General features: G+C 72.6%; 68 protein-coding genes and 1 pseudogene (1 of these 69 only partly in view). 45 read left to right on the top strand and 24 right to left on the bottom strand.

Translation table 11 applies throughout. The annotated features are described in order from the left end of the window. Positions 1-100 precede the first annotated feature (100 nt). The 7 genes and pseudogenes from pgeF to DEU31_RS13755 all read left to right on the top strand — a co-directional run. Positions 101-802: pseudogene (gene pgeF / locus DEU31_RS13785) on the top strand (peptidoglycan editing factor PgeF); the annotation flags it as partial. Positions 803-1,024: 222 nt separating this feature from the next. After that, on the top strand, positions 1,025-1,510 hold the full coding sequence (gene sepF, locus DEU31_RS13780; RefSeq protein ID WP_010551432.1) for a cell division protein SepF: 486 nt from the start codon (positions 1,025-1,027) through the stop codon (positions 1,508-1,510). Between the two features lie 7 nt (positions 1,511-1,517). Further along, positions 1,518-1,808 (top strand): YggT family protein, encoded by a 291-nt coding sequence (locus tag DEU31_RS13775; protein WP_053916211.1) that lies wholly within the window; start codon positions 1,518-1,520, stop codon positions 1,806-1,808. A 128-nt stretch (positions 1,809-1,936) separates the two neighbouring features. Next, complete coding sequence (locus tag DEU31_RS13770) at positions 1,937-2,626, top strand: DivIVA domain-containing protein (protein ID WP_133677550.1); 690 nt, start codon at positions 1,937-1,939, stop codon at positions 2,624-2,626. Between the two features lie 14 nt (positions 2,627-2,640). Beyond that, positions 2,641-3,309: a signal peptidase II gene (gene lspA / locus DEU31_RS13765; protein WP_133677549.1), complete on the top strand. Its 669-nt coding sequence runs from the start codon at positions 2,641-2,643 to the stop codon at positions 3,307-3,309. Continuing rightward, positions 3,306-4,232 carry an RluA family pseudouridine synthase gene (locus DEU31_RS13760; protein ID WP_133677548.1) on the top strand — a complete coding sequence of 309 codons (927 nt, stop codon included), beginning with the start codon at positions 3,306-3,308 and terminating at the stop codon, positions 4,230-4,232. Before lspA ends, DEU31_RS13760 begins: the two co-directional genes overlap by 4 nt. 97 nt (positions 4,233-4,329) lie before the next feature. Then, entirely contained in the window at positions 4,330-5,061 is a 732-nt protein-coding gene (locus DEU31_RS13755) for a hypothetical protein (protein WP_133677547.1), read from the top strand. Positions 5,062-5,201: 140 nt separating this feature from the next. Here the strand turns inward: DEU31_RS13755 and DEU31_RS13750 are convergent, their stop codons facing one another. Next, the gene (locus tag DEU31_RS13750) at positions 5,202-5,582 is read right to left on the bottom strand and encodes a hypothetical protein (protein ID WP_133677546.1); all 381 of its coding nucleotides are present in this window, start codon (positions 5,580-5,582) and stop codon (positions 5,202-5,204) included. A gap of 60 nt (positions 5,583-5,642) precedes the next feature. Here DEU31_RS13750 and DEU31_RS13745 point away from each other — a divergent pair, with 60 nt between their 5' ends. The 5 genes from DEU31_RS13745 (at position 5,643) to DEU31_RS13725 (ending at position 18,752) form a co-directional block, all read left to right on the top strand. Further along, positions 5,643-6,692 (top strand): hypothetical protein, encoded by a 1,050-nt coding sequence (locus tag DEU31_RS13745; protein WP_133677545.1) that lies wholly within the window; start codon positions 5,643-5,645, stop codon positions 6,690-6,692. A 133-nt stretch (positions 6,693-6,825) separates the two neighbouring features. Beyond that, the gene (gene dnaE, locus DEU31_RS13740; protein WP_133677544.1) at positions 6,826-10,404 is read left to right on the top strand and encodes a DNA polymerase III subunit alpha; all 3,579 of its coding nucleotides are present in this window, start codon (positions 6,826-6,828) and stop codon (positions 10,402-10,404) included. A gap of 24 nt (positions 10,405-10,428) precedes the next feature. Then, positions 10,429-11,331, top strand: coding sequence for an endonuclease/exonuclease/phosphatase family protein (locus tag DEU31_RS13735; RefSeq protein ID WP_133677543.1), 903 nt, complete (start codon positions 10,429-10,431; stop codon positions 11,329-11,331). Between the two features lie 9 nt (positions 11,332-11,340). Then, positions 11,341-12,531 (top strand): acyl-CoA dehydrogenase family protein, encoded by a 1,191-nt coding sequence (locus DEU31_RS13730; protein ID WP_133677542.1) that lies wholly within the window; start codon positions 11,341-11,343, stop codon positions 12,529-12,531. Positions 12,532-12,617: 86 nt separating this feature from the next. Then, a complete protein-coding gene (locus DEU31_RS13725; protein WP_133677541.1) occupies positions 12,618-18,752 on the top strand; it encodes an Ig-like domain-containing protein in 6,135 nt (2,044 codons plus the stop codon). Between the two features lie 93 nt (positions 18,753-18,845). Here DEU31_RS13725 and DEU31_RS13720 read toward each other — a convergent pair whose 3' ends face one another. Both DEU31_RS13720 and DEU31_RS13715 read right to left on the bottom strand, forming a co-directional pair. After that, positions 18,846-19,874 (bottom strand): ATP-dependent 6-phosphofructokinase, encoded by a 1,029-nt coding sequence (locus DEU31_RS13720; protein WP_010551442.1) that lies wholly within the window; start codon positions 19,872-19,874, stop codon positions 18,846-18,848. A 217-nt stretch (positions 19,875-20,091) separates the two neighbouring features. Further along, positions 20,092-21,651 (bottom strand): SPFH domain-containing protein, encoded by a 1,560-nt coding sequence (locus DEU31_RS13715; RefSeq protein ID WP_010551443.1) that lies wholly within the window; start codon positions 21,649-21,651, stop codon positions 20,092-20,094. Positions 21,652-21,959: 308 nt separating this feature from the next. Here DEU31_RS13715 and DEU31_RS13710 point away from each other — a divergent pair, with 308 nt between their 5' ends. Then, positions 21,960-23,360 carry an MFS transporter gene (locus DEU31_RS13710; protein WP_133677540.1) on the top strand — a complete coding sequence of 467 codons (1,401 nt, stop codon included), beginning with the start codon at positions 21,960-21,962 and terminating at the stop codon, positions 23,358-23,360. A 379-nt stretch (positions 23,361-23,739) separates the two neighbouring features. Here DEU31_RS13710 and pgi read toward each other — a convergent pair whose 3' ends face one another. Then, positions 23,740-25,434 carry a glucose-6-phosphate isomerase gene (gene pgi / locus DEU31_RS13705; protein WP_133677539.1) on the bottom strand — a complete coding sequence of 565 codons (1,695 nt, stop codon included), beginning with the start codon at positions 25,432-25,434 and terminating at the stop codon, positions 23,740-23,742. 210 nt (positions 25,435-25,644) lie between these two features. Between pgi and DEU31_RS13700 the strand changes: the two genes are divergently transcribed. From DEU31_RS13700 to DEU31_RS13670, 7 genes are all read left to right on the top strand, one after another. Further along, a complete protein-coding gene (locus DEU31_RS13700; protein ID WP_010551446.1) occupies positions 25,645-27,300 on the top strand; it encodes an ABC transporter substrate-binding protein in 1,656 nt (551 codons plus the stop codon). Between the two features lie 122 nt (positions 27,301-27,422). Continuing rightward, positions 27,423-28,352 (top strand): ABC transporter permease, encoded by a 930-nt coding sequence (locus DEU31_RS13695; protein ID WP_010551447.1) that lies wholly within the window; start codon positions 27,423-27,425, stop codon positions 28,350-28,352. Continuing rightward, positions 28,342-29,298 carry an ABC transporter permease gene (locus DEU31_RS13690; protein WP_010551448.1) on the top strand — a complete coding sequence of 319 codons (957 nt, stop codon included), beginning with the start codon at positions 28,342-28,344 and terminating at the stop codon, positions 29,296-29,298. Before DEU31_RS13695 ends, DEU31_RS13690 begins: the two co-directional genes overlap by 11 nt. Continuing rightward, positions 29,295-31,190 carry an ABC transporter ATP-binding protein gene (locus tag DEU31_RS13685; RefSeq protein WP_133677538.1) on the top strand — a complete coding sequence of 632 codons (1,896 nt, stop codon included), beginning with the start codon at positions 29,295-29,297 and terminating at the stop codon, positions 31,188-31,190. Before DEU31_RS13690 ends, DEU31_RS13685 begins: the two co-directional genes overlap by 4 nt. A gap of 289 nt (positions 31,191-31,479) precedes the next feature. Then, the gene (gene typA, locus DEU31_RS13680) at positions 31,480-33,402 is read left to right on the top strand and encodes a translational GTPase TypA (protein WP_010551450.1); all 1,923 of its coding nucleotides are present in this window, start codon (positions 31,480-31,482) and stop codon (positions 33,400-33,402) included. Positions 33,403-33,406: 4 nt separating this feature from the next. After that, positions 33,407-33,847 (top strand): hypothetical protein, encoded by a 441-nt coding sequence (locus DEU31_RS13675; protein ID WP_010551451.1) that lies wholly within the window; start codon positions 33,407-33,409, stop codon positions 33,845-33,847. Positions 33,848-33,851: 4 nt separating this feature from the next. Further along, complete coding sequence (locus DEU31_RS13670) at positions 33,852-34,433, top strand: CDP-alcohol phosphatidyltransferase family protein (protein WP_010551452.1); 582 nt, start codon at positions 33,852-33,854, stop codon at positions 34,431-34,433. On the opposite strand, the gene DEU31_RS13665 is transcribed toward DEU31_RS13670, so the two are convergent. Further along, the gene (locus DEU31_RS13665) at positions 34,372-34,644 is read right to left on the bottom strand and encodes a hypothetical protein (protein WP_010551453.1); all 273 of its coding nucleotides are present in this window, start codon (positions 34,642-34,644) and stop codon (positions 34,372-34,374) included. The two genes, DEU31_RS13670 and DEU31_RS13665, sit on opposite strands and share 62 nt — an antisense overlap. A gap of 157 nt (positions 34,645-34,801) precedes the next feature. Here DEU31_RS13665 and fdxA point away from each other — a divergent pair, with 157 nt between their 5' ends. From fdxA to pflA, 6 genes are all read left to right on the top strand, one after another. Next, on the top strand, positions 34,802-35,131 hold the full coding sequence (fdxA, locus tag DEU31_RS13660; RefSeq protein ID WP_010551454.1) for a ferredoxin: 330 nt from the start codon (positions 34,802-34,804) through the stop codon (positions 35,129-35,131). 3 nt (positions 35,132-35,134) lie between these two features. Further along, a complete protein-coding gene (dapC, locus tag DEU31_RS13655) occupies positions 35,135-36,310 on the top strand; it encodes a succinyldiaminopimelate transaminase (RefSeq protein WP_133677537.1) in 1,176 nt (391 codons plus the stop codon). Between the two features lie 51 nt (positions 36,311-36,361). Beyond that, a complete protein-coding gene (locus DEU31_RS13650) occupies positions 36,362-37,717 on the top strand; it encodes a citrate synthase (protein ID WP_010551456.1) in 1,356 nt (451 codons plus the stop codon). A gap of 332 nt (positions 37,718-38,049) precedes the next feature. Next, positions 38,050-40,164, top strand: coding sequence for a pyruvate formate lyase family protein (locus DEU31_RS13645; protein ID WP_010551457.1), 2,115 nt, complete (start codon positions 38,050-38,052; stop codon positions 40,162-40,164). A 110-nt stretch (positions 40,165-40,274) separates the two neighbouring features. Next, entirely contained in the window at positions 40,275-40,526 is a 252-nt protein-coding gene (gene grcA2 / locus DEU31_RS13640) for an autonomous glycyl radical cofactor GrcA2 (protein WP_010551458.1), read from the top strand. 76 nt (positions 40,527-40,602) lie between these two features. Then, positions 40,603-41,454, top strand: coding sequence for a pyruvate formate-lyase-activating protein (gene pflA, locus DEU31_RS13635; RefSeq protein WP_010551459.1), 852 nt, complete (start codon positions 40,603-40,605; stop codon positions 41,452-41,454). Positions 41,455-41,514: 60 nt separating this feature from the next. Here the strand turns inward: pflA and DEU31_RS13630 are convergent, their stop codons facing one another. Both DEU31_RS13630 and dapD read right to left on the bottom strand, forming a co-directional pair. After that, the gene (locus DEU31_RS13630; RefSeq protein ID WP_133677536.1) at positions 41,515-42,462 is read right to left on the bottom strand and encodes a hypothetical protein; all 948 of its coding nucleotides are present in this window, start codon (positions 42,460-42,462) and stop codon (positions 41,515-41,517) included. 33 nt (positions 42,463-42,495) lie between these two features. Further along, positions 42,496-43,479 carry a 2,3,4,5-tetrahydropyridine-2,6-dicarboxylate N-succinyltransferase gene (gene dapD / locus DEU31_RS13625; RefSeq protein ID WP_133677535.1) on the bottom strand — a complete coding sequence of 328 codons (984 nt, stop codon included), beginning with the start codon at positions 43,477-43,479 and terminating at the stop codon, positions 42,496-42,498. A gap of 127 nt (positions 43,480-43,606) precedes the next feature. Here dapD and DEU31_RS13620 point away from each other — a divergent pair, with 127 nt between their 5' ends. Beyond that, positions 43,607-44,890, top strand: coding sequence for an MFS transporter (locus DEU31_RS13620; RefSeq protein ID WP_133677534.1), 1,284 nt, complete (start codon positions 43,607-43,609; stop codon positions 44,888-44,890). Here the strand turns inward: DEU31_RS13620 and DEU31_RS13615 are convergent. Continuing rightward, positions 44,872-45,603: a helix-turn-helix domain-containing protein gene (locus DEU31_RS13615; protein WP_133677533.1), complete on the bottom strand. Its 732-nt coding sequence runs from the start codon at positions 45,601-45,603 to the stop codon at positions 44,872-44,874. The two genes, DEU31_RS13620 and DEU31_RS13615, sit on opposite strands and share 19 nt — an antisense overlap. A 247-nt stretch (positions 45,604-45,850) precedes the next feature. Next, positions 45,851-46,330, bottom strand: coding sequence for a hypothetical protein (locus DEU31_RS17215; protein ID WP_243733844.1), 480 nt, complete (start codon positions 46,328-46,330; stop codon positions 45,851-45,853). A 4-nt stretch (positions 46,331-46,334) separates the two neighbouring features. Between DEU31_RS17215 and DEU31_RS13605 the strand changes: the two genes are divergently transcribed. After that, positions 46,335-46,982: an MFS transporter gene (locus tag DEU31_RS13605; protein ID WP_133677532.1), complete on the top strand. Its 648-nt coding sequence runs from the start codon at positions 46,335-46,337 to the stop codon at positions 46,980-46,982. A 16-nt stretch (positions 46,983-46,998) separates the two neighbouring features. Here DEU31_RS13605 and DEU31_RS13600 read toward each other — a convergent pair whose 3' ends face one another. Beyond that, entirely contained in the window at positions 46,999-47,895 is an 897-nt protein-coding gene (locus DEU31_RS13600; RefSeq protein ID WP_243733843.1) for a hypothetical protein, read from the bottom strand. A gap of 64 nt (positions 47,896-47,959) precedes the next feature. Here DEU31_RS13600 and DEU31_RS13595 point away from each other — a divergent pair, with 64 nt between their 5' ends. The 4 genes from DEU31_RS13595 to DEU31_RS13575 all read left to right on the top strand — a co-directional run bounded on the left by DEU31_RS13595 (position 47,960) and on the right by DEU31_RS13575 (position 52,148). Beyond that, a complete protein-coding gene (locus tag DEU31_RS13595; protein WP_133677530.1) occupies positions 47,960-49,720 on the top strand; it encodes an FAD/NAD(P)-binding protein in 1,761 nt (586 codons plus the stop codon). Between the two features lie 54 nt (positions 49,721-49,774). Continuing rightward, on the top strand, positions 49,775-50,881 hold the full coding sequence (gene dapE / locus DEU31_RS13590; protein WP_053916181.1) for a succinyl-diaminopimelate desuccinylase: 1,107 nt from the start codon (positions 49,775-49,777) through the stop codon (positions 50,879-50,881). A 47-nt stretch (positions 50,882-50,928) separates the two neighbouring features. After that, entirely contained in the window at positions 50,929-51,732 is an 804-nt protein-coding gene (locus DEU31_RS13585; RefSeq protein ID WP_133677528.1) for a TIGR00730 family Rossman fold protein, read from the top strand. A gap of 248 nt (positions 51,733-51,980) precedes the next feature. Beyond that, entirely contained in the window at positions 51,981-52,148 is a 168-nt protein-coding gene (locus tag DEU31_RS13575; RefSeq protein WP_010551467.1) for a DUF3117 domain-containing protein, read from the top strand. Positions 52,149-52,220: 72 nt separating this feature from the next. Here DEU31_RS13575 and DEU31_RS13570 read toward each other — a convergent pair whose 3' ends face one another. Continuing rightward, positions 52,221-52,883: a class I SAM-dependent methyltransferase gene (locus tag DEU31_RS13570; protein ID WP_070499577.1), complete on the bottom strand. Its 663-nt coding sequence runs from the start codon at positions 52,881-52,883 to the stop codon at positions 52,221-52,223. A gap of 143 nt (positions 52,884-53,026) precedes the next feature. Here DEU31_RS13570 and DEU31_RS13565 point away from each other — a divergent pair, with 143 nt between their 5' ends. Beyond that, positions 53,027-53,440, top strand: coding sequence for a twin-arginine translocase TatA/TatE family subunit (locus DEU31_RS13565; RefSeq protein ID WP_010551469.1), 414 nt, complete (start codon positions 53,027-53,029; stop codon positions 53,438-53,440). A 100-nt stretch (positions 53,441-53,540) separates the two neighbouring features. On the opposite strand, the gene DEU31_RS13560 is transcribed toward DEU31_RS13565, so the two are convergent. The 4 genes from DEU31_RS13560 to DEU31_RS13545 are packed head-to-tail and all read right to left on the bottom strand — an operon-like array spanning position 53,541 to position 58,130. Beyond that, complete coding sequence (locus DEU31_RS13560) at positions 53,541-54,710, bottom strand: P-loop NTPase (RefSeq protein WP_133677526.1); 1,170 nt, start codon at positions 54,708-54,710, stop codon at positions 53,541-53,543. Next, the gene (locus tag DEU31_RS13555) at positions 54,707-55,309 is read right to left on the bottom strand and encodes a DUF1003 domain-containing protein (RefSeq protein ID WP_062949354.1); all 603 of its coding nucleotides are present in this window, start codon (positions 55,307-55,309) and stop codon (positions 54,707-54,709) included. The genes DEU31_RS13560 and DEU31_RS13555 overlap by 4 nt, the downstream gene beginning before the upstream one ends. A gap of 2 nt (positions 55,310-55,311) precedes the next feature. Then, the gene (locus DEU31_RS13550) at positions 55,312-56,643 is read right to left on the bottom strand and encodes a CBS domain-containing protein (protein ID WP_010551472.1); all 1,332 of its coding nucleotides are present in this window, start codon (positions 56,641-56,643) and stop codon (positions 55,312-55,314) included. After that, a complete protein-coding gene (locus DEU31_RS13545; protein ID WP_243733847.1) occupies positions 56,640-58,130 on the bottom strand; it encodes an aminopeptidase P family protein in 1,491 nt (496 codons plus the stop codon). Before DEU31_RS13545 ends, DEU31_RS13550 begins: the two co-directional genes overlap by 4 nt. Positions 58,131-58,221: 91 nt before the next feature. Between DEU31_RS13545 and DEU31_RS13540 the strand changes: the two genes are divergently transcribed. After that, the gene (locus DEU31_RS13540; protein ID WP_133677524.1) at positions 58,222-59,106 is read left to right on the top strand and encodes a PHP domain-containing protein; all 885 of its coding nucleotides are present in this window, start codon (positions 58,222-58,224) and stop codon (positions 59,104-59,106) included. A 144-nt stretch (positions 59,107-59,250) separates the two neighbouring features. Here DEU31_RS13540 and DEU31_RS13535 read toward each other — a convergent pair whose 3' ends face one another. The 4 genes from DEU31_RS13535 to DEU31_RS13520 form a co-directional block, all read right to left on the bottom strand. Beyond that, the gene (locus DEU31_RS13535) at positions 59,251-61,020 is read right to left on the bottom strand and encodes a DEAD/DEAH box helicase (RefSeq protein ID WP_243733846.1); all 1,770 of its coding nucleotides are present in this window, start codon (positions 61,018-61,020) and stop codon (positions 59,251-59,253) included. Between the two features lie 107 nt (positions 61,021-61,127). Further along, a complete protein-coding gene (locus DEU31_RS13530) occupies positions 61,128-62,906 on the bottom strand; it encodes a metallophosphoesterase (RefSeq protein WP_166649517.1) in 1,779 nt (592 codons plus the stop codon). 4 nt (positions 62,907-62,910) lie between these two features. Continuing rightward, entirely contained in the window at positions 62,911-63,132 is a 222-nt protein-coding gene (locus tag DEU31_RS13525) for a DUF3107 domain-containing protein (protein WP_133677522.1), read from the bottom strand. A 134-nt stretch (positions 63,133-63,266) separates the two neighbouring features. Continuing rightward, on the bottom strand, positions 63,267-63,929 hold the full coding sequence (locus DEU31_RS13520) for a TetR/AcrR family transcriptional regulator (protein WP_133677521.1): 663 nt from the start codon (positions 63,927-63,929) through the stop codon (positions 63,267-63,269). Between the two features lie 116 nt (positions 63,930-64,045). Here DEU31_RS13520 and DEU31_RS13515 point away from each other — a divergent pair, with 116 nt between their 5' ends. Both DEU31_RS13515 and DEU31_RS13510 read left to right on the top strand, forming a co-directional pair. Then, positions 64,046-67,303: a UrvD/REP family ATP-dependent DNA helicase gene (locus DEU31_RS13515; RefSeq protein WP_133677520.1), complete on the top strand. Its 3,258-nt coding sequence runs from the start codon at positions 64,046-64,048 to the stop codon at positions 67,301-67,303. Further along, complete coding sequence (locus tag DEU31_RS13510; RefSeq protein WP_133677519.1) at positions 67,300-70,710, top strand: ATP-dependent DNA helicase; 3,411 nt, start codon at positions 67,300-67,302, stop codon at positions 70,708-70,710. Before DEU31_RS13515 ends, DEU31_RS13510 begins: the two co-directional genes overlap by 4 nt. Positions 70,711-70,797: 87 nt before the next feature. Here the strand turns inward: DEU31_RS13510 and DEU31_RS13505 are convergent, their stop codons facing one another. Beyond that, complete coding sequence (locus DEU31_RS13505) at positions 70,798-71,790, bottom strand: phosphotransferase (RefSeq protein WP_133677518.1); 993 nt, start codon at positions 71,788-71,790, stop codon at positions 70,798-70,800. A gap of 49 nt (positions 71,791-71,839) precedes the next feature. On the opposite strand from DEU31_RS13505, the gene nudC reads away from it, so the two are divergent. The 3 genes from nudC (at position 71,840) to DEU31_RS13490 (ending at position 75,777) form a co-directional block, all read left to right on the top strand. Further along, positions 71,840-72,757, top strand: a complete 918-nt coding sequence (gene nudC, locus DEU31_RS13500; RefSeq protein WP_133677517.1) for an NAD(+) diphosphatase — start codon at positions 71,840-71,842, stop codon at positions 72,755-72,757. Positions 72,758-73,026: 269 nt separating this feature from the next. Beyond that, positions 73,027-75,156: an ATP-dependent DNA helicase UvrD2 gene (locus tag DEU31_RS13495; protein ID WP_133677516.1), complete on the top strand. Its 2,130-nt coding sequence runs from the start codon at positions 73,027-73,029 to the stop codon at positions 75,154-75,156. 321 nt (positions 75,157-75,477) lie between these two features. Further along, complete coding sequence (locus DEU31_RS13490; protein ID WP_050815754.1) at positions 75,478-75,777, top strand: WhiB family transcriptional regulator; 300 nt, start codon at positions 75,478-75,480, stop codon at positions 75,775-75,777. 202 nt (positions 75,778-75,979) lie between these two features. Here DEU31_RS13490 and DEU31_RS13485 read toward each other — a convergent pair whose 3' ends face one another. Beyond that, a complete protein-coding gene (locus tag DEU31_RS13485) occupies positions 75,980-76,138 on the bottom strand; it encodes a DUF5679 domain-containing protein (protein ID WP_010551122.1) in 159 nt (52 codons plus the stop codon). Between the two features lie 552 nt (positions 76,139-76,690). Between DEU31_RS13485 and DEU31_RS13480 the strand changes: the two genes are divergently transcribed. Further along, positions 76,691-77,281: a M48 family metallopeptidase gene (locus tag DEU31_RS13480; protein WP_133677515.1), complete on the top strand. Its 591-nt coding sequence runs from the start codon at positions 76,691-76,693 to the stop codon at positions 77,279-77,281. A gap of 91 nt (positions 77,282-77,372) precedes the next feature. Here the strand turns inward: DEU31_RS13480 and DEU31_RS13475 are convergent, their stop codons facing one another. Further along, entirely contained in the window at positions 77,373-77,990 is a 618-nt protein-coding gene (locus tag DEU31_RS13475) for an NUDIX domain-containing protein (protein ID WP_239639362.1), read from the bottom strand. 64 nt (positions 77,991-78,054) lie between these two features. Beyond that, the gene (locus DEU31_RS13470; protein ID WP_126984485.1) at positions 78,055-79,668 is read right to left on the bottom strand and encodes a zinc-dependent metalloprotease; all 1,614 of its coding nucleotides are present in this window, start codon (positions 79,666-79,668) and stop codon (positions 78,055-78,057) included. 83 nt (positions 79,669-79,751) lie between these two features. Between DEU31_RS13470 and DEU31_RS13465 the strand changes: the two genes are divergently transcribed. From DEU31_RS13465 to ettA, 3 genes are all read left to right on the top strand, one after another. Further along, positions 79,752-80,891, top strand: a complete 1,140-nt coding sequence (locus DEU31_RS13465; RefSeq protein WP_010551118.1) for a PDZ domain-containing protein — start codon at positions 79,752-79,754, stop codon at positions 80,889-80,891. Then, positions 80,888-81,580: an HAD family phosphatase gene (locus tag DEU31_RS13460; protein ID WP_010551117.1), complete on the top strand. Its 693-nt coding sequence runs from the start codon at positions 80,888-80,890 to the stop codon at positions 81,578-81,580. The genes DEU31_RS13465 and DEU31_RS13460 overlap by 4 nt, the downstream gene beginning before the upstream one ends. A gap of 163 nt (positions 81,581-81,743) precedes the next feature. Then, entirely contained in the window at positions 81,744-83,426 is a 1,683-nt protein-coding gene (gene ettA, locus DEU31_RS13455; protein WP_010551116.1) for an energy-dependent translational throttle protein EttA, read from the top strand. Positions 83,427-83,575: 149 nt separating this feature from the next. Here the strand turns inward: ettA and DEU31_RS13450 are convergent, their stop codons facing one another. After that, complete coding sequence (locus DEU31_RS13450) at positions 83,576-85,108, bottom strand: hypothetical protein (protein WP_133677514.1); 1,533 nt, start codon at positions 85,106-85,108, stop codon at positions 83,576-83,578. Positions 85,109-85,418: 310 nt separating this feature from the next. On the opposite strand from DEU31_RS13450, the gene glgP reads away from it, so the two are divergent. Next, positions 85,419-87,983 (top strand): alpha-glucan family phosphorylase, encoded by a 2,565-nt coding sequence (gene glgP, locus DEU31_RS13445; protein ID WP_133677513.1) that lies wholly within the window; start codon positions 85,419-85,421, stop codon positions 87,981-87,983. Between the two features lie 41 nt (positions 87,984-88,024). Beyond that, positions 88,025-88,963: the 5' portion of an extracellular solute-binding protein gene (locus DEU31_RS13440; RefSeq protein WP_133677512.1), read on the top strand. 381 nt of this gene lie beyond the right edge of the window; the window shows 939 of its 1,320 coding nt (coding positions 1-939); its start codon is at positions 88,025-88,027; its stop codon lies off the right edge, out of view.

Below are 88,963 nucleotides of genomic sequence, written 5' to 3'. Positions count from 1 at the left end.
ACCCGCCCGCCGCACATCGAGGAGCCCCCGGCGGACGACGACGACCTCGACCTGCCGTCCTTCCTGAAGTGACGAGCCCCCTCAGGGCACGGGCCGTGCCGGAGGGGTCAGCAAGGGCGAGCACGCCGCCCTCAACCTCGCCCGCCACGTCGGCGACGACGCACAGGCTGTCGAGGAGAACCGGTCGCGGGTGGCCGCGGAGATCGGCGCACCGCTGGTCTTCGTCGAGCAGGTCCACTCCGCCGATGTGCTCGTGCTGCCCGCACTGGACGCCGGGCCCGGGCACGGACCGGGGCCCGCGGGGGAGCCGGGACCCGTCGTGCGCGCCGACGCGATCGTCACCGACCGCACCGACGTGGCGCTCGCGATCATGGTCGCCGACTGCCTGCCCGTGCTGCTCTCCGACCCGGTCGCCGGGGTCGTCGCCGTCGCCCACGCAGGCCGCCGCGGCCTGCTGGACGGCGTGCTCGAGGCGACCCTCTCAGAGATGGCCGCCCTCGGCGCCCGCCCCGCGGACGTGACCGCGAGCATCGGCCCGTCGATCTGCGGCGCCTGCTACGAGGTGCCGGAGCAGATGCGAGAGGACGCCGCGGCCCTTCTGCCCGCGACCGCCTCGAGCACGAGCTGGGGGACCCCGGCGCTGGACCTGCGGGCGGGAGCGGTCTCCGTGCTGCAGGACGCCGGCGTCCCTGCCGAGGCGATCGACGCCGAGCATCCCTGCACCCTCGAGGACGAGCGCTTCTTCTCCTACCGCCGCAGCGCCGTCACGGGTCGCTTCGCCGGGGTGCTGCGCAGGGACTGAGCCGGCCCCGGGCGATCCCGGCCGGGCTCCGCCGCCCCGCTCGGGACCCGAACGGCGCGCACGACACGACGTGCACGTCACGCCGCGACACGCGCACGACACGCCGACGACGTCCCTGTCGTGTCGAATCGCCTGCTGTACTTTCGAGTCAACGGGCTCCCGCGCACTCCCCGTGCTTCCCTGGGGCCCAGGTCAGCGCGAACAACGACTGGGAGATCTGCGATGGGAACCTGGCGCAACGCCATGGTCGCACTCGGCCTCGCCAACGAGGTCGACGACGAGTACTACGAGGACGAGCGGTACCGCGAGGAGCAGCCTGCTCCGTCCCGCCGCACCGAGCGGGCGCCCGAGCCCACCATCGAACGGGAGGCCCAGGTGACCCCGATCCGTCAGCACTCGAACGTGGTCGCGATGGCCCCGGCAGTGGAGGAGTCGATGCAGCGCATCACCACGATCCATCCGCGGTCGTACAACGACGCCAAGGCGATCGGCGAGTCCTTCCGTGACGGCGTGCCGGTGATCATGAACCTCTCGGACATGCAGGACGGCGACGCCAAGCGCATGGTCGACTTCTCCGCCGGCCTCGTCTTCGGCCTGCGCGGCACGATCGAGCGCGTCACCTCCAAGGTGTTCCTGCTGTCGCCGGAGTTCGTCCAGGTCGACGGGGACTCCTCGGCCGACGAGGGCAGCTTCTACAACCAGAGCTGAGCATCCCGTGCAGCTCGTCGCCGGGATCCTCTATCTCGCAGTCCTGCTCTATCTGCTCCTGCTCCTGGCGCGCCTGGTGCTCGAGTGGATCCAGGGCTATGCCCGCGAGTTCCGCCCCTCGGGACTGGTGCTGGTGCTCTTCGAGGTGGTCTTCACGCTGACGGACCCCCCGGTCAAGCTCTTGCGCCGTCTGATCCCCCCGGTGCGGCTCGGTGCGGTGAGCCTGGACCTGTCCCTGATGATCCTCCTGATCGTGGGCTGGATCGTGCTGCGCGTCCTCGCAGGCCTCGCGGCCTGATCACGACCCGGCGATGTGAGGTGCGCGATTCTCCCGGCCCCGATGCAGGGGTCAGCCGCCGATCCGCTAGGCTGTCCGCACCGCGCCTCACCGCGCAAACCGACTCACGAATGACGAAAAGGTGACCCATGGCTCTGATGCCCGAAGACCTGATGAATCAGCGGTTCACCCCGGTCCGGTTCTCCGAGGGTTACGACATGGACGAGGTCGACAACTTCCTCGACAACGAGGTCGAACCCCGCCTGAAGGAACTGATCTCCGAGAACGAGCGCCTGAAGAAGGAGCTCGAGGAGGCGCACAACCGCATCGCTGAGCTCGAGTCCGGTGCTCCTGCCGCGGCCGCCGGCCCGGCCGTCGAGGCCGAGGACCAGGACGAGGAGACCCTCGTCTCCGAGGTGCCCGACTCCGCCGCCGACGAGACCGCCCCGCAGGCCGTCGTCGCCGACGAGGAGCCCTCGGCCGCGGCCGAGGAGCCCGTCCCCGCCTCTGTGCAGACCCCGGACCAGTCCGCTGCCGGCATCATCGCCCTGGCCAACCGCCTGCACGACGAGCACGTCAAGAACGGCGAGGACGAGCGCGACCGGCTCATCACCGAGGCGAACGAGGAGCACAAGCGCATCGTCGGCGAGGCCGAGGAGAAGTCCCGCACCACGCTGGCCGAGCTCGAGACGAAGAAGGCCGAGCTCGACAAGACCATCGAGGGCCTGCGCAACTTCGAGCGCGACTACCGCAACCGTCTGCGCAACTACCTGGAGAACCAGCTGCGCGAGCTCGACACGAGCGAGACGCAGGACAAGCAGGCGAACTTCGGTCTGTGAGCACGTCTGACCCCATGTCGACGAGCGCTGGCCCGCAGGGGGCCGGCGCTCGTCGCCGTCTGAGCCGCCCCGCCGTCCTCGCGCTCGTCGGCGTCCTCGCGGCCGTGCTCCTGGTCGCGGACCAGGTGACGAAGAACTGGGCGGTGGCGACCCTCCCCGAGCTCGACCCCCAGCCCTTCCTCGGCGAGGTGCTGCAGCTGACCCTGCTGTACAACACCGGCGCGGCCTGGGGGATGGGCGCGGAGATCACCCCGGTGGTCACCTGCCTGCAGATCGCGATCGTGATCGGCGTGATCGTCTTCGCGGTCCGCTCGGTCCGCTCGCCCTGGTACGCACTCGCCCTCGGTCTGATCATGGGCGGCGCGCTCGGCAACATCCACGACCGCCTGCTGCGGGCCCCCGGCCCCTTCCACGGCGCGGTCGTCGACTTCCTCGAGCTGCCGAACTGGCCCGTCTTCAACGTCGCCGACATGGCCGTGGTGGGCGGGGCGATCCTGGTGATCGCGCTCGGGCTGTTCGGCCTCGACGCCGATCCCGCCCGCGCCGCGCAGGAGCAGGCCGAGGCCGAGCAGGCGCAGACCCGCGCCGAGCAGAAGCAGGCCGGCGCCGAGCAGGAGCAGGCCCGTTCCGCCGAGCCGTCGACGGGAGACCCGGCGGAGGAATCCCCGGAGGCGGAGAAGTGAGCGCCTCCCGCACCCTGATGGTCCCCGACGGCCTCGCCGGGGAGCGCGTGGACGTGGGCATCTCCCGCATGCTGGGCCTGTCCCGCACCCGCGCCGCCGACCTCGTCATGGCCGGGCACGTCCTGGTCGACGGCCAGGTCCCCGCCCGCTCCACCCGTCTCGAGCCCGGGGCGATGGTGGATGTCGAGCTGCCGGACGAGAAGCCGGCCGTCGAGGTCCGGCCCCAGATCGCCGAGGGCATGAGCCTGATCCATCAGGACGACGACATCGTCGTGATCGACAAGCCCGTGGGCGTCGCGGCGCATCCGAGCGCCGGCTGGTCCGGGCCGACGGTGCTGGGCCATCTCGCCGCCGCCGGCGTCTCGATCCGCACCAGCGGCGACCCCGAGCGGCAGGGGATCGTCTCCCGTCTGGACGTCGGGACCAGCGGGCTCATGGTCGTCGCCCGCACCGAGCGCGCCTACACCACGCTGAAGGACGCCTTCCGCGCCCGCGAGGTGGGGAAGGTGTACCACGCGGTGTGCCAGGGGGCGCCCGATCAGCCCTCCGGCACGATCGACGCGCCCATCGGCCGCTCGCCGAGCCACGACTACAAGTTCGCGGTGCGCGAGGACGGCAAGCACTCGGTCACCCACTACGAGACCCTCGAGGAGCTGCGCGGCGCGACCCTGCTGCGTGTGGGCCTGGAGACCGGCCGCACCCACCAGATCCGCGTGCACATGGCCGCGCTGCGACATCCCCTGGTCGGCGACCCGCTCTACGGCGCGGACCCGACCCTGGCGACGAAGGTGGGCCTGGTGCGGCAGTGGCTGCACGCGATGGAGCTCACCTTCACCCATCCGGTGAGCGGACGCGAGGTCACCTACGCCTCCACCTACCCGGCCGACCTCCAGCAGGCGCTCGAGAGGCTCAGGGAGCGCTGAGCAGGGCGGGACGTGGCGCACAGCTCTGGTGTCGCCCCGCGCGCTGCCCGGGTGTCGGCGTCACCGGCATCGGCCATGCAGGGGTTACCGTCGAGCCATGACCGACGAGCAGACCTCCGGAGCGCTGACCCCCACCCGGGATGCCGCCCTGTCCCGCCCCGACTTCCCCGTCGCCCGCGTCGCGCGCCGCCTGGGCCTCGACCCCGAGGGTGCCGAGCTCGCGCTGCGCGACGACGAGCGGGTGCGTGCCGCGCTCGCACGCTCCGTCGAGGAGTTCCTCGCCGCCGACGACGACCGCCGCGCCGGACGGCCCCCGAGCTCCGAGCTCGCCCTGGACCCCGACTTCCCGACCGGCGTGGGCATGGCGCTCGTCGGCGCCGCGGTGCTGTGGGAGGCGCGGGAGCTGGTGCCGAAGGTCGCGCTGCGCGTGGCGAAGGACCACTACGAGGACGGGGCCGACGAGCTCGCCGCGAGCTACGTCGCCCTCGTCCAGGAGTCCGTCGAGCCGGGGGAGCGCAGCGACGACGACGCCCTCGCCTGGGCGGCGCAGTCCCTGCTCGTCTCGGTGCTGCAGCGCGGCGGGGGCCCGGCCCGCGCCGACGAGATCGCCCGCGACCTCGCCGCCCATGCGATCCCGATCGACCTGTGGCGCGACGACGACCCGACCCTGCCGGACGACTCCCTGGCCTGGCACGGCGGCGCCTTCGTGGGCGGGATCCCGCCGCGCCGCGACGAGCGCCGCCTCAGCTTCGAGGACGTCCACGACTACATGAACACGCTCATGGCCGACATGCAGCGTGAGCAGGCGGCGGAGGAGGACGGGATCTGAAGCGACAGCGGGAGGCGCACCAGACCGCCAGAGCTGGCAGTCCGCACTCCAGGCCGCCCCGTAGGGCTGCACCTGGGCATGGGTGCTCACTGGCCCGTCGGCCCTCCGTGCCGTGATCGCGAGGGTTCGACCGTGATGAGCTATCTGAAGTCGCTGGGATGCGGTCTGATCCAGTGCTCGGCCATGAGCCCGGCCGGGAACTGGAGTACGGCGAGGATGACGGCGAGCAGTCCCAGTCCGATCCCGACGGCACCCCACACACGCGCTCCACGGAGCTTGGCGCATGCGACCGTCCCGAGACAGAGGGCGACAACGGCCAGGAGGATGCTCGGCGCGACTGCGAGGAGGTAGATCAGGTGAGTATCTGCCTTGGGGTGCCCCGAGTTCACAGCGGCAGCATGATCCGTCGCGGCATAGAACTGTCCGGCCATGGACACGGCGATGGCTGCGCCGCCCGAGAACGACGCGACAAGCCCGAAGGACAAGCGGTTCCGTTCTTGTCGGCGCACTGATCTGGTCATCGGGCCACGCTAGCCGAGCCGACGATGGAGACGGATGAACGACGCCCGTACCCTGGCCCCATGACGACTCCACGGGGCGCCCTCCTCACGGGCAGCGTGAATTACGACGACGCAGAGAAGACCATGCGCACGGTCGCCGAGATCCTCGGCGCGCACGTCGGACGGATCCCCGACGGCGAGGTCGGGAAGCGATTCCACTGGATCATGTTCCAGCCCGACGTGCTCGGAGAGGCCGACGGCATCGAGCGCGTGGGCGCGGAGCCGATCCCCTTCGGCGCCGGGCTCGACGCCCGCCCGCTGCGGATCGTCGACGGGGTCGAGGCGGCCGAGATCGCGCTGCCGCCGCTCGGCTACGCGGACGCCGCCCGCGAGTCCTACGCCCTGTTCACCCGCCTTCGGGCCGAGGGCGCGATCCCGACCGGGATGCGCTTCCAGGTCTCCTTGCCCACCCCCGTCGCGGTGATCTCCTCCTTCTTCTCCGGTGACGACCGGATCGCGATCGAGCCCGTCTACGCGGACGCGCTGTTGGGAGAGCTCGAGCGAATCCTCGAGGAGATCCCGCACGAGGACCTCGCGATCCAGTGGGACGTCGCCAGTGAGATGGGGATCCTCGAGGGGGCCTCCGGCTACGGCGCGGTCATGCAGGGCTGGTGGACCGGGGGAGTGCTCGAGGGCATCGTCGCCCGGCTCGCCGCGCTCGTGGACGCGGTGCCGGAGGATGTCGAGGTCGGCATGCACCTCTGCTACGGCGACGCGGGGGAGAAGCACTTCGTCGAGCCCGCCGACACCGAGAACCTCATCCGGGTCGCGAACGCCGTCCTCGGCGCCGTCGGCCGCCCGCTGTCCTGGCTGCACCTGCCCGTGCCGATCAGCAGGAACGACGAGGCGTACTTCGCCCCGCTCGCCGAGCTCGCCGATGTCCCCGAGCTGTACCTCGGGCTCGTCCACCGCGAGGACGGCGCCGACGGGGCCCGCGCCCGCATCGCCGCTGCGCAGAAGGTCCTGGACCGTGACTTCGGCGTCGCCACCGAGTGCGGCATCGGCCGCGCCCCCGAGGGCACCACCGAGTCGATCCTGCGCACCCACGCCGAGGTCGCGGCGCCTCGCTGAGGACCCTACTGAGCAGCGCCCGTCAACGCCCCGGTGCGCCGGCGGATTCACGACACGCCGGACGCGCCGGGGTGACCTCTCCGACCCCCGCCTGAGCGCTCGCCCGTCGGCCCTCGCGGCTACGCTGGTGGGCATGGCTTCTGCGGGTTCCGATGACTTCGTCCATCTCCACGTCCACACCGACTACTCGCTGCTGGACGGCGCCGCGAAGATCGACAAGCTGGTCGCCGAGACGGTGAACCAGGGCCAGCAGGCGGTGGCGATCACCGACCACGGCTATCTCTTCGGCGCCTACGAGTTCTACAAGGCCGCGACCGACGCCGGGGTCAAGCCCATCGTCGGCATCGAGGCCTATGTGACTCCCGGGACGAGTCGTCATGACCGCACCCGCGTGCAGTGGGGCACCAAGGAGCAGCAGGCGGCGGGCGACGACGTCTCCGCCCGCGGCGCCTACACCCACATGACCCTGCTGTCCAAGTCGACCGAGGGCATGCACAACCTCTTCCGCCTCGGCTCGGCCGCGTCCCTCGACGGGCAGATGGGCAAGTGGCCGCGGATGGACCGAGAGATCCTCTCGAAGTACGCGCCGGGCCTGATCGCCACCTCCGGCTGCCCCTCCGGCGAGGTGCAGACCCGGCTGCGGCTGGGACAGTTCGACGAGGCCGTGAAGGCCGCCGGCGAGTTCCAGGACATGTTCGGACGCGACAGCTACTTCATCGAGCTGATGGACCACGGCCTCGACATCGAGAAGCGCGTGACCAAGGACCTGCTCGAGGTCGCCAAGGCGGTGAACGCCCCGCTGGTGGCGACCAACGACCTCCACTACGTCACCGAGCAGGACGCCACCATCCAGGACGTGCTGCTGTGCATCAACTCCGGCTCGCGCCTGAACGACCCCGACCGCTTCAAGTTCGGCGGCTCCGGCTACTTCCTGAAGTCCGCCCAGCAGATGCGGGAGCTGTTCCGTGAGTTCCCCGAGGCCTGCGACAACACCCTGCGCATCGCCGAGATGTGCGACGTCTCCTTCACCACCACGAACGAGGGCGCGAACTACATGCCCCACTTCCCCACCCCGGGCGGGGAGGACGAGGAGTCGTGGTTCGTCAAGCAGGTCCAGGACGGGCTCGAGTACCGCTACCCCGCTGGCATCCCCGACGAGGTCCAGAAGCGCGCCGACTACGAGGTCGGGATCATCCTCCAGATGGGCTTCCCCGGCTACTTCCTGGTCGTCTCCGACTACATCAAGTGGGCCAAGGAGCAGGGGATCCGCGTCGGCCCCGGCCGTGGCTCCGGCGCAGGCTCGATGGTCGCCTACGCCATGCGCATCACCGACCTCGACCCGATCGAGCACGGCCTGCTCTTCGAGCGGTTCCTGAACCCGGACCGCGTCTCCATGCCCGACTTCGACGTCGACTTCGATGATCGCCGCCGCGGCGAGGTCATCGAGTACGTCGAGCAGAAGTACGGCGACGACAAGGTCTCCCAGGTCGTCACCTACGGCGTCATGAAGACGAAGAACTCCATCAAGGACGCCGCCCGCGTCCTGGACTACCCCTTCGCGATGGGGGACAAGATCACCAAGGCGCTGCCGCCGGCGGTGATGGGCAAGGACATCCCGATCAACGGGATCTTCGACCCCGAGAACAAGCGCTACGCGGAGGCGACCGAGTTCCGCCGCATGCACGACGAGGACCCCGACGTCCAGAAGGTCGTCGAGATCGCCAAGGGCGTGGAGGGCCTGACCCGCGGCTGGGGCGTGCACGCCTGCGCGGTCATCATGTCCAGCCACACCCTCACCGACATCATCCCGATGATGCGCCGCCCCTCCGACGGTCAGATCATCACCCAGTTCGAGTACCCGACCTGCGAGACGCTCGGCCTGCTGAAGATGGACTTCCTGGGGCTGCGGAACCTCACCGTCCTCTCCGACGCGGTGGAGAACATGTCCCGCAACGGGAAGACCCCGCCGGACCTGGAGACCCTGCCCTTCGACGACCCGGCGACCTACGACCTGCTCCAGCGCGGCGACACCCTCGGGGTGTTCCAGCTCGATGGCTCCGGCATGCGCACCCTGCTGCGGCAGATGAAGCCCGACCAGTTCGGGGACATCACCGCCGTCTCGGCGCTGTACCGACCGGGCCCGATGGGCATGGGCTCGCACACCAACTACGCGCTGCGCAAGAACGGCCTGCAGGAGATCACGCCGATCCACCCCGAGCTCGAGGAGCCGCTCTCGGAGATCCTCGACGAGACCTACGGCGTGCTCGTCTACCAGGAGCAGGTCATGCAGACGGCGCAGAAGGTCGCCGGCTACTCGCTCGGCGAGGCGGACATCCTCCGCCGCGCCATGGGCAAGAAGAAGAAGGCGGAGCTGGACAAGCAGTACGTCTCCTTCGAGGCGGGCATGAAGGACAACGGCTACTCCGACGCCGCCGTGCAGGCGCTGTGGGAGACGCTGCTGCCCTTCGCAGACTACGCCTTCAACAAGTCCCACTCCGCCGCCTACGGCGTGGTCTCCTACTGGACCGCCTATCTCAAGGCGAACCACCCCACCGAGTACATGGCCGCGCTGCTGACCTCCACCCAGGAGAACCGCGACCGGCTCGGCCTCTACCTCGGCGACTGCCGCCACCGCGGCATCACCGTGCTGCCCCCGGACGTCAACGAGTCCGACCTGTACTTCTCCGCCGTCGGCGACGACATCCGCTTCGGCCTCTCCGCGATCCGCAACGTCGGCGCGAACGTGGTCGAGGAGATCATCCGCACGCGCGAGGAGAAGGGCGCCTTCACCTCCTTCACCGACTTCCTGGACAAGGTCCCGCTGTCGGTGTGCAACAAGCGCACCATCGAGTCGCTGATCAAGGGCGGGGCCTTCGACTCCCTCGGCCACAACCGCCGCTCCCTCGTGCTGATCCACGAGGACGCCGTCGACTCCGTCGTCGACGTCAAGCGCAAGGAGGCCCAGGGCCAGTACGACCTCTTCGCCGACGTCTTCGGCGGCGCGGGCGGCGGCGAGGGCGAGGACGCGATGGCCTCCGGCTCCGCGGCGACGCTGACCATCCCCGACCTGCCCGAGTGGGACCGCAAGGAGCTGCTCGCCTTCGAGCGGAACATGCTGGGCCTGTACGTCTCGGACCACCCCCTGTACGGGCTCGAGCACGTCATCGCCCAGAACTCCTCCACCTCCATCAGCTCGCTGGCCGACGAGGGCGCGGTCAAGGACGGCGAGATGGTCACGATCGCCGGGCTGATCACCACCCTGCAGCGCAAGACCACCAAGAAGGGCGACATGTGGGCGATCGCCACGGTCGAGGACCTCGAGGGCTCGATCGACTGCCTCATGTTCCCCTCGACCTACATGACCGTCGCCTCCGAGCTCGCCGAGGACCTCGTCGTCTCGATGAAGGGCCGGGTCGACACCTCCAAGGGCATGCCCGAGCTGCGGGTCATGGAGATGACGATCCCGGAGACCGGGGGAGGGGTCGACGGGCCCGTCACCATCGCTCTGCCCGCCCTGCGCGCCACTGAGAAGGTGGTCGGCGACCTCCGCGGCGTGCTCGAGGACAACCCCGGCTCCTCCGAGGTGCGGGTCAAGCTCCAGGAGCCCGGCCGCACGACGCTGATGCAGCTGGACAAGCGCCTCGCGGTCACGCCGTCGGCCGCGCTGTACGCCTCGCTGAAGGCCCTGCTGGGCCCGGGCTGCCTCTCCTGAGCACGGCAGCGCGAGGGTGACGGCGTGAGCAGGTCGCCCGTGCGGCGCGGCGGCGGGGCGGGCCCGGGGCGGCCGGCGCCCTGGCGCATCGCGACCTTCAACATCCGTCACGGCCTGGGCCGCGACGGACGGGTGGACCTCGCCCGCACCGCCCGGGCGATCGCCGCGCTGCGGGCCGACGCTGTCGGCCTGCAGGAGGTGGACGTCGCCTACGGACCCCGCTCCGGGCACGAGGACCAGGCCTCCCGGCTCGCGGAGCTGCTGGGCTGGGAGGTCGCCTTCGGGGCCGCGCTCGACCTGCCGCCCCTCCAGCCCGACGGCCCGCGCCGCCGCTACGGGGTCGCGCTGCTCACCCCGCATGCGCTCACGGACCCCGAGATGCACGCCCTCTGCGGGCACCCGGGCGCCCCTGCGCGGCACGAGCCCCGCGGGGTGCTGCACGCGCAGGTGACCCGCGGCGGCGGCGACGCGCTCGACCTGCTGGTCACCCATCTGGACAACGACCGGCCCCAGCACCGCACCGCGGAGGTGCTCGGCATCCTCTGCCGCGCCGAGGGGATCACGGGCCCGGCCGTGCTGCTCGGCGACCTCAACGCCGCCCCGCACCGCCCCGAGCTCGCACCGCTCGCCGCCGCCGGCTGGCGGGAGGCGGCCGACGAGCTGCGCGGACCCGGGCGCGGCCTGGGGGAACTTCCCGTGCTCTCCGCGCTGACCGGCTCCCCGGCGCGCCCGACCCACCCGGCGCGCGTCCCCGTGCGCCGCATCGACTCGCTGTGGGTGCGCGGCGCGGTGGAGGTGCTGGACCTCGCCACCGGTGCGCTCACCGACTCCGACCACCGCCCCGTCGTCGCGACGCTGCGCACCCGGACCACCCTGCACGAGCACGGACCCGGCCCGGAGCCCCGCACCGTGTGCGACCTGGACTAGCGTGGACCCATGAGTGTCATCGCCGAGGAGCTGCTGCCCGACTCCCTGCTGGAGACCTTCCGCGAGCGCGCGGTGGTCCACGACCGGGAGAACACCTTCCCCGAGCAGGACCTCGCCGACCTGCGCGAGCGCGGATACCTGCGCCTGCTGGTCCCCCGCGAGCTCGGCGGACTCGGCGGGAGCCTGCTGGAGGCCGCGCGCGTCCAGCGCCGCCTGGCCGGCGCCGCCCCCGCCACGGCGCTGTCGATGAACATGCACCTCGTCGTCACCGGCGCCGCGCTGCACGCCCACCGCCTCGGCGCGGAGCCCGTGCGCACCATCCTCGAGGACGCCGCCGCGGAGAAGCTGTTCGCCTTCGGGATCTCCGAGGCGGGCAACGACGCGATGCTCTTCGACTCCGCCACCCGCGCCGTCCCCGACGGCGACGGCTTCCACCTCACCGGCACCAAGATCTTCACCTCCCTCGCCCCCGTCTGGGACCGCCTGGTCGTGCACGGCCGGGTCGCCGCCGCACGCGAGGGCGATCCCCGGCTCGTGTTCGGGGTGATCGAGCGCGACGAGCACGTCGAGACCCTCGACGACTGGGACACCCACGGCATGCGCCCCTCCCAGTCCCGCACGACGCGTCTGGACGGCGCGGCCGTCACGGCGGAGCGGGTGCTGACCACCACCCCCGTCGGCCCCAACACCGACCCCTTCGTGATGGGGATCTTCGGCGCCTTCGAGCTGCTGATCGCCTCGGTGTACACCGGGGTCGCGCAGCGCGCCGTGGAGGTGGGCGGCGCGATCGCGACCACCCGCCGCAACGCCACCAAGGGCATCGTCCACGCCGACGACCCCGACATCCGCTGGCGCCTCGCCGACGCCGCGATCCGCCTCGACGGCGCGGTGCTGCAGGCCGAGAAGGTCCTCGCCGACCTCGACGCGCTCGGCACCGGGGAGAGCGGCCCGGGCACGAGCGACCACGGGCCGCGCTGGTTCCTGCACTTCTCCGGGGTGAAGTCCCGCGCCACCGAGGCCGCGATCGCCGCGGTCGACCAGGTGCTGCGCGCCAGCGGCGGCGCCCAGTACTTCCGCCGCAGCGAGCTCGAGCGCCTCTCCCGCGACGTGCGCGCCGGGCTCTACCACCCCTCCGACGAGGAGTCCGTCCACGCCTCCTACGCCAAGGCGCTGCTGGGCGAGATCGGCTCCCCGCGCTGACCGTGCGACGGCTATGATCAGGCCGTCGCAGCCGATGCTCGGGGGAGAGCGGGGGAGACTGCGGCCAGGGGAAGGGGAGCACCGCAGTGAGCCGGTCGACGACGGCGCCCGCGCGCCGACGGGGCACCACGATCTCCACCGCCGTGATCGCGCTCCTCGCGCTCGTGCTCACCGCCTTCGCGCTGCGCCACCCCGGCCAGGAGTCCTCCCAGATCGAGGTGTCCGACGGCGGCGTGTGGGTCAGCCACCGCGGCGACGGGATGATCGGGAGGATGAACGTCGACGCGGGCGAGCTCGACGCGCGCCTGAGCATCGTCGGCGACGAGCTCGAGATCCTGCAGTCCGGGTACACCGTGATGACGGTCGGCGGACGCGGCTACACCATGATCAACACCGCCTCGATCGTCCGCGGCGGCACCATCGAGCTCCCGCCCGAGACCGAGGTCGCGCTCGGCGGGGACCGCATCGCGATCGCCGCGCCCGACGGACGGGTCTGGATCCTCACCCCCGAGCAGGCGGCGGCCTTCACCACCTCCGCGGTCGAGCCCGTCCACACCACCGACGGCGGGGCGCCGCAGATCGCGGTCACCGACGCCGGGACCGTGCTCGTCCTCGACGGCGACCAGCTGCTGCGCTTCCCCCGCACCCTCGACACCTCCTCCCCGCGCCAGGAGGACCCCCTCACCGTCGGCGGCCTGACCGGCGCCGGGGACGAGGTCGCCCTCAGCGCCGTCGGCGAGGAGCCGGTGGTGCTGGACCGCGAGAAGCGCCAGCTGCGCCTCGGCACCCGCCTGCGCGCCGTCGACCTCACCGAGGCCGGGGTCTCCGACGCCGCCGGGATCGAGCTCCAGGCCCCAGGCCCGGAGAGCGACCGACTCGCCGTCGCGACCGAGGACGCGCTGCTGGAGGTCCCGCTCGGCCGGGGCGAGATCGTGGAGCATCCCGCCGGCGGCACCGGCACCCCCGCCGTCCCGGTCCGGGCCGGCTCCTGCACCTACGGCGCCTGGAACGGCTCCCTGCGCTACGCCCGGATCTGCGACGGCGCGGAGCCCGTGCTCGAGGCGGTCCCCGAGGCGGACGCCGGCGCGGAGCTCGTGCTGCGCGAGAACCACGACCTGGTGGTCCTGGACGACGCGAGCGGCTCCTCCTCCTGGACGATCCAGAAGGACATGGCCCTGGTCGACGACTGGGTCATCACCCAGGACATCCAGCAGGACGAGAAGGAGGTCGAGGAGGAGACCGTCACCACCACGATCACCGACGTCGAGGAGGAGCGGGACCAGGAGAACCGCCCGCCCGTCGCCAACGACGACGAGCACGGGGTGCGCCCCGGCGCGAACGTCGTCCTGCCCGTGACCCGCAACGACACCGACCCCGACGGAGACGTGCTGCTCGCCGACGTCAAGGGCGCCCAGCCCGAGGCCGGGACCGTCACCCCGATCCGCGGCGGCACCCAGCTGCAGGTCGCCGTCGCCGAGGACGCGAGCGGCACCTCCACCTTCACCTACGAGGTCTCCGACGGACGCGGCGGCACCGACACCGGGACCGTGACTCTCACCGTGCACGCCCCCGGGGAGAACACCGCCCCCGAACCCGCCGACCAGGCCATCACCAGGGTCCAGGTGCTCTCGGGGGAGTCGGTGACGCTGAACGTGCTGCCCTACTGGGAGGACCCCGAGGGCGACGCCTTCTACCTCGCCGACGCCGCCATCGCCCCCGAGGACCTGGTCACCTTCCGCCCCGACGGCACCGTCACCGTCGACGACGCCGGGCTCGTCACCGGCCCCAAGCAGGTCGCGCTCACCTTCCGCGACGAGCACGGCGCCGCCTCCGAGCACGTGCTCGAGGTCGAGGCGGTCACCGACCCCGAGCTCGCCCCGATCACCACCACCGACCACCTCCGGGTCGTCACCGGCCGCACCGGCACCGTGAAGCCCCTGGTCAACGACATCAACCCTGCGGGCGGTCAGCTCGAGCTGACCCACGTCGAGGAGGTCGAAGGGCTCGAGATCGAGGCCGATCCGGTCACCGGCACCGTCCGCGCGAGCGGCGAGGTCGGCACCTACTACCTGCAGTACACCGCCTCCGCCACCTCGGCCAGCTCCACCGGGCTGCTGCGCATCGACGTGGTCGACCCGGCCGAGGAGTCGCTGCTCCCGGTGCCCGTCGACGACATGGCGCTGGCCACCACCGGCGGGGACGTGCTCGTGGACCCGCTGGAGAACGACGTGGACCCCACCGGGGGCGTGCTCGTGCTCGGCTCGGTGCAGGTCCCGGACGGCAGCGGGCTGAAGGCCACCGTCGTCGGCCACCACCTCCTGCGCGTCGAGGCGTCCCCGGATGCCGAGGTGGGGGAGGAGCCGATCCCGCTGAGCTACGAGGTCGCGAACTCCGCCGGCAGCACCACCGGCACGGTGCGCGTGATGCTCGCCCGCACCGACACCCAGTTCGCGAACCCCGTCGGCGCCCGCGACGACGGGATCGTGCGCGCCGGGGACATGGTCATGCTCGACGTGCTGGACAACGACCTCTCTCCCACCGGCTCCGATCTGTCGCTCGGCGAGATCACCGACACGGCCGGCCTCGAGGGGCTCGGACAGGTCGAGCGGCACGACCAGCAGATCCGCTTCACCGCCGACCCGTCGGCGCGCGGCGAGGCGACCTTCACCTACGAGGTGCTCGATGCGACCGGCCGCAGCGGCGCCGCCCGCGTCACCGTGCGGATCGTGCCCGCCGACGCCCCGAACACCGCGCCGCGCCCCGAGTCCCTCACCGCCCGCGCCGTCGCCGGCACCTCGGTGCGGATCCCCGTGCCCACCTCCGGGATCGACCCCGACGGCGACTCGGTGATGCTCATGGGCGCCTCCGAGCCCGCGCCCGAGCTGGGCAGGATCGTCAGCGCCCACGGCACCTGGATCGAGTACCTGCCCGACGAGGGCGCCGTGGGCACCGACCGCTTCCGCTACCAGGTGATGGACCCCTCCGGCGCCGTCGGCACCGCCGAGGTGCTCGTCGGCGTCGCCGCCCCCACCGACCGGAACCAGCCGCCCTACGCGGTCGACGACCAGGTCGACGTGCGTCCCGAGCGCGAGATCGAGGTGCCCGTCCTCGAGAACGACTCCGATCCGGAGAGCGACGAGCTCTCCCTCGTGCCGGACAGCATCGAGCCGACCACCGACATCGAGGTGCTGCCCCCGGACGAGCACCGCTCCGCGCAGCGGATCACCGCCGTCGCCCCCGCCGAGCCCGGCACCCACACGATCCTGCACCGGATCACCGACGGGCAGCTCGCCAGCGCCGCGACCCTCACCGTGCGCGTGGACCCGAACGCCCCGCTGCTCGAGCCGATCGCGACCGACGACCACGTCGACCCCGCGGACGTGCTGGACCCCGACCGCGGGCCGATCCGCGTGGACCTCCTGGCCAACGACCGCGATCCCGACGGCAGCGTCGCCGACCTCGAGGTCAGCCTCGACACCGCGGCCGAGGGCGCGAGCCTCGACGGCCGGATCCTCACCCTCACCCCCGGCGAGGAGCAGCAGCGCCTGCGCTACACGATCACCGACCTCGACGGCCAGACCTCGAGCGGCTACGTGTGGGTGCCCGGCACCTCCCGCATCGCGCCCGTCTGGGCGGGGGAGCCGCTCGAGGTCGTCGCCGGCGGCGAGAAGAGCATCGACCTCGCCGACCCGGCGAACGTGCGGGTGCGTCCCGGCGCGGACGGCGCCCGCATCGTGGACCCCTCGACAGTCACCGCCGGGCACACCGACGGCACCGATCTCGTGGTCGACGAGACCACGCTGCTGTACCGTCCTGCCGCCGACTTCGTCGGCCGGGACACGATCTCCCTCGAGGTCTCCGACGGCCCGGCCGGGGACGCCACCGCCGCGACCGGGACGATGTCGATCCCGGTGCAGGTGCTGCCCGGGGACACGAACCTCCCGCCCACCCTGCGCGGCTCGGTGCTCGAGGTCGAGGTGGGCGGCTCGGCGACCACGGTCGACCTGGCCACCGCCGCGGAGGACCCCGACGGCGACCCGCTCGACTTCGCGCTGGGCGAGGCGGAGCTGCCCGAGGGCGTCACCGCGGAGATCGTCGACGGCCGACTCGCCGTCACCGCGAGCGCGGACGCGACCCTCGGGGCGAGCGCCGAGCAGCCGATGACCGTCACCGACGGCGAGACGGAGCCGGTCGACGCGAGCTTCCAGGTGATCGTCGTCGGCAGCACCCGCCCCCTCGCCACGGCGGTGATGGACGTCGTCGAGATCGACGCGGGCCGCACCGAGGAGCTGCCCGTGCTCGAGAACGACTCCAACCCCTTCCCCGGCGAGCCGCTCGAGCTCGTCTCCGCGCAGCTCACGAACGGCAGCGGGAGCGTCGACGTGGCCGGCGACAGGGTGGTCCTCACCCCGGAGGCGGACTTCGCCGGCGTGCTCAGCGCCTCCTACACGGTCGAGGACCGCACCGGCGACCCGGCCCGTCGCGCCGTCGGGGAGATCCGCGCGACCGTGCGCGGGAAGCCCGAGGCCCCCTCCGCGCCGCGGATCGGTGAGGTCGGCGACGGGAGCGTGGAGCTGGTGTTCACCGCCGGGGACGACAACGGCGCCCCGATCACCGGGTACACCGTCACCTCCGCGAGCGGACCGGCCGTCAGCCAGGAATGCGCCTCGACCTCCTGCACCCTCACCGGGCTCGCCAACGGCACCGAGTACCGCTTCCAGGTCGTGGCGACCAACGACGTCGGCGACTCCCCGGCCTCGGCCCCCTCGGCCGTCGCCCGACCCGACGTGCGCCCCGAGGCGCCGGCCGCCCCCTCGGTCACCCGCGGCGACGGACAGCTGGGCGTCTCCTGGTCCGCGCCGGAGAACCGCGGCTCCGCCCTGCAGAGCTATGAGCTGGAGATGCAGGCCGGCGGGCAGACGCAGTCCCGCACCGTCGAGGCCGCCACCACCGAGCTGGTCTGGGAGGGGCTCGCCAACGGCACCGACCACCGCTTCCGGGTGCGGGCCTCGAACCTCGCGGAGGAGCCCTCGGAATGGTCGGGATGGTCCTCGCCCGAGCACCCGGCCGGGCCGCCGAAGGCCCTGGACGGCAAGGTCACCGCCGAGCGCACCAACGACCGCCTCGGCGGCGGCGTGCGCGTGAGCTGGCCCGCCGCGAGCGACGCCGTCGCCAACGGCGAGCCGATCACCTCCTACCTCATCACCGGCACCGGCGGGGTCAGCGCGAGCGTCGACGGCGGGACCACCTCCCACGTGCTGCGTGGACTGGACCCTGACACCAGCTACTCCTTCACGATCACGGCGGAGAACTCGGTGGGCCGCGGCCCGGCGTCGGCAGCCTCGAACACCGTCGTGCCCTGGGCCGTGCCCGAGGCGCCCACGGGCGTGAAGGCCTCCCTGCCCGACGCCGGCACGGGCACGGGCCCGAACGGCCGCGCGACGGTGAGCTGGTCGCCCGCGGCCGGCAATGGCACCGCGGTGAAGGACTACGTGGTCCGCTGGAGCGGCGGCTCGAGGACGGTGCCGGCCGGCACCACCTCGGTCACCGTCGACGGGCTCGCCAACGGCACCGCCTATCGCTTCACCGTCCAGGCGCGCAACCGCTTCGAGGGTGGGGAGAGCGCGCTGTCGACTGCCTCGAACTCGGTGACGCCGTACACCGTCCCGGACCCGCCGCGGCTCTCCGCGGACAACTCCGGCTTCATCTGCCACTCGCTGGACGACTGCCGGATCAAGCTCGACGCGATGGCGCCCGCCGACGCGGGTGGGACCGGCTTCAAGCAGCTCGTCCTCTCCCCGCAGGGCTTCACCTGCAACCGCCTCACCAAGACCGGCGACGGCAGCAGCACCTGCGACGTGGCCCCGGAGACGACGTACACCGTGACCGCCTACGCGGAGAACGACAAGGGGCTGCGCAGCGCCTCGACGACGTACCGCTTCACCACCCCGCCGATGTGGAACGACACCTCCCTCCCGCCGATCGAGCTCGACGTGGTGGCGACGAGCACCGGGACCGAGTCCTACCGGGTCACGCCGAAGGCCGGCGCGTTCAAGGCCGTGGACTACGAGTGGCGCACCTACGCCTCCTACGAGTGGCGCTCCGCCGGCGGCACCGGGCCCTTCGAGATCTCGACGGACCGTCCTGAGGGTGACAAGTTCTACGTCCGCGGCGTCGACGCCGACGGGAACTACAGCCAGTTCGTCACGATCGGCGGCTGAGCGCGCTCGCCGGCCGGCCCCGGCCTGCGGCCGCCTCCGACCGATGGTCGGCCGTCCCCGACCGGCGGTCGATGGGCTCCGACGCGCGGCGGCTCAGCCGAAGAGCACCTCGGCCTCGTGCCAGCGCGACTCCGGCACCGTCTTCAGGCTGTCGATCGCCTCGGTCAGCGGCACGTCCACGATGTCGGTGCCGCGCAGCGCGACCATCCGTCCGAAGCCGCCGCCGTGCACCAGGTCGACCGCCGCGGTGCCCAGACGGGTGGCGAGCACCCGGTCGTAGCCGGTCGGCTCGCCGCCGCGCTGGATGTGCCCCAGCACCGTCGCGCGCGACTCGATGCCCAGCCGCTCCTCGATCAGCGGCGCGAGCGCCGCGGCGACCCCGCCGAAGCGCGGCCGTCCGAACTCGTCGAGGTCGTAGTCCATGAAGCCCTCGGGCGCGTCGGAGGGCACGAACCCCTCGGCGACCACCACCAGCGGGGCGCGACCGCGATCGTGGGCCGCCTTCACGTAGCCGCAGATCTCCTCGATGCTCAGCGGGAACTCGGGCAGGCAGATCACGTGCGCGCCGGCGGCCATGCCCGAGTGCAGCGCGATCCACCCCACCGAGCGGCCCATCACCTCCGCCACCATGCAGCGGTGGTGGGAGTCGCCCGTCATCCGCAGCCGGTCCAGCGACTCGGTCGCGATCTCGACCGCCGTGTGGAAGCCGAAGGTGTAGTCGGTCGCGTCGAGGTCGTTGTCGACCGTCTTGGGCACGCCGACCACCGGGATCCCCGCCTCGGACAAACGGTTAGCGGTGAACAGCGTGCCGTCGCCGCCGATCGCGATGATCGCGTCGACCTCCTGCTCGTCCATGTGGCGCCGGACGATCTCGGCGCCGTCGGCCCCGTCGTGGAAGGGATTCGCGCGGGAGGTGCCCAGGATCGTGCCGCCGATCCGGCCGATGCCGCGCACGCGACGGCGCGGGAGGGTCATCCAGTCCCCCTCGATCACGCCGCGCCAGCCGTCCCGGTAGCCGATGAACTCGTCCTCGAAGAGGCGATCGCCCTTGATCACCGCTCCGCGGATCACGGCGTTCAGGCCGGGGCAGTCGCCGCCGGAGGTCAGGATTCCGATCTTCATGACGGGCTGGCTCTCTTCTCTCGGGCGTCCGGGCGGAGCCGCCCCTCGGCGTGCTCCGCCTCCACCCTAGACGGCCCGGGGGCTCCCGTCCGGGTCCTCGGTCCTCGGATCGTCGCACGTGAACGAGGGATGGACGGTGTCCTGACGGGGGATGACGCAGCGGCGCCCCGCCTCCTCCGCAGAGGGGACGGGGCGCCGCTGACGCGGGGGAGAGGCCTCAGGCCTCGCCCTCCTCGTCGTCGTCGGCCGTGGGGTCCGCGGTGGGGAAGATCCCCGCGCCACGGGTCTGCTCGGACTGCTCGCGCACCGCGCGACCGCCCTCGGCGGCCCGCTGGAGCGTGTCCTGGAAGTCCACGCCGGTGGTGGACTTGACCATGTCGAGCACCTGGGCGAGGCCAACGGAGATGTTCTGCCCGATCTTCGCCTCGCCGTCGGTGGAGAACACCGAGAGGTTGGAGATGTTCGAGTACGGGGAGGCGAGCTCGCCGGCGACCTCCGGCAGCACCTCGAGCACCTGGGCCAGGACCGCGGCGTCGTTGAACTGCTTGTACGCTTCGGCGCGGGCACGGGTGGTCTCCGCCTCGGCGTCGCCCCTGGCGCGGATCGCCGCGGCCTCGGCCTCGCCCTTGGCGCGCAGCGAGTCGGCCTCGGCCTGGCCCTCGAGCCGGACCGCCTCGGCGTCCTTCGAGCGGCGCTGCAGCTCGACCTCGGCCTCGGCCCGACCGCGGGCCTCGATCGCGTGCGCCTCGGCGTCCGCGGTGACCTTGCGGGACTCGGCGCGGTTGCGCTCGTCGGTCAGCTGCGCCTCGGAGTCCGCGACGCGGGCGTACTTCTTGGAGTCCGCGTCCTGCTGCTCGGCGTAGCGCTTTGCCTCGGCCGGCTTGTGGACCTCGGCGATGAGCTGCTTCTCGCGCAGGTCGTTGTTGCGGACCGCGATGAGCTCTTCCTGCTCGATGATCTTCTGCTGTTGCGCGGCGCGGGCGAGGGGACCGGCGGCGTCGGCGACGGCCTGACGCGCATCGGTCTCCTCCTTGATCTCCGCGTTGCGGATGTCGAAGGCCTGCTTCGACTCCGCCTCCTGCTGGAGGTTGAGGTTCTTCGCCTGGGTCGACTCGCGGTTCGCGTCCGACTCGGCGATCGCGGCGCGCTTGGCGACCAGCGCCGCCTCGGGACGGCCCCAGTCGCGCAGGTAGGAGCCGTCGTCCTCGATGGCCGAGATCTGGAAGGTGTCGATCACCAGGCCCTGGTTGTTCATCGAGTGCTCGGCTTCGGCCTGCACCTGCGAGGCGAAGGAGGCGCGGTCGCGGATGATCTGCTCCACCGTCAGCGTGCCGACGACGGCGCGCAGGGTGCCCGAGAGGATCTCCTGGGTGTAGTGGTCGATCTGCTGCTGCTGATCGAGGAAGCGCTGTGAGGCCTTGCGGACGTCCTCGACGTTGCCGCCCACCTTCACCTGCGCCACCCCGCGCAGACGGAGGAAGATGCCGTTCATCGAGTAGCCCTCGACCTCGACCGGGATCTGGCGCGAGGACAGGCTGAGCACGAAGGCGCGGTCCACGATCGGACGCACGATCGCGCGCCCGCCGATCACGACCCGGGCGCTGCCGGACTCCAGGTCGATGTCCCCGGTGGGGCTCGCCTTCGCGTTGCGGCCGGTGATGATCAGGGCCTCGTTCGGTGCGGCGATGCGGTAGCTGCGCAGCAGCACCAGCAGCAGGATGAGCAGGACGACCACCACGACGACGACGCCGCCGATGATCGGTATCAAGGCTTCCATGGGTTCCCCTCGGTCAGTTCAGGCATGCCTCCTCTGTCGGTGCAGGCATGCCGCGGTCGATTCTCCCATCGTGGACGCCCGGACGGGAGGTCGATCCGGAACCGGAGACCCGCCCGTGACCGGGCGTGAGGGCGCCCCGGCGCAGGGAGCGCCCGCCCGCCCGCGTCGGACGGGCGACCCCGCACCGCGGCCGCCTCACGTCATGTCGGTCACCGCGATGCCCTGGACGATCTGGCTCGCCTCACCGTCATCTCATCATCCGACCCGCAGGTCCGCATGGTGGACCAACGGGTCTAGGGTCGCCCGTCGTGAACACCCCGCACGCCCCCGCTCCCACCAGTCCGCCGCCGACCGCCCCGGCCAACACCCGCGGCCGGGTCATCACGGCCTCGATGGTGGGCACCACCATCGAGTTCTTCGACTTCTACGCCTACGCGACCGCCGCCTCGCTCGTGTTCCCGGCGCTGTTCTTCCCCACGCAGACCCCGGCGAACCAGCTGCTGAGCTCCTTCGCGGTGTTCGGCGTCGCCTTCGTCGCGAGGCCGCTGGGCTCGCTGATCTTCGGCCACTACGGCGACCGCGTGGGCCGCAAGGCCACGCTCGTGGCGAGCCTGCTGGTGATGGGCATCGCCACCTTCCTCATCGGCGTGCTGCCCACCGCCTCGACCCCGGGCTTCTCGTTCATCGCCCCCGCGATCCTGGTGCTGCTGCGCTTCTGCCAGGGCATCGGACTGGGCGGCGAGTGGTCCGGCGCCGCGCTGCTGGCGACCGAGAACGCCCCGCCCGGCAAGCGCGCCCTGTACGGCACCTTCCCGCAGCTCGGCGCGCCCGTCGGCTTCATCCTCTCGAACCTGCTGTTCGTGCTGCTGAGCGTGCAGCTCTCACCGGAGCAGTTCATGGCCTGGGGCTGGCGCGTGCCCTTCCTGCTCTCCTCGGTCCTGGTGGTCGTGGGGCTGTGGGTGCGGCTGAAGCTGATGGAGTCCCCGGCCTTCCAGAAGGTGCTGGACGAGCAGCGGGTCGCCTCCGTGCCGATCGCGCGCGTGTTCCGCACCGCGTGGAAGCCGCTCGTGCTCGCGACCCTCGCGATGGTCGCCACCTACGTGCTCTTCTACCTCATGACCGCCTTCCTCATGGTGGTCGGCACCACCGCGGCCGACGAGGCCTCCGCCCGCTCCGCCGCGGAGACGGCCGGCAAGGACTTCAACGCCGCGACCTTCGTGCCCGGCCTCGGCTACGAGCGCACCGACTTCCTCACCATGCTCATCATCGGCGTGGTCTTCTTCGGGATCTTCACCGTCGTCTCCGGTCCGCTCGCGGACCGGCTGGGGCGCAAGCGGCTCCTGCTCGCCGTGACCGCCGGGATCGGCGTGTTCGGGCTCGTCCTGGACCCGCTCATGCACGCCGGCACGGCCGGGGTGATGGCCGCGCTGATCCTCGGCTTCACCCTCATGGGCATGACGTTCGGGCCGATGGCCGCGTTCCTGCCGGAGATGTTCAAGGCCGACGTGCGCTACACCGGCAGCGCCGTCAGCTACAACATGGCCTCGGTGATCGGCGCGGCCCCGGCCCCCTACGCGATGATCGCGCTGTGGCAGCAGCAGGGCGGCTCCCTGCTGCTGGTCGGCTCCTATCTCGCGGTCGCCGCGGTGGTCACGCTCGGCGCGCTCGTCATCGGCGGCGAGACGAAGGACGTGGACTACCTGGCCTGATCGACGTGCTGCGAGGGACGAGCGGCAGGAGATCGGGCGGAGGGTGCTGCCTGATCGACGTGCTGCGAGGGACGAGCGGCAGGAGATCGGGCGGAGGGTGCTGCCTGATCGACGTGCTGCGAGGGACGAGCGGCAGGAGATCGGGCGGGAGGGCGCTGGCCTGATCGACGTGCTGCGAGGGACGAGCGGCAGGAGATCGGGCGGAGGGTGCTGCCTGATCGACGTGCTGCGAGGGACGAGCGGCAGGAGATCGGGCGGAGGGGGCTGTCCTGAGGGAGGGCCCCGCACGAAGGGGACGTGAGCGGCACGGCGGAGCGCTGAGCTCCGCGGCGTGCCGCTCACGTCCCCTTTCTGCAGGCGCAGGAGCGGAGGGCGCTGATCAGCCCTCGCGGTGCTCGCGGTAGTAGCGGATCAGACCCGAGGTCGAGGCGTCCTCCGCGGAGATCTTCTCCTCGTCGCCCGCGACGGCGCCGGCGAGGTCCTTCGCGAGCTGCTTGCCGAGCTCCACGCCCCACTGGTCGAAGGAGTTGATGCCCCACACGACGCCCTGCACGAAGGTGATGTGCTCGTACAGCGCGATCAGCTGGCCCAGCACCGACGGGGTCAGCTTCGGGGCCATGATCGAGGTGGTGGGCCGGTCCCCGGAGAACTCGCGGGCGGCGACGAGCGCGCCCTCGGTCCCCTCGGCGCGGACCTCCTCGGCGGTCTTGCCGAAGGCGAGCGCCTTGGTCTGGGCGAAGAAGTTCGCCAGGAACAGCTCGTGGACGTCCTGCTCCCCGTCGACCAGCGCGTGGTCCGGGGTGGCGAAGGCGATGAAGTCCGCCGGGATCACGCGGGTGCCCTGGTGGATCAGCTGGTAGAAGGCGTGCTGGCCGTTGGTGCCGGGCTCGCCCCAGAAGACCTCGCCGGTCTCGGTGGTCGCCAGCGAGCCGTCCCAGCGCACGCCCTTGCCGTTGGACTCCATGGTGAGCTGCTGGAGGTAGGCCGGGAAGCGGTGGAGGTACTGGGAGTAGGGGAGGACCGCATGGGTCTCCGCCTCCAGGAAGTTCACGTTCCAGATGTTCAGCAGGCCCATCAGCAGCGGCACGTTCTGCTCCGCGGGCGCGGTGGCGAAGTGCTCGTCCATCGCGTGGAAGCCGGCCAGGAACTCCTCGAACACGTCCGGGCCCAGCACGGTGGCGAGCACGGTGCCGATCGCGGAGTCGACGCTGTAGCGGCCGCCCACCCAGTTCCAGAAGCCGAAGGCGTTCCGGGGATCGATGCCGAACTCCTCGACCTTGTCCAGCGCGGTGGAGACGGCCACGAAGTGCTTCGCGACGGCCTCCTTCTCCTGCTCGGCGGTCAGGCCCGCGCTCTCGCGCAGCCCCTCCAGCAGCCAGCTGCGCACCAGGCGCGCGTTGGTGAGGGTCTCCAGGGTGGTGAAGGTCTTCGAGGCGACGATGACGAGCGTCGTCTCGGGGTCGAGGCCGCGCGTGGTCTCGTACGCGTCGGTGGGATCGATGTTGGACAGGAAGCGGGCCTCGAGGCCGTCCTGGGCGAGGGGCTTCAGCGCCTCGTACACCATGACGGGGCCGAGGTCGCTGCCGCCGATGCCGATGTTCACGACGGTCTCGATGCGCTTGCCGGTCACGCCGGTCCACTCGCCGGAGCGGACCTTCTCGGCGAACTCGTAGACGCGGTGGAGCGTGCCGCGCACGTCCTCGTCGATGTTCTGCCCGTCCACGGCCAGGGCGGGGGAGGAGCTGGCGGGGCGGCGCAGCGCGGTGTGCAGCACGGCGCGGTCCTCGGTGGTGTTGATGTGGGCGCCGGCGTACATCGCGTCGCGACGCTCCTCGACCCCGACCTCGCGGGCCAGCTTCAGCAGCAGTCGCATGGTCTCGGGGGTCAGGAGGTTCTTCGACAGGTCGACGTGGAGGTCGGCGGCGTCGTGCGTGAAGCGGGCGGCGCGCTCGGGATCCTCGGCGAACCATTCGCGCAAGGAGCCCTCGAGCGCGAGGTCGTGCGCCTCGAGCTCGGCCCAGGCCTCGGTCGTGGTGGGGTCGACAGGAGCAGTGGTGGGATCGGAAGAAGTCATACGGCCATTCAACACCCAGGCACGCTCGGAGGGGACTTCCTGCCACGGGTTCCGCCCCTGGTCCGTCCCGGTTCCACTCATGGTTGAAAAATCGCCGAGACCGAAGCGTTACCGACAGATGGAATGCAGTTGACATCGGAGGGTGCACACTAGGTGCCGTACCGCACAACGATGGTGCGGTGCACGACCACGAGCCATCCAGGAGAACCCATGGCCATCTCGCGCCGATCCATGATGCTGGGCACCGCCGCCGGAGGCGCGGCCGCCCTCACCCTCGCCGCCTGCGGCGGAGACGAAGGCGGCGCCGGAGCCGGCGGCAGCGATGCCGGCGGCGGCACCGGAGAGCCGATCTACGCGAACACCACCGAGCCCGAGAACCCCCTGCTGCCCGCCAACACCGGCGAGGTCGGCGGCGGCCGCATCATCACGATGATCTTCGCGGGCCTGGTCTACTACAAGGCCGACGGCAGCATCGAGAACGACATCGCCGAGTCGATCGAGTCCGAGGACAACCAGAACTGGACCATCAAGATCCGTTCGGGCCTCACCTACTCCGACGGCTCCACCCCGATCACCGCGCAGGACTTCGTCGACTCCTGGAACTACGGCGCGAACGCCGCCAACGCCCAGATCGGCCAGTACTTCTTCGAGCCCTTCGAGGGCTACGAGGAGCTCTCCGCCGAGGGCGTCGCCGCCGATGCGACCCTCTCCGGCCTCGAGGTCGTCGACGAGACCACCTTCACCGCGCGCCTGGTCACCCCGCAGTCGGACTTCCCGACCCGCCTGGGCTACTCGGCCTACATGCCGATGCCGCCCTCGGCCTTCGACGACATGGAGGCCTACGGCGAGGCGCCGCTGGCGAACGGCCCCTACAAGCTCGAGACCTGGACCCACGACCAGGAGCTGGTGCTGGTCCCCAACGAGTCCTACGACGGTCCCCGCACCCCGAAGAACTCCGGCATCAACTTCACGGTCTACCAGGACCCGGAGACGATGTACCTCGACCTGCAGTCGGACAACGTCGACGTCGTCGACCAGCTGCCCGGCTCGGCGCTCGCGACCTTCGAGAGCGACCTCGGCGAGCGGGCCGTCAACGCCCCCGGCGCCGTGTTCCAGTCGATCACCCTGCCCGGCTACGACCCGAACTTCGAGGGCGAGGCCGGAGCGATCCGTCGCAAGGCGCTCTCGCGCGCGATCGACCGCAAGTCGATCTGCGACAACCTCTTCTTCGGCACCCGCACCCCGGCCACGGACTTCGTCTCCCCGGTGATCCCCGGCGGCGGCGCGACCGACATCCCCGGCGCCGAGGTGCTCGAGTTCGACGAGGCCGAGGCGAAGAAGCTGTGGGAGGAGGCCGAGGCGATCACCCCGTTCAAGGGCCCGCTCACCCTCGCCTACAACGCCGACGGTCCGCACGCGGACTGGGTCGAGGCGGTCTGCAACTCGCTCGCGAACGTGCTCGGCATCGAGGCGAAGCCCACGCCGTTCCCGGCCTTCGGCGAGATGCGCGAGCAGATCCGCGCCCGTGACCTCATGGGCACCTGGCGCTCCGGCTGGCAGGCGGACTACCCGTCGGCCTACAACTTCCTCGGCCCGCTCTACGGCTCCTCCGCGGCCGACGGCAACGGCTCCAACGACGGCGACTACAAGAACCCCGAGTTCGACCAGCTCCTGGCCGACGGCCTCGCCGCCGAGACCGAGGAGGACGCCATCAAGATCTGGAAGGAGGCGGAGGCCCTGATCATGCGGGACCTCCCCGTCCTCCCGCTCTGGTACCAGAACACCATCGGCGGCTACTCGACGCTCGTCTCCGACGTGGAGTACGGCTGGGACACCGTGCCGCTGTACCACAACATCACCAAGTGATCTGCTGATCTCCCCGTGACAGCGGGAACCGGCTGCGTCCGGTTCCCGCTGTTCCACGCCCGGCCCCCGGCCGGGCCGTTCCACCGGGCCGCGAGGCCCCTCCTCCATCGAAAGGGAACGACGTGCTCTGGTACATCGGGCGGCGACTGCTGCAGATGATCCCCGTCTTCCTCGGCGCCACCCTGATCGTCTACCTGCTGGCGTTCTACACCTCGGGTGACCCGATCCTCGCCCTGGCGGGCGACAAGCCCATCTCCCCGGCGGTCGCGCAGCAGCTGCGCGAGCAGTACAACCTCGACGAGCACGTGCTGGTCCAGTGGCTGCTCTACCTCAAGAGCGTGCTGACCTTCGACCTCGGCGTCGGCTTCAACGGCCGCCCCCTGTGGGACCAGATCGCCGCGGCCTTCCCGACCACGTTCCGCCTCGCGATCATCGCCGTGGTCGTCGAGACGATCTTCGGCGTCGCCGCCGGCGTGATCTCGGGCCTGCGCAAGGGCAAGCTGATCGACACCACGCTGCTGATGCTCTCGCTGCTGCTGATCGCCACGCCCACCTTCGTGCTCGGCTTCCTCGCGCAGTTCGTCTTCGGCCTGCAGCTGGGGATCGCCCCGATCAACGTGGGCCGCGACCCCTCCTGGCAGAACCTGATGCTGCCCGGCTTCGTGCTCGGCGGCGTCTCCTTCGCCTACGTGCTGCGCCTGACCCGCACCTCGATCGCGGAGACGGCGGGCGCCGACCACGTGCGCACCGCGACCGCGAAGGGCCTCTCCCGCGGCGGCGTGGTCTCCAAGCACGTCCTGCGCAACTCCCTGATCCCGGTGGTCACGTTCATCGGTGCGGACCTGGGCGCCCTGATGGGCGGCGCGATCGTCACCGAGCGCGTCTTCAACGTCCCGGGCATCGGCACGCTGCTGTTCAACTCGATCAACGCGGGCGAGGCCCCGATGATCGTGTCGCTGGTGACGCTGCTGGTGATCATCTTCCTGCTCTCCAACCTCGTCGTGGACCTGCTCTACGGCGTGCTCGACCCGAGGATCCGCTATGCGAAGTGATGCTCAGAACTCCCGCCGGCCCCGTACGGAGCACTGGGTCGCGCCGCTCGCGGAGACCCCGCTGCAGGAGGTCGACGCGGTCGACACCTCCGGCACCCCGCGCTCGCTGTGGGCCGAGGCCGGGCGCAGCCTGGTCCGCAACCCCGTGTTCGTGATCTCCGCACTGCTGATCCTGTTCGTGCTCTTCGTCGCCGCCTTCCCGCAGGTGTTCACCTCGCAGGACCCGGGCTTCGGCGACCTCGGCCGCGCCAATCAGCCGCCCGGTCCCGAGCACCCCTTCGGCACCTCCCGCCAGGGCTACGACATCATGGCCCGCACCTTCTGGGGTGCTCGCACCTCGGTGATCATCGGCTTCTTCGCCATGGTCGGCTCGACGCTCATCGGCGGCACGATCGGCGCGCTCGCCGGCTACATCGGCGGCTGGTTCGACGAGGTCATCTCCCGCGTCACCGACATCTTCTTCGCGGTGCCGATGATCCTCGGCGCGATCGTGGTCGCGACCCGCGTGGGCGAGATGAGCATGTGGACCGTGATCGTGGTGCTGAGCATCTTCGGCTGGACCAACGTCGCCCGCATCATGCGCGGCGCCGTGATCTCCACGAAGAGCCAGGACTACGTCACCTCCTCGGTGGCGCTCGGTGCCTCGAGCGGCACCGTGCTGCTGAAGCACGTGATCCCCAACGCGATCGCCCCGGTGATCGTCACCGCGACCGTCAACCTCGGCGTGTTCATCGTCGCCGAGGCGACGCTGTCCTTCCTCGGCGTGGGCCTGCCCACCTCCGCCGTCTCCTGGGGCGGGGACATCTCCGACGCCCGTGACGCGCTGCGCACGCAGCCGTCCATGCTGTTCTACCCGTCCCTGGCGCTGGCCATCACCGTGCTGAGCTTCATCATGCTCGGCGACGCGGTGCGCGACGCACTGGACCCGAAGGCGAGGAAGCGATGACCACGACCTCCGTGAACCCCACCCCGGCCGCCTCCCCGGCCGGCTCCGCGCAGCCGCTGCTGGAGATCAAGGACCTCGAGATCACGTTCACCACCTCGAGCGGACCGGTCAAGGGCGTGCGCAATGCGAACCTCGAGGTGTACCCCGGGGAGACCGTCGCGATCGTGGGCGAGTCCGGCTCGGGCAAGTCCACGACCGCCATGGCGATCGCGCACCTGCTGGCCGAGAACGGCTCGATCACCGGCGGGCAGATCCTCTTCGAGGGCCGCGACATCACCCACGTCTCCGAGAAGGAGATCCGGGTGCTGCGCGGCGACCAGGTGGGACTGGTCCCGCAGGACCCGATGAGCAACCTCAACCCCATGTGGAAGGTCGGCGCCCAGATCCGCGAGACCCTCGCCGCCAACGGCGTCGCCAAGGGCGCCGAGGCGAGGAAGCGCACCGTCCAGCTGCTCGAGGAGGCGGGGCTCTCCGACGCGGAGCGCCGAGCCGAGCAGTTCCCGCACGAGTTCTCCGGCGGCATGAAGCAGCGCGCCCTGATCGCGATGGGCCTGGCCGCCCGGCCGAAGCTGCTGGTGGCCGACGAGCCCACCAGCGCGCTGGACGTCACCGTCCAGCAGCAGATCCTCGACCACCTCGACCACCTCACCGGTGAGCTCGGCGTGGCGGTGCTGCTGATCACCCACGACCTGGGCCTGGCCGCCGAGCGCGCCCAGCACCTGGTGGTCATGTACAAGGGACAGGTCGTCGAGTCCGGTCCTGCGCTGCAGCTGCTGCAGGACCCGCAGCACCCGTACACCAAGCGGCTCATCAGCGCCGCGCCGTCGCTCGCCTCGCGGCGCCTGGTCTCCTCCTCCCAGCGCGCGGAGATCCGGGAGCAGGCGCAGGAGAACGCGCCGGTGCACGCCGAGGACCGCCTCACCTCCCCGGCGCCGGTGTCCGACACGATGGCGCCCGAGTTCGGCTACGCCGAGCCGGACGCCGACGCGGTGATCGAGGTGCAGAGCCTGACGAAGTCCTTCCCGATCCGCGGGAAGGTGCCGTGGAGGTCGACCCCGTTCCTCGCGGTCGACGAGGTCTCCTTCGCTCTGCGTCGCGGCACCACCACGGCGATCGTGGGGGAGTCCGGCTCGGGCAAGTCCACCGTGGCCCAGATGGTGCTGAAGCTGCTCGAGCCCACCTCGGGCCGGGTGCTCTTCGAGGGGGAGGACGTGGCGGACCTGCGGGGACGCCGGCTGAAGGCGCTGCGCCGTCGCGTGCAGCCGATCTTCCAGAACCCCTACGGCACCCTCGACCCGATGTACTCGATCTTCCGCACGATCGAGGAGCCGATGCGCCTGCACGGCATCGGGGACCCGAAGAGCCGCGAGGCGAAGGTCCGCGACCTGCTGGACAAGGTCGCGCTGCCCGCGGCGATGATGCGTCGCTATCCCAACGAGCTCTCGGGCGGCCAGCGCCAGCGCGTCGCGATCGCCCGTGCGCTCGCGCTGGACCCCGAGGTCGTGATCTGCGACGAGGCCGTCTCGGCGCTGGACGTGCTGGTCCAGGCCCAGGTGCTCGAGCTGCTCAACGACCTGCAGGCCGAGCTGGGGCTGAGCTACCTGTTCATCACCCACGACCTCGCCGTGGTGCGGCAGATCGCGGACCACACCCTCGTGATGGAGAAGGGGAAGGTCGTCGAGCAGGGCACCACCGACGACGTCTTCCACGCCCCGCAGCAGGACTACACCAAGCGCCTGCTCGCTGCGATCCCCGGCGGCTCCATCCCGCTGGCGGGCTCGGAGACGATCGACGTCGAGGCCCCGGAGGGCCTTGCCGACGAGACCGGCGGCGAGGGCGATGGCGGGCCGGACGACATCATCGATCCCTTCGCCCAGGCCGGGCACGTCTGAGCCGGTGATCGGGGGCCGATGACGTCGGACCGATGACAGGGGCGAGGCCCGCGCGGAGAGGATCCGTGCGGGCCTCGCCCTCGTCGATCCGAGAGGTGACGCCTCGCCTCGGCCCTCCTCGCCGCGCTCCTCGCCGGGAACAGCGCGTCGAAGCTCTCATCCCCGCACCCGTCGCAGAGCGCCCCGGCCCGATAGACTCGGCGCGGCCCTGGAGCGGGTCGCACCCGCCGTGCGACCGGGCGCTGCTCGGTCCACGCCCCGCCGCGCTATCTGAATCGAGCACCTGCGTATGACCATCCAGCACCGCACCGACCTGCGAAACGTCGCCATCGTCGCCCACGTGGACCACGGCAAGACCACCCTGGTCGACGCCATGCTCACCCAGGGCGGAGCCTTCGGCGAGCGTGACAAGCACGACGAGCGGGCGATGGACTCCGGCGAGCTCGAGCGCGAGAAGGGCATCACGATCCTCGCCAAGAACACGGCGATCCGCTACGTCGGCCCCTCGGCCGCGGCGATCGGCGAGCCCGACGGCATCACCATCAACGTCATCGACACCCCCGGCCACGCCGACTTCGGCGGAGAGGTCGAGCGCGGCCTGTCGATGGTCGACGGCGTCGTGCTGCTGGTGGACTCCTCCGAGGGCCCGCTGCCGCAGACCCGCTTCGTGCTGCGCAAGGCGCTGGCCGCGAAGCTGCCCGTCATCCTGGTGGTCAACAAGGTCGACCGCCCCGACGCCCGCATCGAGGAGGTCGTCGGCGAGGCCACCGACCTGCTGCTGGGCCTGGCCTCCGACCTCGCCGAGGAGATCGACGACATCGACCTCGACGCGGTGCTGGACGTGCCGGTCGTCTACGCCTCCGGCAAGGCGGGCCGCGCCTCCACCACCCAGCCCGCCGACGGCACCCTCCCCGAGGAGGAGACCGTTGAGCCGCTGTTCAGGACCATCCTCGAGTCGATCCCGGCCCCGAGCTACGACGACGAGGTGCCGCTGCAGGCCCACGTCACCAACCTCGACGCCTCCCCGTTCCTGGGCCGTCTCGCGCTGCTGCGCATCAAGAACGGCGAGCTCACCAAGGGCCAGCAGGTCGCCTGGTGCACCCAGGACGGCACCACGAAGACGGTGAAGATCACCGAGCTGCTGGAGACCAAGGGCCTCTCCCGCGAGCCGATGACCCGCGCCGCCCGCCCGGGCGACATCGTCGCCGTCGCCGGCATCCCGGAGATCATGATCGGCGAGACCCTCGCCGACGTGAACGACCCGCGCCCGCTGCCGCTGATCACCATCGACGACCCCGCGATCTCGATGACCATCGGCATCAACACCTCCCCGCTCGCGGGCAAGAACGGCAAGGGCCACAAGCTCACCGCCCGCCAGGTGAAGGACCGCCTGGACTCCGAGCTGGTCGGCAACGTGTCCCTGAAGGTGCTGCCCACCGAGCGCCCCGACGCCTGGGAGGTGCAGGGCCGCGGCGAGCTGGCCCTGTCGATCCTGGTCGAGCAGATGCGCCGCGAGGGCTTCGAGCTCACCGTCGGCAAGCCGAAGGTCCTCACCCGCGAGATCGACGGCAAGGTCCACGAGCCCGTCGAGCGGATGACCATCGACGTGCCCGACGAGTACCTCGGCACCGTCACCCAGCTGATGGCCTCGCGCAAGGGCCGCATGGAGACCATGAGCAACCACGGCTCGGGCTGGGTGCGCATGGAGTTCGTCGTCCCCTCCCGCGGCCTGATCGGCTTCCGCACCCGGTTCATGACCGAGACCCGCGGCAACGGCATCGCCTCCTCCTACGCCGACGGCCACGAGCCGTGGATGGGCGAGATCGAGTTCCGCGCGACCGGCTCGCTGGTCGCCGACCGCGCCGGGAACGTCACGCCCTTCGCGATGATCAACCTGCAGGAGCGCGGCTCCTTCTTCGTCGAGCCGACCTCGGAGGTGTACGCCGGCCAGATCGTGGGGGAGAACTCCCGCAACGAGGACATGGACGTGAACATCACCAAGGAGAAGAAGCTGACGAACATGCGCGCCGCGTCGTCGGACTCCTTCGAGAACCTGGTGCCGCCGCGGAAGCTGACCCTCGAGGAGTCCCTCGAGTTCACCGGCGAGGACGAGTGCGTCGAGGTGACCCCGGAGATCGTGCGCATCCGCAAGGTGATCCTGGACGCGAACGAGCGCCGTCGCGCCCAGTCCAAGGCGAAGTCCGGGAAGTGACGCGGTGACCAGCACGCAGCAGAGGCCGACGGCGGTCGACACGACCTCCCTCGCCGCCCGGCTCGGCCAGGCCGCGATGGCGATCGTGCTCGCGATCGTCTCGGTGCTGCTGCTGGTCACCACCCACCGGTTCGAGCTGACCGTGCTCGGCGTCGACCTCCCCGCCGGGCTCCTGCTCGGCGCCGTCTTCCAGGCCGTGGTGTGCCTGTTCCTGTGGTCCGCGACGGGGACCCGCTTCCCGCTCCTGGTGCTCGGCTCGCTGTGGGGCCTGCTGGCCGGTCCCTTCCTCGGCGAGGGGGCGGGGGGCGGCGTGCTCCTGCCCGCCGTGATCGCGGATCAGGCGCAGTACTCCGGCTGGATCGTCCAGGGCATCGGGATCCTGATCCCCTTCGCCCTCGCCCTGGTGATCACGGTCGCGGGACGCGGCCGGTCCCGGGCACGCTGAGGCCATGAGCGCCGCCGACCGCCCCGACTGGGCGACGATCCCGAACCTCGTCACCCTCGTCCGCCTCGCGCTGCTGCTGCCGGTGTGCCTGCGCCTGGCGGACGGGCCGGACACCCTCGGCGTGGTGCTGCTGCTCGTCTGGGCCTCGACCGACTGGATCGACGGGATGCTCGCCCGCGCCCTGGACCAGACCAGCCGCACCGGCCAGATCATGGACCCGATCGCGGACCGTCTGGGCCTCGTCGCGATTGTGCTGACCCTGGCCCTCGCGGACCTGCTGCCCTGGGCGGCGCTCGCCGTGATCGTCGTCGTCGACGCGGCGATGGCCGTCCTCGCCACGCGCGCCGCGCTCGGCGGGCGGATCTCCGTCTCCTGGCTCGGCAAGATCCGCACCTTCGTGCTGATGGCCTCGGTGTTCCTGCTGGTCGCCGTCGCCGCGTGGGCGCCCTCGCTGGTGCCGGCCGCGCAGGCGCTGGTGTGGGTCGGGGCCGTGCTGCACGTCGGCTCCGGCGTGGACTACATCGTCAGGGCGCGGCGGGCCCCTGCCGCCGCACCGGCGGAGGCGGGACCTCCTTCGCGGCGATGACCAGGGCCCGCGGCACGCGCACCTCGCCGCGCCGCGTCATCACCTGCACCACCGCGTCGTCGACCAGCGTGATCGTGCCCAGCGCATCGGTCATCGACTCGCCGTGCGGGGAGCGCTCGCGGTCGATCGCATAGCGCAGCACCACCCGTCGCCCCTCCGCGAGGAAGGGCGCCCAGCCGGCGCGGACCCGGTGACCCTCGTGCATCGTCATCCGGGCAGGCTATCCCCGTGCCCGTCGGCCCGTCGCGGGGGCCGCCGCAGGCAGGCTGTGCATCCTGTCACCTCCTGCTCCGGCACGTCCCGGCGGCGCTCCCGGGCGGGGCCGGGATGAGATGATGGAGGGCGACCCGGACGGAAGGAAGCCGCACATGACGTACGTCATCGCCCTGCCCTGCGTCGACGTGAAGGATCGCGCCTGCGTCGACGAGTGCCCCGTGGACTGCATCTACGAGGGCAACCGGATGCTGTACATCCAGCCCGACGAGTGCGTGGACTGCGGCGCGTGCGAGCCCGTCTGCCCCGTCGAGGCGATCTTCTACGAGGACGACACCCCCGACGAGTGGGCCGACTACTACAAGGCCAACGTCGAGTTCTTCGACGAGCTCGGCGCACCGGGCGGCGCCGCGAAGATGGGCGTGATCGACAAGGACCACCCGCTCGTCGAGGCCCTGCCCCCGCAAGAGAACCCCCTGGCCTGAGCCGTGGCGCCGACGCACTCCGCCACCCGCCCCGTCGCGCGCGAGGGCCTCGCCGCGCGCCTGCCCGCCTTCCCCTGGGACACGATCGTGCCCGCCCGCGAGCGGGCCGCGCAGCACCCCGACGGGCTCGTCGACCTCTCCGTCGGCACCCCCGTGGACCCGACGCCCGCCACCGTGCAGCAGGCGCTGGCCGACGCGGCCGACAGCTCCGGCTACCCGACCACGGTCGGCACCCCCGCCCTGCGCGAGGCGCTGGTGGACTTCGTCCGCCGCCACCGTGCGGCCCCCGCCGTGCTGGGCGTCGACGCGGTGCTGCCCACCGTCGGCTCGAAGGAGCTCGTCGCGCACCTGCCCTTCCAGCTGGGCCTCGGCGCGGGCGACGCGATCGCGTTCCCGCACATCGCCTATCCCACCTACGACATGGGCGCCCGCTTCGTCGGCGCGAGGCCGCTGCCGGTGGACATGGCGCGCCTGGCCGCCGAGGGCGACGCCGCGCTGCCGGACCCGTCCGCCGCGAGCAGGATCCGGCTGCTGTGGCTGAACTCCCCCTCGAACCCGACCGGCGAGGTGCTGGACGTCGACCAGCTCGCCGCGCTGCTGGCCTGGGCGCGCGAGCGCGGGATCGTCGTCGCCTCCGACGAGTGCTACGCGCTGCTGCCCTGGACCGTGGACGAGGTCCCCTCGATCCTGGACCCGCGGGTGAACGGCGGCTCCCTCGAGGGTCTGCTGTGCGTGTACTCCCTGTCCAAGCAGTCGAACCTCGCCGGCTACCGCGCCGCATTCGTCGCCGGGGACCCGTCGCTCGTGGCCGAGCTCGTCGCGGTGCGCAAGCAGGCCGGGATGATGCTGCCCGGGCCCGTCCAGGCGGCCTTCGGCGCAGCGCTCGCCGATGACGCCGCCCCCGCCGCGCAGCGGGAGGTCTACCGGGCTCGCAGGGCGCAGCTCGCCCCCGCGCTCGAGTCCGCGGGCGGCACGATCCACGGTTCGCAGGCGGGCCTGTACCTGTGGACCACCTTCGGCGAGGACTCGATGGTCACGGTCGATCGCCTCGCAGACCGCGGTGTGCTGGTCGCACCAGGGATGTTCTATGGTGAGGGGGGAGCGCGGTTCGTTCGCGTCGCCCTCACCGCGACCGACGAGCGGATCGCCGCCGCCGCCCAGCGCCTCGAGCGCTCCTGACACCTCCGGCCCCGCGCCGGGACCGATCCGACCACGCACAACGGAGAGCCCATGGATCACGCCACGACGTCTGCCCACCTCACCCTCGGGGAGAAGTCCCTCGACCTTCCGGTCGTCCCTGCCGTGGAGGGCAACTCCGGCATCACGATCGGTCCGCTCCGCAAGGAGACCGGCCAGGTCACCTACGACCCCGGTTTCATGAACACCGCGAACGCGAAGTCCTCGATCACCTACATCGACGGCGACGAGGGCATCCTGCGCTACCGCGGCTACCCCATCGAGCAGCTCGCGGAGAAGTCCAGCTACCTCGAGGTGGCCTACCTCCTGATCAACGGCGAGCTTCCCACCAAGGGCCAGCTCGACAACTTCGAGGCCCAGGTCGAGCGCCGCACCCTGCTCGACGAGCGCTTCAAGCACCTCTTCGACGGCTACCCGCGCGACGCCCACCCGATGGCGGTGCTGCAGGCCGGGGTGTCGGGCCTGTCGACCTTCTACCAGGACTCCCTGGACCCCTTCGACGAGGAGCAGGTGCGGATCTCCTCCGTGCGCCTGCTGGCGAAGATGCCGACGATGGCCGCCTACGCGCACCGCATCGCGCAGGGCCATGCGCTGCTCTACCCCGACAACCGGCTCTCCCTCATCGAGAACTTCCTGCGCCTGACCTTCGGCTTCCCGGTCGAGGAGTTCATCGCGGACCCGGTGATCGTGCGCGCGATGGAGCAGCTGCTGATCCTCCACGCCGACCACGAGCAGAACTGCTCCACCTCCGCGGTGCGCCTGGTCGGCTCCGCGCAGGCGAACCTGTTCACCTCGATCTCCGCCGGCATCGGCGCCCTCTCCGGCCCCGCGCACGGCGGCGCGAACGCCGCCGTGATGGAGATGCTCGACCAGATCCAGGCCCGCGACATGGATCCCCGCGACTTCATGGAGAAGGTGAAGAACAAGGAGGACGGGATCCGCCTGATGGGCTTCGGCCACCGGGTGTACAAGAACTACGATCCCCGCGCCCGCATCGTCAAGAAGATCGCCGACGACGTCCTCGAGCGCCTCGGCGTGCAGGACGAGCGGCTCGAGCTCGCGATGAAGCTCGAGGAGATCGCGCTGAAGGACGACTACTTCGTCGAGCGCAAGCTCTACCCGAACGTCGACTTCTACACCGGCATCATCTACAAGGCCATCGGCTTCCCCACCGAGATGTTCACGGTGCTCTTCGCCATCGGCCGCCTTCCGGGCTGGATCGCCCAGTGGCAGGAGATGATCCACGACCCGGAGACGAAGATCGGCCGCCCGCGCCAGATCTACACCGGCGAGGCCGAGCGCCCGTACACCGCGATGCAGGACCGCACCGGCACCAGCGAGCTGCGCCTCGCGGAGCTGAAGGCGGAGATGGACAAGCAGCGCAGCTGAGCGCTCCGGCGGCCTGTCGTCCCCCGCCCTGAGGACCTGCGAGGGCCCGTGCGATCACCGATCGTGCGGGCCCTCCGTCATGCCCGGCGGGAACCCCGCCGCGTCGCTCGGGCCCGCTGTCGCGCCCATCTGGTCTGGTGCTCCGTCCGTCGGGCTCGATGCCGCGCCCGGCAGGCCCTTCGTCCCGCCGGCGATGGACCGACGTCCTGCGGCTGGCCGGCTCCGATCGTGCGGGGACCTTGGACCCCGGTCAGGGGCCTCGGCGGTGCCTAGCGTGGAGTCATCCACGAAGGGCCCCGCGCCGCGGGCCCGCGCCGCGAACAGGAGCCGCCATGAGCACCGCCACCACCGACCGTCCCGCCGCCGCGACCGCCCCGGGCGACGCCTGGGCCGGGTTCGCCCCCGGCCCGTGGCAGGAGACGATCGACGTGCGCGACTTCATCCTGCGCAACTACACCCCCTACTCGGGCGACGCCTCCTTCCTCGCCGGCCCCACCGAGAAGACCCTCCGGCTCTGGGACCACCTCGAGCGCACCTACCTCTCGGAGGAGCGCAGGCGGCGCGTCTACGACGTCGACACCGAGACCCCCGCCGACATCGACGCCTTCCCCGCCGGGTACATCAGCGAGGACGACGACGTGATCGTCGGCCTCCAGACCGACGTGCCGCTCAAGCGCGCCATGATGCCCAGCGGAGGCTGGCGCATGGTCGAGACCGCGATCCGGGAGGCGGGCAAGGAGCCCGATCCGCGGATCAAGGAGATCTTCACCAAGCACCGCAAGACCCACAACGACGGCGTCTTCGACATCTACACCCCGCGGATCCGCGCCGCCCGCTCCAGCCACATCATCACCGGCCTGCCCGACGCCTACGGCCGCGGCCGCATCATCGGCGACTACCGCCGCCTCGCCCTCTACGGCGCGGACTTCCTGATCGCCGAGAAGAAGGCCGCGAAGGACGCCGTCGCGGACCAGGGGTTCTCCGAGCACTGGGCGCGCTATCGGGAGGAGCACGCCGAGCAGATCAAAGCGCTGACGAAGCTGGTGCGGCTCGGCGAGATCTACGAGCTGGACCTGCGCCGCCCCGCGGCGACCGCCCAGGAGGCCGTGCAGTGGACCTACATGGCCTATCTCGCCTCGGTGAAGAGCCAGGACGGCGCCGCGATGTCCATCGGCCGCCTCTCGGGCTTCCTGGACGTGTACATCCAACGGGACCTCGCCGCCGGCACCCTCACCGAGTCCGAGGCGCAGGAGATCATCGACGCGCTCGTGATCAAGCTGCGGATCGTGCGCTTCCTGCGCACCGTCGACTACGACCAGATCTTCTCCGGCGACCCCTACTGGGCGACCTGGTCCGATGCCGGCTTCGCCGAGGACGGCCGACCGCTGGTCACCAGGACCTCCTTCCGCCTGCTGCAGACCCTGCGGAACCTCGGCCCCGCCCCGGAGCCGAACATCACGATCTTCTGGGACCCGGAGCTGCCCGAGGGCTACAAGGAGTTCTGCTCCGCGATCTCGATCGAGACCTCCTCGATCCAGTACGAGTCCGACGCGCAGATCCGGGAGCGATGGGGCGACGACGCCGCGATCGCCTGCTGCGTCTCCCCGATGCGGGTGGGCAAGCAGATGCAGTTCTTCGGCGCCCGCGTCAACGCCGGCAAGGCGCTGCTCTACGCGATCAACGGCGGCCGCGACGAGGTCACCGGGAAGCAGGTCACCGAGCCCGGGCTGCACACCCCGATCACGGGCGAGGCCCCGCTGGACTTCGACGAGGTCTGGCAGCGCTACGAGGAGATGCTCGACTGGGTGGTGGGCACCTACGTCGAGGCGCTGAACATCATCCACTACAGCCACGACCGCTACGCCTACGAATCGATCGAGATGGCGCTGCACGACAGCGAGATCGTGCGCACCATGGGCTGCGGCATCGCTGGCCTGTCGATCGTCGCGGACTCCCTCTCCGCGATCCGCTACGCGACGGTCACCCCGGTGCGGGACGAGACTGGCCTGGTCGTCGACTACGTGACCGAGGGGGAGTTCCCCCGCTACGGGAACGACGACGACCGCGCCGACGACATCGCGGCGACGATCGTGCACACCGTGATGCAGAAGATCAAGGCGATCCCGATGTACCGCGACGCGATCCCGACCCAGTCGGTCCTGACGATCACCTCGAACGTCGTCTACGGAAAGGCGACCGGCTCCTTCCCCTCGGGGCACCGGGCAGGCACCCCGTTCTCGCCGGGCGCGAACCCGGAGAACGGCGCCGACACCCACGGCATGGTCGCCTCGATGCTCTCGGTCGGGAAGCTCGACTACGAGGACGCCCTGGACGGCATCTCGCTGACCAACACGATCACCCCGCAGGGGCTCGGCCGCACCAAGGACGAGCAGGTGACGAACCTCGTCGGGATCCTCGACGCCGGCTTCATGATCGACGACGAGTGAGCCTCGCACCGGCCGACCGACGCGCCCCGTCGGCCGGCCGGCACCCGGCGGCCCCGCCGGACCAGCCCCTCCACCCCCGAACCTGCACCGCACACCCCGAGGAGAACCCCATGACCACCCCCACCTTCGACCAGCGCCTCGCCTCCATGAAGGCCAGTCGGGCCGCGAACAACGCCGAGACCGGCCTGTTCCACGCCAACATCAACGTGCTGAACAAGGACACCCTCGTCGACGCGATGGAGAACCCGGAGGACTACCCGAACCTCACCGTGCGCGTCTCCGGCTACGCGGTGAACTTCGTCAAGCTCACCCGCGAGCAGCAGCTCGACGTCCTGGACCGCACCTTCCACCAGGGCGCCTGAGCGGCGCGCGGGCGCAGCCGGCGCACAGAGCACACAGAACAGACAGAGCACAGCGAGCACGGGGACGAGAGCGCAGATGACGCAGAGCATCGACCTGCTGGGCCGGCCCGTCGAGAACCGGCGGGCCGGCGCGGGGATCGACGGGATGGCCGAGGCGGAGCTGGACCGCAGCGGCCGCCTCGCCGCGATCCGGGAGGGCCGCCTCGCCTCTGTCCACTCCTGGGAGCTGGTCACCGCGGTCGACGGCCCCGGCACCCGGCTGACGATCTTCTTCGCGGGCTGCCCGCTGCGCTGCGTCTACTGCCACAACCCCGACACCATGGAGATGCGGCGCGGCCAGGACGTCGAGCTCGAGGAGATCGAACGGCTCCTGCGCCGCTACCGCCGCGTGTTCCGCGCGACCGGCGGCGGGATCACCCTCTCCGGCGGCGAGGTGCTCATGCAGCCCGCCTTCGCCCGCAACGTGCTGCGCGCCGCGAAGGAGCTCGGCATCCACACCGCGATCGACACCTCCGGGTATCTCGGCGCGGTCGCGAAGGACGAGCTGCTCGCCGACGTCGACCTCGTGCTGCTGGACGTCAAGAGCGGCGACGAGGCGAGCTACAAGCGACTCACCGGCCGGGAGCTGCAGCCCACGATCGACTTCGGTGACCGACTCGCCCGCGCCGGCATCGCGATCTGGATCCGCTTCGTGGTCGTGCCGGAGTGGACCGACGCGGCGGAGAACGTCGAGAAGGTCGCGGACATCGTCGAGCGCTGGCAGGACGTGGTCGAGCGCGTCGAGGTGCTGCCCTTCCACAACATGGGCCAGGACAAGTGGGACGTGCTCGGGATGGAATACCGGCTGCGGGACGCGCATCCGCCGTCCACGGAGGTCGTCGAGCGGGTGCGCGCGCAGTTCCGGGCCCGCGGCCTCACCGTGCACTGAGCCCGAGCGAGCCTCGGACCGGGTCGAGCGCTCAGTGCGCCGGGTCCTGATCCGCGGCGCTCAGCGCCCGCTGACCAGCACGACCACCCGCTCGGGATCGCCGCCCTCGGCGCTGCCCCATGCCCCGGCCTCCTCGCCGTGGGCGGTGCGGTCCCAGACCCGGCCGCGGTAGCTGACCTGCACCACCCCGTCGTCGGCCGCACGGGCCACTGCCCAGTTCGCGAGCGACCAGCCCAGCGTCTCGTCGCCGCCCGGGTCGAGCACGAGCGCCGTCGCGCCGGCGCCCTCGGGCACCTGCGGGGCGGCCCCGGCGGCGGAATCCAGCGACGACGTGACCCGCCCGGACTCCGTCGCGCGGGGGAACTGCCGCGCGAGCTCGCCGCGCAGCTGCTCGGGGGAGGTGGTCGCACCGACCTCGTCGAGGGTGCACAGCAGGTTCGCGCCGGACTGGCCGGTGAGGGCCGAGGCGTACAGCCGACCCTCGGTCTCGTGGTCGCGATACGCCTCGGGATGCCCGGAGCGCTGCACCTGCTGGGCGATGTCGTTGATGTCGGCGCTGGTGTAGTCGGGGTAGGTCTCGAGCACGTCGAAGAAGGCGTTGGAGGCGTAGACCGGGTCCATGATCTGCTCCTCCGTGCCCCAGCCTTGCGAGGGCCGCTGCTGGAACAGGCCCAGCGAGTCCCGGTCGCCGTAGTCGATGTTCTGCAGCTGCGACTCCTGGTACGCGGTCGCCAGCGCGATCGACGCCGCCCGCGGCGGCATGCCCCGATCCACCGCCGTCGCGCTGATCAGCGCCGCGTTCGCGACCCGATCGGTGGTGTAGCGGTGGCTGGTGCCGAGCCCCGAGGCGACGCAGGTGCCCTCGTGGGCGGGGGAGTCATAGCGCTCCAGGGCGAGATAGCTGCCGCCAGCGATCCCTCCGAAGACCAGCACCATGACCAGAGGGGCCGCGAGGTGACGGCCGACGCGGCCGCGTGCGCGGCCGCGCGCACGGGAGCCTGCTGCCACCCTCGCGGTCCTCCGTCCCTCAGATGCTTCGTCTCAGTTGCTGTGGAGGGCGGCGTTGAGCTCGACGGTCTGGCCCGCGCGGGCCACCGCCTGCACCGCACCGGTCAGCGAGTTGCGGCGGAAGAGCAGGTTCGGCACCCCGGAGAGCTCCCGCGCCTTCACCACGTGGGGGCCCTGGGCCTCGGCGCCGGGCTCGCCGAGCAGCTCGACCTTCGTGCCGGCGGTGACGTACAGCCCCGCCTCGACCACGCAGTCGTCCCCGAGGGCGATGCCGATCCCGGCCTCGGCGCCGACGAGGGAGCGCCGACCGATGCTGACGCGCTCGGTGCCGCCGCCGGAGAGGGTGCCCATGGTGGAGGCACCGCCGCCCACGTCGGAGCCGTCCCCGACCACGACGCCCTGGGAGATGCGGCCCTCGATCATCGAGGCGCCGAGGGTGCCGGCATTGAAGTTCACGAAGCCCTCGTGCATCACGGTGGTGCCCTCGGCGAGGTGCGCGCCGAGCCGCACGCGATCCGCGTCGCCGATGCGGACGCCGGTGGGCAGCACGTAGTCGACCATGCGCGGGAACTTGTCCACCGAGAGGACCGTCGGGGTGCGGCCCGCGGCGCGCAAGCGCAGGCGCGTCTCCTCGAAGCCGGCGACCGCGCAGGGTCCTTCGGTGGTCCACACGACGTTGGTGAGGGCGCCGAAGAGCCCCTCGAGGTTCTGCTCGTTCGGGCGGACCAGGCGGTGGGAGAGGAGATGGAGGCGCAGGTAGGCGTCGGCCGCATCGGCCGGGGCGGCCGTCAGGTCGATCGCGCGGACCACGACCTCCTGGGTGGTGCCGCGCACCTCGTCGGCCTGCGCGGCGGCGACCAGCTGCGCGTGGAGGGGATGGCCGGCGGGGTCAGTGGGAGCCTCGCCGAGCTGCGGCGAGGGGTACCATGCATCGAGGACGGAACCGTCGGCCCCGAGTGTCGTGAGCGCGATGCCCCAGGCGGCGGTGACGGTGGACTCGGATGTCGAGGATGTCATGGGCCGAGTCTACGAATCCTGACCCAGCAGGGGAGCATGCGCCCGTCCGGGCGCGGCGAAGAGCACACCGCGGGGCACCAGACGCCCCGAGCGGGCGGGACCGCGATGTCCGGGGGGCGGTGAGCGGATGACCGACGGCGACGACGCGCACGCGCCCCGCCATGCCCCTCTCCACCGCAACGGCGAGTACCTGCGGTGGCTGCTCGGCGACCTGCTGCTCGACATCGGCACCGGGATCGGCGCCTTCGCCTTCCCGCTGATCACCTTCATGGTCACCCAGTCCCTCGGCACGACGGGGCTGGTCGCCCTGGTGCAGGGGCTCGGCGCGGTCGTCGGCCTGATCCCCGGCGGCCTGCTCGCCGACCGGATCGAGCGCCGCTCCCTGCGTCTGCTCGCCGGGATCACCGGCGCGGTCGTGCAGCTCGCTCTGGTCGTGGTGCTGCTGGGCGGCTGGGCCGGTCCCGTGCTGCTGGCCTCGCTCGCCTTCCTGGACCGGCTGCGGGAGACCGCGCTGGGCAGCGCCTCCAACGCCATGCTCAAGCAGATCGTGCCCGTGACGCAGCTGCCGCGGGCCGTGTCGGTGAACCAGGGCCGCGAGGCCGCGGTCGAGATGGCCTCCGGGCCCGTGGGCGGTGCGCTGCTGGGACTGTCGATCGTGTTCCCGCCGCTCGTGCACCTGCTGGGGAACGTCGGCTCGGTCCTCGCGACGCTGAGCATGCGCGGACGCTACCGGCCGAGGGCCGAGGGCTCCCCGCCCACGAAGGCGGTCGACGACCTCCGCGAGGCCCTCGCCTGGATCCGCACCCAGCCGATCCGGCTGCAGATGCTCGCCGTCTCCTCCGCCGTGAACCTCGGCGCCAATGGACTGCTGTTCACGGTGATGCTGGACCTCGCGGACCAGGGGGTGCCCGCCTCCCGCATCGGCCTGCTGAACACGGCGCTGGCCGCCGCGATCCTGCTCGGCGCCTTCCTCGCCCCGCGCCTGGTGGACACGGTGCCGACGGGGGCGCTCGCGATCGCGCCCGTCGCCCTGATGACCCTGGTCGGGGTGCTGCTGCCCGTGGCGTCCTCGATGGTGTGGATCGGGCTGTGCTACACGGCAATCGGGATCGGCCTGCCCGCCTTCAACGCCTCCGGGCAGGGGTTCTTCACCCACATCACGCCGGTGGCGATGCAGGGCCGGATCAGCTCCCTGATGCGCCTGGTGTCCCTCGGCGTGATGACCTTCGCGCCCGCGCTCGCCGGCTGGGGCCTCGAGATCGCCGGCAGCACGACCACGCTGCTGCTCTTCGCGGCGGTGCTCGCGCTCGGCGTGGTGATCGGTCTGCTCGCCCGCGACCTGCGCCGCCTGCCTGTCTCCTCCCGCTGGGAGCGTCACGCCCGGGAGAGGGGCTACTCCGTCCCGGAGTGAGGTGCGGACGGCTGCTGGCCGACAGCGGCCCACAGAACCTGATACGTGTTCGCCTCGTCTCCGTCGATCGGGTCGGGCAGGTCCGCACCGGACTCGTCGCGGTGGCGGACCCTGGCCTTCTGCAGGATCTCCGATACCGCCCCGTTCACCTCCTGCATCTCCGCCGCGGTCAGTCGGACAGTGGTCGCAAAGAGGTTCCCGGATCCCTCCTTGGAAAGCGGGCTCCGACCCTTGGGGCGTGCGAGCTCCGCAGACCATGCCGTCCGCATCCAGTCGAAGACGGCGAGCGAGGCGGAATCGGAGGCCGCGGAGTACTCAGTGGCCGCTGCCGTCCCGTCGTCGGAGACGGTCCCCTCCTCGCGCCCGAAGTAGTAGGAGAGCTGTGCGAGGCGCCACACCCGGTCCCGACGGTCCCGCGCCGCCTCCGGCGCCTCCTCGATCACGCCTCCGCGGGCGAGGATCCGCAGGTGATAGCTCACCGAGTTCGCGGGGATCCCCAGATCCGCAGCGAGATCCGCCGCACGGGCCGTGCCCCGGCGGCCCATCCGTTCCATCAGCTCCAGACGCAGGGGATGGGCCATCGCCCGCAGCTGATCGCGGCTCGCGTGCTCGGCCGACGAGTCGTCCCCGTCGAGCGGCTGCGTGACGCTCGCCCTGCGGTCAGCCGTGGTCTCGCCTGTTCGTAACCCGCTCTCGTTCTCCACGTCGTCCATGCGGGCAGTCTAGGAATGCACTTCCCTTCGCACCAGTCCGTGCGCACAGAACAGTGCGCAAGGCCTATTGCGCAACATGTATTGCGGATCTACGATGCGATCCATGACGACCCTTGGCGACGCCGCCCAGACCTCGATTCGGAGGAACCCCGAGTACCGCCGTTGGCTCCTCGGCGACCTGTGCCTCGACCTCGGCGCCGGCATCGGCGCTTTCGCCTTCCCGCTCATCACGCTCCAGGTCACCGGATCACTCGGAGCGACGGGCCTCGTCGGCCTCGTGCAGGGGATCGGCACCCTGGCCAGCCTCGTCCCCGGCGGGCTGCTCGCCGACCGCTGCGAGAGGCGTCGTCTCCGCCTGCTCGCCGCGGCGACCGGGATGCTCGTGCAGGCCGTGCTGATCACCGTCCTCGCGCTCCGCGGGGGAGGCCTTCTCGGCCTCGCCGTGCTCGCCTTCGTCGACCGGCTGCGCGCCGGACTGCTGGGCAGTGCCTCGAATGCCATGCTCAAGCAGATCGTCCCGCCCGCTCTGCTCGCGCGCGCCTTCTCCGTCAACGAAGGACGGGAGGCCGCGGTCGAGATGGCCGCCGGCCCTCTCGGCGGAGCCCTGCTGGGACTGTCGATCCTCTTCCCGCCGCTCGCGCAGCTGCTCGGCAACGCGGGCTCGCTCCTCGCGACGCTCTCGATGCGCGGACGCTACCGTCCGCGCGCGGGGGGTGGCCGCTTCCACTCGCGTGAGGGACGATCTGCGGGCAGCGGTCACCTGGTCGCTCTCGCAGCCGATCAGGCTGCAGCTGATGGGGGTCGCCGTGGCGGTGAACCTCGGGGGGAACGGCCTGATCCTCACCGTCCTGCTCGCGTTCGCCGCGGACGGCATCCCCGCCGCTCGTCTCGGCCTGTTGAACACCGTGCTCGCCGCGGCGATCCTCGCGGGGGCCCTCGCCGCGCCGCGGCTGGTGGACGCGGTGCCCACGGGGACCCTCACGATCGTCCCGGTGCTCGTGCTCGCCGTGCTCGGGGCTCTGATCCCCTTCGCGCCCGGGATGGCGTGGATCGCTCTCGCCTACGCGCTCATGGGCCTCGGTCTCGCACCGCTGAACTCCGCGACGCAGGGATTCTTCATGCACATCACGCCGGTCGGGATGCAGGGCCGCCTCGGTGCTCTCATGGGGCTTGTGACCATGGGGCTCATGCCGCTCGGGCCGATGCTCGCCGGGTGGGGACTCGAGCTGGCCGGTCCGCGCCCCACCATGTGGTTCTTCGCCGCGGTCACTGCAGTCGGTGCGCTGTGTGCACTGCTCTCCCGCGACCTGCGCAGGGTCCCCGTCGCCGCGGGGTGGGAGCGCTACGCCGACGAGCAGGGCCTGGGCGCCGAGGAATGAGCAGCAGCGCCGTGGCTCACACCGCCGGCGGCTCCTCGTCCAGAGGCGACGGTCCGATCGATTCGCTCGCCCGCACCCGTCGCGCCCTCCGCTCTCGGCGCCGCCCGCCCAGGTACACCGCCGCGGTCGCGGCGACCAGGGCGATGACCCCGCCGATCAGCAGCGCCGGGGCCTGCTCGGTCGCGACGATCTCGGCGCGCAGCATGAGCGAGAGCAGCAGCACCGCGGCACCGGCGACGATCGCGAGGACGCCCGCGCCGAGCAGGAGCGCCGGGCCCAGGGACCAGAGGACCACCGGCCCCGCGGACTCGCCCTGCAGCGGCCTGCGCAGCGGCAGCCCGCGCCCCAGCTGGCCGGGACGGGAGACCGCCCAGTCCAGCAGCGCCCGGTCCCGGCGGCGCGTCGCGACCGCGCCGACGACCGCGGCGAGCACCAGGCACAGCAGCATCCCGCCGAGCAGCGGAGCCGCCTCCGCGGCCAGGTGCCCGGGGAGGTCCGCGGCGTCCAGGCTCCGCAGCACGGTGAGCACCACGCAGACGAGCGCGCCGAGCAGCAGCGCCCCCTCGAGGAGCCGCAGCGGGATCTGCCGTGCTCCTCGCTCCGCCTCGGCCGCGGCGCCGACCTCGTCCGCGACCGGGTCCGCGCCCTCCTCGAGCACCACGCGGCGCTCGTCGGCCAGGCGTTCGGCGAACTCCTCGACGGAGCCCGGGGCGCGCAGGGAGGGCGCATAGCGCTCGCGCTGGGCGGCGCTGAGCCAGGCGGTGAGCACGAGCGCATCCGCCGCGGCGCGTTCACGCGGCAGCAGATCGGCGTTGACCACCGCGCGCAGCCGCGCGGCCTGCCCGAAGAGGACCCCGGTGAGCGGTCCGGAGCTCGCGCGCGGCGGAAGGTGTCTCGGCGACGTCGACGACATGGGGACATCGTCCCAGACGGCGCGCACGGACCGAAGGCTCCGCGCCGCGCCGCATACTGGGGGGATGACCCACGCCGCCGACCCCGTCCGCACCGTCGTCGTCATCGGGGCGGGCCCCCGGGGCACCGCGATCGTGGAGCGGCTGGTCGCGGCGTCGACCACGGAGGCGTGGCAGGGGCCGCTGACCGTGCACCTGGTCGACCCGCAGGTGGGGCGCGGCGGGGCCGTGTGGCGCCATGACCAGCCCGAGGTGCTGCTCATGAACACCACCACCTGCCAGACCACCCTGTACCCGGACGAGTCCTGCCATCCGCTGCTGCCCGTCCCGCACCACGAGAGCCTGGCCGACCACCTGGCAGCGGAGGGGCTCGGTCCCTCCGACTTCGCCTCCCGCGCCGCGCACGGCCGCTATCTCGCGCACGTGCTCGAGACCGCGCTCGCCGATGCGGACCCCGAGCGGCTGCGGATCGTGCTGCACCCCGCCGAGGCCGTGGACGTCACCGGCCCGGCCGACGGGCCCCAGCGGATCCGCCTCTCGGACGGGCGCGTGCTGCGGGCCGACGCGGTCGCGCTCGCGCTCGGCCACCTGCCCACCGCGCTCGGCCCCCGCTCCCAGCAGCTCGCCGACGCCGCCGAGCGGCACGGCCTGGTCCACCTCGGCCCCGCGAACCCGCTCGAGGTCGACTACGCCGCCCTGCTCGGCCGCGAGGCGGTCGCCGTGCAGGGGATGGGCCTGAACTTCTACGACGCGATCGGGATGCTCACCGCCGCCGCCGGCGGACGCTTCGAGGAGGCCCCGGAGACCGAGGCGGGACTGCGCTACGTGCCCGGCGGCGCCGAGCCCGTGCTCGTGATCGGCTCCCGCTCCGGCATGGTCTACCGCCCCAAGCCCGACCTGCCGCAGGAGCAGCTGAGCCCCTACCCGCTGCAGGTCCTCACCAGCGAGCGCGTCCTCGAGCTCGCGGTGCGCTCGGCCGGGGTGGACCATGAGGGGGAGGTGATGCCGCTGATGCTCGCCGAGCTGCGCCGCGCCCTGCGCGGGGCCGGGCACGCCGAACTCGCGAGCGACGAGGCGCTGATCCACCTGCTGTTCCCCTTCGGCCGCCGAGGCGGGGACAGCGACGACGCCCACCGCCGCACCCGCGAGGTGCTCGCCTCCGCGCTCGCCGCTGCGACCGCGCCCGATCCCGCCTGGGTGCTGATCCACCGAGTGCTCATCGCGCTGCGGATGCAGGTCAACCGCCTCATCGACCTCGGCGCGTACACCACCGAGTCGGTGCGCCGCGACATCGACGGCCACCTCCGCAACGCCTTCGCCTCCTGGGCCTCGGGCCCGCCCGTGCTGCGCGCTCGGCAGGTGCTCGCGCTCGAGGCGGCGGGGCTGGTGCGCTTCACCGGCCCGCGCATGCACCTGGACATCGACGAGGAGGCGGGTCGCTTCGCGGTGCGCGGCGGGGACGGGTCCGTGACCCTGTGCGACGGAGTGCTCGAGGCGCATCTGCCGCCCGTGGACCTGCCCGCCTACCGCTCCGCCCTGCTCGGCGCCTGGCGCGAGCGCGGCGAGGCGCAGAAGGACCACTGGGCCTCCCGCGGCTCCCGCCGCCGCATGCTCACCGGCTCGATCGCGGTCGACGGGCTCTACGCCCCGATCGGCACCGACGACACCGTCTACGAGCGGCGCCTGCTCGTGGGAGTCCCCGTCTCCACCGCCCAGCCGGGCTCCGCGATCACCGCCGAGCCGGGCACCTCCCCGCAGCTGCTGCGCCATGCCGAGGCGGTCGCGGTGCGCCTCGCCCGCGCCGGAGGAGCGCTCGCCGCCGAGTGACCCGGCCCGCCCGGCGATGACCGCACCGCACCCGGGCGTGGCACGATGGCGCCCATGAGCACGCGCCCCGCCCCCGCCCTGGACCCGTCGGCCGACATCGTCGACCTCACCGCCGCGATCGTCGACATCGAGTCGGTCTCCGGGAACGAGCAGGCGCTCGCCGACGCCGTCGAGCAGGCGCTGCGCACGCACGCCCCGCACCTCGAGGTGCTGCGCGACGGGGACACCGTCATCGCCCGCACCCATCACGGCCGGGACCGGCGCGTGCTGCTGGCCGGCCATCTCGACACCGTCCCGGTCGCCGCGAACCTCCCCTCCTCCCGTCGCATCCGCGAGGGCCGCGAGGAGCTCGTCGGCCGCGGCAGCTGCGACATGAAGGGCGGGGTCGCGGTGATGCTGAAGCTCGCCGTCGAGGCGGCCGACGCGCCGATGGATCTCACCTGGCTGTTCTACGACCATGAGGAGGTCGCCGCGGCCGACAACTCCCTCACCCGCCTCGCCGCCGAGCACCCCGAACACCTCGAGGCCGACTTCGCGATCCTCGGCGAGCCCACCTCCGCCGGGGTCGAGGGCGGCTGCAAGGGCACCATGAAGCTCGAGGTCACCGCCCGCGGCGTCGCCGCGCACTCCGCCCGCGACTGGGTGGGCGAGAACGCGATCCACCACCTCGCCCCGGTGCTCGAGCGGCTCGCCGCCTATGAGGCTCGCCGCGCGGTGATCGACGGGCTCGAGTACCGCGAGTGCCTCAACGCCGTCGCGATCACCGGCGGGATCGCCGGGAACGTCATCCCCGACCGGGCGAGCGCCACCCTGAACTACCGCTTCGCCCCGGACACCAGCGTCGAGCAGGCCGAGGCGCATGTGCGCGAGGTCCTCGCGGGCCTGGACCTCGAGATCGAGGTGACCGACTCCGCGCCCGGCGCGCTGCCGGGCCTGGACACCGCCGCCGCCCGCGACTTCCTCGCCGCGCTCGGGGGAGAGGTCCCCCTGGCCGCGAAGCAGGGCTGGACCGACGTCTCCCGCTTCTCGGCCCTCGGCACCCCGGCGGTGAACTTCGGCCCCGGCGATCCGCTGCTGGCCCACACCGACGACGAGCACGTCCCGGTCGACGACCTCACTCGCGCGCTCGAGGGACTGCGACGGTACCTGCTGGGGGCCTGACCCCGGGCGGTCGGGCGCGAGGCAGCCCGGGCCGTTACGATCGCGGCATGACACCGGAGGAACGAGAGCACCACCGCAAGGGGCCCGTCACGCTGCGCGGCGCCCAGCGGCCCGACCGCACCACCGACCAGCGTCTGCTCGAGGAGTCCGCCCCGGGTGCCTGGGTGCACTCCGATCCGTGGCGGGTGCTGCGGATCCAGTCGGAGTTCGTCGAGGGCTTCGGGGCGCTGGCCGAGCTGGGCCCGGCGATCTCGATCTTCGGCTCCGCACGCCTCGGCGAGGGCCATCCCGATTACGAGTGCGCGCGGCGGATCGGCGCGGGCATCGCCGAGCGCGGCTACGCCGTGATCACCGGCGGCGGCCCCGGCATCATGGAGGCCGGCAACCGCGGCGCTCAGGAGGCGGGCGGCGTCTCCGTCGGCCTCGGCATCGAGCTGCCGCACGAGCAGGGGCTGAACCCCTACGTCGACCTCGGCGTCGACTTCCGCTACTTCTTCGCGCGCAAGACCATGTTCGTGAAGTACTCCAGCGGCTTCGTGGTGATGCCCGGCGGCTTCGGCACCTTCGACGAGCTGTTCGAGGCGCTGTGCCTGATGCAGACCCACAAGATCGACATGTTCCCCGTGATCCTGGTGGGCCGCGACTACTGGCAGGGCCTGCTGGACTGGGTGAGCTCGGCGGTCGTGGATCGCGGGATGATCAGCCTGGCCGACCTGGACCTCGTGCGCGTGGTGGACACCGCCGAGGAGGCCCTGGCCGCGCTCGGCGAGGCGATCCGCGGCGACGACGAGGGGCCGGCGGCGGGGGAGCACCGCACCTCCGCGGAGGACGAGGTCGTGGACGCCTCGTGACCGCCGTCGGACCGATGGTGCTGCTCCTGCTGCTGGTGGCGCTCGTGGTCGCGGTGCTCATGGTGGGTGTGGCGACGGGCCGCCAGGGCGGCGGGATCGGGCTTCCGCAGAGGCCTCGTCGGACGACTCGTCGGACGCGGCGTGCGAGCACTCCTGAAGACCTGAGATAATGGCCACCGTACGCGCGCTGCCAGAGGCCCCGTCCGGGGGAGCGACTCAGGGGCAGCGACACATCTAGGAGGCACGCCATGGCTGCTATGAAGCCGCGCACCGGTGACGGTCCGCTCGAGGTCGTGGAGGAGGGGCGCAGCATCATCATGCGGGTCCCGCTCGAGGGGGGCGGCCGTCTGGTCGTCGAGATCGCCGCATCGGAAGCCGTGGAGCTGCGGGACGCCCTGGAGGGCGTGATCAAGTAAGCAGCTCGCCGCCGGCATCGGCCCCGCACCCGCTCGACGAGTGCGGGGCCGATGCTGTCGGAGCGCCGGCTCTCAGCCCCTGCGGGGGCGGTGCACCGCGGCGAGCACGCCGTCGCCGCTGCCGGTGAGCGCGGGGACGAGGTCCTCCGCCTCGGAGACCGCGCGGAGCAGGCCCCGCACCGCCCGGGTGGTGGCATCGCGCGCGGCCGGGTCCGCGACCCGGTCGTGGAAGAGGGCGTGGGGGATGACCAGCACGCCGCCCGGGCGCAGCAGGCGCCGGGCGTGCTCGAGCAGCTCCTCCGCGTGCGGGGCGTGGGCGGGGAAGGCGACCAGGTCGTAGGCGTGATCGGTGAGCCGGCCGACGACGTCGCGCGGCTGACCGGCGATGGTCCGCACGCGCGGCGTGCGGATCCGCGCCTCGGCGAACGCCTCGCGCGCCGCGCGCTGGTTCTCGACCTCGGGGTCGATCGTGGTGAGCACCCCGTCGGGGTGCATACCGGCGAGCAGGTACAGGGAGCCGACGCCGCTGCCGGTGCCGATCTCGACCGCGGAGCGGGCCTGCACCGCCGCGGCGAGCAGCCGCATCAGCGCGCCCGCTCCCGGCAGCACGGGCGGCGCGCCGAGCTCGTTGCCGCGCTCGCGGGCGCGGGCCAGGACGCCGTCGTCGGCGAAGAGGTCCGCCTCGTCGACGAACTCCTCGCCGTGGGCCCAGGAGGCCACCTTTCCCGACGACATCTCCGCTTCCTCTCGCCGCATGCCTGTGAACGGGCCGATCCTACGACAGCCGCGCGGGCGACGCGCAGTCCGTGCGCCGTTCCCAGGGGGCGCGATGCAATAATGGGCCCGCAGCAGCGGACCTCGAGACGTTTAGGTGGACAATGGGCGGCACCGGCTTCATGGGCCTCGGCGGGTGGGAGATCGTCGTCCTGCTCATCGTGTTCCTCGTGATCGTGGGCCCGCAGCGGCTGCCCGAGGTCACCCGTTCGCTGGTCCAGTGGGTGCGCAAGGCGCGCCGCTGGGTGGACGACTCGCGCTCGACGGTCGAGGACGAGATGGGCATCGCCATCGAGGACCTCAAGAAGTACGACCCGCGCCAGTACGATCCGCGCCGCATCATCCGCGAGGCCTGGGGCGACACCGACATCGAGGAGCTGCTGCCCAGCAAGGAGGCCATGTCCGTGGCAGGCGGCGCGGCCGCGGCGGGCGCCGCGAAGGGCGCGAAGAAGCGCTCGGGCTCGGCCGCCAAGGACGAGGGCCCGAAGCGCGCCCCCTTCGACGACGAGGCCACGTGAGCCACGCGCTCGCCGGCCAGCGCCGCTGAGCGTCCGGCCTCCACGTCGATGCCCGACGGCATGGTGGCGCGACGGAACCCGGCGTGATGCGTTGGACGGCTCAGTGCCGCGCGACCGACAGCGGCAGCTTCATCCCGCCCAGTCCCCGCGGGGACCGCGTCAGCGAGCGCGCCACGCCCGTGAGTGCCTGCGCTGTGGGGGAGTCGGGAGCGGAGACCACCAGCGGCATGCCCCGGTCCGCGCCTTCGCGCAGCGCCGGGTCCAGGCCCACGCGGCCCAGCACCGGCACCTGCTCGCCGACGGCCTCGGCGAGGGTCGCGGCGACCCGGTCGCCGCCGCCGCTGCCGAAGACGTCCATCACGGAGCCGTCGGGCAGGGTCAGGCCCGCCATGTTCTCGACGACCCCGGCGATCTTCTGTTCGGTGGAGGCGGCGAGGGAGCCGACGCGCTCGGCGACGGAGGCGGCGGACTGCTGGGGCGTGGTCACCACGACCATCTTCGCGCCGGGCAGCAGCTGCGCGACCGAGATCGCGACGTCGCCGGTGCCGGGCGGGAGGTCCAGCAGCAGCACGTCGAGGTCGCCCCAGAACACGTCGGAGGCGAACTGCTCGATCGCGCGGTGCATCTTCGGGCCGCGCCACACCACGGCCTGCCCCTCGGGCACGAACATGCCGATGCTCATCACGGCCACGCCGTGCCCGACCGGCGGCATGAGCAGGTCGGAGACCTTCGTGGGCTGATCGGTGATCCCGAACATGCCCGGCATCGAGAAGCCGTGGATGTCCGCGTCGATCACGCCGACGCGCAGCCCGTCGGCCGCCATCGCGGCGGCGAGGTTCGCGGTGACGGTGGACTTGCCCACCCCGCCCTTGCCGGAGGAGATCGCGAAGATGCGGGTGAGGGAGCCTGGCTGGTTGAAGGGGATCTGGCGGCGCCCCTGGCGGAGCCGGTTCGTGAGCTCGCGGCGCTGCTCCTCGGTCATCGCGGAGGTGGTGACCTCGACGCGGGACAGGCCCGGCACGGTCGCGGTCGCCTCGGCGGTCTCGCGCTCGATCCGGTCCCGCATGGGGCAGCCCTCGATCGTGACGAGCACGTGCACGCGGGCGATGCCCTCGGCGTCCACGTCCACGGACCCGACCATGCCGAGCTCGGTGATGGGGCGATGGATCTCGGGGTCGATCACCCCGCTGAGCGCCTCATGGATGCGCTCCACGCGCTCGTCGGCGGGGGCCTCGGTCGCGCCCTGGGCGGGCGTCTCCGGTGTGGTCACTGGGGGTCCTGCTCCTTCCCGGTGCGGCGCTCGAGCGCCGCCTCGACCTCCTCGCGCAGGATCGCGCGGAGGCTCTGGTCGTCCAGCGCGGGCGCCTCGGGGCGGTCCGTCTCCGGCCCGGCCTCCTCGAGCTCCTGGAGGAGGTCGCGCAGCTCGCCGCGCACGAAGTCGCGCGTGGCGACGTCGTTGAGGGCGAGGCGCAGCGAGGCGATCTCGCGCGTGATGAAGTCGGTGGTGGCGTGGTTGCGCTCGTTGGACTGGCGGTCCTGCTCGGCCTGGACGCGGTCGCGGTCGTCCTGCCGGTTCTGCGCGAGCAGCAGCAGGGGAGCGGCGTAGGAGGCCTGCAGCGAGAGGATCAGGGTGAGCAGGGTGAAGTTCAGGGCGCGCGGGTCGAACTGCGCGGACTCCGGGGCGAGCGAGTTCCAGGTCAGCCACACCGCGCAGAAAAGGGTCATGCCCACCAGGAAGGCGGGCGTGCCCATCATGCGCGCGAAGCCCTCCGCACCGCGCCCGAAGGCGTCGCCGCGCAGGGGGTTGCGCAGGCGGCCGCGACGACGGGGCGCCGGGTCGTCGAGAGGGTCGACGTTCTTCTCCGCCATCCTCAGCCCTCCTCGCCGCTGTCGCGCGCGGTGGCCCGCGCGATCTCGGACAGGTCGATCTGCCCGGTCGTCGCGGGGGGCTCGTCGTCCTGCTCGCGCCAGTCGTCGGGCAGCACGTGGTCGAGCACGTCGTCGACGGTGACCGCGCCGAGCAGGCGTCCGTCGTCGTCGACCACCGGGATGGAGACGAGGTTGTAGGTCGCCATCTCACGGGTCACGGTCGACAGCGGCACCGTCGGGGAGACGGCGACCCGGTCCTGGTCGATGATCTCGCCGACGGGACGGTCGGGCCGCTCCCGCAGCAGCTGCTGGAAGTGCACGATCCCGAGCAGGCGGCCGGTCGGGGTCTCGAGCGGGGAGCGGCACACGTGCACGGTCGAGGCGAGCGCGGCGTGGATCGCCTCGCGGCTGATCATCGCCAGGCAGTGCGCCACCGGGGTCTCGGGCGAGACGATCAGCGGCTCGGTCGTCATCATGCCGCCGGCGGTGTACTCGTCGTACGCCATCAGGCGGCGCACGTCCTCCGCCTCCTCGGGCTCCATCAGGTTCAGCAGCTGGGAGGCGACCGCATCGGGCAGCTCCTGGACGAGGTCCGCCGCGTCGTCGGGGTCCATCACGTCCAGCACGTCGGCGGCGCGCTTGGCGTCCAGGCCCGTGACGACCTCGACGCGGATGTCCTCGGGCAGCTCCTCGAGCACGTCGGCGAGCCGCTCGTCGGCCAGCTCCCCGGCCAGCTCTATCCGGCGCTTGGCCTCCAGCTCCTGGATGATCTCGGCGAGGTCGGCGGGGTTGAGGTCCTGGTAGGAGGCGGCGAGCAGGTGGGCGGACTGCTCCGCCTGCGTGCCGAACAGGCCCGTCACCTCGCGCAGGTCGACGGTGAGCGTCTCGCCGCGCGAGACCAGCCGGCCCAGCGACCCGCCCGCGCGGCGCCGGCGCACATGCAGGCGCGAGATCGTCCAGTCGCGGTGGCGGTCCTGGTCCAGGGCGATGTCCAGCACGGTCGCCTCGCCGGAACCGTCGGAGAGGGTCACCACCCGGTCCAGCAGGTCGCCGAGCACCAGCAGCTCGCCGGTGCGCTTCTCGAAGCGGCGCACGTTCAGCACCCCGGTCGAGATCACCTGGCCGGGGGAGATGGAGGTGACCCGGGTGATCGGCAGGAACACGCGCCGCTTCGCCGCGACCTCGACCACGAACCCGACGGCGCGGGCGCTGCTGCGGGTCTGCGGCACCACCACCACGTCGCGGACCGTCGCCACCGCGTCCCCGATCGGGTCGAAGACGGAGGTGCCGACGAGCCTCGCCGCGTAGAAGCGGGGCGCCGCGGAGGTGCTCACGAGCGCAGCTCGGCGATCCAGGCCTCGACGTCCTCGGCACGTCGGGGCGCTCCGGCGGAGAGGTTCTCGACCCCGTCCTGGGTGACGAGGACGTCGTCCTCGATGCGCACGCCGATCCCGCGCAGCTCCTCGGGGACCAGCAGGTCGTTCTCCTTGAAGTACAGGCCGGGCTCGATCGTGAAGACCATCCCGGGCACCAGCTCCGCGTCGAGGTACATCTCGCGGCGGGCCTGGGCGCAGTCGTGCACATCCATGCCGAGGTGGTGACTGGTGCCGTGCGGCATCCAGCGCCGGTGCCACTGGCCCTCGGGGGCGAGGGACTCCTCGGCGGTGCCGGGCAGCAGGCCCCACTCCTCGAGGCGGGCGGCGAGGACCTTCATCGCGGCGATGTGCAGCTCGCGGAAGCGCAGCCCGGGCCGCGCGACCGCGAACGCTGCATCAGAGGCCTCGAGCACCGCGTCGTAGACCTTGCGCTGCACGGGCGAGAAGGTGCCCGAGACGGGGAGGGTGCGGGTGACGTCAGCGGTGTAGAGCGAGTCGATCTCGACACCCGCGTCGACGAGCACCAGCTCATCGGGCCGCACGGCGCCGTCGTTGCGGGTCCAGTGGAGGGTGCAGGCGTGGTCGCCGGCCGCGGCGATCGTGTCGTAGCCGACGCCGTTGCCGTCGGCGCGGGCGGTCGCCGCGAAGACGCCCTCGATGACCCGCTCGCCGCGAGGATGGCCGACGGCCTGGGGGAGGTTGCGGATGACGTCCTCGAAGCCGCGCAGCGTCGCCTCGACGGCCAGACGCATCTGGCGCACCTCGTACTCGTCCTTGACCAGCCGGGCCTCGCTGGCCGCCTCGCGCAGGGCGGCGTTCTCGGCGGCGGCCTCCTCCCCGCCGGGCAGACCGTTCTGGGAGCGGATCTCCTGGACCATCGCCTCGATCGACGCGTCGACCTCGGGCACGACCGACAGCGACAGCTGGGCGCCGACGTCCTTGGCGAGGTGGTCGCGCAGCTCGTCGATGTGGCGCACCTCGATGCCGAGCCGCTGTGAGGCCTCCGCGACGGTGGGTCGACGGCCCACCCACATCTCGCCGTAGCGGGAGTCGGCGTAGAACTCGCTGGAGTCGAAGCCGGCGCGGGGCCGGAAGAAGTAGGTCGCGATCGAGACCGTCGGGTCCTCCGACGACGGCTCGACGACGAGCACGCTGTCAGGCTCCTCGTCGGTGCCGAGCCCCGAGTAGTACGCGAAAGCGGTGTCGGGGCGGAAGGGGTAGTCGGTGTCGTTCGAGCGCACCTTCAGCACACCGGCGGGCAGCACCAGCCGCGTCCCCGGCAGGCGGCGCACCAGCGCGTCACGACGCTCCGGCGTGAAGTCCGCGGACTCGCGCCGCTCGGCGTCCGGCACCGTCTCGTCCCAGCCGGAGGCGATGAACTCGCGGAACGCCGCGTTGTCGGGGCGCTGAGAGCGGGAGTCACCCCGGGAGGCGAGGTCCTTCATCCGGTCCCCGCTGGTGGTGGCGTCGGTGCTGGTGTCGGTGTTCTCGGTGCTCACCCCACGATGTTCTCACGCCTCGGTCTACCCTGGGCGCATGAGTGAGCGGTCCTACTCCGGCGCGAGGCAGCGCATCGATCTCCACGCGCACAGCACGTGCTCGGACGGGACGACGTCGGTGCCGGACCTCTTCGCGCAGGCCCAGGCGGTCGGGCTGGACGTGATGGCCCTGACCGATCACGACACCGTCGAGGGCTGGCCGCAGCTGCCCGCCGCGGTCGCCGCCACCGGCGTCGCGGCGGTGCCGGGGATCGAGGTCTCCTCCGAGCACGGGCACCGCAGCGTGCACCTGCTGGCCCTGCTGGTGGACCCCTCCGAGGGCACGGCCCTGGCCGCCGAGATGGCCGAGGCGCGCTTCTCCCGCATCGAGCGGGCCCGGCGCATGGTCGAGCTGATCGGTCGCGACCACCCCCTCACCTGGGACGGCGTGCTCGCCCAGGTGGCGGGGGAGGAGACCGTGATCGGCCGGCCCCATATCGCCGACGCCCTGGTCGCGGCCGGGGTGGTGCCCGACCGGTCGGCGGCCTTCGAGGAGATCCTGCGCGGGTCCGGCCCCTACTACGTGCCCTACTACGCGCCCTCGCCGTTCGAGGCGGTCGCCGCGATCCGGGAGGCCGGCGGCGTCTCCGTGATCGCGCATCCCGGCTCGGTCACCCGCGACGACGATCTGCCGGTCGAGCTGCTCGAGGAGCTCGTGGAGGCAGGGCTCGACGGCGTGGAGGTGCACCACCGCGAGCACGACGACGCGGAGCGGGAGCGGTTGCAGAGCTTCGCCGACCGGCACGACCTGCTGGTCACCGGCGGCAGCGACTTCCACGGCACGGGCAAGCCGAACCTGCTCGCCGAGAATCTCACCGATCCTGCGGTGCTCGCGGAGATCGAGCGCCGCGCGACGAGCGGGACCCGCGTCATCAGGCCGTGAGCGGACGCGGGCACCGCGGCGGCGGCCCGGGCCGCTCGGTGCCTTCCCGCGTGGCCCACGCGGCTCGGACATGACGCGCACTGCAACGCCGACGGGCCCCGACACGATCGATCGTGTCGGGGCCCGTCGGTCAGGTCGGAGGGCTCAGCTCTCGGAGCTGCCGTTCGAGGAACCGCCGTCCGAGGACCCGCCGCGGCTGCGACCGCGACCGCCGCGCGAGCGACGACGACGGTTCGAGGAGCCGCCGGCGGGCTCGGAGGAGCCGCCCTTGTCCTCGGGACCGGTCGACGAGGACTCGGCACCGGTGCTCTGCTCGGCGACGACCTCGCCGTTCACGCGGCGGGTGCGGGAGCGCGAGCGGGTGCGGCGGGGCTTCTCGCGGTCCTGCTCGCCACGGGCGGGGGCGTCCTCGCGGGAGCGGCCGCTGCTCTCGGTGTCGGCCGTCTGCTCGTGGGACTCCTCGTCCCGGCTGCGGCGCTCGCCCCGGGAGCGGCCCTCGCCGCGCCCACGGCCCTCGCCACGGCCTCCGTCGCGACCGCCGCGGCCGGAGTCACGACCTCCGCGCCCGCCCTCGCGCGGGGCGCGACCGGCCGAGCCGGGACCGCCGAGGTCCTCGATCTCCTCCGCGTCCAGGCCCTGGCGCGTGCGACGGTCCTTGGGCAGCGTGCCCTTGGCGTCGGTCGGGATGTCGAGATCGGTGAAGAGATGGTCGGAGGTCGAGTAGGTCTCCACCGCCTCGGTCGACTCCAGCCCCAGCTGCCGGGCGATGAGAGCCCAGCGCGCCAGGTCCTCCCAGTCCACGAAGGTGATCGCGGTGCCCTTCTTGCCCGCGCGGCCGGTGCGGCCGGTGCGGTGGAGGTAGGTCTTGTCGTCGTCGGGGCAGTTCCAGTTCACGACGTGGGTGACGTCGGTGACGTCGATGCCGCGGGCGGCGACGTCGGTCGCGACCAGGACGTCGATCTTGCCGTTGCGGAAGGCGCGCAGCGCCTGCTCGCGGGCTCCCTGGCCGAGGTCGCCGTGCAGCGGAGCCGCGGCGAAGCCGCGGTCGGCGAGGTCGCCGGCCACCCGGTCGGCCTGGCGCTTGGTGCGCATGAAGATGATCGACAGGCCACGGCCGCGGGCCTGCAGCACGCGTGCCATCACCTCGATCTTGTCGAGCTGGTGGGCGCGGTAGACGACCTGCTTGATGTCCGCCTTGGTGCGGGACTCGTCGCCGGGGTCGTGGGCGCGGATGTGGGTGGGCTGCTTCATGAACCGCCGTGCCAGCGCCATGATCGGTCCCGGCATCGTGGCGGAGAACAGCATCGTCTGACGGTTGCTCGGCACCGCCTGGAGCAGCTTCTCGATGTCCTCGAGGAAGCCGAGGTCGAGCATCTCGTCGGCCTCGTCGAGCACCGCGGTGCGCACCTGGGACAGGTCCAGGTGCTTCTGGCGCATCAGGTCGATGAGGCGGCCCGGCGTGCCGACGACCACCTCGACGCCCTTCTCGAGCGCTTCGATCTGCGGCTCGTAGGCGCGGCCGCCGTAGACGGTGAGGATCCGGATCGGACGCTTCGCGGAGGCGGTCTCGAGGTCGTGGGCGACCTGCACCGCGAGCTCGCGGGTGGGCAGCACCACGAGGGCCTGCGGCTTCCCGATCGGGCGGTCGTCCGGGTTCGGCTCGCCGGGGGCGACGGAGCTCTGCAGCAGCGGGATGCCGAAGCCGAGGGTCTTGCCCGTGCCGGTCTTGGCCTGGCCGATGATGTCGCGGCCGCGGAGCGCGACCGGGAGGGTCAGCGCCTGGATCGGGAAGGGCGTGGTGATGCCCTTGGCGGCGAGGGCCTCGACGATGTCGGCGCGGACGTCGAAGTCGGCGAAGGTCTGCTGCGGGTCGGTGGTGCCGGAGCTCTGCTCGACGGCGGGGGAGGCCGACACGGCCTCATCGGTGTGCGGGATCGTTTCAGGCACCGTTCAACTCTCTGGTCATGGATGTGCATGGCCATGGTAGCCCTCGGGGCATCCTCGCCGTGCGGAACTGCGGTCTACCCCTCGCCGCTGTCGCTCGCGCCCGGCGCGGGGCTCACCGGGTCGGTGGGCGTGACGCGGTCCTCGTCCGGCAGGCCCTCGCCGGGGGCGACCTCCTGCTCCGGCGGGACCGTGCCGTCGGGGGTCTCGACGCCCTCGGGCACCTCGAGCTCGGCGTCCTCCTGCGGCATCTGGGAGCGGTGGATCGAGACGGAGACCAGGCCCAGCCCACCCATGGTGATGTCGTCGTAGGCGACGAGGCGTCCGGTCTCCCGGTCGAAGTAGAGCATCCTCGCGGTGAGGTCCAGCGGATCATCGCCCTGCAGCACAGGGGCGACGCCTCCGGAGGCGAGGGCACCGCCGGTGGAGCCGACAGTGAGCCAGTCGGTGCCGGAGCCCTCGCGGTCCAGCTCGACCTTCGAGGTGTGCATGTGGCCGGAGAGCACCAGCGGGGCGCGGCCCAGGACTCCGTCGGGCTGGGTCGGATCGTGCATCAGCGCCAGGTCAACGGGGTCCTCGGGATGGGCCTCGTCGTACGCCTCGATCGTGTCGCCGAGCTGGAAGGCGCTCGCGGCGACCGCGTCCTTGCCCTCCTGCCAGCCGCTGCCGATGTCGGAGTCGTCGTCGGCCGCGAAGCGGGGATCGCCGATCCCGGCGATCGTCAGGCCCGCCACCTCGACCACCTCGTTGTCGACCACGGTGGCGTTCGGCTGCTCCTCGATGGTGGCTGCGGCCGCGGCGCCGTCGTGGTTGCCGCTGATGTACACGTAGGGGACGTCCAGGGTGCCGATCGTGTTCAGCAGCTCGTTCTCGACCGGGGTGCCCCAGGAGACGATGTCGCCGGTGTCGATCACGGCGTCGATCGCGAACTGCGTGTGCAGCTGCTCGATCACGTCGTAGGCCTGCGGGTTGTCGTGGATGTCGGAGACGTGCAGCACCGTGACCAGGTTCTCCTGGTACAGCCCCACGGGCAGGCTGTCCGCCGCGATGTACAGCGCCGAGACCTGCCCCACGAACTCCGCGAGGGTGTCGCGATAGCTCGCGTAGTCCTGCGCGGTCGCCTCGCCGAGGTCCGCGATGTACGCGGCCTGAGAGAGCAGCCCCTCGAAGCGGGGCTGGGTCAGGGCGGCGGGGGAGAAGGTCACCGCCGTCGCGCCGACGGAGACGCCGACCAGCGCGACGGCGCTGCCGCCCGCGACCAGGGAACGGCGCACCCGGCGGAAGGTGAGGCCGACGGCGAGACCCGCACCGACGGCCGCGAACAGGGCGTTCATCGCCGCATTGCGCGCCGCGGCCGCCGTGATCGCCTCCGGGGCGCTGTTCTGCAGCTCGGCGAAGCCGGTGTCGGAGTAGAAGAGCGCCTCGGCCTTCTCGACGTCGACGCCCTTGACCCGTGCCTCGATCGACACCGGCGCTGCGTGGGTGTCGAAGGAGACCTCGCCGATCGGCGGGAGCAGCAGCACCGTGTCCGAGGAGAGGGAGGGGCGCACGTGCACCGAGGCGGTCAGCGGGCCGACCTCGACCTTCGAGTCCGGCACCAGCAGAAGCCCGAGGATCGCGCCGAGCACCGCGACTACGGCGGTGGCGGTCACCTGCAGCGCCCGGGCACGGCGACGGCGCCGACGGCGGGCTCTCGCCTCGTCCGTCGGCGCCGGCTGTGCGGGGTGCTCGTCCTCGCGATCCTCCGCGGACCCGTCGGTCCCTGTGGGGCCGGCGTCGTCCGGGGACCCGGTCCCTCCCGCTGCTGCCGCTCCCGCGGCGTCGTCCGCGGGGTCCGGCTCCTCGGGGGTGGTCACGTCCTCAGCCGAGGAAGCCGACGCGGCGGGGCTCCTCGGTGGAGACCTCGGCGTAGGCGAGCTTGGCACCGGGGATCAGGACCTTCTTGCCCTTGTCGTCCACCAGGGTGACCGGGCTGCCGTCGACGACTGCGGCATTGAGACGCTCGATCACCGTCTCGGCGTTCTCGTCGGACTCGATCACGAGCTCGCGGGGGGAGTGCTGGATGCCGATGCGGATCTCCATGACCTGACCTTCCCTCCGCGCACGGGCGGAGACGGGAGTGCTGTTCAGGACGAGTCTACGTGGACCCTCGGGCGCTCCGGCGCGCGTACGCCGCGGGCGGAACCGCGTCCCGTACGCGAGGGGCGAGCCCGTGCTCAGGGGTGGGAGGCGTCCTGCTCGGGTGCCGGGTCGTCGGCGTCCGCACGCTCGGCGCCGGTCTGCTCCACCGGTGTGAAGCCCGTCAGGCCGTCGACCACCACGGCGGTCACGGTGCTGAGGATCTCGTCTCGCTCCTCGTCGTCGGCGGCGTCGTGGAGCTGCTGGGCGGTGGTCTGGGCGATGCCGATCAGGCCCCGGCCGAGGATCCTCGCCTGACCGGTGCTCAGCGCGCGATACGAGAGCAGCACCCCCGCCAGCTCGATCGACATCTCGTCGAGGATCCGGGTGACCCGCTCCTTGACCTCGTCCGAGACGACCTCGTGGCCGGTGAACAGGCGCAGCGAGTTCTTCAGCGACATGAGCTCGTAGAAGCGGCGCATGCCGAGCCGGACCCGGTCCTCGGCGTCGCCGCCGCGCCCGGCCATGTCGCGGACCTCGACGAGCATCGCCTCGCCGATCACGTCGAGGACCTCGACGTAGAGGGCCTCCTTCGAGCGGAAGTGCTGGTAGAGGACGGGCTTGGTGACCCCGGCGGCAGTGGCGATGTGGTCCATCGAGGTGGCCTGGTAGCCCTTCTCGGTGAACACCTCGGTGGCCAGTCGCAGCAGCTGCGAGCGACGCTGCTCGCGGGGCATCCGGGAGGTGGTGGGCGAGGACATGAGGTCAACCTCCGGAATCCGACATTAGGGACATCGGGTGATCCCGCACACTGTACCGCCGTCGGAGGCCTGCGCGGAGGATCCCGGACGTCAGGGCTATGGGGTCCAATGGTCCCATGCGACGCACCGGCACCATCACGGGGGAGGGCATCCGCCTGCTCGGGCCCGATCTCGAGGCGCTTCCCGCGCTGCTGCCCGCCGCGCAGCTGGACTCGGGTCAGCGACGCGCCCTCGACGCCGTCACCGCCGGTCACCACGTGATCGTCCATGGCGGGCCCGGCAGCGGGCGCACCGCCCTCGCGCTCGCCGCGGCCGACGCCGCCGGGGAGGACGCTCTGCTGCTGGCACCGCGCCGCCTCGCCGCCGGGCGCCTGCGCGACGCGCTCGCCGTCCACGGACAGGGCACGGCCCGCGCCATGACCCCGCCCGCCCTCGCCCATGCGATCGCCCGCGCCGACGCGCTGCGGCGAGGGCTGGGCGAGCCGACCCTGGTCACCGGCGCAGAGCAGGACACCCTGCTCGCCGAGCTGATCGCCGAGCGCTCCTCCTGGCACCTGGACGTCGACCCCGGCGCACGCACCCTGCCCGGCTTCCGCACCGAGCTGCGCGACCTGATCACCCGCGCCGGGGAGCTGGGGCTGGGGCCCGGGGCGCTCGAGGAGCTCGGCCGCGAGCACGACCGCCCCGCCTGGCGCGACGCCGCGGCGCTGCTGCGCGACTACCTCGGCGTGCTCGACCTCGAGGCCTCCGCCGCGCTCGACGCCGGCCCTCGCCTCGACTCCGGCGCGCTGGTGCGCCGCGCCGCCGTGCTCCTGGCGGACCCGACCCTCCCCGCCCCCTTCCGCACCGTGGTGGTCGACGACGCCCAGGACCTCACCGCCGCCGGCATCGACCTCGTCGCCGCGCTCGCCACGGCCGGGGCGAAGGTGCTGGTGACCAGCTGCCCCGATGCGGCGGTGGACACCTTCCGAGGCGCCCTGCCCGATGCCGCCGCCCGGCTGCGCGAGGCCCTGCCCGGCGTGCCGCTCGAGATCACGCTGGACGGCGCGCACCGCGGCGAGGAGCCGCTCGTCGCCGTGGTCGACGCGCTGCGGGGCAGGCTCCCGCTCGCGGGCGCCCCGGCCGCGTCCCGTCGGCCCCGCGCCGAGCGACCGGGAGGGCTCGTGGCGCTGCGCGCCGCGGACCCGCTGGACGAGGCGCGGCTGATCGGCTCCGCCCTGCGCGACCTCCACCACCGCGAGGGCGTCGACTACGACGACATGGCCGTGGTGTGCCGCTCCGGCGCGGCCGTCGCCGACGTGGCCGACCTTCTCTCCCGCACCGGACTGCCCGTCCGGGTCCCGCGCCGCCCCCAGCCGCTGCGCGACGTCGCCGTGGTCGACGACCTGCTCACGGTCCTCGAGCTCGGCCTCGCCCCCGCCGGCACCCCGCTCGAGGCCCGCACCGCGACCGCGCTGCTGCGCGGCCCCTTCGGCGACGCCGACGACCTGCGCCTGCGCCGCATCCGCCGCCTGCTGCTGGCCGCCCATCGCGCGGAGGAGGCGAGCGCAGCAGGGGAGGACCTGACGAGATCGAGAGAGTCGCGGGAGAGCGGCTCCGAGGAGCCCGCCTCGGCCGAGCACCGCACGGAGGATGCCCCCGCCCCGCCGGTCACGAGCGAGGAGCTGCTCGCCCGCGCCCTGGTCGAGGACGAGGTGCCCGGCCTTCCCGCCGCGGACGCCCGCGACCGCGCCGCCGCCCCCGTGCACCGCCTGCGCGACATGATCCGCGCCGTCCGGGAGCACCGCGAGGACGGCGCCGAGCAGGTGCTCTGGCACGCCTGGGACGCCTCCGGCCTCGCCGGCGGCTGGCGCCGCGCCGCCCTCGGCGACGCCGGGGACGTGGACGGCGCCCGCGCCCGGATGGCCGCGGCGAGGCTGGACGCGCTGCTGGAGCTGTTCGCCGCCGCCGAGCGCCTCACCGAGCGCCGCCCCGGCGCCGGAGCCCTCGACCTCGTCGAGCAGATCCGCGCCCAGGCCGTCGTCGAGGACACCCTCGCCCCGGCCGCCGCCGCCCGTGGCCGGATCGACGTGCTCACCCCCGCCCAGCTCGCCGGCGAGCACCGCGACACCGTCGTGCTCGCCCGCCTCCAGGAGGGCGCCTGGCCGGACCTGCGCCTGCGTTCGACCCTCTTCGGCGCCGCGGACCTCTCCCTGCTCGCCGGCCCCCGCGCCGCCGACCCCGCCCCGGGCCCCGAGGCGCTGCGCGCCCTGCAGCGCGAGCAGGTCCTCGCCGACGAGCTGCGCCTGGCCGTCAGCGCCCTCGCCCGCGCCCGGACCCGCGTGCTGCTCACCGCGATCGAGGGCGAGCAGGAGGAGCCCTCCGCCCTCTTCGACGTGCTCGAGGACGCGGCGGGGGAGCCGTGGATCGACCCCGAGGTGCTGCGCCGCGACCCGGGCCCCGCCCCCGACGCGCGCCGCCTCGTCGCCGCGCTGCGCCGCCGCCTGCACGAGGAGGACCCCGTCCGCTCCCGCGACGCGGCCCTCGCCCTGGAGGCCCTGGGCCGCGCCGGCGCCCCCGGCACCGACCCCGGCCGCTGGTACCACCAGCAGCCCAGCTCCACCGCACCGCTGCACGGCCCGGACGACCCGATCACCCTCTCGCCCTCCGCTCTCGAGCGCGCCGTGGACTGCCCCCAGTCCTGGCTGATGGAGCGCGCCGGCGGCACCCGCGCGGGCGGCCCCGCCCAGCTGCTCGGCACCGCGATCCACCACCTCGCCCAGATCCACCCCCGCGGCGAGGTCGATCTCCTGGACGAGCTGCACACCCTGCTGCGCGGCATGCCCGGCACCGACACCTGGTCCGGCCGCCGCCGCGTGCGCCACGCCGAGGACGCCGCCCGCCTGCTCACCGAGCACCTCCGCGTCGCCGGCGAGCCCCTCGCCGTCGAGGCGCCCTTCGAGGTGGCGCTGGACCGCGTCCGCCTGCGCGGCAGCATCGACCGGATCGAGGGCGATGCGACCGGGCTGCGGGTCGTGGACCTCAAGACCGGCCGCACCGCGAAGTCCGCCGCGAAGGCCGAGGAGGACCTGCAGCTGGCCGCCTACCAGGCCGCCGTGCGCGAGGGGGCGCTCGCCGAGCAGCTCGGGGAGGACGCCCCCGAGCGGCTGAACGGCGCCCAGCTCGTCTACGTCGGCACCGGCGGGAAGAAGGCCGCGGTGCGCACCCAGACCGCGCTGCCCCGCGCCGAGCACCCCGAATGGTTCGACGAGCTCGTCCGCGACGTGGCCCGGGAGGTCTCCGGGGAGCATGTCACGGCGCGCCGCAACGCCCACTGCGACCACTGCGCGGTGCGCTCCAGCTGCCCGCTCCAGCCCGAAGGAGAGCAGCTGTGACCACCGGCTCCGTCCATGTCCCCGCCCCCGGAGCTCCCGCCGCCCGGTACTCCGCCGCGCAGCTCGCGGCCCTGCTCGAGCAGCCTCCGCCCACCGCCGAGCAGACCTCCGTCATCGAGGCGCCGCTCGCGCCGATGCTGGTGGTCGCCGGCGCCGGCTCCGGGAAGACGGAGACCATGGCCTCCCGGGTGGTGTGGCTGATCGCCAACGGGATCGTCGAGCCGCGCCAGGTGCTGGGCCTGACCTTCACCCGCAAGGCCGCCCATGAGCTCGGCGAGCGGATCGGCGCCCGCCTCGCCACCCTCGCCGCGGCCCTCCGCGGGGCCGGGGAGGAGCTGCCGCCCGGCCTCGAGCGCGGCGGCGACGAGCTCGTCGGCCAGCGTCCCCTGGTCCACACCTACAACGGCTTCGCCCTGGACCTGGTGCGCGAGCACGCCCTCGCCGTCGGCATCGACCCGGACCTGACCATGATGTCCGCCTCCGCCTCCTGGCAGCTCGCCCACGAGATCGTCGAGGGCTGGGACGACTCCCTGGACCTCGAGGCCTCCCCGGCCACGCTCACCGCCGGGCTGCTCTCGCTGAGCTCCTCGCTCGCCGACCACCTCGTCACCCCCGAGCAGCTCGAGACGCATCTGCGCGAGATCCGCGACCACCTCTCCCAGATCCCGCTGCAGGTCGAGGGCAGGCGACGCACCACCCCGAAGGACGTCGCGAAGGTCATCGACCAGCTCGAGCAGCGCCTGGCCCTGATCCCGCTGCTGCGCCGCTTCGCCGAGATCCGCACCGCCGACTCCGCACTGGACTTCTCCGACCAGGTCTCCCTCGCCGCCCGCGTCGCCCGCGAGGTCCCCGCCGCCGCGACCCTCGCCCGCCGCATGCACCGCGTGGTGCTGCTGGACGAGTTCCAGGACACCTCGGTCGCCCAGCTGCGCATGCTCACCGACCTCTTCGGCCCCGGCCACGCCGCCTGCGCCGTCGGCGACCCGCAGCAGGCGATCTACGGCTGGCGCGGCGCCTCGGCCGCCTCCCTCGCCGGCTTCGCCGACGCCTTCGCCACCGAGGAGCAGCCGGTCCTCCAGCGCACCCTGTCCACCTCCTGGCGCAACGACGAGGCCGTGCTCGCCGTCGCCAACCGCGTCGCCGCCCCGCTGCGCGCCGCCGGCGCCGGGATCGAGATCCCCGAGCTGCACCCCCGCCCCGGCGCGGGGGAGGGAGCCTGCGAGATCCTCGAGGCGGCCGACGAGCGGGCCGAGGCGAGGGCGATCGCGGACTGGATCCTCGCCCGTCGCGCCGAGGACGGACGCGACGCCGGGGACGGCGCCGGCCCCGCCGATGCCCCGCCCGCCTCCGCCGCGGTGCTCGTGCGCGCCCGCCGCCAGATCCCCGCCCTCGTCGCCGGGCTCGAGGAGAGGGGGCTGCCCGCCCAGGTCGTCGGCCTCGGCGGTCTGCTGCACCGCCCCGAGGTCGCCGACGTGCGGGCACTGCTCGAATGCGCCCACGACCCCGGCCGCGGCGACGCCCTGATGCGCCTGCTCACCGGGCCGCGGATCCGGCTCGGCGCCCGCGACCTCGCCGTCCTCGGCCGCTGGCGGGACCGGATGGGGTCCCGTCGACGGGCCGGCGCGGGCGAGGCCGGGGCCGTCGGCGCCCGGGACGAGGCCGAGGAGGTCTCCCTCGTCGACGCGGTCGACGACCTGCCGCCCGCGGACTGGACCGACCCCTCAGGCCGCGCCCTCACCCCCGTCGGCCGGGAGCGGCTGCTGCACCTCCAGCAGATGCTGCGCGAGATGCGGCGCCTGCTCCCGCTGCCCCTGCCGGACCTGGTCACCGCCGCGATCCGGGTGCTCGAGGTGGACCTCGCGCTGCTGGAGACCGCCCCGGGCACCGGTGCGCTCGCCGACCTCGAGGCGTTCCGCGACCACGCCGCCTCCTTCGAGCGCACCGCCCGTCGCGGCGGCCTCGGCGCCTATCTCGACCTGCTCGAGATCAGCGAGGACGAGGAGGCCGGGCTCTCCGTCACCGCCGCGCCCGAGCAGGCCCACGACCCCGCCGCCGTGACCATCGTGACCATGCACTCCGCCAAGGGCCTGGAGTGGGACCTGGTCGCCGTCGCCGGTCTCACCGAGGGCTCCGTCCCCTCCTATGACCTGCGCCGCGCGAAGGCCGACGAGACCGGGCGGGTGCGCGTGCCCGGCGACGGCTGGCTCGGCAAGCTCGCCGGCGCCTCCGTCCCCACCGCCCTGCGCGGCGATGCGGACACCCTGCCCGAGCTCGCCTGGGCCGAGGCCGACACCCAGGTCGACGCCGAGGGGATCATCCAGGAGTACCGCTTCGCGCAGGGCGAGGAGGCGCTGGCCGAGGACCGTCGCCTGATGTACGTCGCCGTCACCCGCGCCAGGCGCCGCCTGCTGCTGACCTCCGCCGCCTGGCGCGAGGGGGTGCGCACCCCGCGGCCCCGCTCCCGCTATCTCACCGAGGCGGCGCCGCTGGTGCCCGAGGCGTTCCGCTCTGCGCAGGAGGTGCCGGAGGATAACCCGCTGGAGTCCGAGCGGCCCACCGCCACCTGGCCGCCCGCTTCGGGCGAGGCCGAGCAGGCCCGCGCCCGCGCCGCCGCCCGCCTCGCCGAGGTCGCGCAGGAGCAGCCCGCTCCGGAATCCGACCCCGCAGTCCCCGCGTCGGCCGAAGGGATCGAGGCGCCCGCCCTCGCCGACCCGGAGCTCGAGGAGCTCGTGCGCCGTGCGCTGGCCGACCTCGCCCAGCACGCCGCCGCACCCGCCGTGCACTCCCCGCCGCGGCTCTCCGCCTCCCAGGTGGTGGCGCAGGCCCGCGACCCGCAGGCCGCCGCGATCGAGCTGCTGCGCCCGCTGCCGCGCCGCCCCTCGCCGGCCGCCGTGCGCGGCACCGCCTTCCACGCCTGGCTCGAGACCCGGTTCGGCAGCGCGACCCTGCTGGATCTCGAGGACCTCGCCGATCTCGAGGACCCGGAGGAGGAACGCGCCCTCGCCGACGCGCGCGCCCTGCGCGAGGCCTTCGAGGCCTCCGACTGGGCGCACCGCAGCCCGATCGCGGTCGAGCAGCCGGTCACCACCCGGATCGGCGAGATCGGCGTGCGCGGCGTGATCGACGCGGTCTTCGCCGAGCCCGAGGGCGGCGACGGCACGGCCGGGCCCGACGGCACCGGCGGAGTGATCATCGTGGACTGGAAGACGGGCCGCACGCCCCGCCCCGCTCAGCTGCGCGAACGCTCCCTGCAGCTCTCGCTCTACCGCCTGGCCTGGCACGAGCGGACCGGGCTGCCGCTCCGGAACATCCGCACGGCCTTCCACTTCGTGGCCGACGGGATCACCCACGAGGTCACCGAGCACCCCTCCCGCGAACGGATCGCGGAGATGCTGGCGGGCGAGTGACGCGGCCGGAAGGCCGAGTCCGCCGCGGGCTCATGCCGGCCGGGGCCTTCCCGGACGACCGATGTCGGTGAGGGAGCTGGGTCTCGCTCAGGCCTCGGAGCGGGCGCTCTCGGCGGACCGCCCGCCGTCCTCGTGCGCGTTCATCTCGTCGTAGGTGCGCTCGGCCTCCTCGCGCGCGATCTGGGCGAGGTCCGCGTCGAGATCGGCGATCATGCCGCGGGCATCGGCGACGATGTCCTCGTCCTCGATCTCCAGGCCGTGCTCGAGCCACTCCGCGACCGCGAACTCGCCCAGCGCCTGCGCCCGCTCCATCAGCCGGGGATGGCTCGAGGTGGGCAGCTCCTCGCGGTACGCGGCGTACAGGGAGTCGAACCGCTCCGGGTCCAGCGAGGAGATCAACCAGGCCAGATCCGCCGCGGGATCGCCGACGATCGAGGAGGACCAGTCCCGCACTGCGCTGAGGCGCCGGCCCGAGACGAACAGGCTCTCCTCGGACAGGTCCCCGTGGATGAACTGGGGGGTGAAGTCCCACAGCTCCTGATCGGCCAGCAGCGCGTCCCAGCGCTGCGCGACCGCGGCGGGCAGGTGCCCGGCGGCGTGGACCTTGTCGATCCGGGCACGGTGGCGGGCGTGCAGCACCTCCGGGGTGAAGGACTCCACCCCTGCGGACTCCGCCGCGTAGCGCGGCACGGTGTGGATCCGGGCGAGGACCTCGCCGAGGGAGCGGGCGAGCTCCTCGCTGTCCTGGAGGTCGTCGAGCATGAGCGGCCGGCCGACGGGGGCCTCGGTCACCGCGCTGCGCCCGCCCTCGGGGAGCTTGACGTAGCCGAGCACGGGCGGGATCACGGCCTTCAGCGGGGTCCCGGTGAGGGCATCGGCGACGCGCAGGTCGCGCTCGAGACGGATCCCGGCGGCCGTGGTGGCGGGGGAGTGGACCAGCACTCGGCGGCCGTCCTCCGCGACCACTCCGGCGACGTCGAGATCCTCGACCGGGGTGGCGATGGAGGAGGTCCGCACCGGGGCCAGCCCGGGGACCGCCGCCGCGGCGAGGGCAGCCATGGAGTAGGAGTTGCGATGCACGCGTCCACCGTACCCGCCCCGACCCCGCGCGCCGGTTAGGCTCGAGGCCATGCCGACGCTCCGTGGACCGCATCTCAGCACGCCCCTGACCCTCCTGGGCTCCGACCGCGACGCGCTGCTGCGCGGCGAGGACGGGGTGCTCGCCCCCGGCGAGGACGCCCGCTATCTCGTCACCCGCGCCGGGGCGGTCGCCCTGACCGAGGACGAGGACGGCACGCTGCACGCCGTGCTGGAGACCGAGGACCCCCGCGGCGGCACCACCCAGCCGCTGGTGCTGCTGGGCCGACGCGACGGCGTGCGGGTGCTCGCCGTGGAGATCCCCGAGCCGAGCCCCGAGCTCGACGACCCCGGCCGTGATCTGCGCGACCTCCGGCGGGTCGCGGACCGTCTGGCCGATGCGGACGCCGACCTCGCCGCAGCCGCGGTCGCGATGGGCGCCTGGCACCGCTCGATGCGGCACTGCCCGCTGTGCGGCGGGCTGCTCGCGCCCGAGATGGCCGGCTGGGTGCTGCGCTGCCGTGAGGACGGCGTCGAGCAGTTCCCCCGCACCGACCCGGCTGTGATCATGGCCGTGCGCGACGGCCAGGACCGCCTGCTGCTCGCCCGCAACGCCCACTTCCGCGGCCGCTTCCACTCGGTGCTCGCAGGCTTCGTCGAGCCCGGCGAGAGCCTCGAGAACGCCGTCGCGCGCGAGGTCGCCGAGGAGGTGGGCGTGGCCGTCACCGAGGTCGAGTACGTGGGCAGCCAGCCCTGGCCCTTCCCGCGCTCGCTCATGCTCGGCTACCGCGCCTGGGCGCCCGAGGCCGGCGAGCTCACCCTCCAGGACGAGGAGATCGCCGAGGCGCGCTGGTTCAGCCGCGAGGAGCTCGCCGCCGCGCTCGCGGCCGAGGAGATCGAGCTGCCCGGCCCCGCCTCGATGGGCCGCGCACTGATCGACGACTGGTACGGCCGCTCCGCCGAGGCCTGAGCGGCGCTCGCCGGCCCGGCTCGACCTGAGGGTTCCTGATCGACCTGCTGCCCTCGGCTCGGCATCAGCGAGGGCAAAGGTCAGGTGATGGCGCGTGGCGTGCCACTACGCCTATATGGGCATAGAGGCACGCCACGCGCCATCACCCGTGAGGTGCCCGGCCGAGACTGCCCCGGCCGCCCGTGCCCTGACGCCCCGGCGGGGTGTGAGGCACCCGCCGTCCACAGCACCCCGTGGTGCGTCGCACCGCCCTGGCAGGATGGAGGGCGATGACCGACCAGACCGCCGCCCCCGACGCCACCGCCCGCTCCGCCCCGCCAGATGCGGAATCGCTCCTCGCCGCGCTCGACCCCGAGCAGCGCGAGGTGGCGGGCAGCTTCGGCACGCCGCTGTGCGTGCTCGCCGGCGCCGGCACCGGGAAGACCCGCGCGATCACCCACCGCATCGCGTACGGCGTCAGCACCGGTCAGCTGAACCCCCGCCACGTCCTCGCCGTCACCTTCACCGCGAAGGCCGCCGCCGAGATGCGCTCGCGCCTGCGGGACCTCGGAGTGCCCGCCGTGCAGGCCCGCACCTTCCACTCCGCCGCGCTGCGCCAGCTGCGCCACTTCTGGCCCCGCGTCGTCGGCGGACCGATGCCCGACATCATCGCCAGCAAGTACGCCGGGGTGGGCGAGGCCTGCTCCCGCCTGCACCTCAGCGTGGACCGGGCGGCGCTGCGCGACATCGTCGCCGAGGTCGAGTGGTCGCGGGTGTCGATGCTGACCCCCGAGACCTATCCGGACGCGGCCGCGCAGGCCCGCCGCCCGGGCGTGGCGGGCTTCGACTCCCGCTCCATCTCCCGCATCCTCACCCAGTACGAGGAGGTGAAGAAGGAGCACAACGTCATCGACTTCGAGGACGTGCTGCTGCACATGGTCGGCTTCCTCACCGAGCGCGGCGACGTCGCCCGCGAGGTCCGCTCCCAGTACAAGCACTTCGTCGTCGACGAGTACCAGGACGTCTCCGCCCTGCAGCACGCGCTGCTGCGGCTGTGGCTGGGCACCTCCGACGACCTGTGCGTGGTGGGCGACGCCGCCCAGACCATCTACACCTTCGCCGGCGCCCGCGCCTCCTACCTCCTGGACTTCCGCAGCGAGTTCAAGCGCGCCCGCACCATCCGCCTCGAGCGCAACTACCGCTCCACCCCCGAGATCGTGCGCATGGCCAACACCGTCCTCGACGGCGCGCAGGGCCGCACCCGCGCCGGTCGTCTCACCCTCGTCTCCCAGCGCGATGCCGGGCCGCCGCCGCTGGTGGAGTCCTTCCCCGACGACGCCGCCGAGGCCGACGGGATCGCCGACCGCATCGGCGCGCTGATCGCCGAGGGCCGCACCGCCTCCGAGATCGCGATCCTGTTCCGCACCAACAGCCAGTCCGAGGCGTTCGAGCAGGCGCTCACCGCCCGCGGCATCGGCTACCTGGTGCGCGGCGGGGACCGCTTCTTCGAACGGCAGGAGGTGCGGCGCGCGATGGTGTCCCTGCGCGCCGCGACCCGCGTCGAGCAGCTCGACCCGGCCCGCGCCGTCCGCGACGTCCTCTCCCAGCAGGGCTGGTCCGAGCAGGCCCCGGACACCACCGGCGCGATCCGCGACCGCTGGGACTCGCTGAACGCCCTCGTCGGCCTCACCGACACCATCACCGCCCGGCCCGGCGCGACCATGGCCGACGTGGTCCGAGAGCTCGAGGAGCGGGCCGAGTCGCAGGCCGCGCCCGTCGTCGACGGCGTCACCCTCGCCTCCGTCCACGCCGCCAAGGGCCTGGAGTGGCCGGTCGTGTTCGTGGTCGGCGCGAGCGACGGGCTGCTGCCGATCTCCATGGCGAAGACCCCTGCCGAGGTCGAGGAGGAGCGGAGACTGTTCTACGTCGCCCTCACCCGCGCCCGCGACCTGCTCACCGTCAGCTGGGCCGCGGCCCGCACCCCTGGCGCCCGCGGCTCCCGCAAGCCCTCCCGCTTCCTCGACGGGGTGCTCGCCCATCCCGACTCCCCGCGCACCGCGCCCGGCCCCGGACCGCGCCGCACCGGCCGACGCTCCGCGACCGTCTACTCCGAGTGCCGGGTGTGCGGGCAGGGCCTCGTCTCCGCCGCCGAGCAGCGGCGCGGCCGCCACGACGGCTGCCCCTCCACCGCAGGGCCCGAGCTGCTCGCCGAGCTGCGCAGCTGGCGGCGCGAGGAGTCCGGCCGGCGCGGCGTCCCCGCCTACGCCGTGCTCACCGATGCCGCCCTCGAGGCCGTCGCCGAGCGTGCGCCCCGCACCGAGGAGGAGCTGCTGGCCGTGCCCGGGATCGGCCCCGCGAAGGTCTCCTCGTACGGCGCCGCGCTGCTGCAGATCCTCGCCGGACCCTCCGCGAAGGACTGAAACCGCAGGTCAAAAAATACTTCTGCATTCGCCGGGACGGGTGTAGAGTCGTCCACGTCAATCGTTCGGGTCGTGAGCCGGGAAGCCGGGGCACGCGCACAGAAAGGGGGTGGGTCTCGTGATCGTTTTCAGGAATCTGGCAGGAGCTGGCCTGCGCCCCCTCGGCGCGCCCGCTCTTCTGCCGCGCGAACGGGGCTATGCCCCCGCGGTGCTCCGCCTGAGCTGACGAGGTCCACCCTCGCTGCACGGGGCGGCACCGGCGCCGCCCCCTCCCGCCCCTCCCGGGGCCGTCCTTCCCGACGACGTCGAAGCAGCGAGACGATGACTTCTCTACTGACCACTTTCCTGAACCCTGCGGACGCCTCCGCAGACATGCTGCCGTGCCACGACGCGGACGCGGCCGACCTCTTCTTCTCCGAGCGCCCCGCCGACCTCGAGCAGGCCAAGCTCCTGTGCGCCGACTGCCCCCTGATCCAGGAGTGCCGCCAGGGTGCCCTGGACCGGGGCGAGCCCTGGGGCGTCTGGGGCGGAGCGATCTTCCAGGACGGCCGCATCATCGCCGTCAAGCGCGGCCGCGGCCGCCCGCGGAAGAACCCTCTCCCCGACGCCGACGCGGCATGAGCGCGCCCGCGAAGGGCGAGGGGACGACGAAGGGCGGGGCACCGATGGTGCCCCGCCCTTCGCGGTCTGTGGAGGCGGAGACTCGCAGTACGTCGATCAGCAGTTGTGGCTGCCTGATCTCCTACCGCTCGTGCCTCGCAGTACGTCGATCAGCAGTTGTGGCTGCCTGATCTCCTACCGCTCGTGCCTCGCAGTACGTCGATCAGGCCTTGCCGAGGATCCGGTTCAGCTTGGTGCCGCACTCCGGGCACACGGCCTTGGCCATGCGACGACCGTTGGAGACGACGACGTTGCCCTCGGCCTCCCGCTTCTCGCGGCACTTGACGCAGTAGAACTCTCCGGCATAGGTCTCGTCGGCCATATCCGCTCCTCGTGGGTTCGTGAGTGATGAACATTCACCGGCGCACGACTCTCGCCGCGGACCGGGACCGGACCACTGTAGCGGGGGGCGCACATGCGCACGAATCAGGAACGGCCGCGGCGCGGCGCAGAAGAGGAGTGATCCGATCTGACCGGCCCGTCGTGCGCTTCGGGAGACTGGGGGCTCCGGGGGAGCCGAGGAAGTGCGCACGACGAGCCGATATCGGCGGCCCGACGGCAGCGTGAGGCCGACCTGGGCCGTAGGACCCCGGGGGCGCTCAGCACCACGCGCACCTTCCCCGTGTGCGTCCTGCTAGTTATCCCGGGGTCCTACGTGCAGGGAAACCTAGCCCCTGCGGACCGGGCGGGTCAAAGACGGACCGGGGACCGCCTGTGGACAACCGGCCCCATCCTGTGGACAGCCGGCACCACCCGGTGTGAACACTGTGGAGGAACCGTCATCGTCCCCGGTCACGACGTTCTGACCGGCCTGTTCGCAGTGCACAGCTGTGGACGAAAAAACTTCGCCTGCCGAGCGTGCCAGGCTTGCCCCATGAATGATCTGGTCCACCATGAGCAGCTGAGCGGGCCCCGCGGCGAGCGGGTGCTCGTGCGGCGCAGCGCACGCCGGCGCCGCACCGTGTCCATCACGAGGCGCGACGGCGACATCGTGGTCGCGATCCCCGCCTCCTTCAGCGCCCGCCAGGAGCGGGACTGGGCACGGAAGATGGTCGACCAGATGGTCGCGCGGGAGGCGCGCAGCACCCCCGCGAGGCGCAGCGATGCAGAGCTGATGGGGATGGCGCGCGAGGTCAGTGAAGCTCATCTCGGTGGCCGGGCCCACCCCGCCTCGGTGACGTGGTCCACACGCCAGAACACCCGCTGGGGCTCGTGCACCCCGGCCGACGGCACGATCCGGCTCTCGCACCAGCTGCAGGGCATGCCGGACTACGTAGTGCGCTCGGTGATGATGCACGAGCTGGTGCACCTGCTCGTGCCCGGCCACGGGCCCGAGTTCAAGGCCCTCATGGCCGCCTACCCGCAGGCGGAGAAGGCGCAGGGATTCCTCGACGGGGTCTCCTGGGCGAAGAACATGCCGCCGCTGGACGGCGACGACGTCGAGGAGGCCGTCGGGGAGTCCTGAGCGCGGCCGGGGCGGGCGGGGCTGCGCGCGCGGAGGCCGTCGAGCACAGGACGGCGCCGGACCTCTCGGCGCTGGAGCTCAGCGCAGGAGCTCAGCGCAGCAGCGTCGCGAAGCGCTCCGCGAGGGCATCCAGCGCGGCGGGCAGGTCCGGGACCACGCCCTCCGGCAGAAGCTTCGCCGCTGAGCCCGCCAGGGGCGAGCGCGCTGGCCAGGGGAACCACTTCACGTCCCCCGACTCCTCGCTCGCCCTGAGCGGCATCTCGGCGGCCGGGCGCGGGGCGCGCAGCAGGTACTGCACGTCCCAGTGCTCCTGGCAGCGGCCGAAGGCGGCGTCCAGCCCGTGACGGTGGAGCATCGAGGGTCCTTCGCCGATGCGCTCCAGGCCCGAGAGGCCGATCTCCTCGGCGACCTCGCGCCGCGCCGCCTGCTCGAGGCTCGTCTCGCCGTCCTCGAGATGACCGCCGGGCTGGACCCAGAAGCGGCCCTTGAGATGCCAGACGAGCGCCACGTGCTCGCCCGGCGCATCGGTCACGATCGCGCTCGCGGTGAGATGGCGCGGCCCGCCGTCGCGATACAGGGCGCGCGGCACGCCCGTCAGCAGGTCGAGGAACTCCCGGGCGAGGTCGGGCGTCGAGGCCGCGCCCTCGAGCGCGAGGGCGAGCTCTGCCGCCGCCGGCTCGGGCGCGGCCGACGACGTCGGAGCGCTCACGGGCGGCTCGGCGGCAGGAGCCCCGTCCGCCACCGGCGAGGCGTCCGCGGTGCCGTCGTCCACCTCAGCGGGCATCGCCCGCCGGGCCGTTCCCGTCCTGGTCGGTGCCGGACCCGTCGGAGTCGCCGCTGTCCGAACCTCCGTCGTCGGTGCCCCCGTCGCCCGGGTCCTCGTCGTCCTCGCGCAGCCGGCCCTGCTCGTCCTCGCGGGGCGCGTCGTCCACGCCCTCGCCAGACAGCAGCTTCTCGAGCTCCGCGTCGAAGTCGACGGGGATGGTGACGTCGGCGAGCTCCTCCGCGCCCTCCGCCGGGGCGGCGGCATCGGTCCTCGGCGCCTGCGGCGTGCCCGAGAGCACCTCCGCCGTGGGCAGCAGGTCGGGGTGGTCCCACTTCGCCTCGCGGCCGGTCTCGCCCTCGGTGGCCAGCACGGACTCCCACCAGGACAGCGCCTCGCGCACGCGGCGCGGCCGCATCTCGATGCCGATGGTCTTCGAGAGCATCTGCTCTGCCGGGCTGCCGGCCGCGCGGCGGCGGCGCAGCACCTCGCGCAGCGCCTCGAGGTCCGGCAGCTTGCCGGTCAGCGCCTTGGTGGTGACGTGGTCGACCCACGCCTCGATCAGTGCGAGGGTGGTCGCGAGCTCCTCGAGGGCACGTTCCTGCGAGGCGCGGCGCGTGAAGACGAACATCTCCTCGGGCCGGCGCGCCTGCATCGACTGCGGGTCCGAGAGGTCCAGGTCCCGCACCATCTCGTCGAGCGCGTCGAGATCCAGGGTGATCCCGCGGGAGTAGTCCTCGATCGCGGAGAACAGGGCGCGGCCCAGCCACGGCGCGGCGGTGAACAGGGCGGTGTGCGCGATCTCGCGGGAGGCGAGGAAGATCCGCGTCGCCGCCGGGTCGAGGGAGTGCGCGGAGATGAGGTCCTCGACGTTCGCGGCGACCAGCGCCGGCTCGCCGTCGCGGCCGAGCGGCAGCCCCAGGTCCGTGGTGCCGGAGATCTCCCGGGCCAGCGCCCCGATCGCGTGGCCGAACTGGACGCCGAACATCGTCCCGCCGATGCGCTCCATCATCCCGGCCGGATCGCCGCCGCCGGGCATCTGCATCCCGGCCGCGCCCATCGCGCCGAGATCGCCCATCTGCCCCATCTGCGCGCTGATCGCCTCGCCGATGGCGCCGGCCATGTACTTCGCGACCGGCTCCACGATCGGCTTCCAGCGCGGCAGGGTGCGCGCGAGCCAGGTGCCGCGGCTGTACACCTGCAGCTCCGCGGTGGGCACGTCGATCGCGAGCACCGGGTCCAGCCAGAGCCGCGCCACCTGCGCCGCCTGGCGCAGCTCGGCGACCTGCTCGGCCGACGGGCTCGGATCGCCCGGCGTGCCGGACGGCGTCTCGACTCCCGGCAGGGTCACCTGGCCGGCGGCGGTGCGACGCGCGAGGTCCTCCGCCATCTGCCAGTTCACGGGGCTGTCGCCCTGGGCGGCGAAGAGGTGCTGCATCTGGGCGGCGGCCGCGCGCAGCTGCGCGGGGTCCTGGGGGAGGTTCGCCTGCTGCGCGAGGGCGGAGAGGTCCAGCCCGTCCAGCGCCCCCTCGGGGAGCGCGTCCCCGAAGGTCTCCTTCAGGAAGCGCTTCAGCGCCTCCTCGTCCATGTCACCGGGTCCACCCGGGATCGGGGCATCGCTCATGGCCACCTCCTGCGGTCCGTGGGGTCCCCAGGGTACCGACCGCACCCCGGCAGCGCGCTGACCGTCCCGCCCGGTGCGGCACAATGGGCCGGGTGACCGACGACCCCACGCCCCCTGCCCGCCGCCGCGGGGTGCGCGCGGCGGCCGCGCGCGCGATCGACGACGCGCAGCTCGCCCGGCCTCGGCTCGCCCTGACGATGCTCGTGCTGCTGTGCGCGATGATCCTCGGCGGCTCCCTGCTCCCCGTGCCCTACGTCATCGAGCGGCCCGGCCCCGCCATCGACGTGCTCGGCGAGTGGGAGGACGAGGAGATCCTCGTCATCGACGGCGCCGAGACCCACCCCACCGACGGCTCGCTCATGATGACCACGGTCTCCGTCGACGGCGGGCCCGGCTACCGGGTGACCCCCGTCGAGGTCGTCGCCGCCTGGTTCGACCGCTCCAAGATGGTGCTGCCGCGCGAGGCGGTCTTCCCCGACGGGCAGACCCGTGAGCAGACCACCCTGACCAACACCGCCGCGATGAGCACCTCCCAGCAGGACGCCGTCGCGGTCGCCCTGGACGAGCTCGACATCGAGTACCGCGACGTCGTGATGATCGCGGGCGTCCAGGAGGACGGCGCCGCGGCCGGCACCCTCGAGGGCGGCGACGTGATCGTCTCCGTCGGCGGGCGGACCGCCGGCGACGTGCAGGGCTATCGCGACCTCATCGCCGCCGTCCCCGAGGGCGAGGACGTGGAGATGACCGTGCGCCGCGACGGCGAGGAGAAGGACCTCCAGGTCCCCACCGAGCTCGTCGACGGCACGTCGCGGATGGGGGTGATCCTCGCCGAGGGCCACGAGTTCCCGCTCGACATCGACATCGCCGTCGGCGACGTCGGCGGCCCGAGCGCGGGGCTGATCTTCTCCCTGTCCGTCTACGACGAGCTGACCGAGGGGGCCCTCACCGGCGGGCACGCCATCGCCGGGACCGGCACCATCGCCGAGGACGGCACCGTCGGCTCCATCGGCGGGATCCGCCAGAAGATGGTCGGCGCGGAGGAGTCCGACGCCGAGTTCTTCCTGGCCCCCTCCGCGAACTGCGAGGAGGTCGTCGGCTACGAGCCCGACGGCCTCGAGGTCGTCGCCGTCGGCACCTTCGAGGAGGCCCTCGAGGCGACGACCACCATCGCCGAGACCGGCACCGTCGAAGGACTCCCCACCTGTGAGGACGTGACCCCATGAGCAAGAAGAACCGCCGACGCGCCCCGCAGCGCCCCACCGTCGTCTTCGACTTCGGCGGCGTGCTGAGCGCCGGCCACGACCCGGTCCCCGACATCCACGCGCTGCTCGGCGGGGACGCCGGGGCCGTCGGCGAGGCGCTGTGGACCGAGCGCGGCGACTACGACGCCGGCCGCACCAGCCCTGCCGAGTACTGGGGCGCGGTCGCCCGCGCCGCCGGCGTGGAGGAGCTCTCCGCTGCGGAGATCGACGAGCTGCAGGACGCCGACAACCGCTACTTCCTGCGCCTGGAGCCCGATTCCCGCGCGCTGCTGCACGACCTCGCCCGCAACGACGTGCGCATGGCGCTGCTGTCCAACGCCTCGGCCGCCTTCGGCGAGGCGGTGCGGAAGGCCGACTGGTTCGAGGCCTTCACCCTCGCGGTGATCTCCGCCGAGGAGCGCACCGTGAAGCCCGAGCGGGAGATCTACGAGGTGCTGCTGGACGTGCTGGCGCACGAGACCGGGGGAGTGCGGCTCCCCTCGGCGGTGATCTTCTTCGACGACCGCGCGGAGAACGTCGAGGCCGCCCGCGCGCTCGGCATCGACGCGCACCTCTGGCCCCGCAACGGCGAGCCGCACCCCGAGGGCACCGAGCCCGGCGTGAGCATCGCCCGACGGGTGCTCGCCGAGCGCGGCGTCCCGACGGACTGAGCCGGTTCGACCTCCATCGGGCCGGCCCGAGCCGGACCCGGGCGGGTCGCGCCGAGGGCGGGCGGGGTAGAGTCGGACATCGCGACGACTCCCGTGCGGCACCGCCCTGCGGCGCGCCGGTGAGAGACCAGCACTCCGACCGCTCTCCGACAAGGACACCACATTGGCAGAGTTCATCTACACGATGTACAAGGCCCGCAAGGCCGTGGGCGACAAGGTCATCCTCGATGACGTCTCCATGAGCTTCTACCCGGGCGCGAAGATCGGCATGGTCGGCCCCAACGGCGCCGGCAAGTCGACGATCCTGAAGATCATGGCCGGCCTGGACCAGCCCTCCAACGGCGAGGCGCGCCTCAGCCCCGGCTACAGCGTCGGCATCCTGCTGCAGGAGCCGCCGCTGGACGAGTCCAAGACCGTCCTGGAGAACGTCCAGGAGGGCATGGGCGAGCTGTTCAAGAAGGTCCAGCGCTTCAACGCCATCGGCGAGGAGATGGCCGAGCCCGACGCGGACTTCGACGCGCTGATGGAGGAGATGGGCAAGCTCCAGACCGAGATCGACGCCCAGAACGGCTGGGACCTCGACTCGCAGCTCGAGCAGGCGATGGACGCGCTGCGCTGCCCGCCCGGCGACGAGCCCGTCACCCACCTCTCCGGCGGCGAGCGCCGTCGCGTGGCGCTGTGCAAGCTGCTGCTGGAGAAGCCCGACCTGCTGCTGCTGGACGAGCCCACCAACCACCTCGACGCCGAGAGCGTGCTCTGGCTCGAGCAGCACCTCCAGCAGTACGAGGGCGCCGTCATCGCCGTCACCCACGACCGCTACTTCCTCGACCACGTCGCCGAGTGGATCGCCGAGGTCGACCGCGGCCACCTCTACCCCTACGAGGGCAACTACTCCACCTATCTGCAGAAGAAGGAGGAGCGCCTCCAGGTCCAGGGCAAGAAGGACCAGAAGCTCGCCAGGCGCCTCAAGGAGGAGCTGGACTGGGTCCGCTCCAACGCCAAGGGCCGCCAGGCGAAGTCCAAGGCGCGTCTTGCCCGCTACGAGGAGATGGCCGCGGAGGCCGAGAAGACCCGCAAGCTCGACTTCGAGGAGATCACCATCCCGCCGGGCCCGCGGCTGGGCAACCAGGTCATCGACGGCAAGGACCTGAAGAAGGGCTTCGGGGACCGTCTGCTCATCGACGGGCTCTCCTTCTCCCTGCCGCCGAACGGCATCGTGGGCGTCATCGGCCCCAACGGCGTCGGCAAGACCACCCTGTTCAAGACCATCGTGGGCCTCGAGGAGCTCGACGGCGGCGAGCTGAAGATCGGCCAGAGCGTCAAGATCAGCTACGTCGACCAGAACCGCGAGAACATCGACCCGGAGAAGAACCTCTGGGAGGTCGTCTCCGACGGGCTGGACTACATCCAGGTCGGCAAGGTCGAGATCCCCTCGCGCGCCTACGTCAGCCAGTTCGGCTTCAAGGGCCCGGACCAGCAGAAGAAGGCCGGGGTGCTCTCCGGCGGCGAGCGCAACCGCCTGAACCTCGCGCTCACGCTCAAGCAGGGCGGCAACGTGCTGCTCCTGGACGAGCCGACGAACGACCTGGACGTGCAGACCCTCGGCTCGCTCGAGAACGCTCTGCTGGAGTTCCCCGGCTGCGCCGTGGTCGTCTCCCACGACCGCTGGTTCCTGGACCGCGTGGCGACCCACATCCTCGCCTTCGAGGGCACCGAGGAGAACCCGGCGAACTGGTACTGGTTCGAGGGCAACTTCGAGTCCTACCAGCAGAACAAGGTCGCCCGCCTGGGCGAGGAGGCCGCGCGACCGCACCGCGTGACCTACCGCCGCCTGACCCGCGACTGAGGTCCGGGCCGGGAGCACCGGTCCAGCCGACGCAAGGGGCCGATCACCGCGAGGTGATCGGCCCCTTGCGTCGTCCCGGCATCGTCCTGGCCGGGCGGCAGAGCGGGCGCCGACGCCGGGCCGCGGTCCGCGCCCGACGAGCGCCTCGCTCAGATGCCGCCGATCCCGGGGTCGAGCGTCGCCACCACTCGCGGGGAGGGGGAGCCGGAGCCGCTGCCCGGTGCCATCTCCCGCGTGACCAGCAGACGATCGGCGGTCCCGTCGGCGGTGAACGCGATCTCGCCGTCGCGGGAGAGGTCCAGCACGCCCAGGCTCCGCGCGACCCCGTCGGTCTCGCCCCACAGCTCGAGCACCTCGCCGTCCCAGCCGGCGACGCCCTCGGCGCGCAGCGCCACACCGTCCTCCGCGATCACCGCCTGCCAGGTGCCGTTGTCGCTCAGCCCGGGCACGAGCTGCGCCTCGGGGGAGAGGGAGAGCGTCGCCCAGGTGTCGGTGAACTCCTCGGCCTCCGCGAGATCGCCGCGGGCGGTCACCAGCAGCCCGCCCAGCACCAGCGCGGTCACCGCCAGGAGCGCGGCGAGCGTGCGGGAGATCCAGGGCGTGCGGCGCGTCCCGGCGCGGGCCTGCTGTCGGCGCCGGCGGCGAGCACGGCGGCCGCGCTCCGCCTCGTCGCCGGGACGGAAGGCGAAGGAGGGGGCGGCCTCCGGGGCGGCCTGCTCACCGCCGGAGGGGACGGGCGTCGGGGCCGACAGGGCCGACGGGGTCGGCGTCCCGGCCCTGGGCGCCGCGGCCGGTGCGGCACCGGGACGGGCGGGCGGCCCCACCACGCGGCGCTGCGAGTCCGTGCCCAGCACCGGGGTCGCGTAGTCGCCGCTGTAGGCCGCCTCGGGCTCCGGGGCGGGGACCGGCTCCGGGGCGAAGCCCTCGAGCACGGCCACGTGCAGGTCCCGCGAGGGCGGGACCGCGGTCAGGAGCGTCAGCCGCGCCGCCGCCTCGATCGCGTGGCGGTGCACGCCCGCGGTCTCGGGACCTCGCGCGATCTCCTTCAGCCGTGCCCGCTCCGAGGGGTCCGCGAGGGCCAGAGCGTCGAGGGCGGCCAGGGCCCGCAGCTCCGGGTCCTCCGGGCCGCCGAGGGGCACGAGCGCGTCGAGGACCTCGGCGAGGGCGGTCGCGGCTCCCGGCCGCTCGGCCCCCGTCGCCGCGAAGCGGCCCTGCGCTGCGGACTCGACGAGGGCGCGCTGCGGCAGCGGGAGGCCGAGCAGGACCCTCAGCACGTCCACCTCCCGACGATCACGGGTGCGGTCGTTCGCGGCGGCGGGGGAGACCAGCGAGCGGACGTCACCGCTGGGACGGGTCGCGAGCGCCGCGCGTCGGGCCCGGTCCAGCACCGCCGCCTCGCCGGGCAGCCCGCTCGCGGCGAGCTCGGCGGCATCGCGCAGGCACGAGCGCAGCACGCTGACGGTGAGCGCCGAGGCGCGGGCGGCGGAGCCGGTCACGTGGACCGCGAGACCGTGGATCCGCGGACCGAGCACGTCCAGCAGCGCACCGGCTGCGCGACGGTCCCCGCCCGCGGTGCGCCGCAGGAGGGTCCGCACCGGATCGAGCCGCTCCCCGAGATCGATCGTGTCCTCCGGGATCCCGGGAATATCCATGACGTCCCCGGTCGCTGCCTCGCTGACCATCCGGGCCCCTCCATGCGCTGTGCTCTCGTCGACGGCACCGCCCCCACGGTGCCGCCCCCATTGTGGCAGGCAGGAGCGCCGTCGCGGGCGCGGAGCGCTCGGAACGGGGACGACAGGGGGAGGAGGAGGGGAGCGGAGTTCGCTGAAAGTTCTTGCAAGAGGGTTGACAGATCGTGACGGCCACTCGCGCGGATGAACGGGAGGTGTCCCAACAGCGCTGGTGAGGGTCTAGAAATTCTCCCGGACTTCGGCGGTATCGACGCGCAAGTCCACTGCAAGAAGAAGGGCCGGCTCGGGTATCTTGGGGGCCATGAAGCCGATCTCCACGATCACCGTCGCCTCCGAGCTCCCGGACGCCCTCGCCCCCCTGCGCGATCTCGCGCTGAACCTGCGCTGGTCCTGGCGTCGACAGACCGTCGACCTGTTCCGCAGCCTGGACCCGCAGGCCTTCGTCGACAGCGGCGAGAACCCCTTCGCGATGCTGCCCATGGTTCCCGCCGGGCGCCTGGCCGAGGCGGCGCGGGACGAGTCCTTCCTCGCACGGATGCGCTCCGAGGTCGGGGACCTGCGCACCTATCTCGACTCCGGCCGCTGGTTCCAGCGCACCGTCCCGGGCGAGCAGGGCACCGGCCAGGGCTCCTCGATCGCGTACTTCTCCATGGAGTTCGGGATCACCCCCACCCTGCCGATCTACTCCGGCGGCCTCGGCATCCTCGCCGGCGACCACCTGAAGTCCGCCTCGGACCTCGGCGTCCCCCTGACCGCCATCGGCCTGCTCTACCAGTGGGGCTACTTCTCCCAGTCCCTGGACCGCAGCGGCTGGCAGCAGGAGGAGTACCGCCTCAACGACCCCGCCGACCTCCCCGTCGAGCCCGTCCTCGAGCAGGACGGCACCCAGCTCACCGTCCGCGTGACCCTCCCGGGTGGCCGCGACGTGGCGATCGCCGTGTGGAAGGCCCAGGTGGGCCGGGTCGCGCTGCTGCTGCTGGACACGAACGTCGAGGGCAACGACGAGTCCGCCCGCCAGATCACCGACCGCCTCTACGGCGGCGACCACGAGCACCGCATCGTCCAGGAGATCGTCCTGGGCATCGGCGGCGTCCGCGCCGTGCAGGAGTACGCCCGCGTCACCGGTGGACCGGCCCCCACCGTCTTCCACCTCAACGAGGGCCACGCCGGGTTCTCCGGGCTGGAGCGCGTGGGTCGCCTGATCGAGGGCGGCGCCGGGTTCTCCGAGGCCGTCGCCGAGGTGCGCGCCGGCACCGTCTTCACCACCCACACCCCGGTCCCCGCAGGCATCGACCGCTTCGACGCCTCGCAGCTGCGCGGCTACCTCGACGCCGACGAGAACGGGCTCTCCCGCCTGATCCCCTCCCTCCCGGTCGAGGCCGCGCTCGCGCTCGGCATCGAGGAGGGCGGCGACATCTTCAACATGGCCCAGCTCGGCTTCCGCATCGCCCAGCGCTCCAACGGCGTCGCGAAGCTCCACGGCGCCGTCTCCCGCGGGATGTTCCAGAACCTGTATCCGGGCTTCGACGTGCCCGAGGTCCCGATCGGCTCGGTCACCAACGGCGTGCACCGCCGCACCTGGACCTCCGCCCACATGGACGACCTGTACAAGAAGGCGCTCGGCGACGTCGACGTCTCCTCCATGTCGGACTGGAGCGCGCTGTCGACCCTCACCGACCACGAGCTCACCTCCACCCGGGACGCGCTGCGCGCAGACCTCGTGGCGATGGCGCGCAAGCACGTGAAGGACTCCTGGCTGCGCCGCGGGGCCGACGAGGCCGAGCTCGCCTGGACCGACCACATCCTCGACCCGGGCGTCCTGACCATCGGCTTCGCCCGCCGCGTCTCGACCTACAAGCGGCTGACGCTGATGCTCTCGGATCCCGAGCGCCTCAAGCGGATCCTGCTGGACGAGGAGCGCCCGGTCCAGATCGTCGTGGCCGGCAAGTCCCACCCGGCCGACCGCCCCGGCAAGGAGTTCCTCCAGCAGCTGGTGCAGTTCGCCGACGACCACGGCGTGCGCCACCGGATCGTCTTCCTGCCCGACTACGACATCCGCATGGCCTCGGTGCTGATCGCCGGGGCCGACGTCTGGCTGAACAACCCCGTCCGCCCCGAGGAGGCCTCCGGCACCTCGGGCATGAAGGCCGTGCTCAACGGCGGTCTGACCTTCTCCATCTCCGACGGCTGGTGGGACGAGATGAAGGACGCCGCGGCCGGGTGGACGATCCCGACCGCTGACGTCGCCGACCAGGTCGAGCGCGACCGGATCGAGGCCGGGGCGCTGTACGAGATCCTCGAGCAGGAGATCGCGCCGCTGTTCTACGAGCGCGACGCGCGCGGGATGCAGCGCGGCTGGATGACGAAGGTCCGCTCCTCCCTGGTGCGGATCGCCCCGCAGATCACCGCCGCCCGGATGGTGCGCGACTACGTCACCGACCTCTACCTCCCGGCCGCTCGTGCCGCGGGCGCCTTCGCCGCGGATCCCGCGCTGGCCGGGGCGTTCACCGAGTGGAAGGCCCGTGTGGGCCAGGAGTGGTCGCAGATCGCCGTGCGCGATGTGCGCCTCGAGGGCACGACCGAGGACCAGGTGGCGACCGGCGCCGAGGTCACCCTCTCGGCCGAGATCGACCTCGCCGGCCTCACGGACGAGGACGTGCTGGTCGAGGCGGTCCTGGGAGAGGTCGCCGACGGGGATGAGATCATCGATCCGCAGCTGATCCCGCTGCGACGCGGGGACGACGGGCGCTTCGCCGCCCGCTTCGCCCTCGCCGTCCCCGGCCGGGTGGGCTGCACCGTGCGGGTCACCCCGCAGCATCCGGTGCTGTCCTCCCGCGCCGAGCTCGGGCTGGTGACCACCGCCTGAGGCTCACCGCCCGACGCACCCATCAGAGAGGCCCCGAACCCGTGCCGACCCGTCGACAGCTCCTGCTCACCGCCGCCGCGACGGGACTGGCCGGGGCCGGGGCCCTCTCCGGCTGCTCCCGCGGCGCCCCTGCCGAGCTCGAGGACGGCGACCGGCTCCGGATGCGGGTGTGGAGCGAGGCGGCCGGCGCCGCCTACGAGGAGTCGCTGGCCGCGTTCACCGCGGACAGCGGCATCGAGGTCGAGCTCGAGGTGCTGAGCTGGGACGACTACTGGACCCAGCTGCCGCTCGACGTCGCCGGCGGCACCCTGCCCGACGTGCTGTGGATGAACACCGCCCATCTCGCCGAGACCCACGCCGCGGAGGTGCTGCTGGACGTCGGCGAGATCGTCGGGGGCGACAGCTCCGCCTGGGAGCAGGTCGCCACCGACCTCCACCGGATCGACGAGACGCTGTGGGGCGTGCCCCAGTACTACGACCAGAGCCTGCTGATCGCGAACCAGGGCCTCGTCGCCGCCGCAGGCGGGGACGCCTCCGCGCTGGTCTTCGACCCCGGCGCGGGCTCCGATCCGCTGCGGGAGCTCGCCACCGCCCTCACCGCCGACGGGGAGGGCCGCCATCCCGGGGACGAGGGCTTCGACCCCGCCGCCCGCACCACCCACGGCTTCAGCGCCCATCCCGACCGCTCCTCGGTGCTCGGCCCGTTCCTCGCCGGGCAGGGCGGGGCCTGGCAGGACGAGGAGGGCGCCGTCACCCTCGCCACCGAGCAGGGCGTCGCCGCGATCCAGTACCTCGCCGACCTCGCCTCCTCCCATCTCGCGCCCGCCGCGGCCGAGACCGTCGAGGAGCCCGGCCGCTGCCGGGACCTCTTCGTCGGCGGGCGGCTGGGGCTGCTGCAGACCGGCACCTACGACCTCCACACCCTGGTCGAGGAGATCGACGGCGCCTTCGAGTGGACCCTGCACCCGGTGGTCGCGGGG

Origin of the sequence: Brachybacterium sp. AG952, from assembly GCF_004362645.1 — a bacterium.
Taxonomy (GTDB): Bacteria; Actinomycetota; Actinomycetes; order Actinomycetales; family Dermabacteraceae; genus Brachybacterium; species Brachybacterium conglomeratum.
This window is presented reverse-complemented; position numbering and strand designations above follow the sequence as displayed.

Bases quoted from the DNA above. Each gene is read 5' to 3' on its own strand.
- sepF (WP_010551432.1), top strand. From the start codon at position 1,025: ATGGGAACCTGGCGCAACGCCATGGTCGCACTCGGCCTCGCCAACGAG.
- DEU31_RS13770 (WP_133677550.1), top strand. From the start codon at position 1,937: ATGGCTCTGATGCCCGAAGACCTGATGAATCAGCGGTTCACCCCGGTC.
- lspA (WP_133677549.1), top strand. From the start codon at position 2,641: ATGTCGACGAGCGCTGGCCCGCAGGGGGCCGGCGCTCGTCGCCGTCTG.
- DEU31_RS13755 (WP_133677547.1), top strand. From the start codon at position 4,330: ATGACCGACGAGCAGACCTCCGGAGCGCTGACCCCCACCCGGGATGCC.
- DEU31_RS13750 (WP_133677546.1), bottom strand. From the start codon at position 5,582: ATGACCAGATCAGTGCGCCGACAAGAACGGAACCGCTTGTCCTTCGGG.
- DEU31_RS13745 (WP_133677545.1), top strand. From the start codon at position 5,643: ATGACGACTCCACGGGGCGCCCTCCTCACGGGCAGCGTGAATTACGAC.
- dnaE (WP_133677544.1), top strand. From the start codon at position 6,826: ATGGCTTCTGCGGGTTCCGATGACTTCGTCCATCTCCACGTCCACACC.
- DEU31_RS13730 (WP_133677542.1), top strand. From the start codon at position 11,341: ATGAGTGTCATCGCCGAGGAGCTGCTGCCCGACTCCCTGCTGGAGACC.
- DEU31_RS13720 (WP_010551442.1), bottom strand. From the start codon at position 19,874: ATGAAGATCGGAATCCTGACCTCCGGCGGCGACTGCCCCGGCCTGAAC.
- DEU31_RS13715 (WP_010551443.1), bottom strand. From the start codon at position 21,651: ATGGAAGCCTTGATACCGATCATCGGCGGCGTCGTCGTCGTGGTGGTC.
- pgi (WP_133677539.1), bottom strand. From the start codon at position 25,434: ATGACTTCTTCCGATCCCACCACTGCTCCTGTCGACCCCACCACGACC.
- DEU31_RS13700 (WP_010551446.1), top strand. From the start codon at position 25,645: ATGGCCATCTCGCGCCGATCCATGATGCTGGGCACCGCCGCCGGAGGC.
- DEU31_RS13690 (WP_010551448.1), top strand. From the start codon at position 28,342: ATGCGAAGTGATGCTCAGAACTCCCGCCGGCCCCGTACGGAGCACTGG.
- DEU31_RS13685 (WP_133677538.1), top strand. From the start codon at position 29,295: ATGACCACGACCTCCGTGAACCCCACCCCGGCCGCCTCCCCGGCCGGC.
- typA (WP_010551450.1), top strand. From the start codon at position 31,480: ATGACCATCCAGCACCGCACCGACCTGCGAAACGTCGCCATCGTCGCC.
- DEU31_RS13670 (WP_010551452.1), top strand. From the start codon at position 33,852: ATGAGCGCCGCCGACCGCCCCGACTGGGCGACGATCCCGAACCTCGTC.
- DEU31_RS13665 (WP_010551453.1), bottom strand. From the start codon at position 34,644: ATGACGATGCACGAGGGTCACCGGGTCCGCGCCGGCTGGGCGCCCTTC.
- fdxA (WP_010551454.1), top strand. From the start codon at position 34,802: ATGACGTACGTCATCGCCCTGCCCTGCGTCGACGTGAAGGATCGCGCC.
- DEU31_RS13650 (WP_010551456.1), top strand. From the start codon at position 36,362: ATGGATCACGCCACGACGTCTGCCCACCTCACCCTCGGGGAGAAGTCC.
- DEU31_RS13645 (WP_010551457.1), top strand. From the start codon at position 38,050: ATGAGCACCGCCACCACCGACCGTCCCGCCGCCGCGACCGCCCCGGGC.
- grcA2 (WP_010551458.1), top strand. From the start codon at position 40,275: ATGACCACCCCCACCTTCGACCAGCGCCTCGCCTCCATGAAGGCCAGT.
- pflA (WP_010551459.1), top strand. From the start codon at position 40,603: ATGACGCAGAGCATCGACCTGCTGGGCCGGCCCGTCGAGAACCGGCGG.
- dapD (WP_133677535.1), bottom strand. From the start codon at position 43,479: ATGACATCCTCGACATCCGAGTCCACCGTCACCGCCGCCTGGGGCATC.
- DEU31_RS13620 (WP_133677534.1), top strand. From the start codon at position 43,607: ATGACCGACGGCGACGACGCGCACGCGCCCCGCCATGCCCCTCTCCAC.
- DEU31_RS13615 (WP_133677533.1), bottom strand. From the start codon at position 45,603: ATGGACGACGTGGAGAACGAGAGCGGGTTACGAACAGGCGAGACCACG.
- DEU31_RS13600 (WP_243733843.1), bottom strand. From the start codon at position 47,895: ATGTCGTCGACGTCGCCGAGACACCTTCCGCCGCGCGCGAGCTCCGGA.
- DEU31_RS13595 (WP_133677530.1), top strand. From the start codon at position 47,960: ATGACCCACGCCGCCGACCCCGTCCGCACCGTCGTCGTCATCGGGGCG.
- dapE (WP_053916181.1), top strand. From the start codon at position 49,775: ATGAGCACGCGCCCCGCCCCCGCCCTGGACCCGTCGGCCGACATCGTC.
- DEU31_RS13585 (WP_133677528.1), top strand. From the start codon at position 50,929: ATGACACCGGAGGAACGAGAGCACCACCGCAAGGGGCCCGTCACGCTG.
- DEU31_RS13575 (WP_010551467.1), top strand. From the start codon at position 51,981: ATGGCTGCTATGAAGCCGCGCACCGGTGACGGTCCGCTCGAGGTCGTG.
- DEU31_RS13570 (WP_070499577.1), bottom strand. From the start codon at position 52,883: ATGTCGTCGGGAAAGGTGGCCTCCTGGGCCCACGGCGAGGAGTTCGTC.
- DEU31_RS13565 (WP_010551469.1), top strand. From the start codon at position 53,027: ATGGGCGGCACCGGCTTCATGGGCCTCGGCGGGTGGGAGATCGTCGTC.
- DEU31_RS13555 (WP_062949354.1), bottom strand. From the start codon at position 55,309: ATGGCGGAGAAGAACGTCGACCCTCTCGACGACCCGGCGCCCCGTCGT.
- DEU31_RS13545 (WP_243733847.1), bottom strand. From the start codon at position 58,130: ATGAAGGACCTCGCCTCCCGGGGTGACTCCCGCTCTCAGCGCCCCGAC.
- DEU31_RS13540 (WP_133677524.1), top strand. From the start codon at position 58,222: ATGAGTGAGCGGTCCTACTCCGGCGCGAGGCAGCGCATCGATCTCCAC.
- DEU31_RS13525 (WP_133677522.1), bottom strand. From the start codon at position 63,132: ATGGAGATCCGCATCGGCATCCAGCACTCCCCCCGCGAGCTCGTGATC.
- DEU31_RS13520 (WP_133677521.1), bottom strand. From the start codon at position 63,929: ATGTCCTCGCCCACCACCTCCCGGATGCCCCGCGAGCAGCGTCGCTCG.
- DEU31_RS13515 (WP_133677520.1), top strand. From the start codon at position 64,046: ATGCGACGCACCGGCACCATCACGGGGGAGGGCATCCGCCTGCTCGGG.
- nudC (WP_133677517.1), top strand. From the start codon at position 71,840: ATGCCGACGCTCCGTGGACCGCATCTCAGCACGCCCCTGACCCTCCTG.
- DEU31_RS13495 (WP_133677516.1), top strand. From the start codon at position 73,027: ATGACCGACCAGACCGCCGCCCCCGACGCCACCGCCCGCTCCGCCCCG.
- DEU31_RS13490 (WP_050815754.1), top strand. From the start codon at position 75,478: ATGACTTCTCTACTGACCACTTTCCTGAACCCTGCGGACGCCTCCGCA.
- DEU31_RS13485 (WP_010551122.1), bottom strand. From the start codon at position 76,138: ATGGCCGACGAGACCTATGCCGGAGAGTTCTACTGCGTCAAGTGCCGC.
- DEU31_RS13480 (WP_133677515.1), top strand. From the start codon at position 76,691: ATGAATGATCTGGTCCACCATGAGCAGCTGAGCGGGCCCCGCGGCGAG.
- DEU31_RS13470 (WP_126984485.1), bottom strand. From the start codon at position 79,668: ATGAGCGATGCCCCGATCCCGGGTGGACCCGGTGACATGGACGAGGAG.
- DEU31_RS13465 (WP_010551118.1), top strand. From the start codon at position 79,752: ATGGGCCGGGTGACCGACGACCCCACGCCCCCTGCCCGCCGCCGCGGG.
- DEU31_RS13460 (WP_010551117.1), top strand. From the start codon at position 80,888: ATGAGCAAGAAGAACCGCCGACGCGCCCCGCAGCGCCCCACCGTCGTC.
- DEU31_RS13450 (WP_133677514.1), bottom strand. From the start codon at position 85,108: ATGGTCAGCGAGGCAGCGACCGGGGACGTCATGGATATTCCCGGGATC.
- glgP (WP_133677513.1), top strand. From the start codon at position 85,419: ATGAAGCCGATCTCCACGATCACCGTCGCCTCCGAGCTCCCGGACGCC.